The sequence below is a fragment of the Albirhodobacter sp. R86504 genome, assembly GCF_042466415.1.
Lineage (GTDB): Bacteria > Pseudomonadota > Alphaproteobacteria > Rhodobacterales > Rhodobacteraceae > Albirhodobacter.
This window is the reverse complement of sequence record NZ_JAXHCH010000002.1, coordinates 2,339,533-2,453,058: the sequence shown is the minus strand read 5'-3', so window position 1 is coordinate 2,453,058 and position 113,526 is coordinate 2,339,533. Positions and strand designations below refer to the sequence as shown.

The following is a 113,526-nucleotide window of genomic DNA, read 5'->3' as shown; positions in this document are numbered from 1 at the left end:
CCCCGCCGTTCCAATACCGCTTGCGTATCTTGATCCAAAAGGGGATCGCGTTGCCGAGCTTGATAGGATGCCATTGTCCTGAACCTCACGTATACAAGCAGTCACGAAGCTTGATGAGCCCGCGCTGCGTTTCTTCTCTTGGGGCGACCAATGCCACCCTGATATATCCGGCGCCTGGATTCTCGCCGCCAACGTCACGGGACAAATATGCCCCCGGCAAGACTCGCACGCCCGTCTCGCGCCACAGCTTTACCGTGGCCGTTTCGCCATCATCGACAGGCAACCAGAGGAAGAAACCGCCTTCCGGCGTCTCGTACCCCTGCACCCCTCGGAAAATCTCGGCGGCGTCAGAAAACTTCTCGTTATAGAGCGCGCGGTTCGCGACGACATGCGCCTCATCTGCCCACACACGCATGGAGACACGCTGCACCGGCATCGCGATTGGGGCACCGGAATAGGCCCGCAACTGACGTATCCGCAGGATCGACTCCGCCCCCGCCGCGACGAAGCCCGAACGCAACCCTGGAAGGTTCGACCGCTTCGAGAGCGAATGGAACGCAACAACCCGCTCTGGGTCCGCGCCCATCTCATGCGCCACTTCCAAAGCGCCCGCCGGAGCTTCGCTCCGGTAAATTTCACAATAGCATTCGTCGGCAAAAATCTTGAAGTCAAAACGCTCGGCCAAGTTTAGCAACTCGGTCAGATAAGCACGTGACGCAATCGCGCCTTGCGGATTTGCGGGCGAACACAGGTAAGCGACCGTAACACGCTCCAAAATCTCGGCGGGCAGGCTGGCGTAATCGGGAAGGTAACCTGTTTCGGGCCGTGCGGGCACAAACACAGGCTCCGCCCCCGCCGCCACGGCCGCGACCGCATAAACCTGATAAAACGGATTTGGGATCAAAACGACGGGCGCTTTGCCACCTTTACGTTCAGGGCTGAGCGCCAGACAGGCGTTAAACAAGCCTTCGCGCGTCCCATTCAACGCCATGATGCGATCAGCCGGAACCGGAACGCCGTACCGACGCGCAATCCATGCGGAGATCACCTCCAGCAATTCGGGAGCGCCCTCATTCACGGGATACTTGGCGAATTCGCTGATCGACTTCGCCATGACCTCGCCAATAAATGCAGGCATAGGGTGACGAGGCTCTCCGATCGTCATCACGATCGGGTCCGCGCCGGACGGGTATACGTCCAACAGCTTCCGCAGTCGCGGAAACGCGTATTCGGGCAGGTTCGAAAACCGCTCGGGAAATGCCATATCTGCCTCACTCGTCAGGGTCATGTCGCCCCGTTTGAGGTTCAGACTACAAAAGCGATTGGGCCGCGTCCACAAAAAGCGAACAGGATGCGGGCCTTACCTCTGGATATTGTGACTTTTGGGCCGTTCGGGCCGCCCAGCCGCCGAACTTCGGCTAAGTTCCGCGCAAGATGGCGCCGCAATGTCGCATCGCGCCGCATGGACAATCGCACGGCAACCACCATATTGATCCCTATGACATATGATTCAGACGTGATTATTGTTGGCGGCGGCTTAAACGGCCCATCCCTCGCACTTGCCCTCGCTGGTGCAGGAGTGTCTGTGTCGCTTATAGATGGTCGGCCCCCGCGAGCTCGGGCGCAGGTCGCTTTTGACGGGCGAGCCTATGCGATCGCGCAGGCATCAAAGCGCTTGCTCGACATGATCGGGATTTGGGCCGCAGTGAAGGACGTGTGTCAGCCATTGGAGGGCGTCAAAGCCGCCGATGGCCGCCCTGGCGAAACCGTCGCCCCCCTCTTTTTGCATTTCGACTCGGCGGAGATGCACGACGGGCCCCTCGGGTATATGCTGGAGGACCGTCACCTCTACCGCGTTCTTTTGGATGCGATGGAAGCCCGCCCAGAGATCAAACTGCATCACGACCTTCGCTTGACGCAGCTCAACAGCGATCCTGCTGGCGTTAGCGTGACGCTATCCAACGGCGAACAGGTGCGCGGCAAACTCCTTATCGGCGCGGATGGCCGCGGCTCGACCGTTGCCGAGCGCGCAGGGATATCGCGGGAAGGTTGGGATTACGGCCAAACGGCGCTTGTCGCCGCGATTGACCACGTCCGCCCCCACAACGGGATTGCGCATCAGCTGTTCATGCCAACTGGGCCGCTTGCTGTTTTACCGCTCAAAGGCAACCGTTCTTCCATCGTGTGGTCGGAAACCCGCGCAAACGCGCAAGCCATTAGCGCTTTAACAGACGATGAGTTCATGAGCGTGCTTCGGCCTCGCTTTGGGGATTTTCTTGGTGAGATTTCCCTTGCAGGCCCACGTTTCTCTTACCCGCTCAGCCTCACACTTGCCCGCAAGTATGTCGTGCCGCGCATTGCATTGGTGGGCGATGCCGCGCACGGGGTGCATCCGATTGCCGGGCAAGGGCTGAACCTCGGGCTGCGTGATGTCGGCGCGCTGGCGGAGACGGTCGTAGATGCTGTCCGTCGCGGCGAAGATATTGGCGCGATTGACGTGTTGGAGCGGTACGAATCTTGGCGGCGCTTCGATTCAACATCGCTCGCCTTGGGGATGGATACCGTCAACAAGCTGTTCTCTAACGACAATCCCATTTTGCGCGCAGGTCGCGATCTTGGCATGGGTATCGTGCAGGCTCTCCCCCAACTGCGTCGAGGCTTCATGCGGCAAGCCTCCGGCCTGTCCGGCCCCCTACCCCGCCTTCAACAAGGAAAGCCTCTCTAGCGGCCGCTCATTCGAGAGCGCGCGCCTCGGAGGCGAGCATGATCGGGATTCCGCCACGGATCGGAAACGCCAACTTGGCCGCCTTAGAGACGAGCTCTTGCCGCTCGACATCGTAGGCCAACACGGTTTGCGACACGGGGCAAACCAAGGCCTCCAGCATGCGCCGGTCAAACAGCGCCTTCTCAGTGACACGCGCGGTGGATGTCGATTGGGCTTCGTCGATCACTGCAAACTCTCCTCGCCGCCGCCATGAAGGGCGTATTCCATCAAAGTGATCAAAGTTTCTCGCCGCGTGCTCAGGGAGGGTGCCTCCAGCAACGCCTGCTTATCTGCCGCATCAAACGGCAAAAGCATCGAGAGCGAATTGATCAATAATTCGTCTTCGGCTTCTTTGAGACTATCCCAGTCTGGCCCCAGACCTTGGCTTTCGAGATAGCTGCGCAATGTCCGGTATAGCTGCTTGCGGTCCAAGGTCTCGTCATGTTCAGCTGGCCCGAGATCTCTCGCGAAGTCTGTCCACGCGACCTCCGCACGGCGATACGGTGTGAAACCTTCAATCTCCCGCCGGATCCGGAACCGCGAAATTCCCGACAGCGTGATCATGTAGCGACCGTCCTCGGTCTCGGTGAATCCAGTCAAGCGCCCCGCGCAACCAATGGTCGCCAGACGCCCTCCTGCGGGCTGGACCATCCCGATCAGGCGCTCGCGCGTTTTCAAGCAATCTTCGATCATTTGCAGGTAGCGCGGCTCGAAAATATGCAATGGCAGCCGCCCACGAGGCAACAGAACTGCGCCCGTGAGCGGAAAGAGAGACAAGGTCTCGGGGAGGGAATTTGCTTTGATCATTCCCGTAAACTAGGCCGCAAATCCAATCAGGCAAATATCATTGATGTGAGTTTGCGACGACCTTTTGCGACGAGAGGATCGTTTGGTTTAAGCGCCTCAAATATCGTAATAAGTTGTGTCTTAGCCGCCCCATCATTCCAGTCACGATCACGCCGGAACAGATCCAGCAATTGATCGATAGCGGCCTCAACCTCCCCTGCTGCGTGGAGAGCTTGGGCGAAATCAAATCGCGCTTGGTGGTTGGTAGGGTCGGCATTAACCGCGGCCTCCAACTCGGCGAGCGGGCCTGCGGTTTCCGCCTGACGCGCCAAGGCGAGCTGCGCGCGCGCTGCCTCTAGCGGGCCGGATTTGGCGATTTTCGCGGGAGCACTTTCAAGCGCCGCATCCGCCTCGTCCAACTTGCCAAGCGCAACGTAAGCTCGCGCGAGCCCGCCCAGAGCATCGGCATTCTCTGCGTCTTCCTCCACGATCGCGGCGAAGGTTTCAGCCGCGTCTTCGATTGCCCCCTCCGCGAGCATCGCTTCCGCCGCTTCAACGGCTTCTGCAAGACCGCCGTCTCCCGCAAGTGCGGCGAGCTTGTCGACGAACGCCTTAATCTCAGAACCCGGAACCGCCCCTTGGAAGCCGTCCACCGGTTGCCCCTGCCAGAAGGCATAGACAGTCGGGATAGATTGAACTTTCATTTGCTGGGCGATCATCTGGTTTTCATCGACGTTAATTTTCGCCATGACAACCGCGCCTTTCGCGTCGGCGACCGCCTTTTCCAACGCAGGGCCAAGCGTTTTGCATGGGCCGCACCAAGGTGCCCAGAAATCAACGATCACCGGCACTTCCATGGAACGGTCGACGACCGCCGCCATGAAATTCGCCTCATTAACATCGAATACGAGCGCGTCGGCGTCTGGCGTGGCGCCGGTGGCTGCTTGGGGCTGTTGACCGCCGATGATCATCTGGCTTCTCCTGTTTAGCGTTTGACTTATATGCGGTCGCTTTCACGCCGCGCCAAGGGGGTTACAGATCGAATGTTGCGAAGACCGGCGCGTGGTCGGAGGGCTGCTCCCAGCCGCGCGCTGTGCGCAGAACGCGCGAGCCATGCGCCGCGTTCGAAATATCGGGCGTGGCCCAAACGTGATCAAGGCGGCGCCCCTTATCGGCCGCGTCCCAATCCTTCGCGCGATAAGACCACCACGAATAGAGCTTTCCTGCAGGAATATCTTGCCGCGTGATATCAACCCATGCGCCGGCGTCCTGCGCCTGCGCGAGATGCTCTACCTCAACCGGTGTGTGGCTGACGATCTTCAGCAAACTTTTGTGGTTCCAAACATCATCCTCGCGCGGGGCAATGTTCAAATCGCCCACGAGGATCGCTTTCTCAGGCTTGCGCGCATGGAAGTGGTCGCGCATTTGCGTAAGATAATCGAGCTTTTGCCCGAACTTCTCATTTACCTCGCGATCCGGAATATCGCCGCCTGCTGGCACGTAAAAATTATGGACTGTCACACCATTGGCAAGTCGTCCCGCAATGTGGCGCGCGTGGCCCAATTGCGCAAAGTCCTCGGCGCCGACTTCCTCGATTGGCATCTTCGAGAGGATCGCGACGCCGTTATAGCCTTTCTGCCCGCGAGCGACGAAATGCTCGTATCCAAGGGCGCGGAAGGCTTCCATCGGGATTTTCTCTACAGGGCTTTTGCACTCTTGCAGACATAAAACGTCTGGCAACTCCTCGCCCATCAGGCGACACACGAGCGCCTCGCGCAAGCGGACAGAGTTGATGTTCCAAGTGGCGAGGGTGAATGACATGGTGATCTCCTGTTTCGCGCACAATCGGAGAAACGCCCCGCAGGCGCAACCCGAACTATGCGAAAAGGGCCCCCAATGCGGGGGCCCTCATCTGTGCGTAACGCACCGTTACGCGACGAGGCGATAACCACCCGACTCCGTCACGAGCAGACGCGCATTCGACGGATCGGTTTCGATTTTTTGGCGCAACCGGTAGATATGGGTCTCCAGCGTATGCGTCGTGACGCCCGCATTATATCCCCACACCTCATGCAAGAGCACATCGCGCGCCACCACGCCGTCGGTCGCGCGGTAAAGGAACTTCAGGATATTCGTTTCCTTTTCCGTCAGACGGATCTTCTTATCCTTATCATCGATCAACATCTTCGCGGCGGGCTTGAACGTGTATTGCCCAAGCTGGAAGACGGCATCTTCCGATTGCTCATGCGTGCGAAGCTGGGCACGGATGCGCGCAAGAAGGACTGGGAACTTGAATGGTTTGGTAATGTAATCATTCGCGCCACTGTCCAACCCGAGGATTGTATCGGCGTCCGTGTCATGACCGGTCAGCATCAAAATCGGGCATTTAACCCCCAGCTTACGCAGTTTTTTGCAGAGCTCCCGCCCATCTGTATCGGGCAAACCGACATCAAGCATGACAAGATCGTAGAGCCCTTCCTTTGCGCGCTCGACACCTGCCGCGCCACAATCGGCCTCGAACACATCAAAATCATCGGTCGCGACCAATTGCTCGGCCAGTGCCTCGCGCAGATCGTCATCATCGTCCACCAGAAGGATTTTCTTCAAACCAGCCATTGCTCGTCTCCATCGTTTTGCCCACATGAGGGCCATTCTTTCGTCCAAGCTGTTGCGCGATCACGCATTCGGCAAGGGGTGTGAAAGAAACCTCACGCAAGCGTGTCGCAATCACGGGGTATGTTTCAATTTATGTCACGCACCGCTATCACTTCCCCATGCAGGAGAGTGATAATGAGTCTTGGCCCGACCCCGATCGAAGAAATAAACCGCGCACGCGCCGATTTACGGATGGGCCTTCCGGTCGTCCTCGGCGGAGCACTCGCGGTCGCGGTCGAAACATTGACCTCCGAGCGGCTCGAGGCGCTTCGGGCACTTGGCAGTTTGACACTCGCCCTGACCGCAAGACGCGCCGAGACCTTGAAGGCCACAGCTTACGACGCTGACATCGCGCGGATCGTGGTGCCGAACGGCGCCGATCTGACGTGGCTGCGCGCGCTGGCCGATCCCGCGGACGATCTGCGCGTGCCGATGAAAGGCCCGCTCCGCTCGCTGCGCGAGGGGGAAGCGGTCACCGGTCGGGCCGCAATTGCGCTCGCCAAATCGGCGCAGCTTCTGCCCGCCGCGATCATTGTCGAGGCGACGCCGCTCGCCGGTTTGACCCGCCTCGATCCCGCCCAAACGCTTCAGCTTCTCAAACATGAGGCGATCCTTGCTCCGATCGCCGCTGCGCGCGTACCGATGCGAGCAGCTGAGGCAGGTCGCCTGCATATTTTCCGCCCAGATGACGGCGGGGTGGAGCATTATGCGATTGAGATAGGCTCCCCTGATCGCGATCGACCTGTTCTCGCGCGCTTGCATTCGGCATGTTTCACTGGCGACGTGCTTGGCTCATTGAAATGTGACTGCGGCCCGCAATTGGATGCGGCGCTGAGCCAAATGGGGCAGCTTGGCGCAGGCGTCTTGCTCTACCTCAATCAAGAGGGCCGCGGGATCGGCCTTGCCAACAAGATGCGGGCTTACTCGTTACAAGATCAGGGATTTGACACCGTCGAAGCGAACCACCGCCTCGGATTTGAGGATGATGAGCGTGACTTCCGCCTCGGCGCAAGCCTCCTGCGTGAGCTTGGTTTTTCGCAGGTCCGCTTGCTCACGAACAACCCCGCAAAGGTTCAAATGCTGGAGGCTAACGGCGTGCGCGTGACGGAACGTGTCGCGCTGCATGTTGGGCTTTCACGGCACAACGCGGGCTATCTGGCGACCAAAGCCGCGAAATCGGGCCATATCCTATGATCCGCCTGACCGCGCGCGGGCTTTTGTTTAAGGGGGTAACATATCCCTGCACGGTGGGCCGTGGTGGCTTGGCCCTTCATAAACGGGAAGGGGACGGCGCGACCCCGATTGGCGCGCACCGGATCGTCGAGATGTTTCACCGCGCCGACCGTATCGGGAACGCACCGCACTGGTCACGCGCAATCGGCCCGCGCGACCTTTGGTGCGACGAGAGCGGTGATCGTGACTACAACACCCTCGTTCATGCGCCGTTCGCGCACTCTCACGAGATGCTACGCCGCGCCGACCCTCTCTATGATCTGGTGCTGGTCACCGATTGGAATTACCCGCAGGCGGTGGCGGGTAAAGGATCCGCGATTTTCATTCACACGTGGCGGAGGGCAACTTTCCCAACCGCCGGATGCATCGCAATGCGGCAAGACCATTTGTTGCATCTCGCACGGCGGATCGCACCGGGTGAACCGCTTTTGGTTCCACCAATCACGCGGTTCCGCCCCCGCGGACACAAGGCAATAGACCGCGCCTGACGGCCCTTAGCTTTGGTGGCCGTAATCCCGCGCGCCAAAAAGTGCGGAGCCTACGCGGATATGGGTGGCCCCGGCGGCGACTGCCGCCTCAAAATCCGAGGACATACCCATCGATAAGCCCGAAAGCCCGTTGCGCGCCGCCATCTGCCCGAGCGCGTTGAAATGCGGCATCGGGTCGTCGCCTTCGGGCGGAATGCACATCAGGCCGCGCACGGGCAGATCGGCCGCGATGACATCCTTCAGGAAACCATCCAATTCATCGGGCAACACACCCGCTTTTTGTGGCTCGGATCCGGTGTTGACCTGCACAAATATATCGGGGCAAGCCCCCCGCGCCTGTGCGAGTGTTGCCAATTTCTTCACCAAGGAAGAACGGTCCAGCGTGTGAATCGCATCAAATAGATCGAGAGCTTGCTTCGCCTTATTCGTTTGCAGCGGACCAATCATATGCACCTGCGCGTCGGGGAACTCCGCGCGCCATTCCGGCCATTTACCGGCCGTTTCCTGAACGTAGTTTTCCCCAAAGACACGGTGCCCGTCGCGCAATACGGCCTCAACCCGCGCGTTCGGTTGCACTTTCGACACCGCGATAAGCGTGACGGACCCTTCGGCGCGCCCCGCTGCGCGCTCGGCCTGAGCGAGTCGCGCTTTAATCAATGCAAGCCCCATGATCGCCTCCGTTCATTCTGCCCCTGAGATAGCGCATCAGATAGATAAAACAAAAGCCCCCAGATCAGGGGGCATCATGTTCAGCAAGCAGTCGCGTAAAAGAAAAGGACGGGCACAAGGCCCGTCCTTTCCTGTCAAATTCTGATAAAATCAGAAGTTGAACTGCAGGCCGAGGTCGTAAACAGCGTCCGAACCGTCTTCGTCGGAGTCTGCAACGCCGCCAACAACCGCAGCGCCGCCGCCGAGGTCGTACGAAGCGCCGATACCGTAGTAAGCGATTTTATCGAGGCCGACCGAGTCGAAGTCTTGGGTCTGCCAGAAAGCAGCAACGGTGGTTGCACCGAATGCCGACTCAACGCCGAGGCCGTAAACTTTTACGCCGTCGATCAGGTCGTCGCCTTCGCCGTAGAATGCTTTAACAGCGGTGTCGCCGAAGTTAGCAGTACCACCGAGGCCGAGCATTTTTGCTTTGCCAACGCCGTCTGCATCAGCAACTTCGTAGCCGAGGCCAACTGCGTACGAACCGAAGTTGTACGAAGCTGCGAGTGCGTACTCTTGGTCGTCAGTGCTGATACGGTCGTCATTGTAACCGTCGGTGAACGAAGCAGCCAACGACAGAGCGCCGGTGGTGTACGTGTACAGGAGCGACGGGTTGTCTGCTGCAGTGATCGCGCCGTCAGCGCCACCGCTAGCAACATCGAAGAACGTGTCGTTCTGGTCGCCGGTCAGGTACGGGATGTCGTTGTTGCCGATGTCGGTGAAGCCAACTTCTGGCAGATCGCCGAGGAGTGCTTCCGAAGCGCCAACAGTGTCACCCATTTCGACTTTGCCGAATGCGCCCGAAACGTAGATCGAGCCTTCGAGGCCAGCTTCTGCGTCAACAGCTTCGTGCGAACGGAACGAAGCGCCGAAGCCCAAGCCACCATCAGTTTCGCCCGAGAGGGTGAACTTGACGCGTGCGCGGCTTTCGAAGTTCATTTCATCGCCGTCATAAACAACGCCCATACGGCCGTCGCCCGAAACTGCTACTTCAGCAGCAGCAACACCAGCGGTGAGGACCAGAGCGGTCGTAGCAAGAAGAAGATTTTTCATCGTGTGTTCCCTCATTGTATCTAAGGTGCATTCCCAATTCGAGGAGTCCGAACTGGGTATGGATGCTTTTTCGCCCCATCCCTGCCTTATTGCAAACAAAACGGGCGAGACGGGTCTGAATGAACAAAACCGTGATGCAGCTTTGCCACAGTGCTTGAAATCGGCGGAAGCTTGCCAATCATGCGGTTACGCGTGATTTTACGAAACAGGCGCGCGCCCACATCTGCGTCATCAGGGGGCGTTGCACATGGGAAATGCCTTGTCGCGCAAGGGCCATTCGGTTAGAGAACTCGAAAAGCCATAAGGGGGCGGGGATGCTAGGAAAACGGATTGCACGCGGGAGCGGCCTTATTGTTTTGGTCGGCATTCTTGCCTCTTGCGGCAGCGGGTCGTCAGGGGGATTGTTCTCGACAACCTCTCGCGCAAATCGCGAAGTGGCTGCAGAACAGGCGAAAATCGATCGCGAACCCGCTTTGCGCACGACTCAGCGCTCTTCGACGCTCGGGGATCTGTTCGGCAATAACACGGATCCAAATACGACCGTCGAAGTGAACAAATATCTCTGGCAGGCCTCCCTCGAGGTGCTCGACTTCCTGCCGATCCAATCTGTTGATCCGTTCTCGGGCGTCATCGTGACAGGCTACGGCACACCTCCTGGCGGCGGACGCGCCTATCGCGCGACTGTGTATGTTCAGGATCCGGCACTGGATGCGCGGTCGCTCAAGCTCGCGTTGGAAACCAGCGGAGGCGCGGCGGTGTCGACAGAAACCACGAAAGCTGTCGAGGATGCGATCATGACACGCGCCCGTCAGTTGCGGATCCGCGATTCGAAACTGTGAGGGCGGGCGCCGTTTGGCGCGGTTGCAGTATACTACATAGATGATCCCTGCGCGGCGCGCGGGGGTTTTTCTTTGCGATCGTCAGATTTGCACAATCGCCCCCACGCGATTCGAGCGCACCGTGCTCCTTAGCCACCCTCCAGAAAGCAAGCCGTTCTGGACCTCTCCCCCCAAGCCAGTGTAGACCGCGAGGGCAGAATTCCGGATGAGGGGCACATGATGTCGCGTTACGAACCCAGCACTATCGAAGCGAAATGGCAGGACGCGTGGAATGACGCCTCCGTTTTTGAAGCCACGCGCGATCCGTCGCGGCCGAAATACTATGTGCTGGAGATGTTCCCCTACCCGTCGGGCCGCATCCACATGGGCCATGTGCGCAATTATACGATGGGCGATGTGGTCGCGCGGTATAAAATGTCGTGCGGGTATAGTGTGCTGCATCCGATGGGATGGGATGCGTTCGGGATGCCGGCGGAGAATGCCGCAATGGAACGCGGCGGCCATCCGAAGGATTGGACCTATTCCAACATCAAAGACATGCGCGACCAAATGAAGCCGCTGGGCCTGTCGATTGACTGGTCGCGCGAATTTGCCACCTGTGATCCCGAATATTACGGCCAACAGCAGGCGATGTTCCTCGATATGCTCGCCGCGGGTTTGGTGTATCGCAAAAACGCGGTGGTGAATTGGGATCCGGTCGATATGACCGTGCTCGCCAATGAGCAGGTTGAAGATGGGCGCGGCTGGCGGTCTGGTGCGCTGGTCGAACGGCGTGAATTGACGCAGTGGTTCTTTAAAATCTCCGACTATTCCGAGGAATTGCTGGGCGCGTTGGATGGGTTGAAAGACTGGCCCGAGAAGGTGCGCCTGATGCAGGCGAACTGGATCGGCAAATCGCGCGGCCTGCAATTCAAATTCGATCTGATCGGCGCGCCGGAGGGTTTTGAGACGCTGGAGGTCTACACCACCCGCCCCGATACGTTGATGGGCGCGTCCTTCGCGGGGATTTCGCCGGATCATCCGCTCGCGAAAGCGCTGGAAGCCGCCGATCCTGAGATGGCGGCGTTTGTGGCCGAGTGCCGCAAAGGCGGCACCACCGCGGAGGCGATTGAAACCGCCGAGAAGCTGGGCCGCGACACCGGCATCCGCGTGAAACATCCGCTGGATGCCTCCATCGAGCTGCCGGTTTACATCGCCAACTTCATTTTGATGGATTACGGCACCGGCGCGATCTTCGGCTGCCCCGCCCATGACGCGCGCGATTTTGAATTCGCGACGAAATACGCCCTGCCGATCACGCCCGTGTTCGAGCCGATTGAGGGCGATTATCCGGCTGCGGAATATACGCCGCTGAAATCCGAGAAGGTCCGGTTCATCCGTGGCTTTGCGGGCGAGACCGAGCAAACCGGCGAAGACGCGATTGCCGCCGCGATTGCTGTGGCCGAGGAAAAGGGCTTTGGCGAGGGCGTCACGAAATTCCGCCTGCGCGATTGGGGCCTGTCGCGCCAACGCTATTGGGGCTGCCCGATTCCTGTCGTGCATTGCGAGATTTGCGGCGTGGTGCCCGAGCGCAAAAAGAACCTGCCCGTGCGCCTGCCCGATGATGTGACGTTTGACCAGCCCGGCAACCCGCTCGACCGGCACCCGTCGTGGCGCAATTGTGACTGCCCGCAATGCGGCAAACCGGCCAAGCGCGAAACCGACACGATGGATACGTTCGTGGACAGCTCGTGGTATTACGCGCGCTTCACCTCGCCGCATGCCGAGACGCCAACGGATGCCGCCGAGGCCGATTACTGGATGAACGTCGATCAATATATCGGCGGCATCGAACACGCGATTTTGCACCTGCTCTATTCGCGCTTCTTCGCCCGCGCGATGCATAAAACCGGCCACCTGCCCGCCAAAGCGATCGAGCCGTTCAACGCGCTGTTCACGCAAGGCATGGTGACGCATGAGATTTACCTCACCCGCGATGCCAATGGCCGCGCGATTTATCATCTGCCGGAGGCGGTTGAGGATGGCAAACTGATCGAGACCGGCGAAGCGGTGGAAATCATCCCCTCCGCGAAGATGTCGAAATCGAAGAAAAACGTCGTCGATCCGATGAATATCATCCGCGATTTTGGCGCCGATACCGCGCGCTGGTTCGTGATGTCGGACAGCCCGCCGGAACGGGATGTGGAATGGACGGCCTCGGGCGCGGAGGCGGCGGCGAAATTCTTGGCCCGCGTGTGGCGGATCGGGAATGAAATAGCGGCTGGCGAGGGCGGCGATGCGGCGCAGGACGAAGATTTGCTTCGCGCCGCGCACAAAGCAATCGACGAGATCACCAAATCCATCGACGGATTCGCGTTCAATAAAGCCGTCGCGAAACTCTACGAGCTGACCAATGCGCTGGCGAAATCCGGCGCGTCCAACGCGGCAAAACGCGATGCGATGAAGATCATGGCGCAATTGATGGGGCCAATGGTGCCGCATTTGGCCGAAGATCTTTGGGCCGTCCTCGGCGGCGAGGGGCTCGTTGTCAAAGCGCCGTGGCCGAAGGCCGATCCGGCGATGCTGGTGGCCGATAGCGTCACCTTGCCGATCCAGATCAACGGCAAAAAGCGCGGCGAAATCACTGTGCCGACCGGAATGGATAAGGCAGAGGTTGAAAAGCTGGTGCTGGCGGATGAAGCTGTCATCAAAGCGCTCGACGGTGCAGCGCCGAAAAAGCTTATCGTCGTGCCAGGGCGGATTGTGAATGTCGTTATCTGAACACACCAACCGAAGATCCCTTATGAAAGGCGGGCTCGCGATCTGCGGGCTCGTCCTGATGGGCTGCGGATTCGCGCCCGCATATGGCCCGACTGGCGGGGCGAAAGTCCTGCTGGGCGGGGTCGCGACCCAAACGCCCGAGAGCCGCGATGACTACACGCTCACGATGCGCATCGCGGATCGATTGGGGCATGTCACCGCACAACGGTATCGTTTGGATTACGAAATCGAAACCGACTCAACAGGGCAGGCCGTCACGCCCGAGAACGCGACAACGCGCTACTCCTTAACAGGGACGGCGGAATATAAACTCGTCGATGCTTCCACGGATGCGGTTTTGTTGAACGGCGAAGTTGCGTCCTTCACGTCCTGGTCGGCCACGGGATCGACCGTCGCAACACAATCCGCGGAGGATGACGCACACGAGCGCCTGATGGTGATGCTGGCGGATCAAATTGTGACGCGGCTCTTGGCCACCGCCTCGTCCTTACCGCAATGAAACTCGCCGGCCTGCAAGCCACCCGCTACTTTGCCAAGCCCGAAGCGCATCGCTTGGGATTGTTGATTTTTGGCGCGGATGCAATGCGGGTGGCGCTCAAACGGCAAGAGGTCATCGCCGCCCTGATCGGACCGGCGGGCGAGGCGGAAATGCGCATGACACGTATTCCCGCCGCCTCGTTGCGCAAAGAGCCTTCGGCGCTTTTGGATGCCGTGAAAGCGGTAGGCTTCTTTCCCGGCCCGCGCGTCGCATTTGTTGAGGACGCCACCGATGCTATGGCCCCCATTATCGCGTCGGCAGTTAAAGAATGGAAAGATGGCGATGCGCAGATTATCGTCACCGGCGGCTCGCTCACGGCCAAATCGGCGTTGCGGAAAGTCTTTGAGGGACACAACAACGCCTACGCGGCAGGTATTTATGACGATCCTCCCAGCCGTGACGAGTTGGAAGATGTCCTTAAGAAAGCCGGCCTAAAATCGATTTCACCCCAAGCGATGAATGATTTAATGGCTTTGGGACGGGCGCTTGATCCGGGAGATTTCCGGCAAACCGTTGAGAAGATTTCGCTTTATAAGTACAACGACCCCTCGCTTCTCGCGCCTGAAGATGTTGTCGCCTGCGCGCCAGCAACTGTGGACGCGGATGTTGACGATGTTCTCAACATCGTAGCAGAGGGCCGCGTCGGAGAGCTTGGCCCGATGATGCGCCGGATCGAGGGGCAAGGTGTTGCCCCCGTGACGATCGCTATTCAGGCCCTTCGGCATTTTCGCGCGCTGCATGCAGCCGCCTCCGATCCCGGCGGCCCCGCGCAAGGAATCGCGCGCGCCCGCCCGCCCATCTTCGGGCCGCGCCGCGACAAGATGCTACGCCAAGCCTCAAGTTGGGGCATGTTCAAACTTGAAACCGCATTGAAAGAATTGATCAACGCCGATCTGATCCTGCGGTCATCTTCCCGCGCGCCGACAATGGCCGTCATAGAACGCGCCCTGATGCGCCTCACCGTTGTTGCCAGCCGATGAAGCAACCGGATGTCCTCATTATCGGCGCGGGGCCGGCAGGTCTTATGGCTGCAGAGACGATGGCTCTGCGCGGCCGCGATGTCATGATTGTTGAAGCCAAGCCCTCCCCAGCGCGCAAGTTTTTGATGGCGGGGAAGTCAGGTCTCAACATCACCCGAGACGAGCCGATTGACACGTTTTGCGATCACGTTTCGGCGGATTGGATGCGACCTATTCTTGCCGAATTCGGGCCGCAACAGGTTATGGATTGGGCCCGCAACCTTGGCGAAGAGCTGTTTACAGGCTCTACGGGCCGCGTTTTTCCAGTTCGGATGAAGGCCTCCCCTTTGCTGCGCGCTTGGCTGGCGCGACTGGCGCGCTACGGGATCGATGTGAAAACACGCTGGCGTTGGAACGGGTTTGACGGGGATGCCCTGCTGTTTGAGACACCAGAAGGTCTGCAACGCCTTACACCAAAGACGACGATCCTTGGCCTTGGCGGGGCGAGTTGGCCACGGCTTGGATCTGACGCCGCGTGGGTGCCTTGGTTGCAAGAGAAGGGGGTCGAGATTACCCCCTTCGAGCCTGCCAATATGGGGTTCGTGCTCCATTGGTCTGATCACATGTCACCCTATCTTGGCGCGCCCGTCAAAAACGTAGCCCTGCGCGCGGGCGCAACGGTTTCACGCGGCGAATTCGTCATCTCGGCACGCGGGATTGAGGGTGGCGGGATTTATGCCCTCGCCGCTCGCCTTCGGAAGGGCGCGATGCTTACCCTTGATCCTTTTCCTGATTTGACGCTCCCCCAACTCACGGCGAAACTGCAAGCCAAACGCGGCAAAGCGACAGTTACCAACTGGTTGCGCAAAACGTTAAACCTTGATCCGGTCAAACTCGCCTTGCTGATGGAATGGGCGCGTCCTCTCCCGTCAGATCCTGGAACACTCGCAGAGCGCCTTAAAGCCATCCCTGTGCCGCACCAAGGCCCGCGCCCGCTGGACGAGGCGATCTCGAGCGCCGGCGGCATCACCCGGGAGAGCGTCGACGAAGCCTTGCAGCTGCGCGCCCTGCCGGGGATCTACGTCTGTGGCGAGATGCTGGACTGGGAAGCCCCAACTGGCGGCTATCTTCTCACAAGCTGCTTCGCCCAAGGGCGGCATGTCGGCCTACACGCAAGCTAATTGCCCCCATCACAAAGCATCATTTGACCTTGGCCTCCATCTGCCGCACTCAGGCAGCCTGAACGGAGCCCAACATGACCCAAACTCGCATCCTTACCCCTGTCTTGATCGGCGGCGCATTCATCTTGATGATCGGCTTCTCGATCCGCGCGAGTTTTGGTGTCTTTCAAATCCCGATCGCTTCAGAATTTGGCTGGCCACGCGCCGAGTTCTCGCTCGCAATTGCGATTCAAAACCTTGCATGGGGGATCGGCCAACCGATTTTCGGCGCGCTGGCGGAACGGTTCGGAGATCGCAAAGCGATCATCGCGGGAGCTCTGCTTTATGCGTTAGGGCTTGTGCTTTCCAGCTTTGCGATCACACCATTGCAACATCAACTTCTTGAAGTTCTCGTCGGCTTTGGCATCGCGGGCACAGGGTTCGGCGTTATTCTCGCGGTCGTTGGTCGCGCAAGCTCGGATGAGAACCGGTCCCTCTCGCTCGGCATCGCGACGGCTGCGGGCTCTGCGGGGCAAGTGTTCGGCGCGCCGCTCGCCGCGGCCCTCTTGGCCTATTTCCCATGGCAGTCCGTTTTCGTTATATTTGCCGCGCTTATCCTATGCGCCCTCTTTGCCTTGCCGCTGCTACGCGCCCCTTCCTTGGCAAGCCGCAGCGCGCTTGAAGAAAGCATGGGATCGGTGGTCGGCCGCGCCTTTCGCGACCCGTCTTTCCTTTTGATATTCCTCGGGTTCTTCTCGTGTGGCTATCAACTTGGCTTCATTACTGCGCATTTCCCGGCAATGGTGACGGAGATGTGCGGAGCGATTGACCCGACGGGTTTACTCGCCGGCCTCGGGATTTCGTCCACAACGGCCCTTGGCGCGATCTCGATATCGGTGATTGGCTTGGCCAATATCGCCGGAACGATTTACGCGGGCGCATTGGGGAAGCGGTTTAGCAAGAAGTACTTGTTGGCGGGGATCTACGCCGCCCGCACCGTGGTTGCCGCAGCCTTCATCATTTTACCGATCACCCCTGCCACAGTTTTGATATTCTCCGTTGCGATGGGGGCGCTATGGCTGGCGACAGTGCCACTCACCTCGGGGCTGGTCGCGCATATTTACGGGTTGCGGTATATGGGCACGCTCTACGGATTCGTATTCTTAAGCCACCAGATCGGGAGCTTCCTCGGGGTTTGGTTGGGCGGAAAGCTCTATGATATCTACGGCGATTACACGGCGGTTTGGTGGATCGGTGTCGCAATCGGGGCGTTCTCCGCGATCGTACATCTCCCCGTAAGGGAAAACCGCGTGTCTCAGCCGGTCTGAATCATCTGCCAGATCAACCGCGCGGCGAGAATGCTGGAGGTTGCAACCAAGAGCGGCTTGATCACCCGCGCACCGACCCGCATCGCGACCTTCGCGCCGATCCGCGCGCCGGCGACCTGCGCCAAGCCCATCGCGATCCCGACTAGCCAAAGCGGCTTTCCCACGGCCGCGAAGGCGACGAGACCGCCGATATTGGACGCAAAGTTTAAAAGCTTGGTATGCGCCGTGGCCTTGAGCACACCGTAGCCAGCAAGCGTCACAAAACCGATCATGTAAAACGCCCCCGCACCCGGGCCCACCAAACCGTCGTAAAATCCGCACAGCGGCACAAGCGTCAGAACGAAGACCTTCGTTGTAATACGCTGCTGGCGATCCGTATCATCGAGGCGTTTTTTAAAGGCGAAGAACAGCGCGATGCCAACGAGCAGCACAGGCAAAAGCAGCCGAAGCGGCTCGGTCGGAATGGCTGAAATGAGCATCGCGCCAAGGAACGCCGCGCCGAACGCCAGCAACGCAGCCCCCTTTTGCGCCCGCAAATCTACCAGACCAGAGCGCGCGTATGAGATGGCCGCCGTCGCCGCCCCAAAAGCGCCTTGGACTTTGTTGGTCGATAACGCCTCCAAAGGACTCGCCCCCGCCAACATCAGCACCGGCAGCGTAATGAGCCCACCTCCGCCTGCGATGGAATCGACGAAGCCCGCAACGAAGGCTGCGCAGAGCAAAAGCGCCACAATTTCATAGGAAAACTCAAACATCCACGATCCCCCGAGGCACAACCGACCGACCTGTGGTTGCCCCTGCTTGGGATATGGTCGCGCAGCCCGAAGCGCAAGGCGTCGCGGGGGCCCGCCTCGCGATGTTAGAAATCTGCGTTACGGTATCAGCAACAAGCGCACGCGGCCCGCGCAGCAAATTCGTTGACCGAATAGCCTTGGATATACAAAAGCGCTGTGAGATCGCCGTGGTTGATACGGATATCACATTGCGCCGCAACCGAGGGCTTGGCGTGGAGCGCGACGCCAGCACCCGCAAGGCCGAGCATCCCTAGGTCATTCGCCCCGTCGCCAACGGCCATCACGTCCTGCGGCGAAATTCCGAGGCGGGCGGTGATATCCTTCAGTGCCTGAACCTTCGCCTCGCGACCCAAGATGGGCGTGCCAACCTCACCCGTCAGAACGCCAGCGGCCGTAATCAGCGTATTGGCGCGATCTTCATCGAACCCCAACGCATGTCCGACGTAGCCGGTGAACGCCGTAAACCCGCCGGAGACCAGCGCGGCATAAGCCCCTTCACGCTTCATCGTGCCGAGAAGTTGCGCGCCACCTGGCATGAAGGTAATCCGCTCGTCGATGACTTGGCGGATCACGGACTCGGGCAGGCCTTTGAGCAGGCCGACGCGCTCGCGCAGTGCCGCATCAAAATCCAGCTCGCCATTCATTGCGCGGGCGGTGATGCCCTTTACCCGCTCGCCGAAACCGGCGACATCGGCCAGCTCGTCGATACATTCTTGTTGGATCATCGTGCTGTCCATATCCGCCAACAGCATCTGTTTGACGCGGCCCTCGGCGGGCTGGATAACCAGATCAATCCCTTGCGATTGCAAGCCCTCCCACACATCCCAGCGATTTGCCGGCATCGCGGCCAGATCAATCTCCGCCGCGATCCCGGGATTGAGCCAGCGCGCGCCACCCCCGCCCCACGCATCGCGCAGGGATTCAACCGTCACACGGTCCAGATTGGCTTTGGTCGGCGCGGCGAGGAGAGTGGCGATGAACATAAGCGTGTTTCCTATAGTGGAGGGACGTGTCGCATTTTCACGATTTAGGGGCGCATTAGCGCAATTTTGCATCTTGTGCCAGAGCCTCGCGGGCCGTAGATGCGTCAGCGGGACACCTCTCCCCAACGAGAGGCTCATATCTGGAAGGATACCAGCAATGGCACTTGATGCTCCGGCAACGCGCCCGGCCAATCCGCGTTTTTCTTCGGGCCCTTGCTCGAAATTTCCTGGCTATTCCCTCGACATGCTTGCTGATGCGCCCTTGGGCCGCTCGCACCGCGCTGCTGTTGGGAAATCCAAACTCAAAGAAGCGATTGACCTGACGGCTGAGGTTCTGGGCGTTCCCGCCGATTACCGCATCGGTATCGTCCCCGGCTCGGACACCGGCGCCGTTGAGATGGCGATGTGGTCGATGCTCGGCGCGCGTCCGGTTGAAATGCTGGCTTGGGAATCCTTCGGCGAGGGTTGGGTGACGGATGTCGTCAAACAGCTCAAGATCGAAGCTGAAGTCAAAAAAGCCAACTACGGCGAGATCGTTGACTTCGACACCGTTGATTTCAACAAAGATGTTGTCTTCACATGGAACGGGACCACCTCGGGTGTGCGCGTTCCGAATGGCGACAAGATCCCCGCGGATCGCGAAGGGCTGACGATTTGCGACGCGACGTCGGCCGCCTTCGCGATGGACCTGCCTTGGGACAAGCTAGATGTCGTCACCTTCTCGTGGCAAAAAGCGTTGGGCGGCGAAGGCGCGCACGGCGTTTTGATCCTGTCGCCACGCGCTGTGGAGCGGCTCGAAAGCTACGTGCCGGCGTGGCCGCTGCCGAAAATCTTCCGCATGACCAAAGGCGGAAAACTCATCGAAGGTATCTTCAAAGGTGAGACCATCAACACCCCGTCCATGCTGTGCGTTGAGGATTACCTCGTTGCGTTGAAATGGTCTCAGGCGCAAGGCGGGCTGAAAGGTCTGATCGCGCGGTCTGAAGCAAATGCGAAGGCTATCTCCGATTTCTGCGCGACGCGTGATTGGATCGCAAATCTCGCGGTTGATCCGGCAACTGCGTCGACCACATCGGTTTGCCTGAAGTTCACCGATGATCGCATCAAAGACGGTGCCGCGTTTGCCAAAGCCGTTGCAAAGCGGTTGGAAAAAGAAAACGTGGCTCTTGATGCCGGCGCTTACCGCGATGCGCCTGCTGGCCTGCGGATCTGGTGCGGCTCGACGATCGAGACCTCCGACGTAGAAGCAATGCTGCCTTGGCTCGAATGGGCGTTCACCGCCGAGATCGAAGCACAAGCCTAATCAGGATGTGGTCGGGCGGCCAAGCGCCGCCCACCTTTCCCTCCCATTTCAAATTACAGGAGCCCATCATGGCGCCCAAAGTCCTCATCTCCGACGAACTTTCCGATGCAGCCGTTCAGATCTTTCGGGATCGCGGCATCGAGGTCGATTTCCGCCCAGAGCTAGGCAAAGACAAAGAGGCACTCGCCGCAGCGATTGGCCAATATGACGGCCTCGCGATCCGTTCGGCGACAAAGGTTACCGAGAAGCTTCTTGAATCCGCAACCAACCTGAAAGTCGTTGGTCGGGCCGGTATCGGCACAGATAACGTCGACAAAGACGCCGCGTCGAAGAAGGGCGTGATCGTCATGAACACGCCATTCGGCAACATGATCACCACCGCCGAGCATGCGATTGCGATGATGTTTGCTGTTGCGCGCCAGCTTCCCGAAGCTTCGGCCTCGACCCATGCAGGTAAGTGGGAAAAATCCAAATTCATGGGCGTCGAGCTGACCGCAAAGACCTTGGGTGTCATCGGCGCAGGCAACATTGGCGGTATCGTTTGCGATCGCGCGTTGGGCCTTAAAATGAAAGTCGTCGCATTCGACCCGTTCCTGACTGAAGAAAAAGCCGCGAAGATGGGCGTCGAGAAGGTTGACCTCGACGAGCTGCTCGCGCGCGCTGATTTCATCACGCTGCACGTTCCGTTGACGGATGGAACACGCAATATCTTGTCGCGTGAGAACCTCGAGAAAACAAAAGAAGGCGTGCGTATCATCAACTGCGCACGTGGCGGTTTGGTCGATGAAGAAGCGCTCGCGGATCTTCTGAAATCTGGCCATGTCGCTGGCGCAGCCTTCGACGTGTTCGCGGTTGAGCCCGCGAAAGAGAACGTCTTGTTCGGCTTGCCGAATGTTGTGTGCACGCCGCATTTGGGCGCAGCAACATCCGAAGCCCAAGAAAATGTCGCGCTTCAAGTCGCGGAACAGATGGCCGATTACCTTCTGACAGGCGCCGTTGCGAACGCGCTCAACATGCCGTCCGTCACCGCAGAAGAAGCGAAAGTAATGGGGCCGTGGATCTCCCTCGCGGCGCATCTCGGCGCGTTTATCGGCCAGATGACCGACGAGCCGATCAAGGCAATCAACGTGCTTTATGACGGTGTTGCTGCGGATATGAACCTCAAAGCGCTCGATTGCTCGGTGATCGCAGGCATCATGAAAAAGGCCAATCCGGATGTGAACATGGTGTCGGCACCGGTGATCGCGAAAGACCGCGGCATCCAACTCTCCACCACGAACCAAGACAAATCCGGCGTGTTCGACGGCTATATCAAAGTCACCGTCGTGACCGAAACGCGCGAGCGTTCGATCGCGGGCACGTGCTTCTCGGATGGCAAGCCGCGCTTCATCCAGATCAAAGGCATCAACCTGGACGCCGAAGTCGGCCAGCACATGCTGTACACGACAAACAAGGACGTACCGGGAATCATTGGCAAACTCGGAACGCTCTTGGGCGATGCGGGTGTGAACGTGGCGAACTTCACATTGGGCCGCGCGAATGCAGGTGGCGAAGCCATCGCAATCGCTTACCTCGATGAGGCTATGGGCCATGACGTCGTGGAAAAACTTGAAGCCTCCGGCTTGTTCGAGCAAGTAAAACCTCTGGAATTCGTGCTCGCATAAGCTAGGGTCAGATTAGCACATAGGCCCCCCGTGCCATCGGCGCGGGGGGCCTTTTCATTTTCGGGAGACAACAATGCGGACCTACGCCATTGGTGACATTCACGGCCATTTAAACCTTTTGACGGGCGCGCATGAATTGATCGAAGCCGATAGAGCACGCCATGCCGATGCAAACTCCGACGCGGCGCCTGTCGTTCATGTGGGCGATCTTTGCGATCGCGGGCCTGACAGCAAAGGCGTGATCGACCATCTCATCGCAGGAGAAGCGGCCGGTGCGCCTTGGATCGTTTTGAAGGGCAATCATGACCGGATGTTTACGATCTTTATGCAAGATCCGTTCGATTATGATCCATGCCTACGCCGTGATCTGACTTGGATTCACCCGCGCCTCGGGGGGCCTACGACACTCGCGTCCTACGGCGTCGTCAACCCGGCCGACCGGCCTCTTGAGAAAGTCCATGCCGAGGCGTGCGATCTGGTGCCGCAAGCGCATCTCGACTGGCTTAATGCTCGGCCGACCTATTTTGCGCGGGACGAGGCGCTGTTTGTTCACGCTGGAATCCGTCCCGGCGTGGCGCTTGCGGATCAAAAAGAAGATGACCTTTTGTGGATTCGGCCCGATTTCTTAGAAAGTTCCGTCGATCACGGCCCTCTGGTGGTGCACGGGCATACGGCGATTGAGGCCGCCACGCTCTATCCTAACCGCCTCAATATCGATAGTTCCGCGGCCTACGGCGGGCCTCTTTCGGCAGTCGTCATCGAAGGACGGAATGTTTGGCTTTTGACGCAGGAGGGCCGCAAGCCGCTTTCCGTGCATCCAATTCCCGAGCAATCGCTCCGCTAAACCTCGCAACGCAGCGCGCCAGACGCAGATACCGCGTGACGTTCCGTCAGTCGCATCTCGTGAACTGGCGCGCTCAACGACATCGGCTTAGGCTTTCTCTCGAACTAGCTTATTTTGGAGGAAAGCTATGACCGATATCGTCATTCTATCTGGCGCTCGCACGCCCATCGGGACATTCGGCGGAACGCTGAGCGCCCTCCCTCCGATTGAGACTGCCACGCAGGTGAGCCGTGCCGCGATCGAACGTGCTGGCATTGCACCGAAGCTGATCGGGACTGTGGTCTTCGGCCATGTCCTCAATACCGAGCCTCGCGACATGTATCTGTCGCGCGTCGCCGCGATGCAGGCGGGGGTACCCGACAGCGTTCCCGCAATGAACGTGAACCGTCTGTGCGGGTCGGGCGCGCAGGCGATCGTTTCCGCCATTCAATCCCTTATTCTGAACGATGCCAGCTTCGCTTTGGCGGGCGGCGCCGAGTCAATGTCGCGCGCGCCCTACACCATTCCTGCCGCTCGGTTCGGGCAGAAAATGGGGGATGCGCAGGTCATAGACATGATGCTAGGCGCCCTGACATGCCCGTTCGGCACGGGGCACATGGGCGTGACGGCGGAAAATGTTGCGCGCGAGCACGGCATATCGCGCGAAGATCAGGATGCGTTCGCGCTTGAGAGCCAGCGTCGTGCCGCAGCGGCAATCGCGGCCGGTCATTTTTCAACCGAGATCATTCCCGTCGAGATCCCATCTCGCCGTGGACCGGTGATGTTTACAACCGACGAACACCCCAAGGCGACGTCTCTTGAAGCGCTGCAAAATCTTCGCCCCGCGTTCGAGAAAAACGGTACGGTCACGGCAGGCAACGCCTCAGGCATTAATGACGGCGCGGCTGCGTTGGTGTTGGCACGCTCAGACGCGGCGCATCAAGCTGGCCTAACCCCGCGTGCGAAAATCCTCGGATATGCCGTGACAGGCGTGCGCCCTGACGTGATGGGAATTGGCCCTGTGCCAGCGGTCGAAGCACTTTGCGCGAAAACCGGTCTTCGAGTGTGTGATTTTGACATTATTGAGAGCAATGAGGCCTTCGCAGCGCAAGCACTTGCCGTCGCGCGCGCCTTGGGCCTACGGGAGGATCAGGTCAATCCAGACGGCGGCGCGATTGCTTTGGGTCATCCCGTCGGCGCAACAGGCGCGATTTTGGTTGTGAAAGCCCTCCATGCATTGGAGCGTCGAGACTTGCGGCGCGCACTCGTCACAATGTGTATCGGCGGCGGGCAGGGCATCGCTATCGCGATTGAGCGCATCTAAGCGCGTCGAAAAAATCCGTTTAATCCGTGTCAATCAGCACGGATTAAACATTCTTTCATCGCGCCTGTGCATTCATAACTGAACCCCATCAGGGATTCGGGTAGAACGTATGTTAAGCGGTTTCGCAGAAAAGCTCTCGCAAGAAAGACGTGCTCGCCTCGCGGCTGAGCGCCTTCTTGAGCAGAAGAAAAGGGAGCTCTTCAACGCCAACCAAAAGCTGGCGCTACACGCGCTTTCGCTGTCTGATCAGCTCGTCAGGCAAAGGCACGGCCTTAAACAGGCCATCTCCGAGGCAGAGGAGCTAAAGGACGAAAACTCAAAGGCTATGGTAGATCTGGAGCGTGCAAACTCCGCCGCTCTCATAGCCCAGCGGCGCTTGTGGGACGCTTTAGAGACCATTCGTGATGGCTTCGCCGTGTTCGACAACGACTTCCGTCTTGTCGCGGCCAATCGTGCATGGCTCGATTTCTTCAGAGGCGAAGTCGCGATCACACCCGGGGTGACGTATGATGCGCTCTTAAAGCTTGTTGCCCTACATGCGATGGCGGATCTGGGTGGTGATGATCCGCTTGACTGGCATCATAAAATGGCGGCGCGGGTCCGGTGCAACCCTATTGAGGATTGTATCCTGACCTTGCGAGATGGCCGGCATATCCGATTGCTGGATCGATGGGGGGATGACGGCGATCTCGTTTGTTTGGCGCAAGACATTACGGCGACCATTCAGCGCGAAGCAGAGCTGGAGCAGGCCCGCATCACCGCAGAGGCCGCGAACCGTGCGAAATCGGCGTTTCTTGCAAATATGAGCCACGAGATCCGCACCCCGATGAATGGCGTCGTCGGCATGGCGGAGCTTCTTTGCGAAACACATCTGGACGAGGAGCAACGCCTTTTCGCCGATACAATCAAATCATCTGGCGAAGCACTGCTAACGATCATCAATGATGTCCTCGATTTCTCGAAAATCGAGGCCGATCGGTTGCGCCTCTATCCCGAGCCATTCGATCTTGAACGCTGCCTGCATGAGATCATGATCCTGTTGCAGCCCGCAGCGAGGGATAAAGGCCTGAAGCTGTTGATTGATTATGATCTCTTCATGCCAACGCGATTCATCGCCGACGTCGGGCGGATGCGGCAAATCATCACGAATCTCTTGGGGAATGCCGTAAAATTCACCGATAGCGGCCACGTGTTAGCCCGTGTCGTGGGATATGAATGCGCCGATACTTATGAGGTGCACGTCTCGATTGAAGACACAGGCATCGGCATCCCCGACGATATGATTGATCATGTGTTTGGTGAGTTCAATCAGGTCGAAAGTTCGTCCAATCGCAAATTCGAAGGAACTGGCCTCGGCCTCGCAATCACGAGGCAACTCGTTGAACTGATGGAGGGCACCATTTGGGTCGATAGCAATCTGGGCGCGGGGTCGTGCTTCGGTTTCAAACTCGCCTTGCCGGTGGCCGAACCGAAACCTGATTTGATCCAGCCCACACGGCAGGTCTCTTTGAACTGCGCGCTGGTGGTGGATGACCTCTTGGTGAATAGGGTTATACTTGAGCGCCAACTCCAAACCTTCGGCATCGACGTCCGGCTGTGTCGATCCGGCGCTGAAGCAATGGAGGTCATCAGCAGCGGCCAGTGCTTTGATCTGATCCTCGCGGATCACACCATGCCGGAAATGAACGGGCTGATGTTGACTGAGAAGCTGCGCGAAGCGGGTGTCACCGCGCCGATCCTTCTGCTTAGCTCCGATATCGACGCCATTGATGAACAGGGGCACGCGGGCTTCAGCGGCTTGCTCCAAAAACCGATCCTGCGCTCCGAATTACTGGGTAAATTACAGGATCTGTCGTGCGCGCCCGATGATCCGAATACCGCAGGCCTCATCATTGAGCCTGCCCCGCAAGCCGAACCGGAAATTGAGCCCCAAGCGCGCAAAATGCGCGTCTTGGCCGCAGAGGATAACCGTACGAACCAGCTCGTTTTCCGCAAGATGGTGAAGGATTGTGACATCGAGCTCGTGTTTGCTAACAATGGGCGGGAGGCTGTCGACCTATGGCAAAGCTTCCAACCCGATCTCATATTTATGGATATCTCAATGCCCGAGATGGATGGCTGCGAAGCCGCCCGCGCCATTCGCAGCGCCGAAACGGGCACGGGACACCGCGTGTCAATTTGCGCACTGACGGCACATGCAATGGACGGCGATAGCGTTGGCATATTGGCGGCCGGAATGGACCATTACCTCACCAAGCCACTGAAGAAGAACGCAATTTGTGAACGTATCCGCGAAGATTGCCCAGCCATAGCGACGCCGGTCCACCCTGAGGTGAACGAGGACTAGCCCTCGGACAGAACCCTCAGGAATGCCTCCGCAAACCGGTCGAGCTTTTGTTCGCCCATGCCTTGAATACGCGCAAGGGCGGCGCGGGTGCTGGGGCGCATCTCCGCGATTTGCCGCAGCGTCGAGGCCGAACACACAAGGTATTTATCAAGCCCGTCCGCACCGCGCGCGAGCGTGAGTTGCACCTCGGATAACCGGTCGTAGAGTGCGCCTGAGGGTCGCCCCGCAAGTTTCATGCGCGCAGGGTGCAGCGCCTCGGCTTCGCCCGCGATCACCGCCAAAAATGCCGCGCCGTAACTCTCGAGCTTTTTCGCCCCGACGCCCGTGACCTTCGCCATAGCATCCATCGTTTGCGGCCGCGTTTCAGCCATTTCTATCAAAGTCTTATCAGTGAAAATCACATAGGCAGGCACCCGCGCGGATTCCGCCAAGGCACGCCGTTTCGCCTTCAGCGCCGACATTAACGGCGCATCTTCCTCCGACACCAAGGTTTTGACGACAGGGCCCGATTTCGCGCTGCGGATCAGGTCCCGACGCAGCGTGATCGTCGCCTCTCCGCGCAAAATCGGGCGAGCAGGCTCGGTCATAACCAATGCGCCGTGGCGTTCGAAATCGGGCCGGATCAAATCATGACCTTGCATCTGTCGGAACACGGCTTGCCACTGCGGGCGGCTCAAATCCTTGCCAACCCCAAAGGTCGGTAGATCATCGTGCCCTCTAGAGCGTATCTTGTCGTTCGAATTACCGAGCAAGATCTCGATCAAATGCCCTGCGCCATAACTTTCGCCTGTCCGCAAGGCCGCCGAAAGCGCCTTACGAACAGCCTCCGTTGCGTCGAACAATTCGGGCGGGCTGTCGCACAAATCACAGTTTCCGCAAGGCTCGGAGGTTTCTCCGAAATACCCGAGCAGTTTCTGACGTCGACAAGCGATCAACTCCGCCAGCCCGAGCAACGCATTGAGCCGTGCGTGATCTGCCTCTTTTCGATCGGCGGGCGCCATGCCTTCGTCGATTTGCGTACGGCGCAGGCGGATATCGTCGGCGCCGTAAAGCGTCATCGTCTCGGCAGGGGCCCCGTCGCGCCCAGCGCGGCCAATCTCTTGGTAGTAAGCCTCAATCGATTTGGGCAAATCGGCATGGGCCACCCATCGGATATCCGGCTTATCAATCCCCATCCCGAACGCAATCGTCGCGACAACGATCAGACCGTCTTCGCGCTGGAATCGGCTTTCGACTTCGCGGCGATCATCCGCATCCATGCCGCCGTGATAGTGACACGCCGCGTGACCATGCTCACGCAGCGCTGTTGCAAGCGCCTCTGTTTTCGCACGTGAAGCGCAATAAACGATACCGGACTGCCCCTTCCGCGCGGCTGCGAAGTCAAGGATCTGGCGGCGGGGCTGATCCTTGGGCGAAAAAGCGAGATGGATATTAGGGCGATCAAAGCCATGCAGGAACGTTTCGGGGGCGCAGCCCTCAAACAAGCGATTGATGATCTCTGAACGGGTTTCTTCATCCGCAGTCGCAGTGAATGCGGCGAGCGGCACATTGAGAAGCCGCTTCACTTCGCCGATGCGCAGATAGTCAGGGCGGAAATCGTGACCCCATTGCGAAACACAATGGGCCTCATCGACAGCGATCAGCGAAACACCCGCGCGCCGCATGAGATGAAGCGTACCGGATGAGGCCAGCCGTTCTGGCGCGATGTAGAGGAGCTTGAGCCGCCCCGCATCAATCGCGGCGAAGACCTCCTCCGTTTCCTCCTCGGTATTGCCAGAGGTTAACGCCCCCGCCTCAACCCCGATTTCCCGCAACGATCGCACCTGATCGCGCATCAGCGCAATCAAGGGCGAGATCACAACTGTGACACCGTCGCGCAGCAACGCAGGCAACTGAAAGCACAGGGATTTTCCTCCGCCCGTCGGCATGATCGCCAGCGTATCACGCCCCTCAGCGACGGCACGCACAATGTCCTCCTGTCCGGGGCGGAAGGAGGCAAAGCCGAAAACCTGCGCCAAAAGCGCCTGAGGGGCTGGGCGCGTGTCCAACGATCAGTAGCCGTAGAAGAACCCGGCCGAGCGCTCAAGCTGGCGTTGCAGCACGATAATGATGATGAAGACCACCAATGGCGCGAGATCAATCGCCCCCATATTCGGGAGAATGCGGCGAATCGGGCGGTAAATCGGTTCAAGCAATTGGTTCAAACCGTACCAGATCTGCGCGACCAGTGGCTGACGCAGATTGAGCACCTGAAAGTTGATCAGCCAGCTCATGACGATATGGGCGATCATAATGAACCAAAGCACCTGAAGGATCATAGTCAGGGCATCATAAATCATCGGCATGGCAAACCTCTTGCAAACACTGGCCCAGAGGTAAGCGAGAGAGGCCGCGCATGCAACCTCCTGCACAGATTTGACGCAGCTAACCGCGAGAATGCGCAACGTCATGTAGTCGAGGCGCAGCTACAGCTTGACGTGGCGGGCAAGCTGCGCCAACCAAAGCGCAAAGGAGCACGCCATGTATCCCTATGTCCGCCAAGTAAAATCCATGATCCGCGCCAGCCGCATGCCAAAAATCGGCCTGCTGGAAACGCATGTCAGCCATCATATTTGCTGGCCGTGGGATATCGACCCGTGGATGGAATTAAACAACGGCCGCACTTTGACGCTCTATGATCTTGGACGGATCGAGCTTTCAATCCGGACGGGATTGATCGGTGTGCTTCGTAAGAACCGTTGGGGCATTGTCGTGGCGGGGAACACCACGCGCTATCGCCGGCGCGTGACATCGTTCCAATCGTTTGAAATGCGCACGCGTTGCATTGGGTGGGATCATCGCTTCGTTTATATGGAGCAAGGGATGTATCGGAATGGCGAATGTTCCAGCCATATCCTCGTGCGCGGGGCGGTGACATCGCGCAACAAGATGTTGGAACCTCAAAAGGTCCTCGCGGAACTGGATCACACCGCGCCCAGCCCCGTCTTGCCGCAGTGGGTTCAGGGGTGGATCGACACCGATGCGACGAGGCCCTGGCCGCCTACGCTCTAGTCACACCGCCTTGCGTCCGCGCGGGATTTCCGGCTCTATGCTGCGAATGATATAGGGAGCGGGCCGTGACACAACGCAGATCGGTTTTGGGGTGGTATTTCTTCGACTGGGCAAGCCAGCCGTTCCATACGTTGCTCATCACCTTCCTATTCGCCCCCTACCTTAAGGAGCTTCTGGGCGATGGCGCGCACGCGCAGGGGATTTGGGGGCTCACCATCGGAATAGCAGGGGTGCTGATCGCGGTGACGTCTCCGTGGCTCGGCGCGCTTGCAGATCGCGCGGGACGACGAATGTGGTTCGTCGCGGGCTTTTCCGTCCTCTACATGCTTGGCAGTTGGGGGCTTTGGTATTCGGTTCCCGGTGCGTTCAGTCTGCCGTTTTTGATGCTGAGCTTCATTCTGGGAATGATTGGCGTCGAATTCGCAACCGTATTCACCAACTCAATGTTGCCTGATGTTGCGCCGAAAGGCCAATTGGGGCGCGTATCGGGGTCGGGATGGGCGTTTGGCTATCTGGGCGGGCTCGTTGCGTTGATCTTCGCGCTTGTTGCCCTCGCGGATAGCGCAGACACTGGGAAGACACTTATTGGCATCGCTCCCCTCTTCGGCTTGGATCCGAGCCTGCGCGAGGGGATCCGTGCCGTCGGCCCATTTACCGCACTCTGGTTTGGCCTCTTCATGATCCCCTTCTTCCTCTGGGTGCGCCTCCCCAAAGTTGAGAACAAGATGACGGTCGCTCATGCTTTGCGGCGTGCAGGGCCCGAGCTACGCTTGAGTTTGCGCGCCCTGCCGCAGCAACGTTCGCTCATGGCGTTTCTGGGGTCCTCAATGCTGTACCGTGATGCGCTCAACGGGTTTTACGCATTTGGCGGGCTTTACGCCGCGGGGGTTCTTGATTGGTCGATCACCTCGATCGGGATTTTTGGGATCGTCACCCTGATCACCGGCGCCGCATTTGCTTGGATAGGCGGGCGCGCAGATGATCTCTTCGGCCCGCGCCGGATCATTGCCGGCGCCATCGTCGCGCTGACCTTCGCCGCGGTCGGCGTGTTGATGATTTCGCGGGATCATGTTTTTGGCATCCTCGTCGACGAATCGTCCTCTCTACCTGATATCGCGTTTTATCTTGCCGGCGGTGTGATCGGCGCGGCGGGCGGGACATTGCAAGCGGCAAGCCGCACGATGTTGGTGCATCAAGCGCGCCCCGAAGCAATCACCGAGGCATTCGGACTTTACGCCCTCGCAGGGAAAGCAACCGCCTTCCTCGCGCCGCTCTCGATCGGCGCGATTACAATGATCACAGACAGCCAACCGCTTGGCATGATCCCGCTGATGGTGCTTTTCCTTCTGAGCTTAATCCTGCTAGCCTTCGTGAAACCAAAACGAGAGGAAGCCCGATGAGACACTTCAAGCGACTGTGCTCCGCCGCTTTGATGTTGGCTTGCGGGGCGCTCCCGCTGCACGCAGAACCCCTCGCACGTCAGTTGTTCGGCGCGAAATCCTCGCCTTCCTATCAACAACCCACCGCCGTCGGCTTTTACTCCAACGGCTGTGCGGCAGGGCTCGAAGCCTTGCCCGAAACGGGGCCGACATGGCAGGCGATGCGCCTCTCGAGGAACCGGAATTGGGGCCATCCTGAGATGATCGACTTCCTCAAGGACTTGTCGGTTTCGGCCACAGGTGTCGGTTGGAAGGGGCTTTATATCGGGGATATTAGCCAGCCACGCGGGGGGCCGATGACAGGTGGCCACGCGAGCCACCAGATCGGGCTCGACGCCGATATCTGGATGCTACCGCCAAGCTCGCTTTCCCTCAGCCGGTCCGAGCGCGAGAAGATTTCGTCGATATCGATAAGAACCAACGACCAAACCCGTGTCACGAAAAACTGGACGCAATCGCATCACGCTTTGCTGCGCGCTGCGGCCTCCGATCCCCGTGTGGACCGTATTTTCGTCGCCGCGGCGGCAAAAATTCAAATGTGCAACACGACGCCGAGAAACGACCGCGCGTGGCTTCAAAAAATTCGTCCGATATACGGTCACAATACCCATTTCCACGTGCGGCTAAAATGTCCCGCGGGCGACAGTCTTTGCCAGACGCAAAAACCGACCGTCGCGGAATTGTCCAAAGGTGGGGACGGCTGCGATGCTACCTTGAATTGGTGGGTCACAGAGTATCTCAATCCGCCCAAGACGGCCCCTCAGCCCTCGAAAAAGCCTAAGGTCGCCACGCGGAACGCAAAAACATACACAATGGCGGATCTGCCCCAACAATGTCAGTCGGTTCTCGCGTCGCGCTAATCGCGACGTTCTTCGCCACAGCTTGCGCGGTGCAAGCGGATGTGCGCGCGTCGCTTTTACAAGAATATTCATGGACCTCCTCAAAAGCCCGCTTCGGCGGGTTTTCGGGCATCGAAATGGACGATGACGGCTCAGGCTTCATGGCCCTCTCGGATCGCGGGACCCTGTGGCGCGGCCAGATCAAGCGCGATCACCTCGGCCGGATTATCGACATCGACGCAACCCTTGTCTCAGCGCTCAAGACAAGCCGAGGCGTAGACGTCATAGGCGAAACTGGCGACTCAGAAGGCTTGGCCATCGCACCAAATGGCACCATTTACGTATCATTTGAAGGTATCGCACGCGTCGCGCGTTTCACCGCGCCTGATGCAGCCGCCGATCGCATCGCCCGTCCGGACGCTTTCAAGCGGATGCAAGAGAATTCATCCCTTGAGGCCTTGGCGATCGACGAAGACGGCGCGCTGTACACCCTCCCCGAAAGATCGGGCGCGCTTCACCTGCCGTTCCCTGTGTGGCGATACAAGAATGGCGCGTGGACACAGCCGTTCTCGATTCCCCGCGACGGCAACTGGCTTCCGGTGGGCGCCGATTTCGGGCCTGATGGGAATCTCTATCTGCTTCAGCGTGACTTTCGCGGCTACCTTGGCTTTCGGTCCCGGATCACGCGCTACTCGATTTCCGGCGATCAAATCAGCGCCGGAGAGCGTATCTTGGAAACAGGCGCGGGGAGATACGACAATTTCGAAGGCATTTCTGTTTGGCGCGATGAGACCGGTAGCATCCGCCTCACGTTGATCTCTGACAACAATTTCACCTTCTACTTGCGCAGCGGAATCGCTGAATTCCGGTTAGCTGACTAGAAAATCCTTGACCGGTTACCCGCGCGAGCGTATCCGCGCGGCTGCTCATCTGATTGAGCCATGTCCCCGCAACCATGTAAAAACGGATCAAAATGATGACACGTTTCCTTCCTGGCATTCTTGCCATGGCCGCCATTGTCGTGGCCTCGAACATCCTTGTACAATTCCTGTTGGGTGATTTCCTGACATGGGGTGCTCTGACCTACCCATTCGCCTTCCTCGTGACGGATATCATGAACCGCATCTACGGCGCGGCCGCCGCGCGCAAAGTAGTTGCATCTGGCTTCATCGTCGGGATCATTTGCTCCTTGATCGGAACACAAATCATGGGCGAATTCGGCCCATTGGTAACTTTGCGGATCGCCTTGGCCTCTGGATTGGCGTTCCTGACGGCACAAATGCTCGATATCGCAATCTTTGATCGCCTACGCGGCACGGTCTGGTGGAAGGCTCCGCTCGTATCGACGTTGTTTGGTTCAGCTGTTGATACGGTGATTTTCTTTTCGCTGGCGTTTTCGGCCGCGTTTGTCTTCCTAGATCCCGCGAATGATGTGGCCTGGGCGAATGAATCGATCCCGCTCTTGGGCTTTGGGCCGATGGCGCCACTATGGGTATCTTTGGCGTTAGCCGATTGGTGCGTGAAATTTACGCTCGCGCTCATCGCGCTGCTGCCTTTCCGCGCAATTGTCACGAAAATTTCGCCACCCGTTGCGTGAAAGGTTTTGACAAATACCAGATATGTGCCAACCTCCAAGTAACGGCAACGCAATGAAAGGAGGTGGTCCAGTGTCTAGAGTGAAATTGGAGACAGGTTTTGGGACAATTGGGGGGGCCGTGGCCTGAGGGCAGCCCCGAAGGCAAACAACCCCAACTGGATCGACCGGCCCTAACCGGACCATCTCCGTAGATCTCGAGGGTCGCTCTGCGAGAGCGACCCTTCATCCTTGTTTCCGCGTTTCTATCAGAACCGAATTAGCTGATAGGAACGCGGCGACTTACTGGTCAATGAGTTTGTCAGTTGGCAGAAAAAGGGCGGCGCCACACGGTGCCGCCTTTTTCATCGGCCCCAATCGCCCTAGTTTAGGCTCATGTTACATATTACCGACTCTATCCAGATCGCAGATTGGGAGCTTTCCGAAAGCTTCACACGCTCGCAAGGGCCGGGCGGTCAGAATGTGAACAAGGTCGAAACAGCCGTTGAGTTGCGGTTCGAGGCCGAGCGCAGCCCGAATTTGCCGTCCCCCGTGAAATTACGCCTCAAACGATTGGCGGGCCGTCGCTGGACATCGGACGGCGCAATCTTGATCCGCGCTGAAGAGACGAGATCCCAAGCCCGTAATCGCGAGATGGCAAAAGAGAGGCTGGTAGAGCTGATCCGCCAAGCACTCGTTGCCCCGAAACGGCGTGTGGCGACAAAGCCGACCTTCGGCAGTCAACTGCGTCGATTGAAGGCAAAATCCGTCCGGGGCACCGTGAAGTCAATGCGTGGCAAAGTCGGGGATGATGAATAGCGCCTCCGATGCCCCCCCCGCTCGGCAAGCTTGCACGGTAGGCCTGCACGGTAAGGTTGTGTCGACATGAAACCGTCAACCGTGACTGATACCTATCCATCTGGATAAAGGTCTACGCAAAATGGTTGTTCGTTCGCGGATTGAGCAATTGAAGTCATAGATTTCGGCACTAACATTACGACCAAGAGTGACACTGCGCCGCGGGCATATTTTGTGCCAATGTTTTGCCTCTAGCCCTTACGCGATGGTTGGCGGCGCGCTGCAATGTGTTTCGTCAGGGCTGTCTACCTGACGGGTTAGGTTTTATCCGCATCCGACAAGACGATCCCGCTCACATTCAGGGCGCGTGATCTCTCACGAGGCGGACGTTGGAAGGTATATTACGATGAGCGGACTATCGAATTTCTGGAAATCCCTGATGGGACCACGCCCTGCTTTTGTACAAGTCGGAGCGCTGTGCCTGCGCGGGGATAAAGGTCATCGCGAAGTGCTGCTTGTCTCATCCCTTCGCACCGGGCGTTGGATCATCCCAAAAGGGTGGCCGATGAAGGACAAATCTCTTGCGCAATCCGCAGAACAAGAAGCGTGGGAAGAGGCCGGAGTTCAGGGCCAGATCGAGCGCCAGCCGATGGGGAAATATACCTACCTCAAAGATCGGGGAAAACGTCTGGGCGTGTTCTGTGAAGTTCATATATTCGAAATCAAGGACGTCACTTTGAGCAATGACTTCCCCGAAGCAGGTCGCCGCGAGCTGCGTTGGGTTCCGCTAATCGAAGCGGCCGAATTGGTAAACGAGCCAGAACTTCAGGAAATTCTGAAATCTCTATATGCAACCTGAAGCGCTTGTTTTGCTCAGTGAAACGCTATAGGGGCGCAGCAATGTAACGTATTTACGACAGGCGCATGACATGACGAACGCTCCGAAGAACCAGTGGAAGACTCTTGATAAAGATCTCGGACGGATCAGTCGCCTTGAAGATGCGACGCAGTTCGTTTCTCGCGGGCTTGTCGCGCCGGGCTTGGCGCTCGCGTTTGTGGTGTTGGTTGCGATTGTCGCGACAGTTCTGATTGGCGGCGAGCAAGGTGCGTTCATCGTCATCGCTGCCGCGACGATTGGAGCTTATATGGCGCTGAACATCGGGGCGAATGATGTAGCCAATAACATGGGCCCTGCGGTTGGCGCGAAGGCATTGACGCTTGGCGGAGCACTTGTCATCGCCGCGATCTGCGAGACGGCGGGCGCACTGCTTGCGGGCGGCGATGTAGTCAAAACGGTTTCAACCGGGATCGTCGCCCCCGGCGCGATGGCGGATAGCGCGCATTTCATTTGGGCGATGATGGCGGCGCTTCTGGCAGCCGCACTTTGGCTTAACCTCGCCACATATATGGGCGCACCTGTGTCCACGACGCATTCGATCGTCGGTGGTGTCGTCGGCGCCGGAATCGCCGCAGGCGGCTTTGGTGTTATCAACTGGGTGAATATCGGAAGCATCGCGGCAAGCTGGGTCATCTCGCCGATCATGGGCGGCGCGATCGCTGCGCTCTTCCTTGCCTTGATCAAATCGCGGATCATGTATGCCGACGATAAAATTGCAGCCGCACGGCGTTGGGTTCCGATCTTGATCGGCATTATGGCGGGCGTATTCGCGACCTATCTCGCAATCAAGGGCCTCAAGAAAATCGCGGACATCGGCCTGTCCTCCGCTGTTCTGATCGGCGTCGGGACCGGTGTCCTATCTTGGGCCGTCTCTATCCCACTCATCAAGCGCCAGTCGGAAGGCTTGGAGAACCGCAAGAAGTCTCTCAAAACGCTATTTGGTCTGCCGCTCGTAATTTCGGCGGCACTTCTGTCGTTTGCGCATGGCGCGAATGACGTTGCCAACGCGGTGGGCCCGCTCGCCGCGATCGTTCACGCAGCGCAAAGCGCAGATATCGGAGCCGCCAGCGTCAGCATTCCCGTTTGGGTCATGATTGTTGGCGCGCTGGGGATTTCTGTCGGTCTCGTCCTGTTCGGTCCCAAATTGATCCAGCTTGTCGGTTCGGAGATCACCAAGCTCAACCCGATGCGCGCTTATTGTGTCGCGCTCTCGGCCGCAATTACAGTTATCATTGCTTCATGGCTCGGCCTGCCAGTCTCGTCGACCCATATCGCAGTGGGCGCGGTGTTCGGCGTTGGTTTCTTCCGGGAATGGCATGCTGAACGCAGGCTGCGCCGCTTGGGCCTCGACAAAGGTTCTGTTCTTCCCCCAGAGGAGCGTAAACGCCGCAAACTCGTGCGCCGTTCACACTTCCTTTCGGTCGCAGCAGCGTGGATCATCACCGTTCCCGTGTCGGCCGTGCTCTCCGCGATCATCTACCTGCTCTTGAACGCGGTCGCGTAAAGACCTTAAACGATGACGTCTTGGGCGGCTTGATCGCCCAAGTCGAACACACGCTTATAGCGCGCTATCTGATCGGCCGGTCCCATCGCCTTTGCTGGATTGTCGGAGAGCTTGACCGTCGGGCGCCCGTCCGCCGCGATCGCCTTACAGACGAGAGAAAACGGGGCAAGCGCATCGTTATCGGCGAGGCCACGAAAATCATTCGTGAGTAATGTGCCCCACCCGAACGAGACTTTGACACGGCCGCTGAATTGCGCATGAAGCGACAGGATTTGATCGACATCGAGCCCATCCGAGAAGATTACCAGCTTCTCTCTCGGGTCTTCACCCCGCGCTTTCCACCACGCAATCGCAGTTTCGGCCCCTGTCGCGGGATCGCCTGAATCGATCCGGATTCCGGTCCATCCCGCCAACCAATCGGGAGCGCCGCTCAGGAATTCTTTCGTTCCGTAGGTGTCTGGCAGCATGATGCGCAGGTTTCCATCATGCTCCTCGTGCCAATCGGCCAAGACCTTATAGGGCGCCTGGCGCAGGGCCTCGTCGGTATCAGCAAGCGCGGCATAGACCATAGGCAACTCATGCGCGTTCGTCCCGACCGCTTCGAGATCGCGCCGCATCGCAATCAGGCAATTCGATGTGCCGGTGAAAGCGCCGCCCCGCGAGGCCTCTCCCAAGCCTTCGACCATCGCTTGAACACACCAATCCTGCCACAAAAATCCGTGCCGTCTTCGTGTGCCAAAATCAGCGATCCGCAATCCCTCGACACCGCGCAGACGCTTTATCTTTTCCCACACGCGGCTCATGCCTTGCGCGTAGAGCACTTGAAGCTCGAACCGCCCCATATCTTTGAGCACCGCGCGCGAGCGCAACTCCATCAAGATTGCCAAAGCAGGAATTTCCCAAAGCATAACTTCAGGCCAGCTTCCCTCGAAAGTCAGCTCATACTGCCCGTCGACCTTCTCCAGATGATATGGCGGCAGACGCAGAGTCTCGAACCACTCCATAAAATCGGATCGGAACATCTGGCGCTTACCGTAGAACGTATTGCCACGCAGCCAAGTGCTTTCGCCGCGCGTCAGCGATAGCGAGCGAACGTGATCAAGTTGTTCGCGCAGCTCGCCTTCATCGATGAGGTCAGCAAGTCTGATCTTTTTGGAGCGGTTGATCAGCGAAAACCGGACTTGGGTATCGCGCTTGTTTCGAAAAACGGATTGGCACATCAAAAGTTTGTAGAAATCGGTATCGATCAACGACCGCACGATCGGATCGATTTTCCATTTATGATTGTAAACCCGCGATGCGATATCGTTCATATCAAACCTCCAAGGCCACGCCAGCATCAATCATTGCGGCGCGCGCCGCGGCCAAAGAACCGCCAAGATCGATTGCGCGGCACGCTCCTTCAAGAACACGCACGTTGAAGCCCAGTTTCACTGCGTCGATAGCCGACCAAGCGACACAGAAATCCAGCGCTAGCCCGACAAGGGTCAGATCGGTAATTCCACGCTCGCGCAGATATCCCGCAAGGCCCGTCGGGGTTTTGTGATCATTCTCGAAAAACGCCGAATAACTATCGATCTGTGGCCGGAAGCCTTTGCGGATCACCAGATCAGCGGGGTCGATATCCAGGTGAGGATGGAATTCGGCGCCCTTGCTGCCCCAGACGCAATGGCTCGGCCACAGCGTTTGGGGGCCATACGGCATGTCGATCTGGCTGAAGGGCGCCTGACCGTGGAGCGCGGCGAAAGATGAATGCTCCTCGGGATGCCAATCTTGAGTCAGGACGACAACAGGAACTTCCTGCATCAGCCGGTTGATACGGGGAATGATCTCATCCCCCCCTTCCACGGCCAAAGCCCCCCCCGGACAAAAGTCATTCTGGACGTCGATTACAATCAGGGCTTCAGTCACGTCATTCATCAGGCGTCTCCGGTTCTTGCGCGGGGTAGGCGTGCCGCGCTGTTAGACAATGGGTAGGGCGTGTGCCCCCTGCGGTCAATCGCACCCTTGATTTTTGCAAAAAGGGGCGTAGGAAGCGCCCATGTATATCGTAGCCGCACTGTATCACTTCACCCGCTTCTCCGACCCCGCCGCGCTGCAAGGCCCGTTGGCCAAACTTGCATGCTCGCATGGGGTCACCGGATCCTTGCTCTTGGCGAACGAGGGCATCAACGGCACAATCGCCGGATCGCGCACAGGAATTGATGCTGTTCTCGCCCATATCCGCGCCCTCCCCGGATGTTCGGATTTCGAGCATAAAGAAAGCACCGCAAGCGATCAGCCCTTCGGCAAGATGAAGGTGCGCCTGAAACGCGAGATCGTGACTATGGGTGTGCCGGACGTCGACCCAAAGGCGAAAGTCGGCCACTATGTTGACCCACAAGATTGGAACGCCTTGATTTCCGCGCCCGATGTCGTGGTGATCGATACGCGCAACGATTACGAGGTCGAGATCGGAACGTTCAAAGACGCCGTCGATCCAGAGACAAAAAGCTTCCGCGAATTCCCGCAGTGGTGGGAAGAAAACGCCGAGCGCTTCCATAACAAGCGCGTCGCGATGTTTTGCACCGGCGGTATCCGATGCGAAAAATCAACGAATTTTCTGCTCTCCAAGGGTGTCGAGGATGTCTACCATCTCAAGGGTGGCATCTTGAAATATCTGGAAGAAGTTCCGGAGGAAAATTCCCTTTGGGAAGGCGAATGCTACGTCTTCGACCAGCGCGTCTCTCTTGGCCACGGTCTGAAAGAGGGGCCGTACTCCAGCTGTCACGCCTGTCGCCGCCCGATCACGGATGCTGATAAGCTCCGCCCTGAATTTGAGGACGGGGTAAGCTGTCACAGATGTCTGCCGGATTATTCGGACGCGGATCGCGCGCGATTCCGCGAACGCGTGAAGCAAATCGCCCTCGCGAAAGAACGCGGCGAGAAGCACATCGGGCGCTCGGAATCCTGATCCGCGAAATCCCTTGCGAAAGCTATTCATCGGTGTAGTTTAGACTCATTCTAAAAGGAGTCTTTGATGATCCCCGGAATCGCATCATCCCGCCGCCGCTTTAAAGATCTTAGCGAACAGGAAATCCTCGCGCTCGCGATCTCGTCGGAGGAGGATGACGCGCGGATCTACCGCACTTACGCCGAAAGCCTGCGCGCCGAGTTTCCGGCCTCCGCGGCGGTGTTCGACGGAATGGCCGCGGAGGAAGACGAGCATCGGCGCCGCCTGATTGATCGCCATGTCGCGCGCTTCGGAGATGTTATCCCCCTTATTCGGCGCGAGCATGTCACGGGGTTCTATGCGCGCAAGCCGGTTTGGCTCGTCGAAAACCTACCGCTGGAAACGATGCGAGCGGAAGCGGAGGCGATGGAACAACAGGCCGCGACATTCTACGCACTCGCAGCCCAAAATACATCGGATGCGGAAACGCGGAAACTTCTGGGGGATCTCGCCGCCGCAGAGCAGGGCCACTCGCTTACAGCGCAGAGTCTGGCACAAACCCATTTGACGCAGGACGTCAGCGAGGAAGAAGGCCGCGCGGCGCACCGCCAATTCGTTCTAACGTGGGTGCAGCCCGGCCTCGCGGGCCTGATGGATGGATCAGTCTCCACGCTCGCACCGATCTTTGCCACCGCCTTTGCCACACAAGACACGTGGACAACCTTCCTCGTCGGGTCAGCCGCATCAATCGGCGCGGGGATTTCAATGGGCTTTACCGAAGCCGCGCATGACGACGGAGTGCTCTCGGGGCGCGGCAGCCCGATTAAGCGCGGGTTGGCATCCGGCGTGATGACGACATTGGGCGGTATGGGCCATGCCCTGCCCTACCTCATCACAGATTTCTGGACGGCCACCACCCTCGCGATGATCATTGTTTTCATTGAGCTTTGGGCGATTGCATGGATTCAAAACCGCTACATGCAAACGCCGATGCTGCGGGCTGTCCTCCAAGTTGTCGTGGGCGGTGCGCTCGTCTTTGCGGCAGGGGCTCTGATCGGCGGCGGCTAAATCTGCGCGTCAGCAACCTTCGTGCTAGCGGGTGTCATAGTCACGTGCTAGCCAGTCTTTATGTTTGAATTTTTCATGAAGACTCTACCGTTTTTTGCGGTCATCGGCCTCGGCTATTACGCCGGCAGAACCCGGTTTTTCCCGGCCGAAGCGACGGCTTGGCTGACGAAATTCGTCTTTTATTTTGCCCTGTCGGCCATGCTGTTCCGGTTCACCGCGACGCTCGATCTCGATGAGTTGTTGGACGCGAATTTTATCGCCGCCTATTTTGTGGGGACGATGGCACTGTGGGTCATTGCCTTCGGCGTGGCAAAATTTCGCGGGCAAGGCGCGCTTGAAGCCGCGATGGAGGCCCATAGCTGCGTGACGGGCAACACGGGTTTTCTTGGCGTGCCTTTATTGGTCGCGCTTTTGGGCGAGCGTGCCATTGGGCCCATCCTCGTCGTGCTTGCAATCGATTTGATCGTTTTCTCGTCTCTCGTCACGTTGATCATCGCGGGTGTCCGTCACGGCAAGATATCCCCCTCGATCTTCAAGGCGTTGGGGATGGGCCTTGCGAAGAACCCGATGATTGTGTGGATGGTGATCGGGCTGCTTTGGGCCGCGTTCAAGATCCCCATGCCGGCGCCGGTCATGGATTTCGCAACACTTTTGGGTGCGGCGGCAACGCCGGGCGCGCTCTTTGCCATCGGCGCGTCCTTGGCGGATAAATCCGCCGAGCGGATCGGCCCGGCCGTCTGGCTATCGGGAGCAAAGCTTCTTTTACACCCAACTCTCGTTCTAGTCGGGTTGATGATCTTCCCCGTTGACACGTTTGCCGCGGGCGTCATGCTTTCCACCGCCTGCTTACCTGTCGCAGGCAATGTCTATATCCTCGCGCAGCACTACGGCGTGGCCCCGACGCGCGTCTCAGCGGCGATCCTGATCTCGACGATCGCGGCGATTGTCACCCTACCGATTGTGATCTCATGGGTCACTAGCCATTAAGGAGAAACCATGCGCTTGATTTCAGAGAATAAATGCTTCGGCGGCACCCAAGGCGTCTATGCGCATACGGCCAAATCAACAGGCACTGAAATGACCTTCGGCCTGTTCCTGCCTGAAGACGCGCAGCACGGCCCCGTGCCGGTTCTTTGGTTTTTGTCGGGCCTGACATGCACCCATGAAAACGCGATGACAAAAGCAGGCGCACAGCAATATTGCGCCGATCACGGCATCGCAATCGTGTTCCCCGATACCTCGCCGCGCGGCGATATCGTTGCCAACGATGAAGCTTATGATCTTGGCCAAGGCGCGGGATTCTACCTAAACGCAACGCAGACCCCTTGGGCCGCGCATTTCAAGATGTGGGATTACATCGCAGACGAACTCCCAGCGCTGCTGGCCGCAGAGTTCCCCATTGACCCAGAGCGCCAATCCATCACCGGACATTCAATGGGCGGCCACGGGGCGTTGACCTTGGCGATGACACTAAAAGGCCGATACCGGTCAGTCTCCGCCTTCTCACCCATCGCGAACCCCACGCAATCGGATTGGGGCCGTAAACAATTTACGGCGTATCTCGGCGCTGACGAGTCAACATGGGCAGCGCATGATGCGAGCGTATTGATGTCTGAACATGGCTTCGATGGGGATGTCTTGATCGATCAAGGCACGTCGGATCAGTTTGTTGATTTGCTGAAACCTGAAAGCTTGGCGCAGGCGATGATGGCGCGGCGCCAATCGGGCCAGTTCCGGATGCAAAGCGGCTATGACCATAGCTATTTCTTCATTTCGACGTTCATCGCGGATCACATTGATTTTCATGCCGAGGCTTTGCACCGGTGATCTATATCGACGCAGATGCTTGCCCTGTCAAAGACGAAGCCGAACGCGTTGCGACAAGGCTAGGCGTGAAACTCCTCATGGTGTGTAACGGCGGATTGCGGCCCTCGGCCAATCCATTGGTTGAGTTGGTCTACGTCGCCGATGGCGCGGATGAGGCCGATAAATGGATCGCGGAGCGGGCCGGAAGGGGCGACGTTGTCGTCACAAATGACATCCCCCTTGCGGCAAAATGTGTCGAAACAGGCGCCCGCGTGCTGAAACATGATGGCGAACCTCTGACGCAAGCCAATATCGGAAACGTCTTGGCGACACGCGATCTGATGCAAGATCTCCGCGCGGCGGATCCGTTCCGCCAAGGCGGGGGACGTCCTTTCTCAAAAGCGGACCGCTCACGATTTCTAGATGCGCTGGACCGCGTAACACGCGCAGCAGAACGGGAAAAATCGCATGATTGATGCAGTGGTTTTTGATATCGGCAATGTGCTGATCGAATGGCAACCTGAACGACATTATGACCGCGTCATCGGTGAGACACGGCGTCGCGAGATGTTTGCCGCAGTCGATTTGCACGGCATGAATGACGGTGTTGATCGTGGCGAGCACTTCGCGACGAAAGTCGCGCAATGTGCCGAAACCTACCCCGATTTTGCGCCCGAAATTCAACGGTGGCACGACGATTGGCTTGAGATGGCCTCACCGGAAATTCCGCATTCGGTGCGCCTGTTGCGCGCGCTGCGGGCGAAATCCATTCCGGTCTTTGCCCTTTCAAATTTCGGAATCCAAACCTTCGCGATGGCGTGCGATGTCTATCCGTTCCTGAATGAATTTGATCGCAAGTATATCTCTGGCCATATGGGCGTGATCAAACCTGACGCCCAAATTTACAAAATGCTCGAGGAGGATTGCGGCCTGTTGCCAGAGCGTTTGCTATTTGCCGATGATCGCGCCGACAATATCGCTGCGGCGCAGGCGCGTGGATGGCAAACCCATCTCTTTGACGGGCCTTCGCCTTGGGCGGCGCGCCTTGTCGCGGAGGGCCTGCTCACGGAGGCCGAGGCAAACTGAGGCAGAAATTTGCTGATCTTTCGCGATTTCGACGTAAAGCGATCAAATTCCCGCCATCGGGGCTTTCGCAGTTTGGCACATTTGCGTTATCATCTAGATATCGAGTTGAAATCGCGTCTATCAACGTAAAAGAAGGGCATAAGCCCTGACGGGTGGACGCAGAGGCAAGTTACAGCTGGAGGCTGTTGTACCAATGAAAACGATTATTCGTCATGGGCTGAGCGCTGCCGTCATCACCTTGATGGCGCAAACCGCGTTCGCACAAGAAACTAACCGCGTCGCCGCCAATACCGATTGGAGCGGCTTTGTCGGAGCAGACCCCAAAGAATGCTGGGCAGTCTCGGCTCCGAAGGAAACCGTGAACACCAAGGATGGTCAGGCCGTGGCAGTACGTCGCGGGGACATTCGTTTGTTCGTAACCTTCCGTCCGGGCAAAGCGGGCGAAGTTTCCTTCATGGGTGGCTACCCGTTCGCGCCGGATTCGACGGTCGATATGAACATCGGCGGCAAGTCCTTCACCCTGTTCACCGATGGTGAGGGCGCATGGGCGGGATCGGCGGACGACGACGCGAAGATCATCGCAGCCCTCAAAGCAGGGTCCGAGGCGACACTGTCGGGCGGGTCGTCGCGCGGCACCAAAACAAAAGATACGTTCTCGCTTCTCGGGTTTACCGCGACGATCGACGAAGCAGGCAAACAGTGTAAGTAACTGGCGGGGGCGTCAGTTTTCGCCTTTTCCGCGATGAGGAGCCCCGCTGATGCGGGGCTTTTTTATTTTTGCTGTAAAATGATCTGCGAATCCCCTATATCGCGCACTTCTCCAAGTCAGGATCCTTGCCATGACCAATGCCCCCGAAGCCAAAAGCGCCACAGTTTCTGCGCCCATCACCCAAGATGTGGTGACGATCGCGCGCAAGCTGCCTGAAGGCGGAAAACTCAACCTCGTCGGGCTGACGCGCGAGCAATTGCGTGAAACGCTCATCGCGGCTGGCACGCCGGAAAAGCAGGCCAAGATGCGCTTGGGGCAGATCTGGCAGTGGATGTATCACTGGGGTGTGCGTGATTTCGCATCGATGACGAACCTCGCGAAAGACTATCGCGCGTTTTTGGAAGAGCGTTTTGTCATTGAAGTGCCCGAGATCGTCTCGAAACAAGTTTCCGAAGACGGCACCCGTAAATATCTGTTGAAAATCGCTGGCGGCCATGAGGTCGAGGCGGTCTATATCCCCGAAGAAAGCCGCGGGACGCTGTGCATCTCGAGTCAGGTTGGGTGCACACTCACCTGTTCGTTCTGCCACACGGGAACGCAAAAGCTCGTCCGGAATCTCACGGCTGGCGAGATCGTCGGTCAGGTAATGGTCGCGCGCGATGATTTGGGCGAATGGCCCGAGCAAGGCGCCCCGAAAAACGAAACGCGTCTTGTTTCAAACGTAGTTTTGATGGGAATGGGCGAACCGCTTTATAACTTCGAGAACGTCCGCGATGCGATGCAAGTCGTCATGGATAATGAGGGGCTAACCCTCTCGCGTCGTCGGATCACATTGTCGACGTCTGGCGTGGTACCTGAAATCGCCCGCACCGCTGCCGAAATCGGCTGCCTGCTTGCGATATCGTTCCATGCGACAACGGATGACGTACGTGACAAGCTTGTACCGATCAACAAGCGCTGGAACATCGAGACGCTTCTCGAGGCGCTCCGTGAATATCCCCGCGTGTCCAATTCGGAACGGATCACGTTTGAATATGTCATGCTGAAAGATGTGAACGATTCCGATGCCGACGCGCGACGCCTCGTCAAACTTATCCAGGGGATCCCTGCGAAAATTAACCTGATCCCGTTTAACGAATGGCCCGGCGCGCCTTACCAGCGTTCCGATTGGGAACGGATCGAGGCTTTCGCGGATATCATCTACAAAGCAGGCTATGCATCCCCGATCCGCACGCCGCGCGGCGAGGATATTATGGCGGCCTGCGGCCAGCTAAAATCCGCGACCGAGCGCCAGCGCAAATCCAAAGCCGCAATCGCCGCCGAAGCGGGCCTTTAACACCCGCCGGACAGACATAAAAAGGCCGGACGCGGAGTCCGGCCTTTTAAAAATCAGGTATTCCAAGCCCGGTATCTTACGGGCATTCAGGCTCCCACCCGTCGATAATTGCGAGCGCTTCTTCGGATGTCTCAACGAAGCTAATCAAATCGAGATCCTCGCGTGAGATTGTTCCTGCATCTGCAAGCATCTCCCAGTTGACAATCTTCTTCCAGAAATCGACCCCAAACAGGATAAACGGAATTTTCTTCATTCGTCCTGTCTGGATCAAGGTGAGCGCCTCGAACATCTCGTCAAGCGTCCCGAACCCGCCCGGGAAGACCGTCACCGCCTTCGCGCGCATCAGAAAATGCATCTTGCGGATCGCGAAATAATGGAAGTTGAACGACAAATCGGGCGTCACATACTCGTTGGGCGCTTGCTCATGTGGCAGGACGATATTGAGGCCAATCGATTGACCTCCCGCCTCCTGCGCGCCCCGATTTCCAGCCTCCATCACGCCCGGACCGCCGCCCGTGCAAATAACATCCTCGCGTCCGTAGCTGTTCATCGAACGGTTGGTTATGGCCTCTGCGAATTTACGAGCCTCCTCGTAATATTGCGAAAGCTCGGCAAGATAGGGCGTCTTCGCGCTCTCACGATTCGCCGGCGAAGGAATGCGCGCCCCACCAAACATCACAATCGTCGAATTAATGCCGCGCTCGTCCAAGATCATCTGCGGCTTTAGAAGCTCTAACTGCCACCGGACAGGGCGCAACTCCTCTCGCATCATGAAATCGGAATCCGTGAAGGCAAGGCGGTAGGCCGGCGCACGGGTTTGCGGAGTATCGGGAATACGCTTGGCTGCGCGCGCGTCCTCAAGGGAATCGCGGAACGGATGGTTGCGGCTATCGTCGTTCATTTTGGTCCTGCTCATTGCGCGTTTGCTCTGTTCCAACTATAGGCTGAGGGCAGTAAAAACTACCTCAATCCGTGAAAGAAGGACGTTCCCATGTCGAATGCCGCCCTTGAGACCGCCATTGAAGCCGCGTGGGACGCGCGCGACACCATTACGCCCGCCTCCAAAGGCGAAGCGCGCGATGCGATCGAGGCAACGCTCAACGCGCTGGACTCTGGTAAGCTGCGCGTGGCCGAGCGTCAGGAAAATGGCGACTGGCATGTGAACCAGTGGGCGAAAAAGGCCGTGCTTTTGGGCTTCCGCCTCAAGGATATGGAATTGCAATCGGGCGGCCCGCAGGGGTCTTCGTGGTGGGATAAAGTGGATAGCAAATTCCACGGCTGGGGCGAGGCGGAATACCGCGCTGCTGGTTTCCGCGCCGTGCCAAATGCCATCGTCCGCCGCTCGGCGTTCATCGACAAAGGCGTGGTTCTGATGCCGTCCTTCGTGAACTTGGGCGCGCATGTCGGTGAGGGCACGATGGTCGACACATGGGCGACCGTCGGCTCCTGCGCGCAGATCGGCAAGCACGTGCACCTTTCGGGCGGCGTCGGCATCGGCGGCGTGTTGGAACCGATGCAGGCCGGCCCGACGATCATCGAGGACAATTGCTTCATCGGTGCGCGCTCGGAAGTGGTCGAAGGCTGCATCATCCGCGAGGGCTCCGTACTGGGCATGGGCGTCTACATCGGGCAATCGACGAAGATCGTTGATCGCGAAACCGGCGCCGTGACTTACGGCGAAGTGCCGCCCTATTCGGTGGTCGTCTCCGGCTCCATGCCGTCGAAAAACGGGATCAACCTCTATTGCGCGGTGATCGTGAAGCGCGTGGATGAAAAGACGCGCTCCAAAACCGGCATCAACGAATTGCTGCGCGATTGATCCAAATGGGGGCTCCTTCGGGGGCCCTCGCTTTCAGGAGAGAGCCATGACTGACGATCCCGAATTCATCTACGACGACGAAGACGAGCCGCAAAAGCCCGCGAAACCTGCGAAGGTAAAGCGCAAGCAAGAGGTCTATACGCTCGTGGTTGAAGTCGGCCGCAAGAAGGGCGACGGCTTGCCCAAAAATGCGACCGGCGCGGGGATCATGTGCTACGCTTCGGGCGTCGAAGAAGCGGAAGCCGTGCGTGAAACCGTGGCGATCCTCAAGGATGCGGATATGGCGCCCCTTGATGTTACAGGGTATGGCACGTTGGAAGAACGGCTGGCACAGGGGCACGAGATCAGCGACGAAGAACGCGAGCTGATGCAGCGTGCTCTGGATGAGAATTCCGTCATCGTTGTGCAACTTCAACCGTTCTTCGGCAAAGATCGGCAGATGCCGGACCCGACCTTGGCGTGAGCCTTTCGATCTGTTCTCGATTGCGCTACAATCTCGAAAAACGCGCAGTCAAACAGGTATATAATGAAACAGGCTCTCCGCTCTTTTGCTCTTTCGGCGGTCATGCTGTCCGCGCTTACAGCGTGTACCGGCGCAAATCAGATCCGCTCCTCGGGGAGCGCCCGCGCGGCGATTGATCCCATTCCGCCGGTGTCGCGCGAGGTTCAGGCCGGCATGGATGCATGGGTTGTCAGCTTCCTTCCGCGCGCGCGCGCTGCGGGTATCTCGCAGGCGACACTGGATCGCACGATGCGAGATGTGCCGTTCAACCCCGAAGTGATCGAGCGCTCCAACAATCAGGCTGAATTCAAGAAATCCATCTGGGAATATCTCGATAGCGCAGTGTCGAACACCCGCGTGACGACAGGCCGCAGCCTACTCTCAGAAAACGACGCCCTGTTTGACAAAATCGAGGCGACCTACGGGGTCGACCGCGAGGCCGTTGTCGCAATTTGGGGGATGGAGAGCAACTACGGGACGACGCGTGGCCGCACGTTGATCATCCCTGCGCTCTCAACCCTCGCTTACCAAGGCCGGCGGTCGAGCTTCTTTGAGCAGCAACTGATCGGCGCTCTCAAGATCATCCAATCGGGCGATACCGACTCCGCGCATATGACGGGCTCGTGGGCGGGGGCGATGGGGCATACACAGTTTATCCCAACCTCCTACCTCGCCTATGCGGTAGATATCACCGGCGATGGCAAGCGCGATATCTGGTCCGAGAATCCGGCCGATGCGCTGGCGTCAACAGCCGCCTATCTGAAGCGATCCGGTTGGCAGATGGGCCAGCCCGCGATGGTCGAAGTGACCCTCCCCGACGGCTTCAACTACGGGCTGATCGGCAAGGATACTCGCAAGGATCCTTCCGCGTGGGCGGCAATGGGCGTGCGCAATACAAAAGGTGGGGCGCTTCCGAATGCTGGTGCAGGGTCGATTATCCTGCCCGGTGGGCGCGAGGGAGCTGCGCTGATGGTGTTCAACAATTTCCGCGCGATCCTGCGCTATAACAATGCGGATGCTTACGGCGTCGGCGTCGCACATCTCGCAGATCGGATCGGCGGCGGGGGGCGCTTCATCAAAGACTTCCCGCGTGATCCCAACGTCTTGGACGAGTCAGAACGCATGGAGTTGCAACGCAAACTTACCGCGCTCGGCTATGACACGGGCGGTACGGATGGGCGCACCGGCTCAATGACCGCCGCGGCCGTCAGCGCCTTCCAAGCCTCGCGCGGGATGGTTGTCGACGGCATCCCAGATCGAGGCGTTCTCGACGCTTTGCGGTAGTCCTGCACCCATCAAAAAGGCCCGCCAATGACGGCGGGCCTTTTTGCGTTCGGGCGAGTGTTGCTCAAGGCTCGCGCAGCGCCTCGCGAGATTTGTAGAGTGGCTTTAGAAGATATTGCAAAACCGTCTTCTCGCCGGTGCGTAACTCCACCGTCGCCTGCATCCCCGGCTTGATTTGGAGATTGCGCTGGCGCTCGGTCAAATGCGCCACATCGACCCGCAGCGTGACCTTATAATAGGGCGCCGCTTTCGGGTCGCGCTCATCTTTAAAGGTATCCGCCGACAAGACGTGCACCTCCCCCTGAAGCGAGCCGTAGATCGTGTAGTCGTAAGCAGAAAGCTTAATAGTCGCCTCCTGCCCCGGCTTCACATTGGCGATATCCTCGGGCCGTATCTGCGCCTCGATGAACAGCTCTTCGTCCAACGGGATAATCTGCAAGATCTCCTCACCGGGGCGAATAACACCGCCAATCGTGGTGACAGAAAGCTTATTGACGATCCCCTTGAGTGGGCTTTCCAAGATCGTGCGATCCAACTGATCTTCGGCCGATTTGATCTGCTGCCGCAAAGTGCCTAGCTTGGCCAAAGTCTCGGAATACTCGCCAGCGCGCTCAAGCTCGGTCTTGGTGATGATATCGGAAAGCTGGTTCTCCGCATCGCGTGCCACTTTGCGGGCTCGCGTTACCTCGATCAGCGGCGCGATTTCCTTCTTGAGCATATTCTCAAGCAGCTTCAACTCCGCCGAAGCCTGCTCGGACACCCTCCGCGCGCCTAACTTGCGCGAGGTAAAATCCTCAAGCCGCGCCGTGAGCAGCGCGCGTTCGGACGCGATAATTGCTGGTACCAGTTTTTCTTCGTTGATCGAGGGCTCAAAGTCCGTCAGCCCCGCCATCTCCGCCTCTAGGCGCAACTTGCGCACCTCTAGCGCCGCGATTTGGCTTTCCAGATCATCGACCTGAGTTTGATACTGGGTGCCTTGTAACCTCGCCAGCACATCGCCAAGCTCAACCGTGTCGCCCTCGGACACATAGAGCGCGGCGAGGATGCCGCCTTCGAGGTTTTGGATGATCTGTGGCTTGGAGGACGACACAATCTCGCCTGTCCCACGCACGATTTCATCGACCCACGCCACGGCTGACCAAGCAATGAACAAGATCACGGTCGCCGCGATCAACCAAATCGTCGCCGAGGGACGTTTGGATCGATCTTCCATTGCGGACGGGTCCATCGTGCTCATTGGCCCGCACCTTTGGCTTTGTTGAGATGCGCAAGAACCGCGTCACGCGGACCATCAACCATTAGGCGACCGCTTTGCATGATCAACGTGCGATCCGTAAGCGCAAGGATCGGCACGCGATGCGTCGCGATGATCGCCGTGCGCCCTTGAAGCCAGCTTTCCAAACGCGAGACAAGTGTGATCTCGAGCGTTGTATCCAATGCCGCCGTCGGCTCATCCAAAAGCACAACCTGCGGATCTTGCAGCCACAGGCGCGCCCAACCGATTGATTGGCGCTGCCCGACCGATAGGCCCTCGCCGCCGTCTTTTATCTCGAGATCGAGGCCTTTGGGATGGCTCCGTAAAAACGGGCCCAAACCTGCGAAGTCTAGCGCTTGGTAAAGGCGGTCTTCGCTCCGCTCCAGCTGCGAGAGATTGAGGTTGTCGCGCAACGTGCCAGAGAACAGCCGAACATCCTGACTGAGATACCCCACCCCGCGCCGCAGATCCCGTGGATGCAATTGACTGAGATCGACACCGTCCAACAACACACGGCCGGAATTGGGCTCATATACCCCCGCGAGAAGTTTCAGCAGGGTTGATTTACCCGATCCGTTTGCCCCCAAAACCGCGACACGCTGCCCCGCTGGGATCGCCAGCGCCGCAATGTCGACGGTCGCTGCGCCGGAGGGATCATATTTGAAATCAATCTGACGCAGCTCGAAACTGCCGCCGATTTTTTCCGTCCGCAGATAAGAACGCTCGGCCTCCTGCATCTGCTCGGCGCCCGCAATCGCTTCCAAACCGGTTAGCGCAGCTTTCACGTTGGACCATCGCGCCAATGTGCCCGAAAGCTGCGTCAGAGGGCCCAGCGTGCGCGTGGTCAGCATCCCGATCGCGATGATTGAACCCACCGTAAAATCGCCAGAGAAAACCTTATACGTCCCGATCACAACGACGAGGATATAGGTGCCTTGCTGCACGCCCTGCGCCCACCCCGTCAACCACGCGGACAGCTTGCGCTGTTCGGAGGATTTCACAGCAGAGAGTGTCGTTAATTCTTCCCACAGGCGCTTGAACTTATCTTGCCCGCGCTGCGTGTTGACCGTCTCATGCTCGAAAATCGCCTCCATCAATAGCTTGGAAGCCCGCGCCGAGGCGCCTTGCGTGGCTTTGGTCAGCGCGATCATCTTTTTTTGCATCAAGAAGCCGGGCAAGACCATCAAGATGCCCCCCACGACTAACACCCATACAAGGTTCCCGCCGATGGAAGCCACGAGAGCGAGGAAGACGAAAATAAACGGCACATCCGCAAGTCCGCCAATCGTCGTCGCGGTGAAAAACTCCCGCACGGAGGAGAACTCCCGCATCGCGGAAAACAGCTGGCTGGGGGATCGCGCGGCGGGGGAGGCTTTCATTCCCAAGAGCCGCTCCATCAGGAGCTTTTGCACCGACAATTCGATTTTGCGACCTGAGACATCCATCAAGGACGACCGCGCTTGCTTGAGCGCACCCTCCATCAGCATCGCCAAAAACGCGCCCCCCGCCAGAACCCAAAGCGTTGCCTCCGATTTATGCGGGATCACGCGATCATAAACCTGCAACGAAAACAGGGCCACCGCGACCGCCAGAATATTCGCGAAGAGTGAACCAATCGCCACCTCCGCAAAGGTGCGGCGCTGCGTCAGAAACTCGCCCCAGAACCAATGGCTGCGGCCGTCCAGAAGACGATGGCGTTCCTCGATTTGGCGCAGGGTTGATCGCGCCCGCACGATCTTGCCCGAGAAAAACGGCGCAAATTCAAGTATCGGGACTTCGGCACGCCCGTCGGGCCGTGTTTTATCGTAGACTGTGACGGAGCCGCGATCCTGCCCGATCACCAACACCATCTGACCGCTGGTCATTACCGCAATCGCGGGCCAGTGCCCCGGCTCGGCCTCCGAAATCTGTTCGATTTCGACCTGCATCCCCGCAACTTTCAGCACAGCCGCGACCTGCTCGGGCGACACTTCGCCCGCGGGCACCCCAGTGACAGCGGCGGTGGCTTCGCCCACGGCGAGAAGCATTTGTTCCAAGATGTCGGCGGCGGGGATCTGCGCCCCCAACAAACCGGCATAGGCCGAGGCTAACTCGGCCCGTGCTCTCGCCTTGCTGATCGAGTTTGGCTTCGGAGCGGATCGGCCTGTGCCAGATGTGCCGCGCGGCATAGCACCGCCATCGGCCCCGCTCACGCGGGCCGCGTTAATGTCAAACGCGATAATCCGGTCGGTCAAACTGCCTTCCGCCCCTTAGATATTCGTACCATCGGCCAACAGGCCCAACTCGCCAGCTATAGATATCTCTAACAGGGCAATGTCGTATTTCAAAGCAATCTGCGCACGTTCCATCGCGGCATAGCTCTCATACATATTGACCAGTTCAAGCAACGTCCTGCGACCCACCTTATACTGCTCGACGAAGAGGTCCAGCCCCTCGCCTGTCTGGCGGATCACTTCCGCATCGCGCACATATTTCGCGCGCGCGGCTTCGAGCTTGCGCTCCATGGTCACGCGGGTGATCTGCGCGTCTTGCTGCGCTTCCGATACGGCGGCATCCGCACTGGCCTTTGTCGCCTCGATCGCCGCAAGTGCGTCCCCCGTGCCAAAGCCGAGCGCATTGCCGACGGTTGCCGATAGACCGAACTCGGACGCGCCCGAACCGACCTCTCCGACGGCCGAAATGCCAGGCAAATATCCCGCCCGCATAATTTTCGCTTCGGCAAGCGACCGGCCGCGTTCGGCTTCGGCCATCACCACGGTCAATGGCTTTGCCTCCAGTGTTTGCACGAAAAGCTGATCGACACCGGTCACGGTCGACAAATCGCGGTCGGCCATGGCGTTCAACTGCGCCAGAGCCGTTGTCCGGCTATCGTCATCCGACCGCGCGGTTGCTTCCATCTCGGCGTATTTTTGCGAAATGACGCGCGCCTCGGACATATCCGAGAGCCCCCCCTTCACGCGCTCCAACATGATGCGGTTGTATTCCTTCATCCGCACCGTTGCATCGCGCGCCGCCGCGCCCTGCTCGATCGCTCGTTTGGCGGCAATGTAATGCTCGAGACCGTCAGACACGCGGTCATTCATCTCGGCGGCGTAGTTCACCGCAGCGACTTCGACATCCGCCGCCGCAAATGCGCGCTCGGCTTTCTTCTTGCCGTTGTCGAACAGTACCTGCTCGACCACCAAAGACGTGACCAAATCCCCCAGAGAACTGAGCGAGATGGACGGTGTCAATTGTGGCAACCAATTCTTTGATCTTGCCTCTGCGGTAAGCCGCGCGACACGCAGCTCCGCTTCTGCCTTACCGCGCGAAGCCGCCAAAACGGATTGCCCGACTTGCTGATAGGCGCCACCACTCGGCAGGACCGAGCGACGGAGTTTAAGATCGGAGATCACAACGGAAGTCTCCGCCGTAACCCCTGGAGTTGCGGGAACGAGGGCCGCATCCGCACCCGCTGGCTGGAACGATTGCATGCTGGCAAGAGAAGAGTCCTCCTCCCCCCAGCCGCAACCGGTCAAGACCAAGGCAAAGCAGGCCGCCGTTCCGAACCGGACCGCCGAAGTGGCCCGGGGAAAATCCTTGAGGTCCCGCCGGGTCATTCGCACGCTCCTTAAATGGTCACCTGCGTGATATCGTCGTCGATCAGCAACGTCGCCCCGCTCGAGCCGAGCGTATAGACGTGGTGAACCGAGCCATCGATTTCGACCGTTTGACCGGTATCGACCGCACCTGTGGCCGTCACGCGATCTGCACTATCACCGCGCACCACGAGCGTGTGGTCGCTGTCGGTCAACGACATGATCTGCGCTTCGGTAATCGTCAGGTTCGCTTCTGGCGCGAAGCTCAAATCGATCGTTCCGAAGTCGAAGCTTTCCAACCCGACCCGATCAAGATTGACGTTTACCGCTTCGGTGTTGTTGACGATCATCAAGGTCGACGCATCGTTACCTGCCGCGTCTTCCGCCGTCACAACGAGGTACGATCCATCCGGAACCGTGCTGGAGAACCGGAAGAAGCTCTCGTCATATTCGACATCATTTGTCTGGCGGAAGGAGACGTTGCTGCTCGCACCGTTCGACGCGATTTGCGTCATGGTATAGCTGTCATCCGTCAGCATCGTACCGATCCCGCGAAGAGCACTTGATTCCGCTTGGAAGAACAGAATGTTCGGTGCGTCCGGCGTGATCAGATCATATTCGAAGCTTCCATCCAGCGTGGAGGTATTTTGATGGCTATCGGTGGCGAGAATGGTGTAACCCATTGTGCCCTCGCCGGCCGGCAAATCATCCGTGTCGAATGTCACCGTCCAACGCCCATTGCTGCCAGCCGTCGCGGTCTGGGTCGATCCGTTCGCCAGATTGACCTGAACCGTCGAATAGGCCTCGACCGTGCCGCCAATGGTGAAGCCTGCGGCGGCCTCGTCGGCGTTCACGACACCGTCGCCAGCAACTGTGCCGGTCTCGATGAAGTTCCGGACAACAGGGTCAAACGTCACTGTCGAACTTTGGGTCGCGACGTTTCCGTATTGATCCGTTGCTTGAACGCTGAGCGTCAGACTGGTTTCGGATGTTGGCAGTTGGCTCGCAGGGATTGTCGCGGTCCAAGTGCCATCGGCGCTCACGGTCGCCGCAACGCTGGAATTGGTGCCCAACGTCAAGCTGACGGTCGAGCCCGCTTCCACTGTGCCCGTAACGACAACACCGGTTGCACCCTCTGCCGCGTTGACAACATTATCCGCACCTGGCGTCGCAGTTGTATGCGTGAGACGGTTAACAACCGTATCGATCTGGATCGTTTGCGAGGCGGTCGACACGTTGCCCGCGAGATCGGTCGCGGTCACGGAGATGGTAGGCGTGCTCTCGCCTGCCGGAATCTGCGCTGTGGAGAACGTCGCGCTCCAAGTGCCATCAGCACCGGCTGTCACGGTCTGGCTCGCGGTGCCCATGGTCACAACCACGGTTGACCCAGCCTCAGCCGTCCCGACCAGCGGCACGCCACTTGTCGCTGTGCGCTCGGCGCCGGAGATCACGTTATCACCGGCCTGAACCGGATCAATCGCAACGGTGCCAACCGTATCCAAGGTGATCCAACGCGTATCCGTCGCGGTATTGCCTGCCGGATCAACCGCGCTGACGGTCGCGCGGACATCCCGCTCACCACCCGCGATTTCGCCATCCGCGAAGACAACCGACCAGCTTCCATCAGCGCCCGCTACAACCTCGTGCGATACAGAACCAATGCTCACCGTGACTGTCGCGCCCGCTTGCGAGCTTCCAGTCAGGGTTACGCCTTCGGCAAGCTCGGCGGCATTCACGATATTATCGTCGGTGATCGAATCATCATCAAACGCGACCGACATTACGGTGTCGATCTCGAGCGTGTCGGTGATTGTGCTCATGTTGCCGTGGATATCTGTCGCGACAACGGTGACGGCTGTTTCATATTCGCCGCCGGGCACTTCGGACTGCGTGAACGTAACTTCCCACGTACCGTCTTCTGAAACGGTGGCGCTGCGGGTAGTGTCCAACACGGTCACTTCAACCGTTGCGCCGGCCTCGCCTTCACCGCCGATGGTCACACCATCCGCATAGTCCGCAAGGTTCTCGATATCGCCAACACTCTGCGTGCCTTCGGTAAATTCAACCGGCGGCGGCGTCATGTCGATCAGGAAGTCAGGGCCATCGAGTTCGTAAACGGTACCACCAGTGGTCACGGTCACCTCGGAGGAATAATCGCCGTCCGCGGGGAAGTTATCGCCCTCGAAGGTCACGCTCCAAACGCCATCATCATCAATCGTCGTCGTCACGGTTTCGTCGCCGATGACAACTTCCACAGTCGACCCGGGCGCACCCGTGCCGGACACCACAGGAGACCCCGAAGTGATCAAGGTCAGCGTGCTGTCATCATCAGGGTTATCGACGGTCGGGATGATAACTTCGACAGGCTCAGTCGCGGTTGTTGGATCGGTCGCGTCAGTTGCGTCTGTGCCATCCGTCGGATCAACGACAACGGTTGGGTCTGTCCCATCTGTGGAGTCTGTCCCATCCGTTGCATCGGTCCCATCGGTCGTGTCGGTACCATCAGTTGCGTCGGTACCATCGGTGCCATCAGTTGCGTCGGTAGCATCTGTACCGTCTGTCGCATCCGTAGCGTCTGTCCCATCCGTGGGATCAACCACAACAGTTGGGTCTGTCGCGTCGGTGGAATCCGTGCCGTCCGTCCCATCGGTCACGTCCGTGGCATCAGTTGCATCAGTGCCGTCTGTCGCATCGGTGGTATCCGTTGCGTCAGTGACGTCCGTTGCATCTGTGGAATCCGTTGCATCGGTCGCATCCGTACCATCGGTGGCATCAGTGCCGTCCGTCGCATCCGTGGCGTCAGTTACGTCGGTCGCATCCGTGGTGTCAGTCGTGTCGGTTGTGTCCGTTGCTGTTGAACCACCGCCAGAGCCACCGAGCAAACCGAGACCCAAAAGACCGGCCCCTGCGAGCGCCGCAGAAGCGCCTAGCCCCCCGAGGACGGGCGCGAAGGCCGCCATGCCGGTTGCTTCACCAAGCTCAGCATCCGCAACAAGCTCACTACCTTCGTAGAACGAAATCTGGTCATACGGGCTCCATTTATCGGCCCCCATGTCGCCGCCATAGCTGGCAAACAAGATGCCATCCGGGCCAGATTCAATGAAGACTTGCGAGATTTCGCCGTCGGCGGAGATGAACAACTTGTTCTCCTCGCCCGCTGCAGCGTTAAAATAATCACTCAGAGTAATAACACGGCCATCGATCAGGGTGATTTGAAGGTCACTCACGTCGCGCGTGTATTTCAAAATGTTTGATTTACGGAGGTTTAGGGAAATCTCATCGCCCGAACCTACTACGAGAAAATCGCTCGCGCCGTCACCACCAACAACACCACGATTAACGCCGCCCATGTCATCACGGACAGCAAAGTCAATTGACTTTACCATAAAATGTACTCCGCCTCATTACCCGTGGCCTTTGGCCAACTTTTTATACTGCTCGACGTTTAATTAACTTATTTTGGACACAATTACTAGCAGGTTGTTCCTTACGTAAAGTAAAATCGTGCTAAATACGCGGCATTGATGCCGCAGTATGCGTAAAACTACATAAAGCTCAGGATTGCATGGCGCAAAAAGTGCCGGTCGCCCTCGCTCCCGACCAAATCCGCCGCCTGCGATGCCCGACACCATACCGCCTCATGGCCAGGCTCTAACGGGGCGCCGCGGCGGATTACCGGACGCGCTAAATAGATCGTGCAAATCTTCTCAGCCCAGCGGTCGTAGTCGGGCATAAAGGTAAAGCGACGATAGGCACCCAATCGCTGCGGCTGCGCAATTGCCCAGCCGGTTTCCTCATAAACCTCGCGGTGCAACGCTTGAATCGCGCTTTCACCCGGGTCGATCCCCCCTCCGGGCAGTTGGAATTCTGGTTCCGGCAGCGCTTGATGCGTCAGCAAAACATCCCCATCCCGAATCAGAATCGCATAGGCTCCGTGGCGCGGACGGTAGGCCTGCCCACGCTTGGGCGTCTCTCCAAAACGGCGCATCTACTGCTTCCCCCCTTGGGTCATCGGTTGCCGTACCTATATAGGCACGGTATGCCAGCCAAGACACCTTTGACATGACACCCCTTCGGGGCCAAGCCCCGCTGGCGGGCACAGGATATAATATGACCACGCTCTCGCAAATCGCATGGGACGATACCGTCCTTCCTTTCCAACTCGATCTTCCCGATGTGCGCGGCCGCGTTGCACGGCTGGATGGCGTTTTGGAACAAGTGCTGTCACAGCATGATTACCCCCCTGTTATCGAAGCCCTCGTTGCCGAAGTTGCCTTGCTGACCGCGCTCATCGGTCAAACGATTAAGCTGCGTTGGAAGCTTTCGCTGCAAATCCGCGGCAGTGGCCCGATCCGCATCATCGCGACGGACTATTATGCCCCCGCCAGCGAAGGCGCACCGGCGCGTATCCGTGGCTGGGCAAGCTTCGATAAGGACGCTGTCGATCTGAATGCTGACGGGTTCGGACAGATCGGCCAAGGCTATTTCGCCGTGCTGATCGACCAAGGCGAAGGCACGACGCCGTATCAAGGCATCACCCCTTTGTCGGGCGGTTCGCTGGCCGCTTGCGCCCAAACCTATTTCGCGCAATCCGAACAGCTCCCCACGCGGTTCTCGCTCGCCTTCGGGCGTTCGACGCTTCCGGGTGAGGGAGAGCGGTGGCGCGCCGGTGGCGTGATGCTGCAAACGATGCCAAAAGCGTCGCCACTCATGGCGAAGTCTGACGCGCCTGCGGAGGACACCCCGCGCCCGTTGGAAGGCGATGACATCTTGCACGGTGACGATCAGGAAAACTGGAGCCGCGCGAACATGTTGCTCGACACCGTTGAACAACTCGAATTGATCGGGCCCACCGTTCATCCGACGGATCTGCTCGTGCGCTTGTTCCATGAGGAGCAACCCCGCGTGTTCGACCCGCAGCGCGTAGAATTTGGCTGCACCTGCTCAGAAGACCGCGTGCGCGATTCGCTTGCGATTTATTCAGCCAAGGATATCCGCACCATGACGACGGAGGAAAATACCGTCACGGCCGATTGCCAGTTCTGCGGCGCGCATTACGTGTTTGATCCGCAATCCTTGGGGTTTGAGGCGACGGTCACGCCACAAGGCGATCCGATCGAGGCGAAAGATGACTGATCCGTTAGCCCCGATCTTGCAGGCTTTAGCGCGATCGGGGCGACCGTCTTCGGATTATGATCTGAACCCTGATATCGTTCTCCCTCCGGGGCGCCCTCTGCGAGAAGCGGGCGTTCTGGCGGCCTTTCGCGACGGGCCCGCGGGGGCGGAATTGATGCTGACCAAACGCTCATCGCATTTGCGCCATCATCCGGGGCAAATTGCCTTTCCGGGCGGCAAGGTTGATCCAACAGACGCCAATCCCACCGCCGCCGCGCTGCGAGAGGCGCAAGAGGAAGTCGGCCTTGATCCGTCTTCCGTTACGGTTTTGGGCACGTTCGATCCGCATGAAACCGTGACGGGCTTTACAGTCACGCCCGTCTTCGCGCGCATTCACGGGCCGTTTACGCCGCGCGCCGAGATCGGTGAGGTCGATGAAATATTTTTTGTGCCTCTGAGCCATATCGCGAACCCGACCAATTTCCGCGTGGAGGGGCGCGTCTGGCGCGGCACCACACGATCCTTCTATACCGTTCCCTACGGCCCCTACTACATCTGGGGCGCAACAGCGCGCATACTTCGTGCGCTCGCAGACCGGATCGCAGGATGACACAGACCACAAAACCAATGGCCCCGGTCGCTACATCGGTGACAGGTGACTGGCTCACGCGGTGGCAAACCCAAGAGGTGATGGGGATGCTCACATCCGCCGGTCACCGAGCCTATGTCGTGGGAGGCTGCGTGCGCAATGCGCTGCTGGGGGCGCCCGTGTCCGATATCGATATTTCGACGGATGCGCCGCCCGCCACGGTCACGCGCTGCGCGGAGGCGGCGGGTTTCAAACCTGTCCCGACCGGCATCGAGCATGGCACTGTCACAGTTATTGCAGGCGGGATCGCGCATGAGATAACCACGTTCCGCCGCGACATCGCAACGGACGGACGCAACGCGACGGTTGCGTTTTCCGACTGCATTGAAGATGACGCTCAGCGCCGTGATTTCACAATGAATGCGTTATATGCCGATGCGGCAGGCGTAGTTCTCGATCCCGTCGGCGCGGGCCTTCGCGATTTGACCGCGCGTCGCGTCCGATTCGTGGGCGATGCAGAGACGCGGATATCCGAGGATTACTTGCGGATTTTACGGTTTTTCAGATTTTCGGCTTGGTATGGCGAAGATCTGGACGCAGATGGTTTGGCCGCTTGCGCAGCACTTGCAGACGGCATGGGGCGCCTGTCGCGCGAGCGTGTCGGGAATGAGATGCGCAAACTGTTGTCCGCAAACGATCCCGTCCCTGCGGTTTGGGCGATGTATCATGCGGGCGTATTGGCGCAAGTGCTCGCTGGCGCGGATCCGCGCGCGCTAGGGCCGCTCGTTCATTTGGCGCCGCAGAGCAACTGGATGACCCGCCTTGCCGCTGTCTCTGGCGGCGATGTCGGATCGGCCCTCCGCCTCTCCAAAGCCGAAACAAAACAAGTTGCACTTTTGCGAGAGGCTGCGATTGGGACGGCCTCGGCGGGCGCGCTCGGGTATCACCTTGGCGCGCAGATGGCGCGGGATGTCATGGCGCTCCGCTCGGCGCTTCTGGAAATGCCGCTATCGCCCGACGTCACGGCAGATATCCAGTGTGGCGCACATGCTGACTTCCCCGTCAAACCCGCCGACTTGATGCCCGTTTTCCAAGGCGCCGCGCTGGGCGCGAAGCTGAAAGAGCTTGAAGCGCGCTGGATCGAATCTGGCTTTACCCTCACTCGCGGCGATTTGCTGTGACACTTCCTACGCTCGCCCTATATTTTAGGGGCAACTGAAAGGCGTCCTATGTTTGATCCATTCCGTCCCGCTGCGGGCAATCCGCCCAACACTCTCGGCCGCTTCATGCGGTGGTGTCTGGAGGGAAGCTGGCCGACCCTCTCTATCGCTGCGGTAATGTCAGCCATAGCAGGGACGATGGAGGTTCTATCCGCACTTCTTTTGGGGATGGTGATTGATGCCACGCTGGCCGGTCCGGAAGGCTTTTTCGGGCAGAACGCGTTATTGATTGCCGCCTATGTCGGATTTTACATCATCCTGAGGCCACTCGCGTTCGCGGCCTCCTCCGCGACCTCCAATCTTTGGGTTAATCCAAATGTGATGCCACTTGTCCTGTCGCGGTTGCATCGTTGGACCATGGGGCAATCAGTTACATTCTTTGATAATGATTTCGCAGGCCGTATCGCGCAGAAACAGATGCAAACAGCACGCGCCGTCACCGATGTTGCTTCGGAGACAATTAACACAGGCGCCTTCGCTCTGGCCTCCGTTGTCGGCTCGATTATCTTGCTGATCGGCATTGATATTTGGGGCGCGATTGGGTTGGCGCTTTGGCTTGTTGTCTACATCGCCTTGATCCGGTGGTTCCTGCCGAAAGTTCGCACGAAATCGGCAGAGCGCGCCTCAGCGCGGGCGATGGTGACGGGGCAGGTCGTCGACACGATCACCAACATCAAAACCGTGAAGCTTTTTGCCCATGCGTCTTTCGAGGATCAGGAAGCCCTGAAATCCATGGCAAAGTTTCGGGAAAAGGCCATTGGATTTGGCAAAATCAACACGAGCTACCGTGCGGCGCAGATGGCCTTTTCCGGCCTTTTGCCCGTCTTGCTCGTCGGCGGCGCGATATTGCTGTGGCAGCAAGGCCAAGCCACCGCAGGCGACATCGCAACCTCTGGCTCCATCGCGATGCGGATCGCGCAGATGTCGGGCTGGGTTTCGATGGCGCTGATGGGGATTTGGGCCTCAGTCGGAGAGGTCGAGGACGGCATGAAAACCCTCACACCACCGCACACGCTGAAAGATCGGGCAGAGGCGGTCGAGATGCCGCGCGCGTCGGGGGAAATTATGTTTGACGGCGTTTCCTTCGCATACGGGCGGCAGAAGGGCGGCCTAAACGATATCCATCTTTCGATTCGCGCGGGTGAGCGGATCGGGATTGTGGGGGCCTCCGGTGCAGGTAAATCGACATTGGTATCTGTGCTTTTGCGCCTTTACGATACAGAGCAAGGCCAAGTTAAGATTGACGGACAGGATGTCCGCGACGTCACGCAAGAAAGTCTGCGCCGGAACATTGGCATGGTCACGCAAGAAACCGCGATGTTCAATCGCTCCGCGCGTGAGAACATCCTCTACGGTCGCCCCGATGCCTCCGAGGAGGAGATTATCGCCGCAGCGAAAGCCGCCGAGGCGCATGAGTTCATCATGGCACTTGAAGATCACACGGGCAAAACGGGATATGACGCTGCCTTGGGAGAGCGGGGCGTCAAGCTTTCAGGTGGCCAACGTCAGAGGATCGCTCTCGCGCGGGCCTTCTTGAAGGACGCGCCTATCCTCGTGCTGGATGAGGCAACGTCCGCATTGGACAGCGAGGTTGAAGCCTCCATTCAAGACGCGCTCACGCGGGTCATGGATGGCAAAACCGTTCTCGCGATCGCGCACCGTTTGTCCACCATTGCCGAGATGGATCGTATCGTGGTCTTGGAAGCAGGCGAAATCGTCGAGGCAGGATCGCATTCCGATCTACTGGCGCAAGGTGGCCTTTATGCACGCTATTGGGAGCGTCAATCTGGTGGATTCATCGAGTGTGATGATGATAAAGAGGCGGCCGAATAGGAGCCGCCTCTGATGACCAGCCAGCCGATAAGCCAGCCTTCCGAAACACCCCGTCAAACTCTGACAATCAACCGCCTCGGTCATTTGGGCGACGCGATTGCGGAGACGCCCGACGGCCCGATCTATGTCGCGATGGCCCTGCCCGGCGAAGTCGTTGAAGCCACGGGTGAGGCCAGAATTACCGCGCCCAAGATCATCACCCCTTCGGAGGACCGTGTCAAAGCGCCCTGCCCGCACTACCGCTCTTGTGGGGGGTGCGTCTTGCAGCACGCCGCCGATCCGTTCGTTGCGCGTTGGAAGGCCGAAGTTGTCGAGACCGCGCTGCGCGGCCAAGGCATCGAGGCGCATACCACGCAGACGCTCACCTCTCCCACGCAATCGCGACGGCGAGCGGTGGTGACGGGGCGGCGCACGAAAAAAGGCGCGCTGGTCGGCTTCCATGCGCGCGGGTCGGATACGATCATCGAAATTCCGCAGTGCAAACTTCTCGATCCCGCCTTGATGGCGGCGCTGCCTGCGGCGCAGGATGCGACCTTGGCCGGCTCGTCGCGCAAGGGCGAAATCGCCTTCACGTTGACCCTATCTGACTCGGGCGTTGATATGGCCTGTGAGGGCGGCAAGGAAATGGACCCGGCGCTATTCACAACACTGGCGGGGTTGGCAGAGACGCACAGCCTCGCGCGTATCTCGTGGAATGGCGAAGCCGTCGCGACGCGCGCACCCGCGCAGCAAACGATGGGCAAAGCCCGCGTGCAGCCGCCCTCTGGTGCGTTCTTGCAGGCCACTCGACACGGCGAGGCCGCATTGCTGGAGGCGGTGAAAGCTATCGTTGGCGATGCGCCGCGGGTTGTTGATCTGTTTACGGGGTGCGGCACATTTGCCCTCCCCCTCGCAGAAACATCCGAAGTCCACGCCGTAGAATCCGAACCCGCGATGATTCGCGCGCTTGATACCGGCTGGCGCTCTGCGCAGGGGCTAAAACGCGTGACAACGGAGGCGCGCGACTTGTTTCGCCGTCCGCTATTGCCGGATGAATTGAAGCCGTTTGATGTGGTTGTTCTAGATCCGCCACGCGCAGGCGCCGAGGCTCAGATCGAGCAGATCGCCCTCTCCGAGGTGCACAAGATCGCCTATGTCTCTTGCAACCCGATCACATTCGCCCGCGACGCGCGGCGTTTGATCACAGCAGGGTTCTCCCTTGGCCCGCTGACCGTGGTGGATCAATTCCGCTGGTCAACCCATGTGGAACTCGTGGCAGAATTCACACGGCCATCACGATAACGAGAGTTTTACCCCCCTTCTCAACCGATCTGTGATCCGTTAGGAGCAAGAAAAAAAGCTCGAGCAAATCACCACAGGACTTAACATGCTAACCCGTCGTTCGATGATTGGCCTTTCCGGCGTTGCTCTTCTTTCCGCATGCGGAGGGGGCGGCGGGGATAGCTTGCTGGGCTATGCCCCTGCGCGGCAACCACGCATTATGCGCTATGATGGTCCGCCGATCACGCAGCTGCAGATTTTTAAAGCGAAGCGGAAGCTTTACCTGATCAGTGGCACCACAGTGATCAAGACCTACGACATATCTCTCGGGGGCAATCCGATCGGACCGAAGCAATTCGAGGGCGACGGGAAGACACCTGAGGGCGCCTACCGCATTGACCGCCGCAACTGGAACTCTGCCTATCATCTGTCGCTCGGGATTTCGTATCCCGATACGGATGATGTCGCGCGCGCGGACGCTGCTGGCCGTAAACCTGGCGGTGACATCTTCATTCATGGTCGCGAAGGCAAGAACAAAGGCCTAGGGCGCGACTGGACGGCTGGCTGCATTGCCGTGAGCGACGACGAAATTGAAGAAATTTTCGCTATGGTCCAAGATGGGACAGTGATTTTCCTGTTCCCTTAAGATCTTGATGACTGCGAATTGCAAAAAAAGGGGGCCGCGATGGCCCCCTTTTTCGTTGGGTCGTGAAACGCAAGAACGGCTTTATGCCAACTTATCCCCCCGTCAGAAGCGTCCACCAAATTTTGCCTGTCGGCTCTTGTAGCCATGCAAATCCGATCTCGCGTGCCTCCGGGCTGAGCAGAACTTCGCGCGTATCGGGCACGTTCATCCATGCCGCGAGCGTTTCTGTCTCGTTCTCGAAGGTCTCGGAGATGTTCTCTCCCAAAATGCGGCCCGCGTACCCTGCGCGACGGGCGCGGTCGATCGGGGAGGAGCCATCCGATCCAAAGTGCCAAGCACGGTTTTGCACCGACATATCCCGCGAGTGGGTTGCCGCAGCGGCCGTCAGGGTGGGGCTCAGCGTGACAGGTGCGACGCCCCGCGCCGACCGCAATGCATTCAGTGAGTCGAGAACGCGGTAAGGGATCTTCGCCTCCTCGGAGGACTTGATCTTGTAAACCTGCGGCAACGGCTTTCCATCGGCGCCAAATTGCGCTTCCGGTTCGGAGGCACAGGCCGCAAGAGACAGCACCGATAGCAACATAATAGCAATGCGAGACATAAACCCACCCATTTGTGATCGTGGAGAGCCTTACAATGTTGTAACCTCTGGGGCAAACGCAACTCTGCGTGATCACGCAGATGACAGTCGTTTGATTTGCACCTGCGGCAGTCACGCAATATTTACACTTAAACAAAGGGCTGTTTTCGCCCGAAATTCGATTGCCCGAGTGATTCGGGGCTGATGGAGTAAAGACATGACCGCCTCGCGCACCCTTCTTGACCGCCGCCGCTTTCTTGGCACCGCCGCCGCCACAGTCGGCGCGACGCTTGCCGCGCCTGCCTTGGCGCAATCGCAGGCCGTCTATGATCCGACCGCGGAAAACCACGAGACCACAGAATACACGAACGACCGCCGCAATATCTCGTCGTTCCGCACGCTTGATTGGCGTCCGTATTTTGACAACACGGCAAACGGCGCTGTTCTTGTCGACACCATCTCGCGCGCGCTGCATTTCTGGTCCGAAGATCAAACCGTTTACAAGCTCTACCCGACATCCGTGCCGCTGACCGCAGATTTGACCCGCCGTGGCCGCACCGAAATTATTAAGAAAGTCGAAGGCCCGACTTGGTCGCCGACTCCGTCGATGAAAGAGCGCAATCCTGAATGGCCAGATTTCGTGCCAGCAGGCCCGGACAATCCGCTCGGCACGCATGCACTTTGGCTGTCGTGGCAGTATTACCGTATTCACGGCACGCACGACACGCGCAAGATCGGTCGTAAATCATCGAACGGCTGCATCGGCTTGTATAATGAACAGATCGCAGAGCTGTTCTCTCTGACCAAAGTCGGCACACAGGTTCTGTTGATTTAAGTTCGCACAGATCACGCATTCAAAAAAGGGCAGGTCAAACGACCTGCCCTTTTCATATCATCCAGGTATCCGTTACTGGATCCAGCCGAGCAGATTTTCTTCAACGACTTCCATCAACACTTTGATATGCGCTTCGTCGTCATTCAGGCACGGGATATAAGTAAAGCTCTCACCGCCCGCATGCTCGAATGCCTCGCGAATTTCACCGTTGATTTCCTCCAGCGTCTCGATGCAGTCGGACGCGAAGGCAGGCGAGATAACAGCGATATGCTTTTTGCCCTGCTTTGCAAGTTCCGCGACATGCTCAACCGTATAAGGCTTCAACCATTCCTCGCGCCCGAAGACCGATTGGAACGTCGTATCGATGGAGCCTTTTTCCCAACCCAGCCGCTCACGCAAAAGACGTGAGGTTTTCTGGCACTGGCAGTGATACGGATCGCCCTCCATCAAATACCGCTTTGGCATCCCGTGATACGACGCAACCAGCACATCAGGTTTATGTGGCAAAGCGGCGTAGGCCCGCTCAACCGTTCCGGCGAGCGCGTCGATATAGCTGGGGCGATCAAAATATTCAGGCGTAATGCGCGCCGCAGGCTGACGGTTAACTTTCATTAGCGCCTTAAAGAACGCATCATTCGCCGTGGCGGATGTCGCGCCAGCGTATTGCGGATAAAGCGGCACAAACAGGATTTTCTCACATCCCGCAGCGACCATCTTATCGACGACGGATTGCGTCGATGGATTGCCATAGCGCATGCAGAAATCGACCATCACCTCCGCGCCATACCGCAGATCGGCCGCTGTTTTCAGCTTCGCGATCTGCTGCTTCGTGATCGTCATCAAAGGGCTTTCATCTGCTTCTTTGTTCCAGATCAGCTTGTAATTGGCGCCCGAGGTAAACGGCCTGCGCGTCAGGATGATCAGTTGTAGCAGGGGCTGCCATTTCCAATCGGGGATATCGACCACCCGCTTATCGGATAGAAACTCATTGAGGTACCGACGCATCGACCAGTAATCCGTCCCGTCGGGCGTACCGAGGTTAGCGAACAAGATACCGATCTTGGGCTTCAGAACCGCCGGATGGTCGGCGGGCGCGTGAGTGAGGCGACCTTCGCCTGCTTTCGTCATCATGAATCTTGTCCCTTATTACCTTGGCCTTCATCACCGCTCTCGGGCTGGCTTTTGTCCGACTTAGCGGGCGATGCGGGCCCGTCAAGCTGTGCTGCCGCCAATGCGTCGGCAAGTCGCATCTGCGCCGATCCGGGCTTGAGCGGCTTTTGCTGGCTTTCATGGGGCGCCCACCCCCCGAGATAGATCATCTCGAAACTCGCGCGCACGCGGTCGCCTTGTGAAAAGTTTTCGGCGTATATCCGTGTCGCTTCCGCAAACACGCTGCGACGAGAAAAACTGCGCAGCCGACTTGTCAGAACATTTGTTTCGCCCATTGTGCGCAGATCATGCATCAAATGGAACGCATCGCGATAAAGAACCGTTTTCAGGGCGCTATCGGCAACGGGCAAAGCAAATCCGGCGCGTTGCAAAAGCCCCCCCATATCGCGGATCTCGCCCATCGGCAGAACTCGCGGTGAAAGACCGCCTGTCGTCGCTATTTCCGCCTCAGCAAGTGCTGCGCGCAACTCCGCGAGAGTTTGACCCCCGAACGCCACACCGAGGAAAAAGCCATCAGGCTTTAAGGCGCGGCGACATTGCACCAATTGCCCGACGGGATCATTCGCACAGTGCAAGCCAAACGCGTGAATCACCAGATCATGGGCCTGCGGATCGAGGTCAATCACCTCATCATCGCGCACGATTTTTGCATTCGGCAGAATTTTTCCCCACGGGTCGGGGAAACCTGTGACAATGGCCGGCGCGGTAAACGTTTTATTAACCTCGCTCAGTCTCTCCTCAATCTCGGCAGCAGCATCTTCATGCAAGAAAAGCCCTTCACGCGTCGCGCGGGCGCGGCGGGCGATCTGGGCGGTGCGATCAGTGAGAAGGGGAGGTTTCGTCATGAGGTTCATCATAATCCGCAACACATCGGGATACCAGAGGGCGCCGAATGCTCACCGCGCCGCTTGAACGCATCAGTTATCACGCATTGAATGCGATCTTCCCTCCGCGCTGCGCTTGTTGCGAGGAGTTTGTGATCAAGGACGGTGGGCTGTGCGCCTCTTGCTGGGGGCAGACAGATTTCATTCGGGGGTTCTTTTGCGACTGCTGCGCGCTTCCCTTGGCGGGTGAGGCCGACGGGGGGCGCACGCTGTGCGATGACTGTCACGCGAACCCTCCTCCATGGCAACGCGGACGGGCCGTGTTCGTGTATAAGGGCAAGGGCCGTGACATGGTCCTCGCGTTGAAAAACGATCGGTACGCATTGGCAAAGCCCCTCGCGCGGTGGCTCACGTCAGCAGTGGCGCCGATCATTGATGCACAAACACTTGTCGTGCCTGTCCCCTTGCACAGGAAACGCTTATTTGAGCGGCGCTATAATCAATCTGCGCTTCTGTCTGCTCGCCTCGCGAAAGCGCGTGCGTTAGAGCATATCCCCGATTTGCTGCGACGGCCAAACGCGACTCAAAGCCAAGGCGGTAAGACCGCAGAGCAGCGCGAAGCAAATTTGAAAGGGGCCATCGAAATCACCCCGCGCCACGCCCACCGCATAAACGGACGAGACATCTTGATCGTGGACGATGTCTTAACGTCAGGCGCAACATTACGTGCATCCGCGCACGCCTGCCTGAACGCGGGCGCACGGAAGGTTTCGGTGGCGGTACTAGCGCGCGTTGCGCGGGATGCCTAAATGCCTATAGTCACACCAAACCGAAAGGGATTGACTATGAAACGCGTTGAAATTTACACGACACCAACCTGCCCCTTCTGCCACCGCGCCAAAGCGCTGCTCAAGCAAAAGGGCGTCTCTTTTGAAGAAACCGATGTGTCGCTTGATCCCTCGATCCGCAGCGCGATGACCACACGCGCCGGCGGCAAAAGGACCGTTCCGCAGATCTTCATTGATGGCAAACATATCGGCGGCTGCGATGATCTTTATGCTGTTGAAAACGCAGGCAAGCTCGACGCTTTGCTCGCCTGATGCGCGTTGGGCTCGTTCAGCTGACGGTCTCCGATGACGTGGAGGCGAACCTGATCCGCACGCGTGCGCTGATTGCACAGGCGGCGGAGGCAGGCGCGCAATTCATCCTGACGCCTGAATGCACCAACTTGCTGTCATCGGATCGTGGCTATCAGGCCGCGACGTTGCGCAGCGAAACAGATGATTTAACCCTTCAAACGCTGCGCGGGGACGCGCAGCGTTTGGGCGTGCATCTATTGATCGGCTCGCTTGCGATCAAAACAGACGATCTGGACGGCCGCTTCGCCAATCGATCTTACCTGATCGGGCCGCAGGGCGAGATTCTGGCGCGGTACGACAAGATTCATATGTTCGACGTCACCGTATCTGAGACGGAAAGCTATCGCGAAAGCGCAGCTTACCGTCCTGGCACTGAGGCGATCACAGCTCTGGTGCAGGATACGACCATCGGGATGGCCGTTTGCTATGATGTCCGCTTCCCCTATCTTTTCCGTGTGCTAGCCAAGGCCGGCGCGCAGGTCCTGACCGTTCCGGCGGCGTTCAATGATACGACTGGCGCTGCGCATTGGCATATTCTGTTGCGAGCGCGTGCGATTGAGACGGGGTGCTTTGTGCTCGCGCCGGCCCAATGCGGGCTACATCCTGCGGTGAAGGGCAATGCCCCGAAACACCCCCGGCGCACCTATGGCCATTCGCTCGTGATTTCCCCTTGGGGCGAAATTTTGGCGGATGCCGGACCCCAGGAAGGTATCACCGTCGTCGACCTCGATCTTAGCGATGTCGCGAAAGTTCGCGGGCGCATCCCCTCAATCACTCACGATCGTCCGTTTGCCGTCGCAGCCGCAGCCGCAAACCCCTCCCCTACGAGCACCGCATGAGCGATCAATCAGACCCTCTCGCCGCGACTTTATTTGCAGAAGTGTTCATGGCCGACCAGTTGGCGCGCAATCGCGTCTCAAAGGCGTTGCCAAAGGGTATGGAGATCTCGCATTTCTCCGTTCTGAACCACCTTGCCCATTTCAATGAAGAACGAACCCCTGCCCAACTCGCCGCGACGTTTCATGTAACACGTGGGGCAATGACAAATACTTTGTCTAAACTCGTCTGGGCCGGGCATATTCATATTCGCCCGGATTGGGACGACGCGCGCCGGAAATTCGTCGCGATTTCTCCCGCAGGCCGCGCCGCCAGAGATGCGGCATTGGCTGCATTCATGCCAGTCATCAGCGATATCGTCCGTAGCATCGGTGAAGATAAAGTGCGCCAAGCGCTCCCCGTGCTTCGCGAATTGCGCTTGCGGCTCGAAGAGTAGCCCCTCCTCACGCGAATTGCTGCGAATGCCACGCCGCGCCCCCTTGCGCGCAGCCGTCTTTGCGGCCAGCGTGCCGCAGGGAGCGCGGATCTGCTTACGCGGATCAAGCGAGAGACAGGCCAACGGCCGATGAGGAGGCGTGATGACAGCAGGTCTGGCAACACTTGTTCTGGGCTATGTGCTCAGCCAATTTTACCGTGCATTTTTGGCGGTTTTATCGCCCGTTCTTGCGCAAGAAATTAACGCGGCTCCCGATGATTTGGCAGTCTCGCTCGGGCTTTGGTATCTGGCCTTCGCTGCGATGCAAATTCCTGTCGGTCGCTGGCTTGACGCCTACGGCCCCCGCCGCATCGTCGCCCCAATCCTCGCAATCGGCGGTGGGGGCGGCGCGATCTGCTTTGCCCTCGCGCAAGGACCTATGGCGATCCATTTCGCGATGATTGCTATCGGGATCGGCTGCTCGCCCGTTTTGATGGGTGGCTATTACTACATCGCGCGCACCATGCCCGTGACGGCATTTGGGACAATGGCCGGCCTGATCGTAGCACTCGGGTCGCTGGGGAATATCGCTGGATCAGCCCCGCTCGTCGCCGCGATCGACAGCTTTGGCTGGCGGCAGACGGTGTGGGCCCTCGCGGCAGTGACCTTCGCAACAGCCGCCGCGATCTGGGTAATTTTACGTGACCCTGAACGCGCCGCGCCGCCCCAAACGGGCGCGGGCTCTCTCCTCGACGTTCTGCGTATTCCAACGCTATGGGCCATTCTCGCACTGATCGCAGTGAATTATATACCGGCATCCGGTATCAGGGGGGTCTGGGCAGGACCGCTTTTGACGGAAGTTCACGGCGCAACGAAACAGACGATCGGTGTGGTCACCCTGATCATGGGGCTTGCCATGGTCGCAGGAAATTTCGCCTATGGCGCGGCAGAGCGGATAACCGGATCGCACAAAAAAACCAACCTTATCGGCACCGCCTGCCTCTTGGCAGGGATCATCGCCTTGGCAATCGCGCCCGACGCGCCGATTTGGCAGATTACCCTCATTCTGGCGGCAATCGGGTTCTTCGGCTCGGCCTTCCCCGCGCTCATCGCACATGGGCGGGCATTTTTCCCACCACACCTAGTGGGACGCGGCGTCACTTTACTGAATATGTTCTCGATTGCGGGCTCGGCCTTCGCCAGTTTTGGGTCTCGCCCAGTATATCGCCTCGCGTCCGAGGCGGGCGACCCTGTTCACACCTACGGCGTGATCATGTGGTTCTTCGCTCTGCCAGTCGCGATCGGCCTTATCGCCTACACCTTCTCCAAGCCGCGGCCCGATCTGTGACCTGCGCGTCGTCTCTCAACCAGAAAAGCCACCACATTGTTAATGTGTTCGCCCCGCCGCGCCGCCCAATAGAATAAGGCGCATCAATGCCGTTCCGGATAAATCCCCTTCCCCTTAAGCGGGCTATGCGGTAAACGGCCTCGTTCGATATTATAGGAGGTCCTTATGGGCTACAAAGTCGTCGTCGCTGGCGCTACGGGGAACGTTGGGCGCGAAATGCTCAACATTCTGTCCGAGCGTCAATTTCCGGTAGATGAAATTGCCGTTCTTGCTTCCCGCCGCTCGCTTGGCACGGAAGTTTCTTTCGGTGACAAGACTTTGAAGACTAAGGATATCGAGGGCTTCGATTTCACCGGTTGGGATATCGCCCTCTTTGCCATCGGCTCTGACGCGACCAAGAAATACGCCCCGATCGCGGCAAGCCAAGGCTGCGTCGTCATCGATAACTCGTCGCTCTATCGCTACGATCCCGATATCCCACTCGTGGTTCCGGAAGTGAACCCGGAGGCTGTCGACGGCTACAAAAAGAAAATGATCATCGCGAATCCGAATTGCTCGACTGCGCAGATGGTGGTGGCTCTCAAGCCGCTGCACGATCGCGCAAAGATCAAACGGGTTGTCGTGTCGACGTACCAATCGGTTTCGGGCTCGGGCAAAGAAGCCATCGATGAGCTTTGGAACCAAACCAAAGGCATGTATGTTCCCGGACAGGAAGTCGCGCCCAGCGTTTATCCAAAGCAAATCGCGTTTAACGTGATCCCACATATCGATGTGTTCTTGGAAGATGGCTCGACCAAAGAAGAATGGAAAATGGTCGCGGAGACCAAGAAAATCCTCGACAAATCCATCAAGCTGACCGCGACCTGTGTGCGCGTTCCGGTGTTTGTTGGCCATTCGGAGTCTTTGAACATCGAGTTTGAAGATCACCTCGACGAGGCAGAGGCGCGCGACATCCTGCGCGAAGCACCGGGCATCATGGTCATCGATAAGCGCGAAGCGGGTGGCTACATCACGCCCGTGGAATGCGTTGGCGAATACGCGACCTATATCTCGCGGATCCGTCAGGACCCGACGCTCGACAATGGTATCAACCTTTGGTGCGTGTCGGATAACCTGCGCAAAGGCGCCGCGTTGAACGCCGTTCAGATCGCTGAAACGCTGGGGAATCGCTGCCTGAAGAAGGGGTGATACCAAGCGGTTTACCGCCACTGACCCAAACGTGAGGGCGTCCGCAACGGGCGCCCTCTTGCTTTTGCGATGCCATACCGCGACCTTGTCAGCACTGAATTTTGGAGGTTCCGATGCGCCCGATTGCTTTTTTCCCGACTGCTTTTGCTTTGTTGATTTCGACGGCGCCCAGCGCGCTGCTTGCAGATACGATTGAAGCACGTTCCAAGGTGACGTCGGTGACCGTGTTTCCTTGGGGCGCGCAAGTGACGCGCGAAGTTGCGATTGAGGCGCCGGAGGGCCAGCACGAGCTGCTGATCCCCGACCTCCCCGCAGGGACGCAGGCGAAATCGCTCCGCCTTGCGGGCGATGTGAAGGTCGGCGCCGTATCGCTCGCGACAGATCGCCAGGCGGCAACAGGTGATCTTACCTCCGACGAAATCAAAGATGCCCGCACGTTAGTGGAGCGCCTCGAGGCTGAGCTTGCGCAAAAACGCGCACAAATCGCGGCGATACGATTGAAGGTTCGCGCGTCGGAAGAACAGATCACCTTCCTTCGCGGGATGTCGGTTGGCGACGGCGCTGCGCCAGACGCGCTACGCGATCTTGCGCGCATGGTATCGGAGGAGGTGCTCGCCGCCGCAAATGCCGGACATGCGGCAGAGCAAGAGGCCATTGCCGCCGAAGCGGCCTTGAAACCCGACGAGCAAGCGCTTGATCGCGCGCGGCAGGCGCTCGCAGCGCTCGAAAACACGGCGCCTAAAGCAACCCTGTCCGCACAGGTCGAGGGCTCTGGCGTATTGACGATCACGACCTATACCGATGCTGCTGCGTGGCGCCCCTCCTATGATATTCGACTGGATCGAGAAGCGAACCAGATGGAGATTGAACGATCGGTGTTCATCTCACAGGCGTCCGGCGAAGACTGGACGGGCGTTGCGCTCACACTCTCAACTGCTCGCCCCAATGAGCAGGCCCTACCGTCTGAAATTTGGCCCCGTCTGGTGCAAACACAAGATCCTGCGGCACCTGTGCCATTGACCAAATCGGCCCGAGCGATGGGGGCGGTGGCCGAAACCGCGATGCTCGCGGATGCTGGTCCGATGGCCACTCAACTGGAGGCCGTGCTACAGGGAGAGACCGTCGTTTATACTTACGAGCAGCCTGTGACCCTCCGCGACGGGGTGGAGGATGTGCGCCTCTCATTGAAGACCATGACATTGGAGGCCGAAGTTCAGGCGGAAGCAGTGCCTCTTGTCGACAGCACTGCTTACCTCATCGCGTCGGCAATCAACGTCGGCGACATCATGCTGCCGGGGGAGGCGGTTCTATATGACGGGGGCGCTCTCCGGGGCATCATGCAGCTTCCTCTCATCACAACCGGCGATACGCTGCGTGTCGGGTTCGGCGCGATTAATGGCCTCCAGCTCAAACGGATCGAGCCGGAGACACTTCAAGGCGATCGGGGCTTCATTACAAAATCGAACGCGCGTCAAGAAGTTGCTGTGATCACTGTCGAGAACCTCACCGATAAGGATTGGGATCTGCGCGTCCTCGACCGTGTTCCCTATTCAGAGCAAGAAACATTGACCGTGGATGCAAGCGCCACACCAGCACCGAGCGAAACAGATGTCGATGACAAGCGCGGGGTCTGGGCCTGGGATCTGAACTTGGCGGCGGGCGGTTCACAGGATATTCGCATCCAAAGCAATCTGGGTTGGCCAGACGGGCAAATCCTTCGGTGACACGACCCGTTTGACCACGGCGCGAGATACAGCATTTGTTTCGCGCCGTGGCCTGTTTAGGCCGCGCTCGATGCGGTGGGCGCCCCTCGTCGCGACGAGCCGAACATAGGCACGACCTCTGTCTCGCCCTGCGTTTGGTATGAACGATCGACCGCCTTAATCGGATTCGTCAGTTTGAGTGGCGGCGTCACGAAAATGCGCCTGTTTTGCACCGGCTCGGCAGCCTCAATCGACGGGAATGACACCGGCTCCCCCATATCTTCCGACGCGGGGATGGCCGGCGTCCCCTCGCTAGACGCGCGCAAGCTGCGAAAAACCGGCACTTCACAGATAGGCCCAGGCAGAAAACCGGGAAACGGCGCTCGATATCGCATGGTGAGACGCGCTAGGCTTGTTCCAAGAACTTCAATCGGCAGGATTTGCACCTCGATCGGCCACGTGCACAGCAACAGGCGATCATTTTCAGGGCGCAGAACAAAGCCGCACGTGCGCAGCCTTGCCTGCAGATCCAGCCATCCTCGCGCGGTCGCAAGCGCTTTGCGGACCGCTCTTAGATCTTCCCCAGCTTTCTGGGCCTCTGTTTCCCCGCCCAATTTCGGCGGAAAAGCATGCTTCAATGTCGCGCGAATAACTTCCGCTGGCGAAACCTCTCCCGCGTGGGCCGCTTTTTCGAGGGCGGCGATCAGCGATAGCGGCAATTTGATTGAGACGAGTCGTTGTTGTTCCATACCAACAGCTTCGTCTGGAAATCCAAAGACATCGTTAACTGCGATTTAAATCGCGGTAAAACTATTCGATTCTGGATCATATTGAAGCAAAGCGCCCTCACCGATATCGGTCAACAAGCCGTGTAGTGTCATATTGCCCGCATCAACCATCTCGCGCACGAAGGGGAATGTCAGCAGATTCTCCAATGACACGACCACCGCTTCGCGCTCTAGCGCAGATACACGTTCGGCCTCGGGCACATCGCGCACGCGCTCATATCCCGGGCGCAGAATATTCAGCCAGGTGCCCACAAACGAGGTTTTCTCCTCAAGTTCGGGCGCGTGGCCCTCACACATTGCGCTGCATCCCGCGACACCCCCGCATTGCGAATGCCCAAGCACGATCAGATGCGCGACTTTCAGGGTCGTTACCGCATATTCGACCGCGGCCGATGTCCCGTGGTGATCGCCATCAGGGTTAAACGGAGGAACAAGATTGGCGATATTACGGTGAATGAAGAATTCGCCCTGGTCCGCGCCAAAAATGGACGTGACGTGCACGCGGCTATCGCAGCACGAAATCACCATCGCTCGCGGACGCTGACCTTCATTCGCGAGACGCTTATACCACGCGGAATTCTCGGTGTAGGTCGTGGCTTTCCAACCGTGATAACGCTGCGTGAGATATGCGGGCAGGGGGCGAATAGCGGATTTCATCGAAAGCACCTCTTCGTTCATCTGCAGTTACATAGACGCAAATCGTATCAATTTCGAGAGGCTTTGATAGCAGGGCTATACGAAATCTTGACACCTCCAACCGACGTTAGGCCGCAGGCTCAGGGGCCAAGGGAAAAGGGGAAACGCGTGCGTAAAATTCAGACTCTGTGCGTGAATGAAGCCGTTCGGCTCGATCAGGCGCATATCATTGCCCTTTATGCGGAGCTTGGGCAGATCAACGCGGAGGCGTTTCTCGCCTGTGCGATGGAAGATATCGCCGTTCACATCGCGACGGTCGCCTCCGCCGCGACAACGCATTCACCTGAGGAGTTACTCCGCGCGGTGCGGGCGATCGAAATGCTCTCGCGTCCGGTCGGCTTAGAGGCTGTGGCGCGGGTCGCGCGAGATGTGATTACCTGTTTTGAAGCGAATGATCCCATCGCCCTATCCGCAACCGTGCAGCGCCTTTTGCGGATAGGCGATCATTCGCTCCCTGCGATTTGGGATGGAGCGGATTTGTCAGGGTGACTTTGCTTGAACGCGAGGGCGAAGCACTTGCGGGCAGCGTCGGGATTGTTAGGCTGGGGCAAATTGCCAGAAAGGCCCAGTATGATCCCCGATTTTGCCAACCTCGCGCCCACCGAAACCTCCACGGCGCCGTTAACGCTGCATATTTGCACGGACGGGATGCGGCCTGCATTGTCACCTGCGCAGGATGCTTGGGTAACCGCGCAGGGTTTCACCGGCGCCGCTGGGCAGCTTTGCGTGATCCCCGGCGAAGATGGCAAACCTGCGGGGGCATTGTTCGGGCGCGATCCGGCGCGTCTGAGCCTCGCTCGGGCGGCGGCGGCTCTCCCCGAGGGGGATTGGTGCCTCTCGGAGGGCACGGAGGAAGATGCGCTCGCGTGGCTTCTCGCGGGGTATCGTTTTGATCGATACAAAAGCGCCACGCCGCAAAAAGCGCGGCTGGTTTGCCCTGAAGGCGTCGACCCCGAGCGTGTGCGCGCTTTGGCCGAGGGCGAGGCCCTCACACGCGATCTGATCAATACGCCTGCGTCTGACATGGGCCCGCAAGAGTTGGAATCTGCTGCCGCCGCCGTTGCAGAACGATTCGGCGCGCGGTTGAAGGTCATTCGCGGCGATGATCTGCTGACGCAGAACTTCCCGATGATCCATGCGGTCGGGCGCGCCTCCCCGCGTACGCCGCGCTTGCTGGATTTGCGCTGGGGCGACTCTGGGCCGAAACTGACCCTCATTGGGAAGGGCGTTTGTTTTGACACGGGCGGGCTGAACATCAAGCCCGGCGCCTCGATGGGCCTTATGAAAAAGGATATGGGCGGCGCCGCGACGGTTCTAGGGCTTGCCTCGACGATCATGGCATTGGGCCTGAAGCTCAAGCTGCGCGTGCTGATCCCGGCGGTCGAGAACGCGATTTCCGGCGACGCCTTCCGTCCGCAAGACATCCTGACATCTCGCAAAGGCTTGACCGTTGAGGTGAACAATACCGATGCGGAAGGTCGGCTCGTGCTCGCTGATGCGCTAACATATGCGGCTGAGGAAACACCTGACCTGATGCTTTGCATGGCGACCTTGACGGGAGCCGCAAGGGTCGCGCTGGGGCCAGATATTCCGCCCTTCTATACCGACAGCGATCATATTGCGGTCGCCTTGGCACGAGGGGCGTCTGAAGCGCGTGACCCACTTTGGCGCATGCCGCTTTGGGAGCCTTATGAGACGATGATCGAGCCGGGCATCGCGGATCTTGATAACGCCCCCGCAGGCGGCATGGCAGGATCGATCACTGCGGCGTTGTTCTTACGCCGTTTCGTCACCGACACCGAGAAATTCGCGCATTTCGACATCTACGGATGGCAGCCCAGCGCCGCGCCCGCCCGCCAGAAAGGCGGCGTAGGGCAAGGCGCGCGCGCGATCCTCGCAGCATTGCCTACCATATTGCCCGATATGGAATGAGGTCACAAATGAACGAAACTCGCCTAGATCGTCGCCTCACGCCTTACTCCGGCCGAGTCGCGTTAAACACGCTAAAGGGCGTACTCGATGCGCCGCATTTCACGGATGGCGAAGCCGCGCAAATTTGCCTGCCCGTCGTTAACTTGATGTCTAGCATTGATGGTGCGGCAAAGCGTGAGCGGCAACTGCTGCGCGGCGCGCTGGTTACAGTGATTGATCGCCGCGATGATGACAGCTTTGTGCAAGCGCAGGCCGATGGGTATTGCGGCTGGGTCAGGACATCTGCCCTCTCGTCGCCCACCCCCACAACTCACCGCGTCAGCGCGCCCGCAACGCATATTTACACCGAAGCAAGCTTCAAATCGGGTGATCGCGAAAGTCTCTCCCTCGGCAGCCGTGTGCGCGTGACGGATATCCAAGGCGCGTTTGCAAAGGTTGAGGATGGTTGGATCCCGACGCAGCACCTCAGCGAGACCGCAGCGCAAGATCCCGTGGCCGTCGCAGAGAGTTTGATCGGAACGCCCTATCTTTGGGGAGGCAATTCGCGGTCTGGTATTGATTGCTCGGGTCTGGTGCAAATTGCCATGCACGCGGCCGGGCGCGCCTGCCCCGCGGACAGTGATTTGCAGCGTCAGGCCTTCGCGCCGATGACAGGTAAGCATCAGCGCGGGGATTTAATATTCTGGCGCGGGCATGTGGCATGGGTCGTGGACGACAAACGGATTTTACACGCCAATGCCGGATATATGACAGTGATGTTTGAGCCGCTTGAGGGCGCAATCGCACGGATCGAAGCGCATGGTGACGGGCCCCCGCTTGGCATCCATCGCCCGTGATCGCGGCACCGAGACCGCAAAGTCAGTCGATCGGACGGATCAGCTTTCGTTCAAGCACGCGCAGAACCTGCGGTAAGTCGTGGCCCCGCCGCAAAATCTGACCCTCGGGCCCGATCACGGCATAAAGCCCCTGCCGCATTCGCAATTTGGGGCGTTTCTCGATACGGTAAAGCGGGTTCTCCGCCGCCCGCCGGAACGCCGCGAATACTGCAACCTCCGACAGAAAGCTCAACCCGTAATCACGCCATTCCCCCGCCGCAACCATCCGACCGTATAGCCCCATGATGAGCATCAGTTCTTTGCGATCGAACGTGACCTGCGGCGCGTCAGGGGGGCTGTTAGGAAAGGGGATCGGTGGTTGAGCCGTCATGAGATCAGACTGCCACTGGTTTGGATACAAATCAACGGGTTCGAAGCGAAGCATGCCTTGCGGCGCCAAAGCCGCAATCCTACCGCAATTTCATCACAGGTTCTCCACCCCACCTCCATGCAATCGCCTTACCTGAATGCGAAGAGATGTATAGCGCCAAGCGCGAAGGCCCTCGACGGTGCACCGTAACAGCCCCCACCTCGACTGCACCGTCGAGAGCACCTGAATAAAAACCCCGCCCTCATTCGAGAGCGGGGTTTGTTAAATTCGCCGAAGATGCGCCCCCAGCGGGGGGATGCGCCCTTTAGCCACAGTCGATGTTGTAGATGTTTCCTGCCGCGTCGAGACGGAATGTCACACGTTGCGGATTATATTCCTGCGCCTCAATGCCGCGCCATGCAACGACACGATAAGGCCCTTCAATCCCGAGAGACGCCACAACAGACCCCGGCTGGCTCAAATACGGTACGTAATTGATTGCCTTGCACAAATCCGGTTCACGTTCCTCGAAAACGGTATCCGCAGGGCTTAGAACGGTCGGCGTCACGACAGCAACTTCAGGCTCCGCGGGTTGACAGGCTGCAAGCAGGGAAATCCCCGCGAATATCAAATATTTGTTCATTTCATATACCTCACGGTTGCGTTGCGCGCTTTGGTAAGCAAGTCTCCGCGACATCTATACATTGAGGAGCGCAATATGAGAACCCGTGCCGCTGTCGCCATTGAAGCCGGTAAACCACTGGTCGTGATGGATGTGAATTTGGAAGGCCCAAAGGCCGGAGAAGTTCTCGTAGAGATTAAAGCGACTGGCATCTGCCATACTGACGAGTTCACGCTCTCAGGCGCAGATCCCGAAGGAATTTTCCCCGCGATTTTGGGCCACGAGGGGGCAGGGATTGTCATTGAGGTCGGCGAGGGCGTCACCACGTTGAAGCCCGGCGATCATGTGATCCCACTTTATACACCCGAGTGCCGCCAGTGCCCTTCATGCCTCAGCCAGAAAACCAACCTATGTACGTCGATTCGCGCGACGCAGGGTCAAGGGCTCCTGCCGGATGGATCAACGCGCTTCTCGATGCTCGATGGCACGCCCATTCATCACTACATGGGGTGCTCAACCTTCGCGCAGCATACTGTTGTGCCGGAAATTGCCCTCGCGAAAGTCCGCGAAGATGCGCCATTCGATAAGATTTGCTACATCGGCTGTGGCGTCACGACAGGGATCGGCGCAGTGATCAACACGGCCAAGGTCGAGATCGGCGCGAAAGCCGTCGTGTTCGGGCTCGGCGGAATCGGCCTCAACGTTCTGCAAGGGCTGCGGCTCGCGGGCGCGGATATGATTATCGGCGTTGATCTGAATGACGGGAAACGCGAAATGGCCGAGCATTTCGGCATGACGCATTTCATCAACCCTTCCAAGATTGAGGGATCGGTTGTTGATCATATCGTCAACCTTACGAAAACGCCTTTCGATCAGATTGGCGGCGCGGATTATTCGTTTGACTGCACGGGCAATGTGAAAGTCATGCGCGATGCGCTCGAATGCACGCATCGCGGCTGGGGCCAGTCGATCATCATCGGCGTTGCGCCAGCGGGAGCCGTGATCGAAACACGACCGTTCCAACTCGTGACGGGGCGCGTCTGGAAAGGCACGGCATTTGGCGGCGCGCGCGGTCGCACCGATGTTCCGCAGATCGTGGATTGGTATATGGATGGCAAAATCGAGATCGACCCGATGATCACGCATGTCTTGCCTCTGGAAGATATCAACAAGGCCTTTGACATGATCCACACGGGCGAAAGCATTCGCTCGGTCGTGGTATTTTAACGAAAGAGGCTCCGGCGCTTATCCGCCGGAGCCTTTATTGTAAGCTTAAGACAGCGATCAGGAACTACCCGATCTGCCCCCGTTCGCCGCCCGTTTGGCCCCGGTCAAGCAGCAGGTGATCCAAGATCACGCAAGCCATCATCGCCTCCGCCACGGGGACAGCGCGAATCCCGACACAAGGATCATGACGGCCTTTGGTGACCACCTCGACCTCTTCACCCGCAGCATTGATCGAGCGCCTTGGGGTCAAAATCGACGAGGTCGGCTTGACGGAAAAACGCAACGCGATCGGCTGGCCAGTGGTAATCCCGCCCAAGATTCCGCCCGCGTGGTTTGATAGGAACTCAGGCCCATCCGGCCCCATGACGATCTCGTCGGCGTTCTCAACACCGGTCAGCGCCGCCGCCGCCATTCCTTCACCGATCTCGACGCCTTTGACCGCATTGATCGACATCATCGCGGCCGCAAGATCTGTATCCATTTTGGCGTAGATAGGCGCACCCAGCCCCGCTGGCACACCGACCGCAGTCACCTCGATCATTGCGCCAACTGAGGAGTGATTCTTACGGATCGCTTGCAAATAATCCGCCCATTCCGCGACGACCTCCGCATCGGGAATGAAAAACGGGTTGCGCAGAATTTCATCGCGGTCAAACCGCTCGCGATTGATATGCTTTGCGCCCATCTGGATCATATAGCCGGTGATCTGCAAATCTGGCACCATCTTGGCCAAAACCGCTTGCGCCACGCCGCCAGCGGCAACGCGTGCCGCGGTTTCGCGCGCGGAGGACCGTCCGCCGCCGCGATAATCGCGAACGCCATATTTTTGATGATACGTAATATCCGCATGGCCAGGCCGGAACTGTTGCGCGATTGCGCCATAATCCTTGGAGCGCTGATCGGTATTCTCGATCATCAATTGGATCGGCGTACCGGTCGTTTTACCCTCAAACACACCAGACAGGATTTTAACGCGGTCGGCCTCTTGGCGCTGCGTTGTTTCCTTGCTTTGGCCGGGGCGACGACGATCGAGAAAGACCTGAATGAACTCCTCAGTCAGATCAACGCCGGGCGGGCAGCCATCCACGGTGGCCCCCAATGCTGGGCCGTGGCTTTCGCCCCAAGTGGTGACGCGGAACAGATGTCCAAAAGTGTTGAAGCTCATCGCGGGTCTCCTTTGCCTCCCCGATTAGCCGCCGCGCCCCGTAATTCCAAGCGAAATCCCCGAATTTCCTCTTGCGCGGGCAATGTGACACCCTATGGTCGGGCAAACCTCGGGGTGCCTTACGGCTGAGATGCGCATGCGAACCCGTCGAACCTGAACCGGTTAACACCGGCGGAGGGAAGGTATCGGGTCCTCCCGCCTTGCCCCGTCCGGAGCTATGGAGAGACCTATGAGAACCATCCTTACGCTTGCAGGACTGATCGCTGCCACGCCTTTGCTGGCGGACGATAAACCTGTCCTCACCGTTTACGCGCCCGAGTATTTCACCTCCGAATGGGGGCCGGGGCCGATGATCGAAACCGGTTTCGAGGAAAGCTGCGCGTGCGACCTGCAATTCGTTGCGGGGGATATTCTACCGCGTTTGCTGCTTGAGGGCGACAAAACCGAAGCCGATGTCGTCATCGGGCTTAATTCGGATCAAACAGCGCGGGCGCGCGAGACCGGACTTTTTGCGCCTCATGGCGAAGATGCCTCACGCCTCACGCTGCCTGTCGCTTGGGCGGACGAGACTTTCCTCCCCTTCGATTGGTCGGAACTCGCCTTTGTCTATGACAAAACCAAACTCGCATCGCCCCCGTCCTCCTTCGATGCGCTGCTTGAGACGGATGTTAAAATCGCGATCCAAGATCCTCGGTCATCGGTTTCGGGACTCGGATTGTTGCTTTGGGTGAATGCTGTTTACGGCGACAAAGCGGGCGAAGCGTGGGCGAAGCTCGCGCCAAAAGTTTTGACGGTCACCCCGGGCTGGTCGGAAGCCTATGGCTTGTTCACCGAAGGGGAGGTCGACATGGTGCTGTCCTTCACGACCTCACCAGCCTATCACATCATCGCGGAAGAGGATGATACGAAGGCCGCCGCGATCTTCGACGAAGGGCACTATCTTTATACCGAACTTGCTGCGCAATTGGCCGGATCAGATCAACCCGACCTTGCGCAGAGCTTCATGACATACATCCTGTCGGACGGGTTCCAATCGCAAATTTCCACCGCCAACTGGTCTTATCCGGTCATCATCAAGGATGGCTTCCTGCCGGACGGGTTCGCGGCCTTGCCACGCCCCGCAAAGACCTTCTCCTACTCGGAATCCGAAGCTGAAGCCCTTCGCCAGCCTGCCCTCGACGACTGGCTGGCCGCATTTAAATGATCAAATCAGCGCCGTTTTCTGCCAGTCTAATTGCGGCGCTGATCCTCTGCCCGCTGCTCGCGACGATCTGGTTCGCGGGCGGCTTGGGCACCTTACGCGCCTCGGACCTTAGCGCTGTGCGTTTTACCGTGCTACAAGCATTCGCCTCCGCCGCGCTATCGATTCTGGGCGCTATTCCGGTGGCGCGCGCGCTCCATAGGCGACGTTTTTACGGCCGCGCGATGCTCATCTCCCTGCTGGGAGCGCCCTTTTTGTTACCTACGATCGTCGCGACCCTCGGCTTGATCGCTCTTTTTGGTCGCACCGGCCCGATCAATACTGCCTTCAGCGCGATTGGCCTCCCCGAAGTCAATATTTACGGTGTCAGCGGCGTTATACTCGCGCATGTGTTTTTCAACCTGCCGTTAGCGACCCGCATGTTGCTGCACGGCTGGGCATCAATCCCACAGGAGCACCACCGCCTCGCGGCCTCTTTGGGGTTTGATGCGCGGGACCGGTTTCGTCATATCGAAACACCGATGCTCAAGCGGGTTCTGCCCAGTGCGTTTCTAGCGATCTTTCTCGTCTGCCTGACCTCCTTCGCCGTGGCCCTCACAATGGGTGGCGGACCGCGCGCCACAACGATCGAACTCGCCATCTATCAAGCCTTCCGGTTTGATTTCGACATCGCGCGTGCGGCCTCCCTCGCTGTCTTGCAGACAGTGATTTGTATCATTGCGGTGAGTGTCGCCCTCCGCTTTTCCCGCGAGAGCGGCGGAACACGAGGTATGCTGCGTCCCGACACGAGCCTCCCAGTGTCCAAATATGACGCGCTGGTTATTCTCGCCGCCAGTCTGTTTTTGATCGCACCGCTTGCAATGGTCTTTGCGCGCGGGTTCCTCGCGATTCCTGAGCTCCCCCCGACGATCTGGCGCGCGACGGGCATCTCGGTGGGGATTGCGCTTGCCTCTGCGATGCTCACGATCGCCTTCGCCCTGCCACTGGCGCTCGCGCAGCGCCCTTGGGCCGACGCAGCAGGCACATTGCCGATGACGGCCTCCGCCTTGGTTATGGGGACGGGGCTTTTCTTGATCGCGCGGCCCTACGTTAACCCCTCCTCCCTCGCATTGCCCGTTACCTTACTGACCAACGCCACATTGGCCACCCCGTTCGCGCTGCGCATATTGGCCCCTGAGGCGCGCAACCTCCGCCGCGACTACGACCGTCTCGCGATGTCATTGGGAATTAAAGGTTGGGCCTATCTACGGCTTGTCGCCCTCCCCCGACTACGCCAGCCGCTCGGCTTTTGCGCGGGGCTTTCGGCGGCTTTCTCGATGGGGGATCTCGGCGTCATCACCCTATTCTCGGATGGCAGGACCCAGACCCTCCCGCTTGCGTTGTTTCAATTGATGGGGGCCTACCGCATGGAACAGGCCGCCGCGGCGGCGTGTTTATTGATGGGGCTTACCTTCGCCCTCTTTGTCGCATTTGAACGGATTGGCCATGCTCGTACTCGATAACTTGCTCGTGGAGGCTGGTAGCTTTCAGTTACGCGCCGATATTACGCTCAATACCGGCTCACGGACAGCAATCATCGGCGCTTCGGGCTCCGGTAAGTCGACGTTGCTGAACGCCGTTGCGGGTTTTTTGAAGCCGACCTCTGGGCGCATTCGGTGGGGCGATCGCGATCTTAACACTGTGCCAGCGGGCGAACGCCCGCTTTCCATCTTGTTCCAAGATCAAAACCTGTTCCCGCATCTCACCGTGGCGCAGAATATAGGGTTGGGGATTTCGCCAAAACTTCGCCTGACCCCGGATGACATCGCGCGGGTACAGGAGAGCCTCGCACGCACGGGCCTCGCCGGACTGGGCGAACGGACACCTAATGCGCTTTCAGGCGGGCAGCAATCGCGCGTCGCTCTTGCTCGCGCCTTATTGCGGGCGAGGCCGATGCTCTTGCTTGATGAGCCTTTCGCTGCGCTTGGCCCTGCGCTGAAAGATGAGATGCTCGCCTTGGTTGACGAGATTGCGACGGCGGAAGGCTTAACAATCTTGATGGTGTCACATGATCCCGATGATGCGCGCCGCCTGTGCCCCCAGACGATTTTTGTATCTGACGGGAGCGCCCATCCTGCCGCGCCGACACACGAATTGCTTGCGCATCCGCCCTCTGCCCTGCGCGCCTATCTTGGTGACCGCGAGATAACTTAGCCATCACACCGAGCCCCCGCCCGAAATGAAAACGCGCCCCCTTCGGTAAGGGAGCGCGTTAAATTTTTCACCTATTACGAAGATCAGTGGTGATCTTTGTAAGGCGCCCAGATCCGCTTGTTGGTCAGGTAAAGCAGCGTCGAGAGCAAAGCGAGCAACAAGACGGCAACGAAGCCCCATTGTTTACGCGCCATCATCTTCGGCTCGGCTGTCCACATCAAGAAGGCCGCGACATCTTCCGCCATATGCTCGACGGTCGCTTCGTGGCCATCCTCATACTCGACAGACCCTTCCGAAAGCGGTGGAGTCATCTGAATCCAGCCGCCAGCGAAAGTGTGGTTGCCGTAGAACACAGAACCAGCTTCTTCTTTTTCCTCACCGGTGTAACCGGTCAGAAGCGAGACGATATATTCCGGCCCGCCGATTCCGTTTACCAACTGCGAGATACCCGTGCCGTAAGGCCCGTGGAACCCTGCGCGCGATTTCGCCATCAGCGAAAGATCCGGCCCCATGCCATCGCCCGAACGGGACGGGAAGTGATCCGTCTCCTGACGCGGGCGCTCCTCGCCCGTGTCGTGGTCGATGACCGAATCGAGTTCTGCTGCGTAAGCACGAACCCAATCCGCGTTCATTTCAGGGCCGCCCTCATCTGCAAGCGAGCGCAGAGGAACGAATTTCATCCCGTGGCACGCGGAGCAAACTTCGCGATAGACTTGGAAACCGCGGCGCAGTTGCTCTTGGTCGAACTTGCCGAAGGGACCTTCAAACGAGAAGGCGTGATCTTCGACATGGCCTTCGGAGCCGGCAGCAAATGCTGCGCCGGTGCCGATTACCAAGGCCGAGATCGCGGAAAGAATGAGTTTCTTCATCTTGTCAGTCCTTTCCCTTACTCGGCTTTGCCGTAGTGGGCATTGAAGTCGTCTTCGATGGTCGCAGGCACCGGCAGCGGCTTCTCGATCACACCCAATAGCGGGAGGATCACGAAGAAATATGCGAACCAGTAAGTAGCGCCGAGCAACGAGATGTATGGATAGATGCCATCGGTCGGCATTGCGCCCACCCACATCAGAACCACGAAATCGACTGCCAAGAGCCAGAACCACCACTTGAACATCGGGCGGAATTGGCCCGAACGGACTTTCGAGGTATCGAGCCAAGGCGCCAACGCCATTGCGATAATCGCACCGAACATCGCGATCACGCCGAAGAACTTCGCATCGACGATCCCGAAGGTCAGTTTGTTGACCAGGATAACGGCCCAAACGTCCGCAGTGAACGCACGCAAGATCGCGTAGAACGGCAGGAAGTACCATTCAGGAACGATATGCGCAGGTGTCGCGAGCGGGTTTGCCTCGATGTAGTTATCGGGGTGGCCGAGGTAGTTCGGCATGAAGCCAACAACCGCGAAGAAGATCAGCAGGACCACGGCGAGTGCAAAGAGATCCTTGATCACGAAATACGGCCAGAATGGCAGTGTATCTTTCTTCACATCCTCTTTCGACGACGTCCGCACGTCCACGCCTGTCGGGTTGTTGTTGCCCGTGGTGTGGAACGCCCAGATGTGAACGATCACGAGACCGGCAATCACGAAGGGCAAGAGGTAGTGCAGCGAGAAGAAGCGGTTCAGCGTTGCGTTATCGACGGCAGGCCCGCCAAGCAACCAATCCTGAATTGCTGGGCCAACGCCCGGAATCGCGCCGAACAGGCCGGTGATCACGGTCGCACCCCAGAAGGACATTTGCCCCCACGGAAGAACGTAGCCCATGAACGCAGTGCCCATCATCATCAGATAGATGATCATGCCGACGATCCAAGTGACTTCGCGCGGTGCTTTATACGAGCCGTAGTAGAGACCCCGGAAGATGTGGAGATAAACGGCAAAGAAGAACATCGATGCGCCGTTTGCATGCAAATAACGCAGGAAATACCCGCCATTTACATCGCGCATGATATGTTCGACGGATGCGAAAGCGAGATCAACATGCGGCGTGTAATGCATCACCAACACGATGCCGGTCACGATTTGCAACGCAAGGCAGAACGCGAGGACGATACCCCAAATCCACCACCAGTTCAGGTTTTTCGGCGTCGGGATCATCAGGGTGTCATATAGAAGACCCACGATCGGGAGACGCTTATGAAGCCATTTTTCGGCGCCCGTTTTGGGCTCGTAATGGTCGTGCGGAATACCCATTTTTATCTCCCTCAGCCCAGCTTGACGGTCGTAGCGTCGGTGAACGCCGCAATCGGAATGTCGAGGTTGCGCGGTGCAGGGCCCTTACGGATCCGACCAGCGGAATCGTAGTGCGACCCGTGGCACGGGCAGAACCAGCCGCCAAACTCACCGGCACCATCACCGATCGGCACGCAACCGAGGTGGGTGCAAACACCCAACATCACCAGCCATTCGCCATTCTCATCCAACGCGCGGTTCTCGTCCGACGCATCGGCGCCTGGCTTGTTGGCGTTCTCGGCTGTCGGGTCGATCAGCGAGTTAACATCAACTTCGCGCGCAGCGGCGATTTCATCGGCTGTGCGACGGCGGATGAACACCGGCTTACCGCGCCATTTCACGGTGAGCTGCGTGCCCAGCTCTACGCCCGACACGTCGACGAAAATCGACGACAACGCCTTAACGTCAGCGGAAGCGTTCATCTGATTGACCAGCGGCCAAACGGCAGCGCCGGCAGTGACAGCGCCCGCGCCTGCGGTCGCGTAGTAGAGGAAATCCCTCCGGGTGCCTGCGGTATCTTCGTGGGACACGTGTTTCTCCCTTCCCGGGCCTTGAGAAAGGCCATACGACTTGCAGGCCGCGCATGCACGCAGCCAGACATGGGCGGCTTGTAGCAATCACAATTGCTTGCGTCTAGCGGACAAAAGCGCGCATTGCCCTGATTTTTAGAGGATCTGGCATTTTGGACAGCCCTCTAAAGCCGACTAATGTGCCTTGTTATTCCGGAACGAGCATGTAGCCCGCGCCGCGCACCGTCTGAAGGTAGCGAGGCTCGCGCGGATCTGGTTCGATCTTACGGCGCAAACGCGTGATCTGTACATCAATCGCGCGATCCTGTCCGGAGGCCGCGATCGACGCATCCCCCGCCTTCAACTCAGCCGCCTTTAACTCGGCGGCCCGGGCCTCGGGGCTCTTGTCGCGCCCCATCTCCTCGATCAGATCCATGCGCGACACGACCTCACCGGGTTTCCCCGCAAAGATGCGCATCAAATGCGCCTCAGTCGCCGTCAGTCGCACCAGAGCCTCACCGTGCCAAAGCTCACCGCGCTCCAGTTCGTATCGTAAAGCGCCCAACGTGAGCATTTTTGGGCCCGTCACCTGCGCCTGCGGCACGCGTCGCAAGATCGCATTGATCCGAAGCAATAACTCTTTCGGTTCGAAAGGCTTGGCTAGATAGTCATCCGCACCCGCTTCGAGCCCTTCGATCCGGTCGCGCGTCTCGCCGCGCGCCGTGAGCAGCAAAATCGGCGTTGACATTTTTCCGCGCAGATCACGCGTGAGCGTCAAACCGTCTTCCCCCGGCATCATGACATCCAGCACGATCAAGCTGAATTCCAGCCCCGCGAGAAGCCGTCTCGCATGGGCCGCATCGCGGGCAGACGTGACAAGAAATCCATTTCTAATCAGAAACTTATGAAGAAGGCTCCGAATACGTTCGTCGTCGTCCACAATCAAAAGGTGCGGCGCATGCTGGTTCATTCTGCGTCCTCACGTTTGAGATACTGACGGCGCAAGTCGGGATCCATCATTGCCTCCAAGACTTGGCGAAACCCCGCGACGGCCTGCGGCCCGGCGGCGCGATACGCCGTCCGCATCCGTGCACGCTGGACCTCTGACAGCTCGCGCTCTAACGAAACTCCCGTTTCAGTCAGATATAGCAAGCGCTCGCGCTTATCCTTACGCCCCACACGGCTCTCCACGAGCCCATCCTCGATCAATGTTCGTAGAACACGGTTCAGGGATTGTTTTGTGACGCCAAGCACTTCTAGCAACGCGGTTACGGTCAAGCCCTGCTGGCGATTGATAAAATGCACCGCGCGGTGATGCGCGCGACCATAGCCGTGCTTTTCCAAAATCCGGTCAGGATCTTCGGTGAAGCCTCGATAGGCAAAAAACATCGCCTCGACGCCCTTGCGAAGCTGCTCATCGGTCAGGAACAGAAGACTCTCGCCGCCCGTAACGCCCGCACTCGTTTCCGCCATACTGACCTCCCGTGTTGTGACGATTTTACGTCAGCCTTGTTGACTTTCCAAGTCTCAAATGTTACCCGTGCCCCTAATTTGCGCAATAATATGTCGGAAACGAATGATTATCACGCAACTTATGAAAATTGGTCAACTCAAGGAGGGTGCTATGGCCGGTGCTTATGATGATCGTGATGGCAAGATCTGGATGGATGGCAAGCTTGTCGAATGGCGCGATGCAAACGTCCATATCCTGACGCATGCCTTGCATTACGCCTCGTCGGTTTTCGAAGGCGAGCGTTGCTATAATGGTAAAATTTTCAAAGGCGTAGAGCACTCTATACGTCTTCGGAAATCCGCGAACCTTCTGGACATGGAAATCCCGTATTCGGTCGAGGAAATCGAAGCTGCAAAATACGCAATGCTCGAAGCGAACGGCTGGACTGATGCCTATGTGCGCGCGATTGCATGGCGCGGCGCGGGCTCGGATATGGGCGTATCGGCCAAGAACAACCCTGTCCGGCTTGCGATAGCGGGTTGGGAATGGGGCAACTACTACGGTGACGCAAAGATGAAGGGCGCCAAGCTCGACATCGCGAAATGGCGCCGCCCTGATCCGTTGACGATCCCTTGCGAGGCAAAGGCAGCGGGCCTTTACATGATCTGCACCATGTCCAAACATGCCGCAGAGGCAAAAGGCTGCTCAGACGCGCTGATGCTGGATTACCGCGGCTATGTCGCCGAGGCGACGGGCGCGAATGTCTTCTTCGTGAAGGACGGCGAAGTTCATACGCCGTTGGCCGATTGCTTCTTGAACGGCATCACACGCCAGACGGTAATCGGGATGCTGAAAGAAAAAGGCATCACCGTCCATGAGAGCCGCATCAATCCGATGGAGCTTGCAGGCTTCGAGCAATGCTGGCTCACCGGCACCGCAGCAGAGGTCACACCCGTTGGGCAAATCGGTGATTTCACCTTCGAGGTTGGCGCATTGACGCGTGAGATCTCCGAGGATTACGAAAAGCTCGTTCGCGCGTAATTCACCCAAAAAAGCACGTTAAAAGGCGCACCTGCGGATCAGGCGCGCCTTTTTTATATGTGACTTTCGCCGCGATATGCGTGGCGTTACACGAGTTGACCGCGCTCGATCCGCGCGAATTGCTCCAATCTCAGCGGGTCAGTGCCGCGCGTTGCTGGACGTTTATGTAACGCACGAATCGCGGGGTGCATCCCCGAGCGGCGTTCGATTTCAACGTAGCAACGCAGCCGCTCGCCAGCATGAGTTGCATTCGGCTCTGGGCGTGCTTGATCCATGATATGACGGCTCATCCTGATCCTCCTGTGATCGCCTGAATGCCTGTTTATAACATCAATCAGCTCAAAAATCACGCCGCAGCGCGGCACAGGCCCCTCGGCTAAACCGTCGGCGCGCCCGCTTTACGCGTTTTGGCACGCTCAATCCCCAACGCCCGCTCGCGCCAGATGATGATACCGCCAGCAACCATAACCAACGCCGCCCCCGACAACATGACAGGCGTGGGCGTCTCGTCGAACATGACGTAACCGACCAGTAGCGCCATCAACATTGCAGAGTATTCGAAGGGCGCGATGATGGAGGCATCCGCGAACCGGAAGGCGGATGTGAGGAGAATTTGCGAAATACCGCCAATGATCCCCGCGCAGATCAAGAGCGCCGCCGTACCAGCAGAGGGCATTACCCATCCAAAAGGCGCCGTAACAAGCGACAGGATTGCGGCAGTAAACGAGAACCAGAAAACGATCGCTGAGGTGGTCTCAGTCGCCGTCAACTTGCGAATGAAGATCTGCGCAAGGGCCGCAAAGACAGCACCGGTAAGTGCGAGGCTCGCTCCCAAGGTCTGCCGCGCATCACCGAGCCCATTGAGACGGGGCGACAGGATAATCAAAACCCCGATCAATCCGATCACGACTGCGGAAAACCGGAATGCGCGGACCTCCTCGCCTAAGAACATCGCCGCAAAAACAACCATCAAAAGTGGCGTTGCAAAGCTGATCGCGGTCGCCTCGGGGAGCGGTAAAATACCAAGCGCGGCAAAGCCCATGCCCATCGCGGTCGTCCCCGCAATACCGCGCCAAATATGCCCCATCGGGGATGCAACGCGCAGCCCCGTGCGCAAATCCCCCCGCATCGCAAGCCAAGTGAGCGTGACAGGAATCGCAAAAAGCGACCGGAAGAACACCTGCTCGCCCGTGGGCACGAGCGGCGCCGTGATTTTCAGGATGATCGACATGGTGATGAAGCCCATCACCGCGCCGAGCTTGCATAGAATCCCGAGAAGCGGGCCGGAGAGGGGTTCGCGTTTCATGCCTGCACGCTAGCGTATTCGGCGCTCTGCGCAACGCAAATAGATGTGCGTGCCGCATACATTTAGTTGGCTTCGAACTGCGCCAAGGCCCAGCGCGCGGCATCGCTTACCCCGTCATCGGGATCATGCGTCAAGGCGCGAACATGCGCGGTGAGAGATACAATCCGCTGGTTCCCAACAGCATAAAGCGCGTTCCGGACCATACGATCGCGGCCGATCCGTTTGATCGGGGATCCCGCGAAAGCCTCGCGAAACGCGGGATCATCCATTGCGATCAAAGTCGCAAGCTCCGGCCCTTGCGCCAAGGGGCGCGCCGCGTATCCGATGTCGCGGGCATCTGCCGCAAACTTGTTCCAAGGACAGGCCGCGAGACAATCATCACATCCGTAAATGCGATTGCCCAACCCAGCCCGCAATTCCTCGGCCACCGGGCCACGATGTTCGATCGTCAGGTAAGAGATACAACGCCGCGCATCCAAACGATAGGGTGCGGGAAACGCGTTGGTCGGGCAGGCATCAAGACACGCCGTGCATGTGCCGCAGTGGCTTTGGTCTGGAGCATCAGGCGCCAAATCCACAGTTGTAAAAATGGCTCCCAAGAAGAACCAAGATCCCAAATCCCGCGCCAAGAGATTGGTGTGCTTGCCCTGCCAACCCAACCCCGCCGCTTGCGCAAGAGGTTTTTCCATCACCGGCGCGGTATCAACAAAGACTTTAATCTCGGCGGGTTCCTGATCCATCAGCCATCGGCCGACACGCTTTAGCCGTTTTTTGACGAGGTCATGATAATCCTTCCCCCGTGCGTAGACAGAAATGTTCCCAACGCCTTGGACACCGACATATGCCATCGGATCATCATCGGGCGTGTAAGTTTCAGCGAGCATGATGACCGATTTCGCATCCGGCCAAAGCGCGTCTGGCGCGCCGCGCCAATGCATGCGCTCCGCCATCCACCCCATCTGACCATGCATCCCTGCATCCACAAATTCGCGTAGACGCGCCGCGATCTCGGGCACCGCGTCGGGTCGGCAAACCCGCATTTTGGAGAACCCTTCCTCGAGAGCTTTCTCCTCAAGGCGCGCCTTCAAATCGTGCATGGCGGCCTCCTTCTCGGTGTTGGGACGACGCGGTGTCAGTGATGTGCTAGGCGTAGATTAGAAATCAAGTTCGGCATAATGGGGCGCAGGCGGCATACCAGACAGCTGATCCGCCAAGAGCGACCGGAACGCAGGGCGCGATTTGATCTTGGCATACCAATCCTTCACATTCGGAGACCGGTTCCAATCGACGTCCGAAATGTAATCGAGGCACGACAGATGCGCCGCCGCCGAGAAATCGGCGAGCGTCATATGATCTCCCGCCAGCCAACGGCGTTGATCGAGAAGCCAGCCCATATAATCCAAATGGAACTTCACAGCTTTCAGGCCGGATTTCACTGCAATGGAATCAGGATAACCCTTTTTCATGACCTTCTTCCAAACACGCTCACCCATGATTTTGGTGGTGACTTCGTGATTGAACTTGTCGTCGAACCAGGCGCAAAGCCGGCGCACTTCGTAGCGCCCTTCCACGTCGCGCGGGAACAGCGGAGGGTTCGGCACGATCTCTTCCAGATATTCGCAAATCGCCTGACTCTCGCTCAGCATTTTACCGTCGAGTTTTACGATCGGTACTTTACCGGCTGGATTGCGCCGCAAGAACTCTTGGCCTTGCTCCCAATAGCGCTCCTCGACCAGCTCCACCTCAATCCGCTTCTCCGCCAAGGTGAGACGCACCTTGCGGCAGAACGGCGACAGCGGAACGTGATAGAGACGGTTCATTTTAACACCTTTGAGCGATATATCCCCTGATACCTGCCGCACAGCGCAGTATCAATGCCTGCGAACAAAGGCGGCTGCACGTCGCTCATCCTCGATCACTTCTCGAAGCAAGCCGCCCGCCCGTCGCGCCGGATCGTCTCGGCGCCATCGATCAGCTGGGCGGCACGTTTACGCATGAACGGCCCCGGGTTGGCGGCATCGCGATCTTTTGGATTAGGCAGAACCGTCGCCATATAGGCCGCCTGCTGCGCTGTGATCTTATCCGGTGCGACTCGGAAATAACGGAAGGCAGCAGCATTCACGCCAAACACGCCCTCGTCGAATTCAGCAACGTTTAAATAGACCTCAACGATCCGGCGCTTTGACCAGACGAGTTCGATCATCGGCGTGATAAGTGCTTCAAGCGCCTTACGCGCCCAGCTGCGATCCTGCCAAAGGAAGACGTTCTTCGCGACCTGCTGAGAAAGGGTCGATGCGCCCCGATTTGCGCCATCGTCCAACGCCGACCGGATCGCGCGCATGTCAAACCCCCAGTGTTGGCAGAAGTTTGCATCCTCCGCCGCCACAATCGTGCGCGCGACGACGGGTGAGATGTCCTCAATCGGCGTCCATTGACGATCCACGCGCCCCAACCGCCGATGCTCGGAGAAGATTGTCATCGTGATCGGCGGGTTGATGACCGTGTAGACCACAACAAGGGCGAGCAATGCCGCAAAGGCCGCGAGCAAGCCGCGCCCGATCCAACGGACAAGCCAGCGCCTTAGCCGCACCTGCAATGACAAGGGCGCTGATTTTCGGGATTTTTTGGTCGAACGGGCCATGCTGTCATAAGTCATGCCCGCCCCTATCAGGTCAAGCCCCTCCCATCGCTTGTCCACAGGCCATGCATTAGACCCTCGATATGAAAATGGCGGAGGTTGCCCCCCGCCAAATCAGTTTTTGCTTCTTATCGCTTATTCAGCAGGAACGGCCGCATCTTCGAGCGAGAGTGGGTGCGTAATGTGGATGAGCATCTCGGTCGGGCAAACCTGAAGGAAGTTGGCCCGCTCACTTTCCCAATGGGACAAGATTTCTGCGCCCTTCACCGATTGTGTTTCGGCCACGTGACGTTCGATCAGATCCTTGAGTTGAGCTTCCCAATGCGGGTGACCCAAACCACAAGTGACAAGGCTTTCGAGGTTCATGTTGTCTTCTGCGGTCCCGTCAGGATCGTAGATATACGCCATACCACCCGTCATACCTGCGCCGAAGTTTGCGCCGATGCCGCCGAGGATAACCGCCACACCGCCGGTCATATATTCACAACCATTCGTGCCGCAGCCCTCAATGACGACTTTCGCACCCGAGTTTCGCACCGCGAAGCGTTCGCCCGCGCGGCCAGCCGCAAACAGATAGCCGTCGGTCGCGCCGTAAAGCACTGTATTGCCGATGATCGTATTCTCGGAAGCTTTAAGCGGCGAAGCCATTGGAGGCCGCACAACAATCGTGCCCCCTGAGAGGCCCTTACCGACGTAGTCGTTGGCATCACCCGAGACTTCAATCTTCAAACCTGGGGCCGCGAAAGCGCCCAAAGATTGCCCCGCCGAGCCTGTCAGCTTGACGGTCAGGTGATCGGGCTGCAGCGAATTGCGCATCCCGAAGGCTTTGACGATATGCGACGACGCGCGCGTGCCGATGGTCCGGTGGGTGTTACGCACCGCATAGGAAAGCTGCATCTTCTCGCCGTCCTCGAAGAATCGCGCACCGTCACGGATAATCTCCGCATCCAGCGTATCGGGCACAAAGTTGCGCGGCTTCGAACGATCGTAGACGATCTTATCCCACCCATCGACGGTGATCAAAAGCGGGTTCAGATCGAGATCGTCGAGATGCGCCGCCCCGCGCGACACCTGCGTGAGCAGATCCGCACGACCGATAATCTCATCCAAGGACCGCGCGCCGATCGAGGCGAGCAACTCACGCACTTCCTGCGCGTAGAAGGTGATCAGGTTGACGACCTTATCCGCCGTGCCGGTGAATTTGGCGCGCAGTTCCGGATCTTGTGTGCACACGCCAACGGGGCAGGTGTTCGATTGGCACTGACGCACCATGATACAGCCCATCGCGATCAACGCAGCCGTGCCGATCCCGAATTCCTCGGCCCCCATCATCGCCGCCATGACGATATCGCGGCCCGTCCGAAGCCCGCCATCGGTCCGCAATGTCACCCGCTCGCGCAGGTTGTTCATCGCCAACACTTGATGCGCCTCGGTCAGGCCCATTTCCCACGGCAGACCAGCGTATTTGATCGAGGTCGCGGGCGATGCGCCGGTGCCGCCATTATGCCCCGAAATCAGGATCACATCGGCCTTCGCCTTCGCTACGCCCGCCGCAATCGTGCCCACGCCCGAAGACGCGACCAGTTTCACGGTGACTTTGCAACGCGGGTTGATCTGTTTGAGATCATAGATCAACTGCGCGAGGTCTTCGATCGAGTAGATATCGTGGTGCGGCGGCGGCGAGATCAGCGTGACGCCTTTGGTTGAGTGCCGCAGGCGCGCGATCAGATCGGTGACTTTCATCCCCGGCAACTGCCCGCCCTCGCCCGGCTTAGCACCTTGGGCGACCTTAATCTCCAGCTCCTCGCAGTGGTTCAGATATTCCGCCGTGACGCCGAAACGCCCCGAGGCCACCTGTTTGATCTTCGCGGACGGGTTATCGCCATTCGGTTCGGGAACGAAATGCGCCGGATCTTCGCCGCCCTCGCCGCTATCCGATTTCGCGCCAATCCGGTTCATGGCCACGTTCAGCAACTTATGCGCCTCAGGCGACAGCGCTCCAAGCGACATGCCCGGCGTCACGAACCGTTTGCGGATCGAGGTGATGCTTTCGACTTCCTCGATCGGAACCGCTTTGCCCAGCGCCTTGACGTCGAGCAAATCGCGGATGTGGATCGGTGGATTCGCCCGCATCATCGCGGAATATTTCTTCCACATATCATAGGATGCGCGATCACAGGCCGTTTGGAGCATGTGCATCGTTTGCGCTTCCCAAGCGTGCTTCTCGCCAGTGCGACGGGCTTTGTAGAAACCGCCAATTGGCAGAACTTCTTGATCGCCCTTCCAGCCCTTTGCGTGAACTTCCTCGATTTTGTGCTGGATGCCGTGAACGCCGATCCCTGAAATACGGCTGTGCATCCCCGGGAAATATTCGTTGACCATAGCACGCGAAAGACCAACGGCCTCGAAATTCAAACCACCCCGATAGGAGGAAATCACCGAGATCCCCATCTTCGCCATGATCTTCAACAGGCCTGCATCGACGGCGTCGCGGTAACGGCGCATGCAATCGAGAAGTGTGCCCTCCAGCAGGCCGCGCTCAATACGGTCCGCAATCGAGTCTTGCGCCAGATAGGGATTCACTGTCGTCGCGCCGGATCCGATCAAAACCGCAAAGTAATGCGGATCGATACATTCCGCCGTACGGACATTGATGGAGCAGAATGTGCGCAGCCCCTTCGCCGTCAGGCCGGAATGCACCGCAGAGGTTGCCAGAATCATCGGCATCGCAACTTTATCGGCACCTTGCAATTCATCCGACAGCACCAGGTGCAAAGCCCCCGAACGCACCGCATCCTCGGCCTCGCCACGGATGCGCGCCAATCCTTCGCGCAGCGCTTCTTGATCGGCGCCGGCAGGGAATGTGCAGTCGATGACCATCACATCTTGCCCGAACTGACGCATCAGCTCCGCAAATTCGCCATTCGCGATGAACGGGCTTTCCAAAACGAGAATTTCGGTTTGCGAGCTATCCTCGTCGAGCACGTTTTTCAGGTTACCAAACCGTGTTTTCAACGACATCACGCGGTTTTCGCGCAGTGAGTTGATCGGCGGGTTGGTCACCTGACTAAAGTTCTGACGGAAGAAATGCGACAGCGGGCGATATTGCTTCGACAGAACCGCTGGCGGGGTATCGTCGCCCATGGAGGCGATCGCTTCTTTTCCGTCCTCGGCCATCGGCGCCAGAATATGCTCCAGCTCCTCTACCGAGTAACCGGCCGCAACTTGCCGCTTGCGCAGCTCCGCGCCGGTGAACCCTGCGGTTTCCGGAACGTCGCGCATGATTTCGTTCAGATTGGTAACCTTCTCGACCCAGTCCCCGAAAGGTTGGCTGTTGGCGAGGCGGTTTTTGATATCGACATCGTGGTAGAGTTTACCCTCGCGCATATCAACGGCGATGATCTGCCCAGGCCCAAGCGCGCCCTTCTCAACCACGGTCGCTTCATCCGTCGGCACCATGCCGGCCTCGGAACCCGCGATCAAAAGACCGTCGCCCGTCACGACGTAGCGCAGTGGGCGCAAGCCGTTGCGATCCAGCCCGCCACAAACCCAGCGACCATCCGTCATCGCCAAAGCAGCAGGGCCATCCCATGGCTCCATCACAGCGTTGCAATATGAATACATATCGCGCCATGCCTTCGGCATTTCGCCCGAATTTGCGTAAGCTTCCGGCACGAGCATTGTCTTCGTCATCGGCGCAGAACGCCCCGAACGAACCATAACCTCGAATACCGCGTCCAGCGCGCCGGAATCGGAAGCGCCTGCCGGAATGATCGGTTTGATATCCTCAGCCATCTCACCAAAGGCGGAGGAGGCCATGCGGATCTCGTGCGACTTCATCCAGTTGATGTTGCCCTTGATCGTGTTGATCTCGCCGTTATGCGCAAGCATGCGGAAGGGCTGCGCCAACCACCATTGTGGGAAGGTGTTCGTGGAATAACGCTGGTGATAAATCGCAAAGGCCGATTCAAAGCGCTGATCCATCAAATCAGGGTAGAATGTCGCGACCTGCTCGGCCAGCATCATCCCCTTATAAATGATCGACCGGCACGACAGCGAGCACAGATAAAGACCCGCAATCTGCGCCGCGATCGCAGCCTTCTCGATACGACGGCGGATGATGTAGAGTTCGCGCTCGAACTGCTCCTCGTCGATATTCTTCTCATTGCGGATCAGGATCTGTTCGATCTCTGGCCGCGTCGCGTTTGCCTTTTCGCCCAGCACTTCGGTATTCACCGGAACATGGCGCCAACCGTAGATATAGTGCCCCATGCGGAGAACTTCGGTCTCGACAATCGTGCGGCAACGCTCTTGCGCGCCGAAATCAGTGCGCGGGAGGAAAACTTGGCCAACGGCGACCATTTTTTCCATATCGGGCTCGTGGCCCGTACGGCGGATCTGATCATAGAAGAACGGCGCAGGGATCTGAACGTGAATGCCCGCCCCGTCACCCGTTTTGCCATCGGCATCCACCGCCCCACGGTGCCAGATCGCCTTTAGCGCGTCGATCCCGTTCTCAACGACCTTGCGCGAGGGCTTACCGCTCAATGAAACGACAAGGCCAACACCGCACGATGCCTTCTCGTCATCGGTCTTGTAGAGGGAATTTTCGTCCATCCACTTGCGCTTTGCCTCTTCGGCGGCAACCCAGTTTGCGTCGAATTCAGTCATGTCAGTGCCTCCTCAGAGAAAGTGCCCTTACGCCGTTCAAATTGCGCGCGGCTGATGCCGCCCGCCGCTCTTGCGGCCTGACGAAGCTTAACGCTTCGCCCTAGGATACCTTGCGTTACGATCGGAGCGAGCTGCCCCGCTTTGTTAAGTCCGCGCGCGACGCGATGGCCGTGCTCGGGGAAAATGAAATGGTCATATCCGGCATCCTGCGGAAACATTTCCGCGTGCCACAATTCATCAGGCGTGCCGCCATGCAAAATGGCGACCTTGCAGTCACGATCGCGGAGATCCGGCATGACCTTAAAAGGCCAGTTCGAAATTTTCTTGCGAAAATAGGTCCAGCGAGTCTCCTGAGGGATCACCTCCGGATGCACGGAATACTGCGGCATGACCGCGACCACCGTATCAACCGGCATTTTCGAAGCGACGATCATCGCAGCAGATCCGCCCATCGAATTGCCGATTGCGGCAATGCTCTGTGCCTCAATTTCCTGCGCGACATCGGTAATTGTCTCGCACAAAAAGTCCGCCATGCCATCGCCGTTCACCCAGCTACGGCTGTCATCAGACACGAAGAGGACGTTGTTCTCACCGCCGCCATGCGCGATCCGCCGAAATTCTTCGGGAGGTGTTTCATGGCGTTTGGAGCCGACACAGGCGAAAGCGACAACAAGACGCTTGGACACGCCCGCAACGAAGCTGAGATGGAGCGGGCCCTGAGGGCCAATCTGGCGCAAATCCATCATGACCGCCCTTCGAGAGTAGAGACAGTGCCGGCTTGCGACAACACCATATCGCAAGAAAGCTCGGGCTCTTGCGCCCCAAAGCCCTCGTCGCCCTCAAAAGCGAAGCTCACCGGCGCTGACGTGGTCTGTTCGCGCCCACCGGCGGCATTTTCAAACACCTCGGTGCCGCCAAAGAACACGCGCATTTCACGTGAAACGAACTGCGATCCAGCCCGCTTCCACATCACGGCGCCATCCGCCCCGTAAGCCGTCATCGCGAATTCTGATTTCTGCAACGACACGCCATCAACCATGACAGTTTCGTTGGCGAGCGAATCGTATCCTACAAACCGTGTCTCTTGACCTGACACCGAGGAGCGCGTCTTGAAATCGTAGGTATCCCGACCAGTCGCGAGAAGTTCTGAGAACGATGCCTCATCTACAGCGTCAGGCGACAGACTGTCGACCTCACCCCATTCTAGGGAAACTGAACGAATCCAGCGCGTTTCGTTGTCGATTTCAGAGATGAAAAAAGGCCCAGCCCCATCAGAGAAGGTGATCCGCCATCCGTCGCCGCAGCGCTCATAATTCGCGACTTCGCAGCTTTGAAGCTGGACCGTCATCGCAAGTTTGCAGCTGTCTTGCGCCCATGCAGCGGCAGGGGCGAAAACCCCGATCGCTACAAAAAGGACGCGCGCTACGAACATGATCTTTCCTTTTGATGGGCCTGCTCTCGCAGGACTGAGCGATCACCGTGGGAGGGCCGCCCCAAGTTAAAAGGGGCGGACACTGGAGATTACTGCGCCGCGACCTGCGCCGTCTCGTTAAGGTATTTTACGATCGAGTCGGCGGCCTCGCGACCGTCGCGGATCGCCCAAACGACAAGGCTTGCGCCGCGTACGATATCGCCAACCGCATAGACACCCGGCAGCGAGGTCGCGTGATTGGCGTATTGAGCCTTGATCGTACCCCAACGCGTGGTTTCCAACCCGTCGACACCCCAGAGCTTGGGAAGGTCTTCTGGCTCGAACCCGAGCGCCTTGATAACCAAGTCCGCCTTTTCTTCGTAGATCCCGCCCTCAATCGGCTCGGGCGCCTGGCGGCCCGATGCATCCGGTGCACCGAGGCGCATCTTCTGAACGGTGACAGAGGTCACTGGGCTACCGGTGAACCCTTTGGGCGCAGCCATCCAAACGAACTCCACGCCTTCTTCCTCGGCGTTTTGCGTTTCACGCTGCGAGCCGGGCATGTTCGCGCGGTCGCGACGGTAGAGGCATTTCACGCTGGTGGCGCCTTGGCGAATTGCGGTCCGAACACAGTCCATCGCGGTATCGCCACCGCCAATTACGACGACAGCCTTGCCTTCCGCGTTCAGCGAACCATCGCTGAACGCAGCCACGTCATCACCAAAGCTCAAGCGGTTCGACACGGTGAGATAATCAATCGCGTTAACGATGCCAGCAGCATCAGCGCCCTCATCCGTCAAATCACGCGTTTTATAAACGCCCGTCGCAATCAAGACGGAATCGTGCTTGCCGCGAATGGCATCGAAGCTGATATCGACGCCCACGTTACAATTGAGAACAAATTGCACGCCGGAGGCCTCGAGTTGCTTGACGCGGTCCATGACGACGTCTTTTTCCAGCTTAAAGCCCGGGATGCCGTAGGTCATCAAACCGCCCGCGCGATCATACCGATCATAGATCGTGACCTGAATACCGGCACGGCGCAGCATATCTGCCGCAGCCATTCCGCCAGGACCTGCGCCGATGATGCCGACAGATTCCGTGCGCTCAACCGCCGGCTTAACGGGTTTGACCCAGCCGTTATCCCACGCGGTATCGGTAATATATTTCTCGATCGACCCGATCGTGACCGTCCCGTGACCTGAATTCTCGATCACACAATTGCCCTCACACAGGCGGTCTTGCGGACAAATCCGGCCGCAAATCTCGGGGAATGAGTTCGTGGCTTGGGACAGCTCGTATGCCTCCTGCAAGCGCCCCTCGGCGGTCAGACGCAACCAATCCGGAATGTTATTGTGAAGCGGGCAATGCGATTGGCAATACGGCACGCCGCATTGCGAACAACGCGAGGCTTGCTCGGCCGCTTTCTGGCTCGCGTATTCGCGATAAATCTCGTTGTAATCCTGGGTGCGGACAGTCGCGTCGCGCTTCTCGGGCGTCTCACGCGACGTCTTTACAAATTTAAGCATAGGTTGCTTTGCCATGTCTGCACCTCCCAAAGGGTCATACGGGTGCAGCCTACATACAGAGGGCATGGCCAAATGAAAAGTCAGCAAGGCTGACCTATATGCCATTAAATTGCGTCAAATCGCCGACAAGGTGAAAATAAGGCCGTCAAAATGGTCAGCAATCGTGACCTAGTTTTAGTAACCCGCGGCAATAGCCAATAAAACAATCGTTCCGACAGCGATTCGCCACCAGCCGAAAATCGCATATCCATGCCGACCAACGAAATCCAACAATCCGCGGACGACGAAGACTGCCGCGATAAAGGCAAACACGAAGCCGACCGCGATGATATTCAGGTCAGCGGCAGTGAGAATGTCACGGTTCTTGTATAGGTCGTAGGCAAAAGCGCCCGCCATCGTCGGCATCGACAAGAAGAACGAAAACTCCGCGGCGGCGCGCTTGCTAGCCCCGAGCGCCATAGCCCCGACAATCGTCGCCCCGGACCGAGAGACGCCCGGGATCATGGCAAGGCATTGGATAAAGCCTATTTTTAGCGACATCCCGAGCGGGAAATGCATCGCATCCCCGTGCCTCTCCGTGAGGGGAAGCTTATCGAGCACCACGAGAACAATCCCGCCGACGATCAGCATCACTGCAATCAGGAAAGGGGATTCAAACAAGACCGTCTTGATGAAGTCATGCGCCAAAATGCCGATCACCACCGCCGGCGCGAAGGCAATTGCTACGGAATAAATAGTCTTGCGCGCCACAGGATCATGTGGCGCGGCCGCAAATAGAGCAATCAGCTTGGCAGCATAAACGCCCAAGATTGCCAGAATGGCGCCAAGTTGAATAACGACCTCAAACGCCTTTCCCGCACTCTCGAAGCCGAGGAAATGCCCTGCAAGCAGAACATGCCCCGTCGACGATACCGGAATGAACTCGGTCAGCCCCTCAAGCAGCCCGAGCACCGCCGCAATGATGGTCGTCTGATCCATTAGGACGGCTTGCGTAGGTTTTTAGCAGACGCCTGAATGTCATCGAATTGCCCATGCGGGCGGAACCGCCACAAGTAATCCGCCAGAACAGCAGACATCGGCGTAGGCTGGATGCCCAGCGCCGCAAACCCGTTTGCCCCCTCGGCCACGATGCTGTCGCGTTCGAGGTTCTTGGCCTGATCCTTGGTGAGCAGCTTGTTCTCGATCAAACCACCCGAAAGAGCCTGCACGAGATCCAGCGCCCCTCCCATGATCCGCGCAATGAAGAACGGTACGTTCACGATAAGGCGCGAACGATAGGTCACACGCAGCATCCGCTGCATCAGCTCCTTGAAGGTCTCGACGTCCGGGCCGCCCAACTGGAACACACCGGTGGCCTCGCCATTGATGCCCTTCACCGCAGCAGCAGCGACATCATCGACGTAAACAGGCTGGAACCGTGTGTTTCCGCCAACAACCGGCAGGATCGGCCCAAAGCGCGCCATCAGCGCGAAGAAATTGAAGAAGTTATCTTCCGGCCCAAACAAAATTGACGGCTTCAGGATCATCGCAGTCGGGAATGCGGCCAATACGGCGGCCTCGCCCTCGGCTTTCGACCGACCGTAGGCGCTTTCATCACCGCCCAAAGCCGAGACGTGAACCAAAGTCTTGACGCCAGACGCCGCAGCAAGGCGGGCTACGCGCGCGGCGCCCTCGGCCTGAATGGCGTCGAATTTGTTCTTGCGGATTTCGCTCAAAATACCGACGCAGTTCACAACCGCATCGGCACCGCGCATCGCGGCAGCGACAGACGCCTCATCACGGATGTTGCACATCACGGGCTCTACCTGACCAACGGCGCCATAGGGCTTGGTAAAGATCGCCTCATTCGGGCGACGCACCGCGACGCGCACGCGCCAGCCCTGCTTTGCCATCCGGCGAGCGATGTAACGCCCGACAAAACCCGAACCGCCATAAATCGTGACAAGCTTCGACATGGGCTACTGCCTCTCGGTAACTGAATTTTCTTCTGATTAGCCTTATGCACCCCGCCAAACAAGGGCAAAGGGGAACGCGGCACAAATCGTTGCGAAAAATCGTGTCGATTTTCATTGACAGCCCCATCGCCCCTCTATAGATCGCCGCTCACGACATCAGCCCAGATGGCGGAATTGGTAGACGCGCACGGTTCAGGTCCGTGTGCCGCAAGGCGTGGAGGTTCGAGTCCTCTTCTGGGCACCATGTCTTTTCGGTGTACCTGCACCGACTGCAAAACCCTCGCTTAAGCGGGGGTTTTTGCGTTTAAGGGCCCTTGAAGCCATATGCTGCTACTCGCGCCGATGTCACGTTTACGGCCTCGCTCCTCTGCCTCCATTGGCAATGACGCCGCAACAGGCTTATATGCACACAGTCGTTGCAAAGGGGGCTCATTTGACTATCCACCTATATCAAAAAGATCTCCCTGACGGTCTCGACTTGGGCGCCTGTGTTGCGGTCGATACGGAGACAATGGGCCTTGATCCGCGGCGCGATCGTTTGTGCCTTGTTCAATTGTCCGCGGGCGACGGCGATGCGCATCTTGTGCAAATTGCCAAGGGCCAGACCAGCGCGCCAAATTTGGCCGCGTTGATGTCGAACCCTGATGTGATCAAGCTGTTCCACTTCGCGCGTTTTGACATTGCGTCGATTTTCAACGGGCTTGGCGTTGTCGCACAGCCCGTCTTCTGCACCAAGATCGCCTCCAAAATGGTGCGCAGCTACACAGATCGCCACGGGTTGCGGAATCTGGTGCAGGAATGCGCCGGCACGGATATCTCGAAACAACAACAAAGCTCGGATTGGGGCGCGCCGGACCTCACCAAAGCACAGCTCGACTATGCCGCGTCCGATGTACTTCATCTACATGCCATCAAGGCGGATCTAGATCGCCGCCTCGCGCGCGAAGGTCGGGCCGAACTCGCGAAAGCCTGCTTCGATTTTCTGCCCACTCGCGCGCAGCTTGACCTTTTAGGCTGGGGGGACCCCAATGACATCTTCCAACACTGAATACTTGACCGCCGCACGGCGCGTCATCAACATCGAGGCGGCTGCGCTGAGCTTACTGTCGGATAGCCTCGACGACAGCTTCGCGAAGGCGGTCGAGGTCATCCTCTCGGCGCGCGGACGCGTGATTATTTCCGGCATGGGGAAATCTGGCCATATCGCGCGGAAAATCGCAGCGACCCTTGCCTCTACGGGCACACCGGCGCAATTCGTGCATCCGGCAGAAGCCAGCCATGGTGATCTTGGGATGGTGACCAAGGAGGATGTTGCCTTAGTGCTCTCGAATTCAGGAGAGACGCCCGAGCTTTCGGACATCATCGCCCATACGCGCCGCTTTTCGATCCCTTTGATTGGCGTCGCAAGCAATGCCAATTCGACGCTTTTGCGCGAGGCTGACGTGGCAATTGTGCTGCCAAAGGCGGATGAGGCCTGCGGCACAGGTGTTGTACCGACATCCTCGACGACAATGACTTTGGCGCTCGGCGATGCGCTTGCCGTCGCCTTGATGGAGCATCGTCAATTCACACCCGATCATTTCCGGACATTCCATCCAGGCGGCAAATTGGGTGCGCGACTGGCGAAGGTGCGCGATCTTATGCACCGCGAGATGCCGCTCGTCGCGGAAGATACCCCCATGGCCGATGTGCTTTTAGCGATCACCGCTAAAGGCTTTGGCGTAGCGGGCGTGGTTGATCCTCGCGGCCACCTGACGGGGATCATCACCGATGGCGATTTGCGGCGTCACATGCGCGGGCTGCTCGATCTGCGGGCGAGCGATGTCATGACACATAATCCTCTGTGCGTTTCGCCCGATGACCTTGGCGAGCGGGCGATGGCAGTGATGGATTCGCGCAAGATCACGTGCCTCTTTGCGGTGACCGATAGGCGCGCCGAAGGGATTTTGCATATCCATGACTGCCTTCGCGCAGGCTTGGCATAAGTAACGTTCACGATGCGCTATTACGACAACACGCATTCGCGATTGGTGGCTTGGGCAAAAATTCTTTTGCCGCTGGCGGCGCTGGCGCTTTTGTCGGTGTTGTTCCTGTTTTCGGGAAAGGGGGATCCGTCAGACCCCCTGCCCTATGCGCAGGCCGATCTCGATGAGTTGGCACGTGAAACAAGGTTAGGTGCGCCGGAGTTTTCGGGGCTGACATCCGACGGATCGGCCCTGACCGTGACCGCGAGCGAGGCGCGTGAGGCCGCTGGAGGCACACCGCAAGCCGTCAATCTTAACGCGACCCTTAACGCGCCATCCGGCTTTGTCGCGACACTTTCGTCTGCCACGGGCCAATTGGACACGGCAAGCGGCGAAGTCGCCCTCGACGGGGAAGTTTTAATTACAACTTCAACGGGTTACACCCTAACGACCAACACAATGCGCGGCGGTTTGGAGACCGGAACCCTGAGCGCACCGGAAGCCGTGAGTGGCAAGGCCCCTTTTGGTACGTTGACCGCAGGCGCAATGGCGCTCACGCCCGACGGAACCGCGCATGTTCTCCGTTTCACGAACGGGGTGAAACTGATATACGATCCCGCGAAATGAGGAAATCATGATATCAACGCCGCTCCGTTCCAGCTTGCTCCGGATGAACCTTTCCGCGATAACCGTCATCCTTATCGCCTTGTGGGGCGTGCCCGCCCTCGCGCAGCAAATCGCTTTCGGCGGCATTCGTGGCGACAGCACAGCCCCTGTCGAGATCACGGCTGACACGCTCACGGTCGATCAAACGACCGGAATCGCAACCTTCGCGGGGAATGTCCTCATCGGGCAGGGGGAGATGCGGCTTTCGGCGGCGGAAGTTCTGGTCGAATACGGCGAGACCACATCAGATATCTCCAAGCTTCGGGCATCGGGTGGCGTAACTCTCGTGTCAGGCGCTGAAGCGGCGGAAGCACAAGAGGCGGTCTACACGCTGAAGGACTCCCTCGTCGTAATGACCGGCGATGTTTTGCTGACGCAGGGACAAAACATCATGGCGGGGCAAAGTCTGACTGTGAATTTGACCACTGGTACCGGAAATATGGCGGGCCGCGTGCGCACAGTTTTGCAACCGGGAAGCAACTGATGTCGCGTGTCGAGGTGCCCGCCGAGGCCGCATCATCCGGCCTGCGAATCAAAAATATCCGCAAGAGCTACCGAAAGAAGCTGGTGCTGCGCGATGTCTCAATCGACCTTGCGCGGGGCGAGGTAGCGGCCCTCCTAGGCCCGAATGGATCAGGTAAAACCACCTGCTTTTACAATATTGCGGGGTTGATCACGCCTGACGCTGGCGAGATCACGATCGACGGTCGCAACGTTACAGGCTTGCCGATGTATCGGCGTGCGCGACTTGGGATTGGATACCTCCCGCAAGAAGCGTCGATTTTCCGCGGACTTTCCGTTGAAGATAACATCATGGCCGTCTTGGAAATCTGCGAGGATGAACCTCATAAGCGGCGGGAGCGATTGGAGGAATTGCTGGGAGATTTCTCCATTGGGCACATCCGGCAAGCGCCGGCGCTAGCCCTGTCGGGCGGGGAGCGGCGTCGGGTCGAGATCGCGCGCTGTCTCGCAGCCGATCCAAAATACCTATTGCTCGACGAGCCCTTTGCGGGCGTCGACCCGATCGCCGTCTCCGAAATCCGCGACCTCGTGAGCCAGCTGAAAAGCCGTGGCTTGGGAGTTTTGATTACCGATCACAACGTCCGCGAAACGTTGGAGATTGTTGATCGCGCCTATATTTTGCACGACGGAAAAGTGCTGATGTCCGGCACGCGCGATGAAGTTGTGCGCGATGAGAACGTGCGGCGCGTCTACCTTGGCGAAGGCTTTAAAATCATTTAAACTGCCGCCTCTTGGCGAACTCCCGCGCCAACAAGATTTTTTGATGACGCAACAAAGCTGCTGCAAATTTCGTTGACATCCCACGACTTATGGGAGCCAATTGACTTAATGCGTGAACATCGTGCCACCATCTCAGCACTGCCCCGCCCCCCCCTGATGGGAGAGGTTTTGGCGCGGGCGCCTGGTCACGCAGCTCTTCCCAAGACTTTAACCGGCCTGAAACCTATCTCTGATGGGATCGGGTCAAATACCTGAAGGAGGAACCATGCGGTATCAAATCAGCGGTAAGCAAATCGACATCGGCGAGGCCCTGCAAACCCATGTGAAGACCGAGCTCGGCGAGACAGTGGAGAAATACTCCCAACGTCCAACCGACGCTGTCGTGATCTTCTCGCGGAACGGCCACGAGTACGTTTGCGAATCCAATGTGCACCTCTCGACCGGCTTGAATGCTGCGGCGCGAGGTCATGCCGACGAAATCTATGCCGCCTTTGAATCTTGCCGCGAGAAGATGGACAAACAGCTCCGTCGTCACAAACGCCGTCTCAAGGACCACCATCGCGAGCGCAGCGAACCGGTTGAATTCGGCTCCGCGCCCAGTTATGTGCTCGCGACGGATGACGATGAGTCGCTCGACGAAGGCGCTAGCCTCGCTCCGGTGATCGTGGCCGAGATGGAAACCAAGGTTCCCACTCTCTCGGTTGGCGAGGCTGTGATGCAGATGGAGATCGCAGGCGTCGAGATGCTCGTCTTTCGGAATGAGAAACATGGCGGGGTTAACGTCGTTCATCGCCGCGCCGACGGAAATGTGGGCTGGGTCGACCCGCGTAGCATTAAATGAGTGCCCGAACGGGCGCAGAAATGTAAGGACACATGCAGCTTACAAACCTGCTTCAGCCAAACGCCGTGAAGGTTTTGGCAACTGTCACGAGCAAGAAGCGCCTGTTTCAGGACCTCGGAGACATCGCGCATTCAGCCTACGGGCTGGATGCCACTCAAACGGTTGACGCTTTGCAAGAGCGCGAAAGCCTCGGGCCGACGGGCGTAGGGCACGGCGTTGCCCTGCCGCACGCGCGCCTGCATGGGCCCTCTTCGGTGATCGGCGTTTTTCTACGACTGGAGAAAGCGCTCGAATTCGATGCTGTAGATCGGCAGCCTGTCGATCTGATCTTCGCGCTTTTCGCGCCGAAGGATTCCGGCGTCGAGCATTTGAAGGCGCTTGCTCTCGTCTCAAGAACGATGCGCAGCGCCGAAGTCTGCGCCAAGCTGCGTGCGAATACGGCCCCAGCAGCTCTCCATGCAGTGCTCACGGAAGCGCAGGGCGGCATTCAAGCCGCGTAAGACGTTCGCATTGTCACAGAAAAACTATCAGCGGCGCTGCCCCAGCGCCGCTTTTTATTTGACCAGATAGGGTCGCCCGCGGCGCGTATTAATTGGCCTTGGATCGTCACCCACAGGGAAGTCGCCCATCAAGCGAGGCTGCATCCCCTGGTTTTTCAAATTCTGCAAGAACTGCCCAAAGCCCGAAAGGTCGACCATCTGCGGCGCTTCGGTAAGTCTGCGCGTCGCACGCGGGTTGATCTCATCGATGATGGATTGCAGGGGCTCCATCGGATTCTCGATAAATTCGGCCATCGGCCAAATGCGCACGCGCGCCTTCACATACATTGATCGCAAGATATCGATCTGCGCTAACTCGATGCGCTGCAAGCGTGCCGCCTCGCTGCGGATCTCCGCGAAGTTTTTATCGGATAGGAACAAAGGCACGGCCCAAGCCCCGGTTATAACCGAGATTTGCGCGTTGGGATCTGTCGCGGTGAACCAATTAACATCTTGCGTGTCACGCGGGGAGAACATGAAGCACTGACGCTCCCCCCGTGAGTTCCAGATTAGGTTCGTGAGGAAGGCGCGAGGCGCATAATCGCGCAGCTTCGCGCTGTCAGTCAGCCCGCCGTTAAATACCTGTTCGCCCCCGGAATACTCCACACGCCCGGGCGCATAGAGATGGCCGTGCACCCGCGCGCCGACAGCTTTCGAGAGCCATCCATCGAAATTCTCAAAAACATCGGAGAACCCTTGGAAGATAGAATAGGGCGCAGAGGTCTTGCCATTCTCGCGATCCTTCACGGGAAAGCGCGATTGCATGTAAAGACCGGGGCGCCCCTTCAGGCGCCGCTCAACCGCCTTGGAGAAGAGCCGGTCGATTTTGGTTGGATCGGGTTCTCCAGTGCCCTGTGCGCCCTGCTTACGGCTCAGGAAGGTTTTATAAAGCTTGTCTGCCTTGGGCCATATCTTACGCGCAACAAAACAATCTGACCGGCGCAAAAGCTGAACGTGATCGTCGTAGAAGATATGCGGTTTACCTTGATAATCGAATTTGAACAGCGTCAAAGACCGGCTTTCGATTGATGTCGAATAAAGCCGAGCGAGCGTCTGGAAATAACTTTCATCCGGTATCCAGACCCGCTTAAAATATTGATCATAAAGCGCGCGATCAGGATCTTCCAAAATCGCGGAGAGGGTCTTGCGGGTTAGGCACCACCATTGCGAGCCCAAATGTGGCACAAGACCAGCAGGGATTTTACGACGGATTTTATACTTCCGTTGAAACGCGACATAACGATCAAACAGCCGACGTTGCTTCTTCCATGAGAAGGGGAAGCGCAACGTAAAGCGCTCGATATCGATGCCGCCGACGGTCCAGCCGACCTCGGTCGTCGTCACGCTCTCGATGAAATCCGTATAAGGCCGCGCCTCTAGATAAGCGTCCAACTCCGCAACGGGTCGCAGAGGGATGCAAGAACCCGATGCAAGAAAGACATGACCAACCTGATGAAGCCGAAGCATCTGTTCAGCGCCGGCCTGCGCCGCCTGCACCAGTGACCAAGTGCCCCATTCGCATTTAAACCGCTCGCAGAACGAGACGTTCTCAAGATCCTCGAAGCGAGCAACGAAATCATTGAAAGTGGCGTCGGCGACGCGCTTATCGACATGGATTACGACAGGCGCACCCGACTCCGCCCAATACCGCGCCACTTGCGCGGCGCGGTCGAACGCATCGTGGCACATCATGATGAAACCGACCGCCATCGCGTACCCTTACGCCCAATTGCCTTTGGAAATCAGCCCGTGAATTTCGAGTTGACGCCAATTGATATATTTCTCGGACCATTTGCACCACAGGTCCGGCTCGTTCGAAAGCTCCTGAAAATACGCCTTATACTCCCGCGAACCCGCGTAATGCTGGCGCCTTTCCAATTCCTCAGTCACTTTTTCGGTGAGAGGGGAAAGGAATTTTGCATGCAGCAAGCATCCCGAGGCTTTCTCGCCGCCCCAATCATCATACACGACATTGAGACCACGCGGCAAAAGCATGTGCGTCGAGCTCGCGTATATATAGCTACGATCCCATTTCACCAACGGGATCTTATTGAGCGAAGGCGCTGACTCCGGGTCGTCTGCGAAGAACATCCGCGCGCGCGGCCCGCCTTGAATCCACAAATTATGGAAGTATTCGTTTTTGGAAATCATATAGTTACCTGGATCAAACCAACACGCGATCTCAAACGGGTTTTGGCCTTCGCTGTAAGGGAAGGCGTCGATCGGGCCTTTGGGATACATATCGAGCAAAAACGCCGAGAACGAGCGGACCTCGTAAGTATCCAACCAATCCGTCAGAGCGGAAATAGGGCGTGTGTCGCAAAACGGGTAAACAAAAAACTCGTCAGGATCGACGGTCAACGTCCAATGGCCATGCCCATATTTTCGCAACAGCCAATTCATCCAATCGATCCCATAGCGCGAGGCCTTATAGGAGGCGGCGGTCGTCCAAAGCGTGACATCCGATTGATCTGCGAGATATTCGCGCGAGCCGTCGTCGCTCGCATTATCGACGATCACGAAATGCTGGATGCCCATCTCGCGGTAATAGCGCAAGAAATACGGCAGCCGAATACGTTCGTTACGGAGGGTCGCGAAAACAAGGATGTCTTTGGGCTTGATTTGTGCGCTGCGGTCGACAACCGACGTCAGCTCACGCCGTTTACGAAATGCGCGGAACTGCCGTTTGCGACGTTCACGCCGCAATCTGATAAGTTCTCTCAGGCGCAATGCTTAATCCTTTAACCTCATAACCATACTGTTGCCGAAAAAGATTTCGGCTTTTCTAATTGTTTCCTACTACGACACAAAATTACTGTCAAAAGCTGTAAAGGCCTGTAACGAAAAACATTCAAGCTCGGCCTTTCTGCGCGATTTCAATCACGGTGCCAATCGCCCGAAACCATCAATCCCGCTTGGATGAGAGAGCTTGGCCCCTCAAACCGCCGCGATTTTTTCGTCTTCAGCGTCGGATCTCGCGCGATCTGATCATAGTAGCCATCGTAGTGCTCTTTATGGGTGAAATGTTCGCCTCGTGCTTTTTCCTCGGCCGCCCGCGCAATTGCGCCGTCTAGGAATTTTGAGTGCAACAAGACCCCCGTCGGCAACTCCAAACGCGCGTCAAATGCATGGTTTAACCGTCGCGGAAGCGCGACATGCATCGAGCTGACATAAACATAGCCCCGCTTCCACGCGACAAGTGGGATCTTATGAAGATGCGGCGCGCGCTCGGGCGTTTTGACGAAAAAACTTCTGCGCCGTGGCCCTCCGCGAATTGAAATATTCTCAAAGCGGGGCTGATATTCCCAGATATAGCCAAGTGAATCGAAAAATGGCAAAGCCCGAGTCGGATCGTCATCAACCGTCGCCTCTGACAAGGGACCCTCGGGATAAAGATCCAACATGATCGCGCCCATCGACGGCGCACCTTTAGCCGAAAGCCACTGCGTCAACTCATTCAACGGGCGCGTATCGGAATGCGGGTAGACGAGCAACTCATCGGCATCAACCGTGACGCACCAATGCCCCGCACCGTAACGCGTCAAAAGCCAATTGGTCCAATCCATCCCAAATCGCGCATCTCGATAGCTGTTTTGGGTGATCCAAAGCGACACATCCGGCTGGCCCTGCAGCAAATCCACAGTTTGATCCGTGCAATCATTCGCCACGATCAGGAAATGCCGCACACCCAAAGCCCTGTAATGCTTCAGAAAATGGGGGATTCTCTGTGCTTCGTTGCGCATTGTCGCAAACAACAAGATGTCATCACGCGCGATTTTTCCGGTCCGGACAGCAACCGCAGTCAGCGCACGACGGCTACGGATGGCACGC

Annotated in this window: 110 protein-coding genes, 1 tRNA gene and 1 riboswitch (2 of these 112 cut by a window edge); of the genes, 63 read left to right on the top strand and 48 right to left on the bottom strand. The window is 58.3% G+C overall.

The features are described from left to right. Both SJY32_RS13845 and SJY32_RS13840 read right to left on the bottom strand, forming a co-directional pair. Nucleotides 1-74: the start of a DNA translocase FtsK 4TM domain-containing protein gene (locus tag SJY32_RS13845; protein ID WP_376876522.1), read on the bottom strand. It extends 3,427 nt beyond the left edge of the window; the window shows 74 of its 3,501 coding nt (coding positions 1-74); the start codon lies at nt 72-74; its stop codon lies off the left edge, out of view. Between the two features lie 11 nt (nt 75-85). Next, nucleotides 86-1,264 carry an aminotransferase class I/II-fold pyridoxal phosphate-dependent enzyme gene (locus SJY32_RS13840; protein ID WP_376877753.1) on the bottom strand — a complete coding sequence of 393 codons (1,179 nt, stop codon included), beginning with the start codon at nt 1,262-1,264 and terminating at the stop codon, nt 86-88. A 198-nt stretch (nt 1,265-1,462) separates the two neighbouring features. Between SJY32_RS13840 and SJY32_RS13835 the strand changes: the two genes are divergently transcribed. Beyond that, the gene (locus SJY32_RS13835) at nt 1,463-2,725 is read left to right on the top strand and encodes a UbiH/UbiF/VisC/COQ6 family ubiquinone biosynthesis hydroxylase (RefSeq protein WP_376877750.1); all 1,263 of its coding nucleotides are present in this window, start codon (nt 1,463-1,465) and stop codon (nt 2,723-2,725) included. Nucleotides 2,726-2,732: 7 nt separating this feature from the next. On the opposite strand, the gene SJY32_RS13830 is transcribed toward SJY32_RS13835, so the two are convergent. The 5 genes from SJY32_RS13830 to SJY32_RS13810 form a co-directional block, all read right to left on the bottom strand. Beyond that, entirely contained in the window at nt 2,733-2,885 is a 153-nt protein-coding gene (locus SJY32_RS13830; protein WP_376877747.1) for a Trm112 family protein, read from the bottom strand. 62 nt (nt 2,886-2,947) lie between these two features. Further along, nucleotides 2,948-3,571: an LON peptidase substrate-binding domain-containing protein gene (locus SJY32_RS13825; protein ID WP_376876520.1), complete on the bottom strand. Its 624-nt coding sequence runs from the start codon at nt 3,569-3,571 to the stop codon at nt 2,948-2,950. A gap of 26 nt (nt 3,572-3,597) precedes the next feature. Beyond that, nucleotides 3,598-4,521: a thioredoxin gene (gene trxA / locus SJY32_RS13820; RefSeq protein WP_376876517.1), complete on the bottom strand. Its 924-nt coding sequence runs from the start codon at nt 4,519-4,521 to the stop codon at nt 3,598-3,600. A 61-nt stretch (nt 4,522-4,582) separates the two neighbouring features. Continuing rightward, nucleotides 4,583-5,371: an exodeoxyribonuclease III gene (locus SJY32_RS13815; protein ID WP_376876514.1), complete on the bottom strand. Its 789-nt coding sequence runs from the start codon at nt 5,369-5,371 to the stop codon at nt 4,583-4,585. Nucleotides 5,372-5,479: 108 nt separating this feature from the next. Beyond that, the gene (locus SJY32_RS13810; protein WP_376876511.1) at nt 5,480-6,166 is read right to left on the bottom strand and encodes a response regulator transcription factor; all 687 of its coding nucleotides are present in this window, start codon (nt 6,164-6,166) and stop codon (nt 5,480-5,482) included. 174 nt (nt 6,167-6,340) lie between these two features. Here SJY32_RS13810 and ribA point away from each other — a divergent pair, with 174 nt between their 5' ends. Both ribA and SJY32_RS13800 read left to right on the top strand, forming a co-directional pair. Further along, nucleotides 6,341-7,399: a GTP cyclohydrolase II gene (gene ribA, locus SJY32_RS13805; RefSeq protein WP_376876508.1), complete on the top strand. Its 1,059-nt coding sequence runs from the start codon at nt 6,341-6,343 to the stop codon at nt 7,397-7,399. Then, on the top strand, nt 7,396-7,926 hold the full coding sequence (locus tag SJY32_RS13800) for a L,D-transpeptidase (protein WP_376876505.1): 531 nt from the start codon (nt 7,396-7,398) through the stop codon (nt 7,924-7,926). The genes ribA and SJY32_RS13800 overlap by 4 nt, the downstream gene beginning before the upstream one ends. Before the next feature lie 6 nt (nt 7,927-7,932). Here the strand turns inward: SJY32_RS13800 and SJY32_RS13795 are convergent, their stop codons facing one another. Both SJY32_RS13795 and SJY32_RS13790 read right to left on the bottom strand, forming a co-directional pair. Further along, complete coding sequence (locus tag SJY32_RS13795) at nt 7,933-8,595, bottom strand: YggS family pyridoxal phosphate-dependent enzyme (RefSeq protein WP_376876502.1); 663 nt, start codon at nt 8,593-8,595, stop codon at nt 7,933-7,935. Nucleotides 8,596-8,745: 150 nt separating this feature from the next. Beyond that, nucleotides 8,746-9,687 (bottom strand): porin, encoded by a 942-nt coding sequence (locus SJY32_RS13790; RefSeq protein WP_376876499.1) that lies wholly within the window; start codon nt 9,685-9,687, stop codon nt 8,746-8,748. A gap of 314 nt (nt 9,688-10,001) precedes the next feature. Here SJY32_RS13790 and SJY32_RS13785 point away from each other — a divergent pair, with 314 nt between their 5' ends. The 6 genes from SJY32_RS13785 to SJY32_RS13760 all read left to right on the top strand — a co-directional run bounded on the left by SJY32_RS13785 (nt 10,002) and on the right by SJY32_RS13760 (nt 17,271). Next, on the top strand, nt 10,002-10,526 hold the full coding sequence (locus tag SJY32_RS13785; protein ID WP_376876496.1) for a DUF3576 domain-containing protein: 525 nt from the start codon (nt 10,002-10,004) through the stop codon (nt 10,524-10,526). 219 nt (nt 10,527-10,745) lie between these two features. After that, on the top strand, nt 10,746-13,286 hold the full coding sequence (leuS, locus tag SJY32_RS13780) for a leucine--tRNA ligase (RefSeq protein WP_376876493.1): 2,541 nt from the start codon (nt 10,746-10,748) through the stop codon (nt 13,284-13,286). Between the two features lie 22 nt (nt 13,287-13,308). Then, nucleotides 13,309-13,785 carry an LPS assembly lipoprotein LptE gene (gene lptE / locus SJY32_RS13775; protein WP_376876490.1) on the top strand — a complete coding sequence of 159 codons (477 nt, stop codon included), beginning with the start codon at nt 13,309-13,311 and terminating at the stop codon, nt 13,783-13,785. Continuing rightward, nucleotides 13,782-14,804, top strand: coding sequence for a DNA polymerase III subunit delta (gene holA, locus SJY32_RS13770; RefSeq protein ID WP_376876487.1), 1,023 nt, complete (start codon nt 13,782-13,784; stop codon nt 14,802-14,804). Before lptE ends, holA begins: the two co-directional genes overlap by 4 nt. Further along, complete coding sequence (locus tag SJY32_RS13765) at nt 14,801-15,964, top strand: FAD-dependent monooxygenase (RefSeq protein ID WP_376876485.1); 1,164 nt, start codon at nt 14,801-14,803, stop codon at nt 15,962-15,964. Before holA ends, SJY32_RS13765 begins: the two co-directional genes overlap by 4 nt. Nucleotides 15,965-16,038: 74 nt before the next feature. Further along, nucleotides 16,039-17,271, top strand: coding sequence for an MFS transporter (locus SJY32_RS13760; RefSeq protein ID WP_376876483.1), 1,233 nt, complete (start codon nt 16,039-16,041; stop codon nt 17,269-17,271). Here SJY32_RS13760 and SJY32_RS13755 read toward each other — a convergent pair. Further along, complete coding sequence (locus SJY32_RS13755; protein WP_376876480.1) at nt 17,259-18,026, bottom strand: TSUP family transporter; 768 nt, start codon at nt 18,024-18,026, stop codon at nt 17,259-17,261. The two genes, SJY32_RS13760 and SJY32_RS13755, sit on opposite strands and share 13 nt — an antisense overlap. A gap of 125 nt (nt 18,027-18,151) precedes the next feature. Next, nucleotides 18,152-19,048, bottom strand: coding sequence for a phosphoserine phosphatase SerB (gene serB / locus SJY32_RS13750; protein WP_376876477.1), 897 nt, complete (start codon nt 19,046-19,048; stop codon nt 18,152-18,154). Between the two features lie 157 nt (nt 19,049-19,205). Here serB and SJY32_RS13745 point away from each other — a divergent pair, with 157 nt between their 5' ends. The 5 genes from SJY32_RS13745 (at nt 19,206) to SJY32_RS13725 (ending at nt 26,509) form a co-directional block, all read left to right on the top strand. Next, entirely contained in the window at nt 19,206-20,351 is a 1,146-nt protein-coding gene (locus SJY32_RS13745; RefSeq protein ID WP_376876474.1) for a phosphoserine transaminase, read from the top strand. Between the two features lie 68 nt (nt 20,352-20,419). After that, nucleotides 20,420-22,015 (top strand): phosphoglycerate dehydrogenase, encoded by a 1,596-nt coding sequence (serA, locus tag SJY32_RS13740; RefSeq protein ID WP_376876471.1) that lies wholly within the window; start codon nt 20,420-20,422, stop codon nt 22,013-22,015. A 73-nt stretch (nt 22,016-22,088) separates the two neighbouring features. Then, a complete protein-coding gene (locus SJY32_RS13735) occupies nt 22,089-22,859 on the top strand; it encodes a metallophosphoesterase (RefSeq protein WP_376876468.1) in 771 nt (256 codons plus the stop codon). 127 nt (nt 22,860-22,986) lie between these two features. Further along, nucleotides 22,987-24,162 (top strand): beta-ketothiolase BktB, encoded by a 1,176-nt coding sequence (bktB, locus tag SJY32_RS13730; protein WP_376876465.1) that lies wholly within the window; start codon nt 22,987-22,989, stop codon nt 24,160-24,162. A 325-nt stretch (nt 24,163-24,487) separates the two neighbouring features. Then, nucleotides 24,488-26,509 (top strand): response regulator, encoded by a 2,022-nt coding sequence (locus SJY32_RS13725; protein ID WP_376876462.1) that lies wholly within the window; start codon nt 24,488-24,490, stop codon nt 26,507-26,509. On the opposite strand, the gene recQ is transcribed toward SJY32_RS13725, so the two are convergent. Then, nucleotides 26,506-28,557 (bottom strand): DNA helicase RecQ, encoded by a 2,052-nt coding sequence (recQ, locus tag SJY32_RS13720; RefSeq protein ID WP_376876459.1) that lies wholly within the window; start codon nt 28,555-28,557, stop codon nt 26,506-26,508. The genes SJY32_RS13725 and recQ overlap by 4 nt on opposite strands. Nucleotides 28,558-28,560: 3 nt before the next feature. Then, entirely contained in the window at nt 28,561-28,854 is a 294-nt protein-coding gene (locus SJY32_RS13715; RefSeq protein ID WP_376876456.1) for a YggT family protein, read from the bottom strand. A gap of 175 nt (nt 28,855-29,029) precedes the next feature. On the opposite strand from SJY32_RS13715, the gene SJY32_RS13710 reads away from it, so the two are divergent. The 8 genes from SJY32_RS13710 (at nt 29,030) to SJY32_RS13675 (ending at nt 36,611) form a co-directional block, all read left to right on the top strand. Beyond that, nucleotides 29,030-29,560 carry an acyl-CoA thioesterase gene (locus tag SJY32_RS13710; protein WP_376876453.1) on the top strand — a complete coding sequence of 177 codons (531 nt, stop codon included), beginning with the start codon at nt 29,030-29,032 and terminating at the stop codon, nt 29,558-29,560. Nucleotides 29,561-29,625: 65 nt separating this feature from the next. Further along, entirely contained in the window at nt 29,626-30,960 is a 1,335-nt protein-coding gene (locus SJY32_RS13705; RefSeq protein WP_376876450.1) for an MFS transporter, read from the top strand. Continuing rightward, the gene (mepA, locus tag SJY32_RS13700; protein ID WP_376876447.1) at nt 30,957-31,859 is read left to right on the top strand and encodes a penicillin-insensitive murein endopeptidase; all 903 of its coding nucleotides are present in this window, start codon (nt 30,957-30,959) and stop codon (nt 31,857-31,859) included. The genes SJY32_RS13705 and mepA overlap by 4 nt, the downstream gene beginning before the upstream one ends. Further along, nucleotides 31,832-32,719, top strand: a complete 888-nt coding sequence (locus SJY32_RS13695; RefSeq protein WP_376876444.1) for an esterase-like activity of phytase family protein — start codon at nt 31,832-31,834, stop codon at nt 32,717-32,719. The genes mepA and SJY32_RS13695 overlap by 28 nt, the downstream gene beginning before the upstream one ends. Before the next feature lie 95 nt (nt 32,720-32,814). Continuing rightward, complete coding sequence (locus tag SJY32_RS13690; protein ID WP_376876441.1) at nt 32,815-33,435, top strand: queuosine precursor transporter; 621 nt, start codon at nt 32,815-32,817, stop codon at nt 33,433-33,435. Between the two features lie 372 nt (nt 33,436-33,807). Then, nucleotides 33,808-34,230: an alternative ribosome rescue aminoacyl-tRNA hydrolase ArfB gene (arfB, locus tag SJY32_RS13685; protein ID WP_376876438.1), complete on the top strand. Its 423-nt coding sequence runs from the start codon at nt 33,808-33,810 to the stop codon at nt 34,228-34,230. 385 nt (nt 34,231-34,615) lie between these two features. Further along, entirely contained in the window at nt 34,616-35,068 is a 453-nt protein-coding gene (locus SJY32_RS13680; protein WP_376876435.1) for an NUDIX hydrolase, read from the top strand. A 70-nt stretch (nt 35,069-35,138) separates the two neighbouring features. Beyond that, nucleotides 35,139-36,611: an inorganic phosphate transporter gene (locus SJY32_RS13675; RefSeq protein WP_376876432.1), complete on the top strand. Its 1,473-nt coding sequence runs from the start codon at nt 35,139-35,141 to the stop codon at nt 36,609-36,611. A 5-nt stretch (nt 36,612-36,616) separates the two neighbouring features. Here the strand turns inward: SJY32_RS13675 and pncB are convergent, their stop codons facing one another. Then, nucleotides 36,617-37,924, bottom strand: coding sequence for a nicotinate phosphoribosyltransferase (gene pncB / locus SJY32_RS13670; protein ID WP_376876429.1), 1,308 nt, complete (start codon nt 37,922-37,924; stop codon nt 36,617-36,619). Nucleotide 37,925: 1 nt separating this feature from the next. Then, the gene (gene pncA, locus SJY32_RS13665; RefSeq protein WP_376876426.1) at nt 37,926-38,531 is read right to left on the bottom strand and encodes a bifunctional nicotinamidase/pyrazinamidase; all 606 of its coding nucleotides are present in this window, start codon (nt 38,529-38,531) and stop codon (nt 37,926-37,928) included. Nucleotides 38,532-38,652: 121 nt separating this feature from the next. Between pncA and SJY32_RS13660 the strand changes: the two genes are divergently transcribed. The 8 genes from SJY32_RS13660 (at nt 38,653) to rlmN (ending at nt 45,548) form a co-directional block, all read left to right on the top strand. Continuing rightward, nucleotides 38,653-39,564 (top strand): rhodanese-related sulfurtransferase, encoded by a 912-nt coding sequence (locus tag SJY32_RS13660; protein WP_376876423.1) that lies wholly within the window; start codon nt 38,653-38,655, stop codon nt 39,562-39,564. Between the two features lie 66 nt (nt 39,565-39,630). Then, nucleotides 39,631-40,611: an iron exporter MbfA gene (gene mbfA / locus SJY32_RS13655; RefSeq protein ID WP_376876420.1), complete on the top strand. Its 981-nt coding sequence runs from the start codon at nt 39,631-39,633 to the stop codon at nt 40,609-40,611. Between the two features lie 60 nt (nt 40,612-40,671). After that, nucleotides 40,672-41,598 carry an AEC family transporter gene (locus SJY32_RS13650; RefSeq protein WP_376876417.1) on the top strand — a complete coding sequence of 309 codons (927 nt, stop codon included), beginning with the start codon at nt 40,672-40,674 and terminating at the stop codon, nt 41,596-41,598. A 9-nt stretch (nt 41,599-41,607) separates the two neighbouring features. Beyond that, nucleotides 41,608-42,438: an S-formylglutathione hydrolase gene (gene fghA / locus SJY32_RS13645; protein ID WP_376876414.1), complete on the top strand. Its 831-nt coding sequence runs from the start codon at nt 41,608-41,610 to the stop codon at nt 42,436-42,438. Beyond that, entirely contained in the window at nt 42,435-42,893 is a 459-nt protein-coding gene (locus SJY32_RS13640) for a YaiI/YqxD family protein (protein ID WP_376876411.1), read from the top strand. The genes fghA and SJY32_RS13640 overlap by 4 nt, the downstream gene beginning before the upstream one ends. Next, nucleotides 42,886-43,503, top strand: coding sequence for an HAD family hydrolase (locus SJY32_RS13635; protein WP_376876408.1), 618 nt, complete (start codon nt 42,886-42,888; stop codon nt 43,501-43,503). Before SJY32_RS13640 ends, SJY32_RS13635 begins: the two co-directional genes overlap by 8 nt. Before the next feature lie 193 nt (nt 43,504-43,696). Next, complete coding sequence (locus tag SJY32_RS13630) at nt 43,697-44,212, top strand: invasion associated locus B family protein (protein WP_376876405.1); 516 nt, start codon at nt 43,697-43,699, stop codon at nt 44,210-44,212. A gap of 130 nt (nt 44,213-44,342) precedes the next feature. Beyond that, nucleotides 44,343-45,548 carry a 23S rRNA (adenine(2503)-C(2))-methyltransferase RlmN gene (rlmN, locus tag SJY32_RS13625; protein ID WP_376876402.1) on the top strand — a complete coding sequence of 402 codons (1,206 nt, stop codon included), beginning with the start codon at nt 44,343-44,345 and terminating at the stop codon, nt 45,546-45,548. A gap of 76 nt (nt 45,549-45,624) precedes the next feature. Here rlmN and SJY32_RS13620 read toward each other — a convergent pair whose 3' ends face one another. Continuing rightward, complete coding sequence (locus SJY32_RS13620; protein ID WP_376876399.1) at nt 45,625-46,464, bottom strand: LOG family protein; 840 nt, start codon at nt 46,462-46,464, stop codon at nt 45,625-45,627. A 75-nt stretch (nt 46,465-46,539) separates the two neighbouring features. Between SJY32_RS13620 and dapD the strand changes: the two genes are divergently transcribed. From dapD to SJY32_RS13605, 3 genes are all read left to right on the top strand, one after another. Next, nucleotides 46,540-47,367 (top strand): 2,3,4,5-tetrahydropyridine-2,6-dicarboxylate N-succinyltransferase, encoded by an 828-nt coding sequence (gene dapD, locus SJY32_RS13615; RefSeq protein WP_376876396.1) that lies wholly within the window; start codon nt 46,540-46,542, stop codon nt 47,365-47,367. Between the two features lie 46 nt (nt 47,368-47,413). Further along, on the top strand, nt 47,414-47,830 hold the full coding sequence (locus SJY32_RS13610; protein WP_376876393.1) for a hypothetical protein: 417 nt from the start codon (nt 47,414-47,416) through the stop codon (nt 47,828-47,830). Between the two features lie 63 nt (nt 47,831-47,893). After that, the gene (locus SJY32_RS13605) at nt 47,894-49,153 is read left to right on the top strand and encodes a lytic murein transglycosylase (protein WP_376876390.1); all 1,260 of its coding nucleotides are present in this window, start codon (nt 47,894-47,896) and stop codon (nt 49,151-49,153) included. Nucleotides 49,154-49,217: 64 nt separating this feature from the next. On the opposite strand, the gene SJY32_RS13600 is transcribed toward SJY32_RS13605, so the two are convergent. The 5 genes from SJY32_RS13600 to SJY32_RS13580 all read right to left on the bottom strand — a co-directional run bounded on the left by SJY32_RS13600 (nt 49,218) and on the right by SJY32_RS13580 (nt 57,974). Further along, complete coding sequence (locus SJY32_RS13600) at nt 49,218-50,390, bottom strand: HlyD family type I secretion periplasmic adaptor subunit (RefSeq protein WP_376876387.1); 1,173 nt, start codon at nt 50,388-50,390, stop codon at nt 49,218-49,220. Further along, nucleotides 50,387-52,576: an ATP-binding cassette domain-containing protein gene (locus tag SJY32_RS13595; protein ID WP_376877744.1), complete on the bottom strand. Its 2,190-nt coding sequence runs from the start codon at nt 52,574-52,576 to the stop codon at nt 50,387-50,389. The genes SJY32_RS13600 and SJY32_RS13595 overlap by 4 nt, the downstream gene beginning before the upstream one ends. Nucleotides 52,577-52,657: 81 nt before the next feature. After that, nucleotides 52,658-54,007: a TolC family protein gene (locus tag SJY32_RS13590; protein WP_376876384.1), complete on the bottom strand. Its 1,350-nt coding sequence runs from the start codon at nt 54,005-54,007 to the stop codon at nt 52,658-52,660. A gap of 11 nt (nt 54,008-54,018) precedes the next feature. Next, on the bottom strand, nt 54,019-57,372 hold the full coding sequence (locus SJY32_RS13585; RefSeq protein WP_376876381.1) for an Ig-like domain-containing protein: 3,354 nt from the start codon (nt 57,370-57,372) through the stop codon (nt 54,019-54,021). Between the two features lie 158 nt (nt 57,373-57,530). Further along, on the bottom strand, nt 57,531-57,974 hold the full coding sequence (locus tag SJY32_RS13580; protein ID WP_376876378.1) for an NUDIX domain-containing protein: 444 nt from the start codon (nt 57,972-57,974) through the stop codon (nt 57,531-57,533). Nucleotides 57,975-58,096: 122 nt separating this feature from the next. On the opposite strand from SJY32_RS13580, the gene SJY32_RS13575 reads away from it, so the two are divergent. The 6 genes from SJY32_RS13575 (at nt 58,097) to SJY32_RS13550 (ending at nt 64,649) form a co-directional block, all read left to right on the top strand. Next, on the top strand, nt 58,097-59,122 hold the full coding sequence (locus SJY32_RS13575; protein ID WP_376877741.1) for an Hsp33 family molecular chaperone HslO: 1,026 nt from the start codon (nt 58,097-58,099) through the stop codon (nt 59,120-59,122). Further along, the gene (locus SJY32_RS13570; RefSeq protein WP_376876375.1) at nt 59,115-59,711 is read left to right on the top strand and encodes a CoA pyrophosphatase; all 597 of its coding nucleotides are present in this window, start codon (nt 59,115-59,117) and stop codon (nt 59,709-59,711) included. Before SJY32_RS13575 ends, SJY32_RS13570 begins: the two co-directional genes overlap by 8 nt. After that, on the top strand, nt 59,708-60,871 hold the full coding sequence (locus tag SJY32_RS13565) for a CCA tRNA nucleotidyltransferase (protein ID WP_376876372.1): 1,164 nt from the start codon (nt 59,708-59,710) through the stop codon (nt 60,869-60,871). The genes SJY32_RS13570 and SJY32_RS13565 overlap by 4 nt, the downstream gene beginning before the upstream one ends. 48 nt (nt 60,872-60,919) lie before the next feature. After that, a complete protein-coding gene (locus SJY32_RS13560; protein ID WP_376876369.1) occupies nt 60,920-62,743 on the top strand; it encodes an ABC transporter ATP-binding protein in 1,824 nt (607 codons plus the stop codon). A gap of 12 nt (nt 62,744-62,755) precedes the next feature. After that, complete coding sequence (locus tag SJY32_RS13555) at nt 62,756-64,024, top strand: class I SAM-dependent RNA methyltransferase (protein ID WP_376876366.1); 1,269 nt, start codon at nt 62,756-62,758, stop codon at nt 64,022-64,024. Nucleotides 64,025-64,109: 85 nt separating this feature from the next. Beyond that, on the top strand, nt 64,110-64,649 hold the full coding sequence (locus SJY32_RS13550) for a murein L,D-transpeptidase family protein (RefSeq protein ID WP_376876363.1): 540 nt from the start codon (nt 64,110-64,112) through the stop codon (nt 64,647-64,649). A 91-nt stretch (nt 64,650-64,740) separates the two neighbouring features. Here SJY32_RS13550 and SJY32_RS13545 read toward each other — a convergent pair whose 3' ends face one another. Beyond that, entirely contained in the window at nt 64,741-65,250 is a 510-nt protein-coding gene (locus SJY32_RS13545; protein WP_376876360.1) for a CAP domain-containing protein, read from the bottom strand. 196 nt (nt 65,251-65,446) lie between these two features. On the opposite strand from SJY32_RS13545, the gene SJY32_RS13540 reads away from it, so the two are divergent. Then, complete coding sequence (locus tag SJY32_RS13540; protein WP_376876357.1) at nt 65,447-66,064, top strand: L,D-transpeptidase; 618 nt, start codon at nt 65,447-65,449, stop codon at nt 66,062-66,064. A gap of 72 nt (nt 66,065-66,136) precedes the next feature. Here SJY32_RS13540 and hemH read toward each other — a convergent pair whose 3' ends face one another. Together hemH and SJY32_RS13530 are read right to left on the bottom strand one after the other, a co-directional pair. Beyond that, nucleotides 66,137-67,195: a ferrochelatase gene (hemH, locus tag SJY32_RS13535; RefSeq protein ID WP_376876354.1), complete on the bottom strand. Its 1,059-nt coding sequence runs from the start codon at nt 67,193-67,195 to the stop codon at nt 66,137-66,139. Further along, entirely contained in the window at nt 67,192-68,079 is an 888-nt protein-coding gene (locus tag SJY32_RS13530) for an SAM-dependent methyltransferase (protein ID WP_376876351.1), read from the bottom strand. The genes hemH and SJY32_RS13530 overlap by 4 nt, the downstream gene beginning before the upstream one ends. A gap of 47 nt (nt 68,080-68,126) precedes the next feature. On the opposite strand from SJY32_RS13530, the gene SJY32_RS13525 reads away from it, so the two are divergent. The 7 genes from SJY32_RS13525 (at nt 68,127) to SJY32_RS13495 (ending at nt 74,709) form a co-directional block, all read left to right on the top strand. After that, nucleotides 68,127-68,867: a double zinc ribbon domain-containing protein gene (locus tag SJY32_RS13525; protein ID WP_376876348.1), complete on the top strand. Its 741-nt coding sequence runs from the start codon at nt 68,127-68,129 to the stop codon at nt 68,865-68,867. A 36-nt stretch (nt 68,868-68,903) separates the two neighbouring features. After that, nucleotides 68,904-69,158, top strand: coding sequence for a glutaredoxin 3 (gene grxC, locus SJY32_RS13520; RefSeq protein WP_376876345.1), 255 nt, complete (start codon nt 68,904-68,906; stop codon nt 69,156-69,158). Then, nucleotides 69,158-70,036: a carbon-nitrogen hydrolase family protein gene (locus tag SJY32_RS13515; RefSeq protein ID WP_376876342.1), complete on the top strand. Its 879-nt coding sequence runs from the start codon at nt 69,158-69,160 to the stop codon at nt 70,034-70,036. The genes grxC and SJY32_RS13515 overlap by 1 nt, the downstream gene beginning before the upstream one ends. Further along, nucleotides 70,033-70,470 carry a MarR family winged helix-turn-helix transcriptional regulator gene (locus SJY32_RS13510; protein ID WP_376876339.1) on the top strand — a complete coding sequence of 146 codons (438 nt, stop codon included), beginning with the start codon at nt 70,033-70,035 and terminating at the stop codon, nt 70,468-70,470. Before SJY32_RS13515 ends, SJY32_RS13510 begins: the two co-directional genes overlap by 4 nt. Before the next feature lie 142 nt (nt 70,471-70,612). Further along, nucleotides 70,613-71,797, top strand: a complete 1,185-nt coding sequence (locus SJY32_RS13505; protein WP_376876336.1) for an MFS transporter — start codon at nt 70,613-70,615, stop codon at nt 71,795-71,797. Between the two features lie 165 nt (nt 71,798-71,962). Next, entirely contained in the window at nt 71,963-72,985 is a 1,023-nt protein-coding gene (locus SJY32_RS13500; protein WP_376876333.1) for an aspartate-semialdehyde dehydrogenase, read from the top strand. Nucleotides 72,986-73,098: 113 nt separating this feature from the next. Then, the gene (locus SJY32_RS13495; RefSeq protein ID WP_376876330.1) at nt 73,099-74,709 is read left to right on the top strand and encodes a DUF4139 domain-containing protein; all 1,611 of its coding nucleotides are present in this window, start codon (nt 73,099-73,101) and stop codon (nt 74,707-74,709) included. Between the two features lie 56 nt (nt 74,710-74,765). Here the strand turns inward: SJY32_RS13495 and SJY32_RS13490 are convergent, their stop codons facing one another. Both SJY32_RS13490 and SJY32_RS13485 read right to left on the bottom strand, forming a co-directional pair. After that, nucleotides 74,766-75,437: a CopG family transcriptional regulator gene (locus tag SJY32_RS13490; protein ID WP_376876327.1), complete on the bottom strand. Its 672-nt coding sequence runs from the start codon at nt 75,435-75,437 to the stop codon at nt 74,766-74,768. A 45-nt stretch (nt 75,438-75,482) separates the two neighbouring features. After that, the gene (locus tag SJY32_RS13485; protein ID WP_376876324.1) at nt 75,483-76,133 is read right to left on the bottom strand and encodes a carbonic anhydrase; all 651 of its coding nucleotides are present in this window, start codon (nt 76,131-76,133) and stop codon (nt 75,483-75,485) included. Nucleotides 76,134-76,280: 147 nt separating this feature from the next. Here SJY32_RS13485 and SJY32_RS13480 point away from each other — a divergent pair, with 147 nt between their 5' ends. The 3 genes from SJY32_RS13480 (at nt 76,281) to SJY32_RS13470 (ending at nt 78,940) form a co-directional block, all read left to right on the top strand. Then, nucleotides 76,281-76,661, top strand: coding sequence for a hypothetical protein (locus SJY32_RS13480; protein ID WP_376876321.1), 381 nt, complete (start codon nt 76,281-76,283; stop codon nt 76,659-76,661). Nucleotides 76,662-76,742: 81 nt separating this feature from the next. Further along, nucleotides 76,743-78,104 (top strand): leucyl aminopeptidase family protein, encoded by a 1,362-nt coding sequence (locus SJY32_RS13475; RefSeq protein ID WP_376876318.1) that lies wholly within the window; start codon nt 76,743-76,745, stop codon nt 78,102-78,104. A gap of 8 nt (nt 78,105-78,112) precedes the next feature. Then, nucleotides 78,113-78,940 (top strand): C40 family peptidase, encoded by an 828-nt coding sequence (locus SJY32_RS13470; protein ID WP_376876315.1) that lies wholly within the window; start codon nt 78,113-78,115, stop codon nt 78,938-78,940. 22 nt (nt 78,941-78,962) lie between these two features. Here the strand turns inward: SJY32_RS13470 and SJY32_RS13465 are convergent, their stop codons facing one another. Both SJY32_RS13465 and SJY32_RS13460 read right to left on the bottom strand, forming a co-directional pair. After that, a complete protein-coding gene (locus tag SJY32_RS13465) occupies nt 78,963-79,310 on the bottom strand; it encodes a DUF2794 domain-containing protein (RefSeq protein ID WP_376876312.1) in 348 nt (115 codons plus the stop codon). A 304-nt stretch (nt 79,311-79,614) separates the two neighbouring features. After that, the gene (locus tag SJY32_RS13460; RefSeq protein WP_376876309.1) at nt 79,615-79,932 is read right to left on the bottom strand and encodes a hypothetical protein; all 318 of its coding nucleotides are present in this window, start codon (nt 79,930-79,932) and stop codon (nt 79,615-79,617) included. A 75-nt stretch (nt 79,933-80,007) separates the two neighbouring features. Between SJY32_RS13460 and SJY32_RS13455 the strand changes: the two genes are divergently transcribed. Beyond that, nucleotides 80,008-81,138: an S-(hydroxymethyl)glutathione dehydrogenase/class III alcohol dehydrogenase gene (locus tag SJY32_RS13455; RefSeq protein ID WP_376876306.1), complete on the top strand. Its 1,131-nt coding sequence runs from the start codon at nt 80,008-80,010 to the stop codon at nt 81,136-81,138. 64 nt (nt 81,139-81,202) lie between these two features. On the opposite strand, the gene aroC is transcribed toward SJY32_RS13455, so the two are convergent. Next, nucleotides 81,203-82,303, bottom strand: a complete 1,101-nt coding sequence (aroC, locus tag SJY32_RS13450) for a chorismate synthase (protein WP_376876303.1) — start codon at nt 82,301-82,303, stop codon at nt 81,203-81,205. A 100-nt stretch (nt 82,304-82,403) separates the two neighbouring features. Beyond that, nucleotides 82,404-82,500, top strand: a riboswitch (TPP riboswitch). A 32-nt stretch (nt 82,501-82,532) separates the two neighbouring features. Here aroC and thiB point away from each other — a divergent pair. From thiB to SJY32_RS13435, 3 genes are read left to right on the top strand one after another with little or no spacing between them, the layout of a single operon-like run. Further along, nucleotides 82,533-83,507, top strand: coding sequence for a thiamine ABC transporter substrate binding subunit (gene thiB, locus SJY32_RS13445; protein ID WP_376876300.1), 975 nt, complete (start codon nt 82,533-82,535; stop codon nt 83,505-83,507). Then, complete coding sequence (locus tag SJY32_RS13440; protein WP_376876297.1) at nt 83,504-85,006, top strand: thiamine/thiamine pyrophosphate ABC transporter permease ThiP; 1,503 nt, start codon at nt 83,504-83,506, stop codon at nt 85,004-85,006. Before thiB ends, SJY32_RS13440 begins: the two co-directional genes overlap by 4 nt. Further along, nucleotides 84,990-85,697, top strand: a complete 708-nt coding sequence (locus tag SJY32_RS13435) for an ATP-binding cassette domain-containing protein (RefSeq protein ID WP_376876294.1) — start codon at nt 84,990-84,992, stop codon at nt 85,695-85,697. The genes SJY32_RS13440 and SJY32_RS13435 overlap by 17 nt, the downstream gene beginning before the upstream one ends. Nucleotides 85,698-85,780: 83 nt before the next feature. Here the strand turns inward: SJY32_RS13435 and SJY32_RS13430 are convergent, their stop codons facing one another. From SJY32_RS13430 to SJY32_RS13410, 5 genes are all read right to left on the bottom strand, one after another. Next, nucleotides 85,781-86,566: a cytochrome c1 gene (locus SJY32_RS13430; RefSeq protein ID WP_376876291.1), complete on the bottom strand. Its 786-nt coding sequence runs from the start codon at nt 86,564-86,566 to the stop codon at nt 85,781-85,783. Between the two features lie 17 nt (nt 86,567-86,583). Next, the gene (petB, locus tag SJY32_RS13425; RefSeq protein WP_376876288.1) at nt 86,584-87,891 is read right to left on the bottom strand and encodes a cytochrome b; all 1,308 of its coding nucleotides are present in this window, start codon (nt 87,889-87,891) and stop codon (nt 86,584-86,586) included. Nucleotides 87,892-87,902: 11 nt separating this feature from the next. Further along, nucleotides 87,903-88,460, bottom strand: a complete 558-nt coding sequence (petA, locus tag SJY32_RS13420; protein ID WP_376876285.1) for a ubiquinol-cytochrome c reductase iron-sulfur subunit — start codon at nt 88,458-88,460, stop codon at nt 87,903-87,905. Between the two features lie 187 nt (nt 88,461-88,647). Beyond that, entirely contained in the window at nt 88,648-89,409 is a 762-nt protein-coding gene (locus tag SJY32_RS13415; protein ID WP_376876282.1) for a response regulator, read from the bottom strand. Further along, nucleotides 89,406-89,912: a MarR family winged helix-turn-helix transcriptional regulator gene (locus SJY32_RS13410; protein WP_376876279.1), complete on the bottom strand. Its 507-nt coding sequence runs from the start codon at nt 89,910-89,912 to the stop codon at nt 89,406-89,408. The genes SJY32_RS13415 and SJY32_RS13410 overlap by 4 nt, the downstream gene beginning before the upstream one ends. Nucleotides 89,913-90,063: 151 nt before the next feature. On the opposite strand from SJY32_RS13410, the gene SJY32_RS13405 reads away from it, so the two are divergent. After that, the gene (locus tag SJY32_RS13405; RefSeq protein WP_376876276.1) at nt 90,064-90,933 is read left to right on the top strand and encodes a branched-chain amino acid aminotransferase; all 870 of its coding nucleotides are present in this window, start codon (nt 90,064-90,066) and stop codon (nt 90,931-90,933) included. 86 nt (nt 90,934-91,019) lie between these two features. Here the strand turns inward: SJY32_RS13405 and SJY32_RS13400 are convergent, their stop codons facing one another. From SJY32_RS13400 to SJY32_RS13350, 11 genes are all read right to left on the bottom strand, one after another. After that, a complete protein-coding gene (locus SJY32_RS13400; protein ID WP_376876273.1) occupies nt 91,020-91,223 on the bottom strand; it encodes a hypothetical protein in 204 nt (67 codons plus the stop codon). Nucleotides 91,224-91,309: 86 nt separating this feature from the next. Continuing rightward, on the bottom strand, nt 91,310-92,239 hold the full coding sequence (locus tag SJY32_RS13395) for a DMT family transporter (protein ID WP_376876270.1): 930 nt from the start codon (nt 92,237-92,239) through the stop codon (nt 91,310-91,312). Between the two features lie 62 nt (nt 92,240-92,301). After that, complete coding sequence (gene queG / locus SJY32_RS13390; protein WP_376876267.1) at nt 92,302-93,336, bottom strand: tRNA epoxyqueuosine(34) reductase QueG; 1,035 nt, start codon at nt 93,334-93,336, stop codon at nt 92,302-92,304. A gap of 57 nt (nt 93,337-93,393) precedes the next feature. After that, nucleotides 93,394-94,059, bottom strand: coding sequence for a glutathione S-transferase family protein (locus SJY32_RS13385; protein ID WP_376876264.1), 666 nt, complete (start codon nt 94,057-94,059; stop codon nt 93,394-93,396). A 95-nt stretch (nt 94,060-94,154) separates the two neighbouring features. Beyond that, nucleotides 94,155-94,895 carry a monofunctional biosynthetic peptidoglycan transglycosylase gene (mtgA, locus tag SJY32_RS13380; RefSeq protein WP_376876261.1) on the bottom strand — a complete coding sequence of 247 codons (741 nt, stop codon included), beginning with the start codon at nt 94,893-94,895 and terminating at the stop codon, nt 94,155-94,157. A 117-nt stretch (nt 94,896-95,012) separates the two neighbouring features. Continuing rightward, nucleotides 95,013-99,548, bottom strand: coding sequence for a glutamate synthase large subunit (gene gltB / locus SJY32_RS13375; RefSeq protein WP_376876258.1), 4,536 nt, complete (start codon nt 99,546-99,548; stop codon nt 95,013-95,015). Then, nucleotides 99,545-100,291 carry an alpha/beta fold hydrolase gene (locus SJY32_RS13370; protein WP_376876255.1) on the bottom strand — a complete coding sequence of 249 codons (747 nt, stop codon included), beginning with the start codon at nt 100,289-100,291 and terminating at the stop codon, nt 99,545-99,547. The genes gltB and SJY32_RS13370 overlap by 4 nt, the downstream gene beginning before the upstream one ends. After that, entirely contained in the window at nt 100,291-100,980 is a 690-nt protein-coding gene (locus tag SJY32_RS13365; protein ID WP_376876252.1) for a hypothetical protein, read from the bottom strand. The genes SJY32_RS13370 and SJY32_RS13365 overlap by 1 nt, the downstream gene beginning before the upstream one ends. Nucleotides 100,981-101,069: 89 nt before the next feature. Beyond that, on the bottom strand, nt 101,070-102,503 hold the full coding sequence (locus SJY32_RS13360) for an NAD(P)-dependent oxidoreductase (protein WP_376876249.1): 1,434 nt from the start codon (nt 102,501-102,503) through the stop codon (nt 101,070-101,072). Nucleotides 102,504-102,662: 159 nt separating this feature from the next. Continuing rightward, entirely contained in the window at nt 102,663-103,466 is an 804-nt protein-coding gene (locus SJY32_RS13355; protein WP_376876246.1) for an undecaprenyl-diphosphate phosphatase, read from the bottom strand. Next, nucleotides 103,466-104,443 (bottom strand): complex I NDUFA9 subunit family protein, encoded by a 978-nt coding sequence (locus tag SJY32_RS13350; protein ID WP_376876243.1) that lies wholly within the window; start codon nt 104,441-104,443, stop codon nt 103,466-103,468. The genes SJY32_RS13355 and SJY32_RS13350 overlap by 1 nt, the downstream gene beginning before the upstream one ends. A 159-nt stretch (nt 104,444-104,602) precedes the next feature. On the opposite strand from SJY32_RS13350, the gene SJY32_RS13345 reads away from it, so the two are divergent. From SJY32_RS13345 to SJY32_RS13310, 8 genes are all read left to right on the top strand, one after another. Then, nucleotides 104,603-104,687: transfer RNA gene (locus SJY32_RS13345), tRNA-Leu, on the top strand. A gap of 189 nt (nt 104,688-104,876) precedes the next feature. Further along, a complete protein-coding gene (locus tag SJY32_RS13340) occupies nt 104,877-105,491 on the top strand; it encodes a ribonuclease D (RefSeq protein WP_376876240.1) in 615 nt (204 codons plus the stop codon). Further along, nucleotides 105,472-106,428 carry an SIS domain-containing protein gene (locus tag SJY32_RS13335; RefSeq protein WP_376876237.1) on the top strand — a complete coding sequence of 319 codons (957 nt, stop codon included), beginning with the start codon at nt 105,472-105,474 and terminating at the stop codon, nt 106,426-106,428. The genes SJY32_RS13340 and SJY32_RS13335 overlap by 20 nt, the downstream gene beginning before the upstream one ends. A gap of 12 nt (nt 106,429-106,440) precedes the next feature. After that, the gene (gene lptC / locus SJY32_RS13330) at nt 106,441-107,034 is read left to right on the top strand and encodes an LPS export ABC transporter periplasmic protein LptC (RefSeq protein ID WP_376876234.1); all 594 of its coding nucleotides are present in this window, start codon (nt 106,441-106,443) and stop codon (nt 107,032-107,034) included. A gap of 7 nt (nt 107,035-107,041) precedes the next feature. Next, on the top strand, nt 107,042-107,557 hold the full coding sequence (gene lptA / locus SJY32_RS13325) for a lipopolysaccharide transport periplasmic protein LptA (RefSeq protein WP_376876231.1): 516 nt from the start codon (nt 107,042-107,044) through the stop codon (nt 107,555-107,557). After that, nucleotides 107,557-108,315 (top strand): LPS export ABC transporter ATP-binding protein, encoded by a 759-nt coding sequence (lptB, locus tag SJY32_RS13320; RefSeq protein WP_376876228.1) that lies wholly within the window; start codon nt 107,557-107,559, stop codon nt 108,313-108,315. Before lptA ends, lptB begins: the two co-directional genes overlap by 1 nt. Nucleotides 108,316-108,580: 265 nt before the next feature. Beyond that, the gene (gene hpf / locus SJY32_RS13315; protein WP_376876225.1) at nt 108,581-109,156 is read left to right on the top strand and encodes a ribosome hibernation-promoting factor, HPF/YfiA family; all 576 of its coding nucleotides are present in this window, start codon (nt 108,581-108,583) and stop codon (nt 109,154-109,156) included. 32 nt (nt 109,157-109,188) lie between these two features. Next, nucleotides 109,189-109,656 (top strand): PTS sugar transporter subunit IIA, encoded by a 468-nt coding sequence (locus SJY32_RS13310; protein WP_376876222.1) that lies wholly within the window; start codon nt 109,189-109,191, stop codon nt 109,654-109,656. A gap of 54 nt (nt 109,657-109,710) precedes the next feature. On the opposite strand, the gene SJY32_RS13305 is transcribed toward SJY32_RS13310, so the two are convergent. The 3 genes from SJY32_RS13305 to SJY32_RS13295 all read right to left on the bottom strand — a co-directional run. Next, complete coding sequence (locus tag SJY32_RS13305; protein WP_376876219.1) at nt 109,711-111,405, bottom strand: beta-1,6-N-acetylglucosaminyltransferase; 1,695 nt, start codon at nt 111,403-111,405, stop codon at nt 109,711-109,713. Nucleotides 111,406-111,414: 9 nt separating this feature from the next. Beyond that, nucleotides 111,415-112,425 (bottom strand): glycosyltransferase family 2 protein, encoded by a 1,011-nt coding sequence (locus SJY32_RS13300; RefSeq protein WP_376876216.1) that lies wholly within the window; start codon nt 112,423-112,425, stop codon nt 111,415-111,417. A 146-nt stretch (nt 112,426-112,571) separates the two neighbouring features. Beyond that, nucleotides 112,572-113,526 carry the 3' portion of a glycosyltransferase family 2 protein gene (locus SJY32_RS13295; RefSeq protein ID WP_376876213.1) on the bottom strand. 65 nt of this gene lie beyond the right edge of the window, so the window shows 955 of its 1,020 coding nt (coding positions 66-1,020); the start codon falls outside the window, past its right edge; the stop codon is at nt 112,572-112,574.

What these genes read in the sequence shown, in the direction of transcription:
- SJY32_RS13785 (WP_376876496.1), top strand. Translation starts at nt 10,002, where the DNA reads ATGCTAGGAAAACGGATTGCACGCGGGAGCGGCCTTATTGTTTTGGTC.
- SJY32_RS13825 (WP_376876520.1), bottom strand. Translation starts at nt 3,571, where the DNA reads ATGATCAAAGCAAATTCCCTCCCCGAGACCTTGTCTCTCTTTCCGCTC.
- SJY32_RS13495 (WP_376876330.1), top strand. Translation starts at nt 73,099, where the DNA reads ATGCGCCCGATTGCTTTTTTCCCGACTGCTTTTGCTTTGTTGATTTCG.
- ribA (WP_376876508.1), top strand. Translation starts at nt 6,341, where the DNA reads ATGAGTCTTGGCCCGACCCCGATCGAAGAAATAAACCGCGCACGCGCC.
- SJY32_RS13465 (WP_376876312.1), bottom strand. Translation starts at nt 79,310, where the DNA reads ATGACGGCTCAACCACCGATCCCCTTTCCTAACAGCCCCCCTGACGCG.
- SJY32_RS13560 (WP_376876369.1), top strand. Translation starts at nt 60,920, where the DNA reads ATGTTTGATCCATTCCGTCCCGCTGCGGGCAATCCGCCCAACACTCTC.
- SJY32_RS13650 (WP_376876417.1), top strand. Translation starts at nt 40,672, where the DNA reads ATGTTTGAATTTTTCATGAAGACTCTACCGTTTTTTGCGGTCATCGGC.
- dapD (WP_376876396.1), top strand. Translation starts at nt 46,540, where the DNA reads ATGTCGAATGCCGCCCTTGAGACCGCCATTGAAGCCGCGTGGGACGCG.
- lptB (WP_376876228.1), top strand. Translation starts at nt 107,557, where the DNA reads ATGTCGCGTGTCGAGGTGCCCGCCGAGGCCGCATCATCCGGCCTGCGA.
- SJY32_RS13515 (WP_376876342.1), top strand. Translation starts at nt 69,158, where the DNA reads ATGCGCGTTGGGCTCGTTCAGCTGACGGTCTCCGATGACGTGGAGGCG.
- SJY32_RS13595 (WP_376877744.1), bottom strand. Translation starts at nt 52,576, where the DNA reads ATGCCGCGCGGCACATCTGGCACAGGCCGATCCGCTCCGAAGCCAAAC.
- lptC (WP_376876234.1), top strand. Translation starts at nt 106,441, where the DNA reads ATGCGCTATTACGACAACACGCATTCGCGATTGGTGGCTTGGGCAAAA.
- SJY32_RS13355 (WP_376876246.1), bottom strand. Translation starts at nt 103,466, where the DNA reads ATGGATCAGACGACCATCATTGCGGCGGTGCTCGGGCTGCTTGAGGGG.
- SJY32_RS13430 (WP_376876291.1), bottom strand. Translation starts at nt 86,566, where the DNA reads ATGAAGAAACTCATTCTTTCCGCGATCTCGGCCTTGGTAATCGGCACC.
- SJY32_RS13790 (WP_376876499.1), bottom strand. Translation starts at nt 9,687, where the DNA reads ATGAAAAATCTTCTTCTTGCTACGACCGCTCTGGTCCTCACCGCTGGT.
- SJY32_RS13385 (WP_376876264.1), bottom strand. Translation starts at nt 94,059, where the DNA reads ATGAACCGTCTCTATCACGTTCCGCTGTCGCCGTTCTGCCGCAAGGTG.
- SJY32_RS13360 (WP_376876249.1), bottom strand. Translation starts at nt 102,503, where the DNA reads ATGGCAAAGCAACCTATGCTTAAATTTGTAAAGACGTCGCGTGAGACG.
- SJY32_RS13540 (WP_376876357.1), top strand. Translation starts at nt 65,447, where the DNA reads ATGACCGCCTCGCGCACCCTTCTTGACCGCCGCCGCTTTCTTGGCACC.
- SJY32_RS13635 (WP_376876408.1), top strand. Translation starts at nt 42,886, where the DNA reads ATGATTGATGCAGTGGTTTTTGATATCGGCAATGTGCTGATCGAATGG.
- SJY32_RS13335 (WP_376876237.1), top strand. Translation starts at nt 105,472, where the DNA reads ATGACATCTTCCAACACTGAATACTTGACCGCCGCACGGCGCGTCATC.
- SJY32_RS13755 (WP_376876480.1), bottom strand. Translation starts at nt 18,026, where the DNA reads ATGTTTGAGTTTTCCTATGAAATTGTGGCGCTTTTGCTCTGCGCAGCC.
- SJY32_RS13565 (WP_376876372.1), top strand. Translation starts at nt 59,708, where the DNA reads ATGACACAGACCACAAAACCAATGGCCCCGGTCGCTACATCGGTGACA.
- SJY32_RS13690 (WP_376876441.1), top strand. Translation starts at nt 32,815, where the DNA reads ATGACACGTTTCCTTCCTGGCATTCTTGCCATGGCCGCCATTGTCGTG.
- pncB (WP_376876429.1), bottom strand. Translation starts at nt 37,924, where the DNA reads ATGAACGATATCGCATCGCGGGTTTACAATCATAAATGGAAAATCGAT.
- SJY32_RS13305 (WP_376876219.1), bottom strand. Translation starts at nt 111,405, where the DNA reads ATGGCGGTCGGTTTCATCATGATGTGCCACGATGCGTTCGACCGCGCC.
- SJY32_RS13440 (WP_376876297.1), top strand. Translation starts at nt 83,504, where the DNA reads ATGATCAAATCAGCGCCGTTTTCTGCCAGTCTAATTGCGGCGCTGATC.
- SJY32_RS13435 (WP_376876294.1), top strand. Translation starts at nt 84,990, where the DNA reads ATGCTCGTACTCGATAACTTGCTCGTGGAGGCTGGTAGCTTTCAGTTA.
- SJY32_RS13745 (WP_376876474.1), top strand. Translation starts at nt 19,206, where the DNA reads ATGGCACTTGATGCTCCGGCAACGCGCCCGGCCAATCCGCGTTTTTCT.
- SJY32_RS13660 (WP_376876423.1), top strand. Translation starts at nt 38,653, where the DNA reads ATGTATATCGTAGCCGCACTGTATCACTTCACCCGCTTCTCCGACCCC.
- SJY32_RS13710 (WP_376876453.1), top strand. Translation starts at nt 29,030, where the DNA reads ATGTATCCCTATGTCCGCCAAGTAAAATCCATGATCCGCGCCAGCCGC.
- SJY32_RS13600 (WP_376876387.1), bottom strand. Translation starts at nt 50,390, where the DNA reads ATGAGCACGATGGACCCGTCCGCAATGGAAGATCGATCCAAACGTCCC.
- rlmN (WP_376876402.1), top strand. Translation starts at nt 44,343, where the DNA reads ATGACCAATGCCCCCGAAGCCAAAAGCGCCACAGTTTCTGCGCCCATC.
- queG (WP_376876267.1), bottom strand. Translation starts at nt 93,336, where the DNA reads ATGCACGATTTGAAGGCGCGCCTTGAGGAGAAAGCTCTCGAGGAAGGG.
- SJY32_RS13545 (WP_376876360.1), bottom strand. Translation starts at nt 65,250, where the DNA reads ATGTCTCGCATTGCTATTATGTTGCTATCGGTGCTGTCTCTTGCGGCC.
- SJY32_RS13555 (WP_376876366.1), top strand. Translation starts at nt 62,756, where the DNA reads ATGACCAGCCAGCCGATAAGCCAGCCTTCCGAAACACCCCGTCAAACT.
- SJY32_RS13575 (WP_376877741.1), top strand. Translation starts at nt 58,097, where the DNA reads ATGACCACGCTCTCGCAAATCGCATGGGACGATACCGTCCTTCCTTTC.
- leuS (WP_376876493.1), top strand. Translation starts at nt 10,746, where the DNA reads ATGTCGCGTTACGAACCCAGCACTATCGAAGCGAAATGGCAGGACGCG.
- SJY32_RS13510 (WP_376876339.1), top strand. Translation starts at nt 70,033, where the DNA reads ATGAGCGATCAATCAGACCCTCTCGCCGCGACTTTATTTGCAGAAGTG.
- SJY32_RS13525 (WP_376876348.1), top strand. Translation starts at nt 68,127, where the DNA reads ATGCTCACCGCGCCGCTTGAACGCATCAGTTATCACGCATTGAATGCG.
- SJY32_RS13590 (WP_376876384.1), bottom strand. Translation starts at nt 54,007, where the DNA reads ATGACCCGGCGGGACCTCAAGGATTTTCCCCGGGCCACTTCGGCGGTC.
- SJY32_RS13370 (WP_376876255.1), bottom strand. Translation starts at nt 100,291, where the DNA reads ATGGATTTGCGCCAGATTGGCCCTCAGGGCCCGCTCCATCTCAGCTTC.
- SJY32_RS13830 (WP_376877747.1), bottom strand. Translation starts at nt 2,885, where the DNA reads ATGCTGGAGGCCTTGGTTTGCCCCGTGTCGCAAACCGTGTTGGCCTAC.
- holA (WP_376876487.1), top strand. Translation starts at nt 13,782, where the DNA reads ATGAAACTCGCCGGCCTGCAAGCCACCCGCTACTTTGCCAAGCCCGAA.
- mepA (WP_376876447.1), top strand. Translation starts at nt 30,957, where the DNA reads ATGAGACACTTCAAGCGACTGTGCTCCGCCGCTTTGATGTTGGCTTGC.
- SJY32_RS13475 (WP_376876318.1), top strand. Translation starts at nt 76,743, where the DNA reads ATGATCCCCGATTTTGCCAACCTCGCGCCCACCGAAACCTCCACGGCG.
- SJY32_RS13470 (WP_376876315.1), top strand. Translation starts at nt 78,113, where the DNA reads ATGAACGAAACTCGCCTAGATCGTCGCCTCACGCCTTACTCCGGCCGA.
- SJY32_RS13680 (WP_376876435.1), top strand. Translation starts at nt 34,616, where the DNA reads ATGAGCGGACTATCGAATTTCTGGAAATCCCTGATGGGACCACGCCCT.
- SJY32_RS13350 (WP_376876243.1), bottom strand. Translation starts at nt 104,443, where the DNA reads ATGTCGAAGCTTGTCACGATTTATGGCGGTTCGGGTTTTGTCGGGCGT.
- mbfA (WP_376876420.1), top strand. Translation starts at nt 39,631, where the DNA reads ATGATCCCCGGAATCGCATCATCCCGCCGCCGCTTTAAAGATCTTAGC.
- SJY32_RS13585 (WP_376876381.1), bottom strand. Translation starts at nt 57,372, where the DNA reads ATGGTAAAGTCAATTGACTTTGCTGTCCGTGATGACATGGGCGGCGTT.
- SJY32_RS13405 (WP_376876276.1), top strand. Translation starts at nt 90,064, where the DNA reads ATGGCCGGTGCTTATGATGATCGTGATGGCAAGATCTGGATGGATGGC.
- SJY32_RS13570 (WP_376876375.1), top strand. Translation starts at nt 59,115, where the DNA reads ATGACTGATCCGTTAGCCCCGATCTTGCAGGCTTTAGCGCGATCGGGG.
- serB (WP_376876477.1), bottom strand. Translation starts at nt 19,048, where the DNA reads ATGTTCATCGCCACTCTCCTCGCCGCGCCGACCAAAGCCAATCTGGAC.
- SJY32_RS13795 (WP_376876502.1), bottom strand. Translation starts at nt 8,595, where the DNA reads ATGGGGCTTGCATTGATTAAAGCGCGACTCGCTCAGGCCGAGCGCGCA.
- SJY32_RS13415 (WP_376876282.1), bottom strand. Translation starts at nt 89,409, where the DNA reads ATGAACCAGCATGCGCCGCACCTTTTGATTGTGGACGACGACGAACGT.
- SJY32_RS13460 (WP_376876309.1), bottom strand. Translation starts at nt 79,932, where the DNA reads ATGAACAAATATTTGATATTCGCGGGGATTTCCCTGCTTGCAGCCTGT.
- SJY32_RS13610 (WP_376876393.1), top strand. Translation starts at nt 47,414, where the DNA reads ATGACTGACGATCCCGAATTCATCTACGACGACGAAGACGAGCCGCAA.
- SJY32_RS13695 (WP_376876444.1), top strand. Translation starts at nt 31,832, where the DNA reads ATGTCAGTCGGTTCTCGCGTCGCGCTAATCGCGACGTTCTTCGCCACA.
- SJY32_RS13835 (WP_376877750.1), top strand. Translation starts at nt 1,463, where the DNA reads ATGGACAATCGCACGGCAACCACCATATTGATCCCTATGACATATGAT.
- SJY32_RS13400 (WP_376876273.1), bottom strand. Translation starts at nt 91,223, where the DNA reads ATGAGCCGTCATATCATGGATCAAGCACGCCCAGAGCCGAATGCAACT.
- lptE (WP_376876490.1), top strand. Translation starts at nt 13,309, where the DNA reads ATGAAAGGCGGGCTCGCGATCTGCGGGCTCGTCCTGATGGGCTGCGGA.
- SJY32_RS13365 (WP_376876252.1), bottom strand. Translation starts at nt 100,980, where the DNA reads ATGTTCGTAGCGCGCGTCCTTTTTGTAGCGATCGGGGTTTTCGCCCCT.
- grxC (WP_376876345.1), top strand. Translation starts at nt 68,904, where the DNA reads ATGAAACGCGTTGAAATTTACACGACACCAACCTGCCCCTTCTGCCAC.
- pncA (WP_376876426.1), bottom strand. Translation starts at nt 38,531, where the DNA reads ATGAATGACGTGACTGAAGCCCTGATTGTAATCGACGTCCAGAATGAC.
- lptA (WP_376876231.1), top strand. Translation starts at nt 107,042, where the DNA reads ATGATATCAACGCCGCTCCGTTCCAGCTTGCTCCGGATGAACCTTTCC.
- serA (WP_376876471.1), top strand. Translation starts at nt 20,420, where the DNA reads ATGGCGCCCAAAGTCCTCATCTCCGACGAACTTTCCGATGCAGCCGTT.
- SJY32_RS13455 (WP_376876306.1), top strand. Translation starts at nt 80,008, where the DNA reads ATGAGAACCCGTGCCGCTGTCGCCATTGAAGCCGGTAAACCACTGGTC.
- SJY32_RS13760 (WP_376876483.1), top strand. Translation starts at nt 16,039, where the DNA reads ATGACCCAAACTCGCATCCTTACCCCTGTCTTGATCGGCGGCGCATTC.
- SJY32_RS13735 (WP_376876468.1), top strand. Translation starts at nt 22,089, where the DNA reads ATGCGGACCTACGCCATTGGTGACATTCACGGCCATTTAAACCTTTTG.
- SJY32_RS13485 (WP_376876324.1), bottom strand. Translation starts at nt 76,133, where the DNA reads ATGAAATCCGCTATTCGCCCCCTGCCCGCATATCTCACGCAGCGTTAT.
- SJY32_RS13410 (WP_376876279.1), bottom strand. Translation starts at nt 89,912, where the DNA reads ATGGCGGAAACGAGTGCGGGCGTTACGGGCGGCGAGAGTCTTCTGTTC.
- aroC (WP_376876303.1), bottom strand. Translation starts at nt 82,303, where the DNA reads ATGAGCTTCAACACTTTTGGACATCTGTTCCGCGTCACCACTTGGGGC.
- SJY32_RS13715 (WP_376876456.1), bottom strand. Translation starts at nt 28,854, where the DNA reads ATGCCGATGATTTATGATGCCCTGACTATGATCCTTCAGGTGCTTTGG.
- SJY32_RS13815 (WP_376876514.1), bottom strand. Translation starts at nt 5,371, where the DNA reads ATGTCATTCACCCTCGCCACTTGGAACATCAACTCTGTCCGCTTGCGC.
- bktB (WP_376876465.1), top strand. Translation starts at nt 22,987, where the DNA reads ATGACCGATATCGTCATTCTATCTGGCGCTCGCACGCCCATCGGGACA.
- hemH (WP_376876354.1), bottom strand. Translation starts at nt 67,195, where the DNA reads ATGATGACGAAAGCAGGCGAAGGTCGCCTCACTCACGCGCCCGCCGAC.
- SJY32_RS13310 (WP_376876222.1), top strand. Translation starts at nt 109,189, where the DNA reads ATGCAGCTTACAAACCTGCTTCAGCCAAACGCCGTGAAGGTTTTGGCA.
- SJY32_RS13675 (WP_376876432.1), top strand. Translation starts at nt 35,139, where the DNA reads ATGACGAACGCTCCGAAGAACCAGTGGAAGACTCTTGATAAAGATCTC.
- SJY32_RS13530 (WP_376876351.1), bottom strand. Translation starts at nt 68,079, where the DNA reads ATGACGAAACCTCCCCTTCTCACTGATCGCACCGCCCAGATCGCCCGC.
- arfB (WP_376876438.1), top strand. Translation starts at nt 33,808, where the DNA reads ATGTTACATATTACCGACTCTATCCAGATCGCAGATTGGGAGCTTTCC.
- SJY32_RS13550 (WP_376876363.1), top strand. Translation starts at nt 64,110, where the DNA reads ATGCTAACCCGTCGTTCGATGATTGGCCTTTCCGGCGTTGCTCTTCTT.
- SJY32_RS13810 (WP_376876511.1), bottom strand. Translation starts at nt 6,166, where the DNA reads ATGGCTGGTTTGAAGAAAATCCTTCTGGTGGACGATGATGACGATCTG.
- SJY32_RS13765 (WP_376876485.1), top strand. Translation starts at nt 14,801, where the DNA reads ATGAAGCAACCGGATGTCCTCATTATCGGCGCGGGGCCGGCAGGTCTT.
- trxA (WP_376876517.1), bottom strand. Translation starts at nt 4,521, where the DNA reads ATGATCATCGGCGGTCAACAGCCCCAAGCAGCCACCGGCGCCACGCCA.
- gltB (WP_376876258.1), bottom strand. Translation starts at nt 99,548, where the DNA reads ATGACTGAATTCGACGCAAACTGGGTTGCCGCCGAAGAGGCAAAGCGC.
- petB (WP_376876288.1), bottom strand. Translation starts at nt 87,891, where the DNA reads ATGGGTATTCCGCACGACCATTACGAGCCCAAAACGGGCGCCGAAAAA.
- SJY32_RS13395 (WP_376876270.1), bottom strand. Translation starts at nt 92,239, where the DNA reads ATGAAACGCGAACCCCTCTCCGGCCCGCTTCTCGGGATTCTATGCAAG.
- SJY32_RS13500 (WP_376876333.1), top strand. Translation starts at nt 71,963, where the DNA reads ATGGGCTACAAAGTCGTCGTCGCTGGCGCTACGGGGAACGTTGGGCGC.
- fghA (WP_376876414.1), top strand. Translation starts at nt 41,608, where the DNA reads ATGCGCTTGATTTCAGAGAATAAATGCTTCGGCGGCACCCAAGGCGTC.
- SJY32_RS13605 (WP_376876390.1), top strand. Translation starts at nt 47,894, where the DNA reads ATGAAACAGGCTCTCCGCTCTTTTGCTCTTTCGGCGGTCATGCTGTCC.
- mtgA (WP_376876261.1), bottom strand. Translation starts at nt 94,895, where the DNA reads ATGACTTATGACAGCATGGCCCGTTCGACCAAAAAATCCCGAAAATCA.
- SJY32_RS13840 (WP_376877753.1), bottom strand. Translation starts at nt 1,264, where the DNA reads ATGGCATTTCCCGAGCGGTTTTCGAACCTGCCCGAATACGCGTTTCCG.
- SJY32_RS13620 (WP_376876399.1), bottom strand. Translation starts at nt 46,464, where the DNA reads ATGAGCAGGACCAAAATGAACGACGATAGCCGCAACCATCCGTTCCGC.
- SJY32_RS13800 (WP_376876505.1), top strand. Translation starts at nt 7,396, where the DNA reads ATGATCCGCCTGACCGCGCGCGGGCTTTTGTTTAAGGGGGTAACATAT.
- hpf (WP_376876225.1), top strand. Translation starts at nt 108,581, where the DNA reads ATGCGGTATCAAATCAGCGGTAAGCAAATCGACATCGGCGAGGCCCTG.
- SJY32_RS13505 (WP_376876336.1), top strand. Translation starts at nt 70,613, where the DNA reads ATGACAGCAGGTCTGGCAACACTTGTTCTGGGCTATGTGCTCAGCCAA.
- SJY32_RS13490 (WP_376876327.1), bottom strand. Translation starts at nt 75,437, where the DNA reads ATGGAACAACAACGACTCGTCTCAATCAAATTGCCGCTATCGCTGATC.
- SJY32_RS13630 (WP_376876405.1), top strand. Translation starts at nt 43,697, where the DNA reads ATGAAAACGATTATTCGTCATGGGCTGAGCGCTGCCGTCATCACCTTG.
- SJY32_RS13725 (WP_376876462.1), top strand. Translation starts at nt 24,488, where the DNA reads ATGGTAGATCTGGAGCGTGCAAACTCCGCCGCTCTCATAGCCCAGCGG.
- thiB (WP_376876300.1), top strand. Translation starts at nt 82,533, where the DNA reads ATGAGAACCATCCTTACGCTTGCAGGACTGATCGCTGCCACGCCTTTG.
- SJY32_RS13580 (WP_376876378.1), bottom strand. Translation starts at nt 57,974, where the DNA reads ATGCGCCGTTTTGGAGAGACGCCCAAGCGTGGGCAGGCCTACCGTCCG.